The organism is Leucobacter sp. (assembly GCF_053528595.1).
Genome location: NZ_JAIVPF010000020.1, coordinates 1 through 87,987, shown reverse-complemented (window position 1 = coordinate 87,987; position 87,987 = coordinate 1). Strand labels below are relative to the sequence as shown.

General features: G+C 71.9%; 71 protein-coding genes. 34 read left to right on the top strand and 37 right to left on the bottom strand.

The window, feature by feature from the left end; all coding sequences use genetic code 11:
* Positions 1–92 precede the first annotated feature (92 nt).
* The 3 genes from ACWKZU_RS03210 to ACWKZU_RS03200 all read right to left on the bottom strand — a co-directional run bounded on the left by ACWKZU_RS03210 (position 93) and on the right by ACWKZU_RS03200 (position 3,363).
* Positions 93–1,175: an alpha/beta hydrolase fold domain-containing protein gene (locus ACWKZU_RS03210; RefSeq protein WP_449280949.1), complete on the bottom strand. Its 1,083-nt coding sequence runs from the start codon at positions 1,173–1,175 to the stop codon at positions 93–95.
* 2 nt (positions 1,176–1,177) lie between these two features.
* Complete coding sequence (locus ACWKZU_RS03205; protein ID WP_449280948.1) at positions 1,178–2,140, bottom strand: aldo/keto reductase; 963 nt, start codon at positions 2,138–2,140, stop codon at positions 1,178–1,180.
* A gap of 107 nt (positions 2,141–2,247) precedes the next feature.
* Positions 2,248–3,363 carry a zinc-binding dehydrogenase gene (locus tag ACWKZU_RS03200; RefSeq protein ID WP_449280947.1) on the bottom strand — a complete coding sequence of 372 codons (1,116 nt, stop codon included), beginning with the start codon at positions 3,361–3,363 and terminating at the stop codon, positions 2,248–2,250.
* 156 nt (positions 3,364–3,519) lie between these two features.
* On the opposite strand from ACWKZU_RS03200, the gene ACWKZU_RS03195 reads away from it, so the two are divergent.
* Entirely contained in the window at positions 3,520–4,974 is a 1,455-nt protein-coding gene (locus tag ACWKZU_RS03195) for an amidohydrolase (protein WP_449280946.1), read from the top strand.
* A gap of 233 nt (positions 4,975–5,207) precedes the next feature.
* Here the strand turns inward: ACWKZU_RS03195 and ACWKZU_RS03190 are convergent, their stop codons facing one another.
* Positions 5,208–5,960 carry an SDR family NAD(P)-dependent oxidoreductase gene (locus ACWKZU_RS03190; RefSeq protein ID WP_449280945.1) on the bottom strand — a complete coding sequence of 251 codons (753 nt, stop codon included), beginning with the start codon at positions 5,958–5,960 and terminating at the stop codon, positions 5,208–5,210.
* Positions 5,961–6,108: 148 nt separating this feature from the next.
* Between ACWKZU_RS03190 and ACWKZU_RS03185 the strand changes: the two genes are divergently transcribed.
* Complete coding sequence (locus tag ACWKZU_RS03185; protein WP_449280944.1) at positions 6,109–7,107, top strand: aldo/keto reductase; 999 nt, start codon at positions 6,109–6,111, stop codon at positions 7,105–7,107.
* A gap of 425 nt (positions 7,108–7,532) precedes the next feature.
* Here ACWKZU_RS03185 and ACWKZU_RS03180 read toward each other — a convergent pair whose 3' ends face one another.
* Positions 7,533–8,249 (bottom strand): alpha/beta fold hydrolase, encoded by a 717-nt coding sequence (locus ACWKZU_RS03180; RefSeq protein ID WP_449280943.1) that lies wholly within the window; start codon positions 8,247–8,249, stop codon positions 7,533–7,535.
* Between the two features lie 285 nt (positions 8,250–8,534).
* Between ACWKZU_RS03180 and ACWKZU_RS03175 the strand changes: the two genes are divergently transcribed.
* The 3 genes from ACWKZU_RS03175 to ACWKZU_RS03165 are packed head-to-tail and all read left to right on the top strand — an operon-like array spanning position 8,535 to position 11,910.
* Positions 8,535–9,509, top strand: coding sequence for a methyltransferase family protein (locus ACWKZU_RS03175; RefSeq protein ID WP_449280942.1), 975 nt, complete (start codon positions 8,535–8,537; stop codon positions 9,507–9,509).
* Between the two features lie 20 nt (positions 9,510–9,529).
* A complete protein-coding gene (locus tag ACWKZU_RS03170) occupies positions 9,530–10,741 on the top strand; it encodes a hypothetical protein (protein ID WP_449280941.1) in 1,212 nt (403 codons plus the stop codon).
* The gene (locus tag ACWKZU_RS03165) at positions 10,738–11,910 is read left to right on the top strand and encodes a phosphotriesterase family protein (RefSeq protein ID WP_449280940.1); all 1,173 of its coding nucleotides are present in this window, start codon (positions 10,738–10,740) and stop codon (positions 11,908–11,910) included. Before ACWKZU_RS03170 ends, ACWKZU_RS03165 begins: the two co-directional genes overlap by 4 nt.
* 81 nt (positions 11,911–11,991) lie before the next feature.
* Here ACWKZU_RS03165 and ACWKZU_RS03160 read toward each other — a convergent pair whose 3' ends face one another.
* The gene (locus tag ACWKZU_RS03160; protein ID WP_449280939.1) at positions 11,992–12,588 is read right to left on the bottom strand and encodes a TetR/AcrR family transcriptional regulator; all 597 of its coding nucleotides are present in this window, start codon (positions 12,586–12,588) and stop codon (positions 11,992–11,994) included.
* A gap of 220 nt (positions 12,589–12,808) precedes the next feature.
* Between ACWKZU_RS03160 and ACWKZU_RS03155 the strand changes: the two genes are divergently transcribed.
* Positions 12,809–14,386, top strand: coding sequence for a GMC family oxidoreductase (locus tag ACWKZU_RS03155; protein WP_449280938.1), 1,578 nt, complete (start codon positions 12,809–12,811; stop codon positions 14,384–14,386).
* A 37-nt stretch (positions 14,387–14,423) separates the two neighbouring features.
* Here the strand turns inward: ACWKZU_RS03155 and ACWKZU_RS03150 are convergent, their stop codons facing one another.
* On the bottom strand, positions 14,424–15,434 hold the full coding sequence (locus ACWKZU_RS03150; protein ID WP_449280937.1) for a formylglycine-generating enzyme family protein: 1,011 nt from the start codon (positions 15,432–15,434) through the stop codon (positions 14,424–14,426).
* Positions 15,431–16,060: a TetR/AcrR family transcriptional regulator gene (locus ACWKZU_RS03145; protein WP_449280936.1), complete on the bottom strand. Its 630-nt coding sequence runs from the start codon at positions 16,058–16,060 to the stop codon at positions 15,431–15,433. Before ACWKZU_RS03145 ends, ACWKZU_RS03150 begins: the two co-directional genes overlap by 4 nt.
* 126 nt (positions 16,061–16,186) lie before the next feature.
* Here ACWKZU_RS03145 and ACWKZU_RS03140 point away from each other — a divergent pair, with 126 nt between their 5' ends.
* On the top strand, positions 16,187–18,508 hold the full coding sequence (locus tag ACWKZU_RS03140; protein ID WP_449280935.1) for an arylsulfatase: 2,322 nt from the start codon (positions 16,187–16,189) through the stop codon (positions 18,506–18,508).
* Positions 18,509–18,550: 42 nt separating this feature from the next.
* Positions 18,551–20,083, top strand: coding sequence for an ABC transporter substrate-binding protein (locus tag ACWKZU_RS03135; protein ID WP_449280934.1), 1,533 nt, complete (start codon positions 18,551–18,553; stop codon positions 20,081–20,083).
* Between the two features lie 116 nt (positions 20,084–20,199).
* Here ACWKZU_RS03135 and ACWKZU_RS03130 read toward each other — a convergent pair whose 3' ends face one another.
* Positions 20,200–20,802: a TetR/AcrR family transcriptional regulator gene (locus ACWKZU_RS03130; protein ID WP_449280933.1), complete on the bottom strand. Its 603-nt coding sequence runs from the start codon at positions 20,800–20,802 to the stop codon at positions 20,200–20,202.
* A gap of 230 nt (positions 20,803–21,032) precedes the next feature.
* Between ACWKZU_RS03130 and ACWKZU_RS03125 the strand changes: the two genes are divergently transcribed.
* From ACWKZU_RS03125 to ACWKZU_RS03100, 6 genes are read left to right on the top strand one after another with little or no spacing between them, the layout of a single operon-like run.
* Complete coding sequence (locus ACWKZU_RS03125; RefSeq protein WP_449280932.1) at positions 21,033–22,052, top strand: ABC transporter substrate-binding protein; 1,020 nt, start codon at positions 21,033–21,035, stop codon at positions 22,050–22,052.
* 9 nt (positions 22,053–22,061) lie between these two features.
* Positions 22,062–22,841 (top strand): ABC transporter permease, encoded by a 780-nt coding sequence (locus tag ACWKZU_RS03120; protein ID WP_449280931.1) that lies wholly within the window; start codon positions 22,062–22,064, stop codon positions 22,839–22,841.
* Positions 22,841–23,677, top strand: coding sequence for an ABC transporter permease (locus ACWKZU_RS03115; RefSeq protein ID WP_449280930.1), 837 nt, complete (start codon positions 22,841–22,843; stop codon positions 23,675–23,677). Before ACWKZU_RS03120 ends, ACWKZU_RS03115 begins: the two co-directional genes overlap by 1 nt.
* A complete protein-coding gene (locus tag ACWKZU_RS03110) occupies positions 23,674–24,465 on the top strand; it encodes an ABC transporter ATP-binding protein (RefSeq protein WP_449280929.1) in 792 nt (263 codons plus the stop codon). The genes ACWKZU_RS03115 and ACWKZU_RS03110 overlap by 4 nt, the downstream gene beginning before the upstream one ends.
* 2 nt (positions 24,466–24,467) lie before the next feature.
* Positions 24,468–26,801: an arylsulfatase gene (locus ACWKZU_RS03105; RefSeq protein ID WP_449280928.1), complete on the top strand. Its 2,334-nt coding sequence runs from the start codon at positions 24,468–24,470 to the stop codon at positions 26,799–26,801.
* Positions 26,801–28,168, top strand: coding sequence for an amidase family protein (locus tag ACWKZU_RS03100; protein ID WP_449280927.1), 1,368 nt, complete (start codon positions 26,801–26,803; stop codon positions 28,166–28,168). Before ACWKZU_RS03105 ends, ACWKZU_RS03100 begins: the two co-directional genes overlap by 1 nt.
* A gap of 132 nt (positions 28,169–28,300) precedes the next feature.
* Here ACWKZU_RS03100 and ACWKZU_RS03095 read toward each other — a convergent pair whose 3' ends face one another.
* From ACWKZU_RS03095 to ACWKZU_RS03085, 3 genes are all read right to left on the bottom strand, one after another.
* Positions 28,301–28,612 carry an EthD family reductase gene (locus ACWKZU_RS03095; RefSeq protein ID WP_449280926.1) on the bottom strand — a complete coding sequence of 104 codons (312 nt, stop codon included), beginning with the start codon at positions 28,610–28,612 and terminating at the stop codon, positions 28,301–28,303.
* A gap of 72 nt (positions 28,613–28,684) precedes the next feature.
* Entirely contained in the window at positions 28,685–30,322 is a 1,638-nt protein-coding gene (locus ACWKZU_RS03090; protein ID WP_449280925.1) for an amidohydrolase, read from the bottom strand.
* A 53-nt stretch (positions 30,323–30,375) separates the two neighbouring features.
* Positions 30,376–32,379, bottom strand: a complete 2,004-nt coding sequence (locus ACWKZU_RS03085) for a primary-amine oxidase (RefSeq protein WP_449280924.1) — start codon at positions 32,377–32,379, stop codon at positions 30,376–30,378.
* A gap of 205 nt (positions 32,380–32,584) precedes the next feature.
* On the opposite strand from ACWKZU_RS03085, the gene ACWKZU_RS03080 reads away from it, so the two are divergent.
* Together ACWKZU_RS03080 and ACWKZU_RS03075 are read left to right on the top strand one after the other, a co-directional pair.
* Positions 32,585–33,415: an SDR family NAD(P)-dependent oxidoreductase gene (locus ACWKZU_RS03080; RefSeq protein ID WP_449280923.1), complete on the top strand. Its 831-nt coding sequence runs from the start codon at positions 32,585–32,587 to the stop codon at positions 33,413–33,415.
* A 26-nt stretch (positions 33,416–33,441) separates the two neighbouring features.
* Entirely contained in the window at positions 33,442–35,157 is a 1,716-nt protein-coding gene (locus ACWKZU_RS03075; RefSeq protein ID WP_449280922.1) for an amidohydrolase, read from the top strand.
* Positions 35,158–35,343: 186 nt separating this feature from the next.
* On the opposite strand, the gene ACWKZU_RS03070 is transcribed toward ACWKZU_RS03075, so the two are convergent.
* The 5 genes from ACWKZU_RS03070 to ACWKZU_RS03050 all read right to left on the bottom strand — a co-directional run bounded on the left by ACWKZU_RS03070 (position 35,344) and on the right by ACWKZU_RS03050 (position 40,891).
* Positions 35,344–36,039 (bottom strand): ABC transporter ATP-binding protein, encoded by a 696-nt coding sequence (locus ACWKZU_RS03070; RefSeq protein ID WP_449280921.1) that lies wholly within the window; start codon positions 36,037–36,039, stop codon positions 35,344–35,346.
* Positions 36,036–37,808, bottom strand: coding sequence for a branched-chain amino acid ABC transporter ATP-binding protein/permease (locus ACWKZU_RS03065; protein ID WP_449280920.1), 1,773 nt, complete (start codon positions 37,806–37,808; stop codon positions 36,036–36,038). Before ACWKZU_RS03065 ends, ACWKZU_RS03070 begins: the two co-directional genes overlap by 4 nt.
* Positions 37,795–38,670, bottom strand: a complete 876-nt coding sequence (locus ACWKZU_RS03060; protein WP_449280919.1) for a branched-chain amino acid ABC transporter permease — start codon at positions 38,668–38,670, stop codon at positions 37,795–37,797. Before ACWKZU_RS03060 ends, ACWKZU_RS03065 begins: the two co-directional genes overlap by 14 nt.
* A 180-nt stretch (positions 38,671–38,850) precedes the next feature.
* Positions 38,851–40,029 carry an ABC transporter substrate-binding protein gene (locus tag ACWKZU_RS03055; protein ID WP_449280918.1) on the bottom strand — a complete coding sequence of 393 codons (1,179 nt, stop codon included), beginning with the start codon at positions 40,027–40,029 and terminating at the stop codon, positions 38,851–38,853.
* A gap of 49 nt (positions 40,030–40,078) precedes the next feature.
* Positions 40,079–40,891, bottom strand: coding sequence for a MoaF C-terminal domain-containing protein (locus ACWKZU_RS03050; RefSeq protein WP_449280917.1), 813 nt, complete (start codon positions 40,889–40,891; stop codon positions 40,079–40,081).
* Between the two features lie 376 nt (positions 40,892–41,267).
* Between ACWKZU_RS03050 and ACWKZU_RS03045 the strand changes: the two genes are divergently transcribed.
* A complete protein-coding gene (locus ACWKZU_RS03045) occupies positions 41,268–44,573 on the top strand; it encodes a DUF7507 domain-containing protein (RefSeq protein WP_449280916.1) in 3,306 nt (1,101 codons plus the stop codon).
* A 12-nt stretch (positions 44,574–44,585) separates the two neighbouring features.
* On the opposite strand, the gene ACWKZU_RS03040 is transcribed toward ACWKZU_RS03045, so the two are convergent.
* The 4 genes from ACWKZU_RS03040 to ACWKZU_RS03025 all read right to left on the bottom strand — a co-directional run bounded on the left by ACWKZU_RS03040 (position 44,586) and on the right by ACWKZU_RS03025 (position 49,259).
* Positions 44,586–45,731, bottom strand: coding sequence for a tyramine oxidase subunit B (locus ACWKZU_RS03040; RefSeq protein WP_449280915.1), 1,146 nt, complete (start codon positions 45,729–45,731; stop codon positions 44,586–44,588).
* A gap of 145 nt (positions 45,732–45,876) precedes the next feature.
* On the bottom strand, positions 45,877–46,836 hold the full coding sequence (locus ACWKZU_RS03035; protein ID WP_449280950.1) for an AraC-like ligand-binding domain-containing protein: 960 nt from the start codon (positions 46,834–46,836) through the stop codon (positions 45,877–45,879).
* A 48-nt stretch (positions 46,837–46,884) separates the two neighbouring features.
* Positions 46,885–48,153 carry an aspartate aminotransferase family protein gene (locus ACWKZU_RS03030; RefSeq protein WP_449280914.1) on the bottom strand — a complete coding sequence of 423 codons (1,269 nt, stop codon included), beginning with the start codon at positions 48,151–48,153 and terminating at the stop codon, positions 46,885–46,887.
* 107 nt (positions 48,154–48,260) lie between these two features.
* On the bottom strand, positions 48,261–49,259 hold the full coding sequence (locus tag ACWKZU_RS03025; RefSeq protein ID WP_449280913.1) for a phosphotransferase enzyme family protein: 999 nt from the start codon (positions 49,257–49,259) through the stop codon (positions 48,261–48,263).
* 150 nt (positions 49,260–49,409) lie between these two features.
* Between ACWKZU_RS03025 and ACWKZU_RS03020 the strand changes: the two genes are divergently transcribed.
* Entirely contained in the window at positions 49,410–50,021 is a 612-nt protein-coding gene (locus tag ACWKZU_RS03020) for a TetR/AcrR family transcriptional regulator (RefSeq protein WP_449280912.1), read from the top strand.
* Between the two features lie 27 nt (positions 50,022–50,048).
* Here the strand turns inward: ACWKZU_RS03020 and ACWKZU_RS03015 are convergent, their stop codons facing one another.
* The gene (locus tag ACWKZU_RS03015) at positions 50,049–50,618 is read right to left on the bottom strand and encodes a TetR family transcriptional regulator (protein ID WP_449280911.1); all 570 of its coding nucleotides are present in this window, start codon (positions 50,616–50,618) and stop codon (positions 50,049–50,051) included.
* A 201-nt stretch (positions 50,619–50,819) separates the two neighbouring features.
* On the opposite strand from ACWKZU_RS03015, the gene ACWKZU_RS03010 reads away from it, so the two are divergent.
* Positions 50,820–52,568, top strand: coding sequence for a CocE/NonD family hydrolase (locus tag ACWKZU_RS03010; RefSeq protein ID WP_449280910.1), 1,749 nt, complete (start codon positions 50,820–50,822; stop codon positions 52,566–52,568).
* The gene (locus ACWKZU_RS03005) at positions 52,565–53,047 is read left to right on the top strand and encodes a DUF3237 domain-containing protein (RefSeq protein WP_449280909.1); all 483 of its coding nucleotides are present in this window, start codon (positions 52,565–52,567) and stop codon (positions 53,045–53,047) included. Before ACWKZU_RS03010 ends, ACWKZU_RS03005 begins: the two co-directional genes overlap by 4 nt.
* A 50-nt stretch (positions 53,048–53,097) precedes the next feature.
* Here the strand turns inward: ACWKZU_RS03005 and ACWKZU_RS03000 are convergent, their stop codons facing one another.
* Positions 53,098–53,676, bottom strand: coding sequence for a TetR/AcrR family transcriptional regulator (locus tag ACWKZU_RS03000; RefSeq protein ID WP_449280908.1), 579 nt, complete (start codon positions 53,674–53,676; stop codon positions 53,098–53,100).
* 120 nt (positions 53,677–53,796) lie between these two features.
* On the opposite strand from ACWKZU_RS03000, the gene ACWKZU_RS02995 reads away from it, so the two are divergent.
* From ACWKZU_RS02995 to ACWKZU_RS02955, 9 genes are all read left to right on the top strand, one after another.
* Entirely contained in the window at positions 53,797–55,443 is a 1,647-nt protein-coding gene (locus tag ACWKZU_RS02995) for an ABC transporter substrate-binding protein (protein ID WP_449280907.1), read from the top strand.
* 135 nt (positions 55,444–55,578) lie between these two features.
* Positions 55,579–56,532: an ABC transporter permease gene (locus tag ACWKZU_RS02990; protein ID WP_449280906.1), complete on the top strand. Its 954-nt coding sequence runs from the start codon at positions 55,579–55,581 to the stop codon at positions 56,530–56,532.
* Positions 56,529–57,392: an ABC transporter permease gene (locus ACWKZU_RS02985; protein WP_449280905.1), complete on the top strand. Its 864-nt coding sequence runs from the start codon at positions 56,529–56,531 to the stop codon at positions 57,390–57,392. The genes ACWKZU_RS02990 and ACWKZU_RS02985 overlap by 4 nt, the downstream gene beginning before the upstream one ends.
* Positions 57,389–59,254, top strand: a complete 1,866-nt coding sequence (gene nikE, locus ACWKZU_RS02980; protein ID WP_449280904.1) for a nickel ABC transporter ATP-binding protein NikE — start codon at positions 57,389–57,391, stop codon at positions 59,252–59,254. Before ACWKZU_RS02985 ends, nikE begins: the two co-directional genes overlap by 4 nt.
* Positions 59,251–59,730: a DUF3237 domain-containing protein gene (locus ACWKZU_RS02975; RefSeq protein ID WP_449280903.1), complete on the top strand. Its 480-nt coding sequence runs from the start codon at positions 59,251–59,253 to the stop codon at positions 59,728–59,730. Before nikE ends, ACWKZU_RS02975 begins: the two co-directional genes overlap by 4 nt.
* A 68-nt stretch (positions 59,731–59,798) precedes the next feature.
* Positions 59,799–61,457: an amidohydrolase gene (locus ACWKZU_RS02970; protein WP_449280902.1), complete on the top strand. Its 1,659-nt coding sequence runs from the start codon at positions 59,799–59,801 to the stop codon at positions 61,455–61,457.
* A 46-nt stretch (positions 61,458–61,503) separates the two neighbouring features.
* Positions 61,504–63,162: an amidohydrolase gene (locus tag ACWKZU_RS02965; protein WP_449280901.1), complete on the top strand. Its 1,659-nt coding sequence runs from the start codon at positions 61,504–61,506 to the stop codon at positions 63,160–63,162.
* 160 nt (positions 63,163–63,322) lie between these two features.
* Positions 63,323–64,573, top strand: a complete 1,251-nt coding sequence (locus ACWKZU_RS02960; protein ID WP_449280900.1) for a flavin-dependent oxidoreductase — start codon at positions 63,323–63,325, stop codon at positions 64,571–64,573.
* Positions 64,570–65,031 (top strand): DUF3237 domain-containing protein, encoded by a 462-nt coding sequence (locus tag ACWKZU_RS02955; protein WP_449280899.1) that lies wholly within the window; start codon positions 64,570–64,572, stop codon positions 65,029–65,031. Before ACWKZU_RS02960 ends, ACWKZU_RS02955 begins: the two co-directional genes overlap by 4 nt.
* Before the next feature lie 163 nt (positions 65,032–65,194).
* On the opposite strand, the gene ACWKZU_RS02950 is transcribed toward ACWKZU_RS02955, so the two are convergent.
* Positions 65,195–66,976 carry a thiamine pyrophosphate-binding protein gene (locus ACWKZU_RS02950; RefSeq protein ID WP_449280898.1) on the bottom strand — a complete coding sequence of 594 codons (1,782 nt, stop codon included), beginning with the start codon at positions 66,974–66,976 and terminating at the stop codon, positions 65,195–65,197.
* Between the two features lie 326 nt (positions 66,977–67,302).
* The gene (locus tag ACWKZU_RS02945) at positions 67,303–68,037 is read right to left on the bottom strand and encodes an IclR family transcriptional regulator (protein WP_449280897.1); all 735 of its coding nucleotides are present in this window, start codon (positions 68,035–68,037) and stop codon (positions 67,303–67,305) included.
* Positions 68,038–68,187: 150 nt separating this feature from the next.
* Here ACWKZU_RS02945 and ACWKZU_RS02940 point away from each other — a divergent pair, with 150 nt between their 5' ends.
* Positions 68,188–70,092 (top strand): FAD-dependent monooxygenase, encoded by a 1,905-nt coding sequence (locus ACWKZU_RS02940; RefSeq protein ID WP_449280896.1) that lies wholly within the window; start codon positions 68,188–68,190, stop codon positions 70,090–70,092.
* Between the two features lie 333 nt (positions 70,093–70,425).
* Here ACWKZU_RS02940 and ACWKZU_RS02935 read toward each other — a convergent pair whose 3' ends face one another.
* From ACWKZU_RS02935 to ACWKZU_RS02905, 7 genes are all read right to left on the bottom strand, one after another.
* On the bottom strand, positions 70,426–71,385 hold the full coding sequence (locus ACWKZU_RS02935; RefSeq protein ID WP_449280895.1) for an NAD(P)-dependent alcohol dehydrogenase: 960 nt from the start codon (positions 71,383–71,385) through the stop codon (positions 70,426–70,428).
* On the bottom strand, positions 71,382–71,630 hold the full coding sequence (locus ACWKZU_RS02930) for a helix-turn-helix transcriptional regulator (protein WP_449280894.1): 249 nt from the start codon (positions 71,628–71,630) through the stop codon (positions 71,382–71,384). The genes ACWKZU_RS02935 and ACWKZU_RS02930 overlap by 4 nt, the downstream gene beginning before the upstream one ends.
* 1 nt (position 71,631) lies before the next feature.
* Positions 71,632–72,192: a hypothetical protein gene (locus ACWKZU_RS02925; protein ID WP_449280893.1), complete on the bottom strand. Its 561-nt coding sequence runs from the start codon at positions 72,190–72,192 to the stop codon at positions 71,632–71,634.
* Between the two features lie 347 nt (positions 72,193–72,539).
* A complete protein-coding gene (locus ACWKZU_RS02920; RefSeq protein ID WP_449280892.1) occupies positions 72,540–73,895 on the bottom strand; it encodes an NAD-dependent succinate-semialdehyde dehydrogenase in 1,356 nt (451 codons plus the stop codon).
* Between the two features lie 157 nt (positions 73,896–74,052).
* Positions 74,053–74,604, bottom strand: coding sequence for a DUF4395 family protein (locus ACWKZU_RS02915; RefSeq protein WP_449280891.1), 552 nt, complete (start codon positions 74,602–74,604; stop codon positions 74,053–74,055).
* Entirely contained in the window at positions 74,597–75,034 is a 438-nt protein-coding gene (locus tag ACWKZU_RS02910; protein ID WP_449280890.1) for a thioredoxin family protein, read from the bottom strand. The genes ACWKZU_RS02915 and ACWKZU_RS02910 overlap by 8 nt, the downstream gene beginning before the upstream one ends.
* The gene (locus ACWKZU_RS02905; protein WP_449280889.1) at positions 75,031–77,880 is read right to left on the bottom strand and encodes a Cys-Gln thioester bond-forming surface protein; all 2,850 of its coding nucleotides are present in this window, start codon (positions 77,878–77,880) and stop codon (positions 75,031–75,033) included. The genes ACWKZU_RS02910 and ACWKZU_RS02905 overlap by 4 nt, the downstream gene beginning before the upstream one ends.
* Positions 77,881–78,058: 178 nt before the next feature.
* On the opposite strand from ACWKZU_RS02905, the gene ACWKZU_RS02900 reads away from it, so the two are divergent.
* The 3 genes from ACWKZU_RS02900 to ACWKZU_RS02890 all read left to right on the top strand — a co-directional run bounded on the left by ACWKZU_RS02900 (position 78,059) and on the right by ACWKZU_RS02890 (position 81,928).
* Positions 78,059–79,579 (top strand): APC family permease, encoded by a 1,521-nt coding sequence (locus tag ACWKZU_RS02900; RefSeq protein ID WP_449280888.1) that lies wholly within the window; start codon positions 78,059–78,061, stop codon positions 79,577–79,579.
* Between the two features lie 117 nt (positions 79,580–79,696).
* Positions 79,697–80,347, top strand: a complete 651-nt coding sequence (locus ACWKZU_RS02895; protein WP_449280887.1) for an antibiotic biosynthesis monooxygenase — start codon at positions 79,697–79,699, stop codon at positions 80,345–80,347.
* A 144-nt stretch (positions 80,348–80,491) separates the two neighbouring features.
* Positions 80,492–81,928 carry a flavin monoamine oxidase family protein gene (locus tag ACWKZU_RS02890; RefSeq protein ID WP_449280886.1) on the top strand — a complete coding sequence of 479 codons (1,437 nt, stop codon included), beginning with the start codon at positions 80,492–80,494 and terminating at the stop codon, positions 81,926–81,928.
* Here the strand turns inward: ACWKZU_RS02890 and ACWKZU_RS02885 are convergent.
* Both ACWKZU_RS02885 and ACWKZU_RS02880 read right to left on the bottom strand, forming a co-directional pair.
* Complete coding sequence (locus ACWKZU_RS02885) at positions 81,892–82,920, bottom strand: DUF4349 domain-containing protein (RefSeq protein WP_449280885.1); 1,029 nt, start codon at positions 82,918–82,920, stop codon at positions 81,892–81,894. The two genes, ACWKZU_RS02890 and ACWKZU_RS02885, sit on opposite strands and share 37 nt — an antisense overlap.
* A 72-nt stretch (positions 82,921–82,992) precedes the next feature.
* A complete protein-coding gene (locus ACWKZU_RS02880) occupies positions 82,993–84,225 on the bottom strand; it encodes an MFS transporter (protein WP_449280884.1) in 1,233 nt (410 codons plus the stop codon).
* A gap of 198 nt (positions 84,226–84,423) precedes the next feature.
* Between ACWKZU_RS02880 and ACWKZU_RS02875 the strand changes: the two genes are divergently transcribed.
* A complete protein-coding gene (locus tag ACWKZU_RS02875) occupies positions 84,424–84,609 on the top strand; it encodes a hypothetical protein (protein WP_449280883.1) in 186 nt (61 codons plus the stop codon).
* Positions 84,610–84,691: 82 nt separating this feature from the next.
* Here ACWKZU_RS02875 and ACWKZU_RS02870 read toward each other — a convergent pair whose 3' ends face one another.
* The 3 genes from ACWKZU_RS02870 to ACWKZU_RS02860 form a co-directional block, all read right to left on the bottom strand.
* Positions 84,692–85,819 (bottom strand): C45 family autoproteolytic acyltransferase/hydolase, encoded by a 1,128-nt coding sequence (locus ACWKZU_RS02870; protein WP_449280882.1) that lies wholly within the window; start codon positions 85,817–85,819, stop codon positions 84,692–84,694.
* Positions 85,819–86,643 carry a polysaccharide deacetylase family protein gene (locus tag ACWKZU_RS02865; RefSeq protein WP_449280881.1) on the bottom strand — a complete coding sequence of 275 codons (825 nt, stop codon included), beginning with the start codon at positions 86,641–86,643 and terminating at the stop codon, positions 85,819–85,821. The genes ACWKZU_RS02870 and ACWKZU_RS02865 overlap by 1 nt, the downstream gene beginning before the upstream one ends.
* A gap of 297 nt (positions 86,644–86,940) precedes the next feature.
* On the bottom strand, positions 86,941–87,987 hold a 1,047-nt coding region (locus ACWKZU_RS02860; RefSeq protein ID WP_449280880.1), incomplete at its 5' end, for a helicase-related protein.

Genomic DNA, 87,987 nt, shown 5'->3' with positions numbered 1-87,987 from the left:
CGTAGGGCACCGGCGCGGGCCGGGGAACGGGCTCCGCGGCGCGGTAGGGGGCCGGTGCGGGTGCGGAGGCCGGTGCGGGTGGGGGTGACTGGTCAGTCATGGTCTGCTCCGTTCAGGACGCGCTGCAGCCAGGAGTCGCGCGAGGCGAGCGCGGCGCGCGTGATCTCGGCGTCGGGTGCGTACATGTCGAAGCCGTGGAAGCCGCCCGACCAGACGTGCAGCTCGGCGGTGCCGCCGACCGCCCAGATGCGCCTTGCGTAGTCGACGTCCTCGTCTCGGAACATCTCGGCGGCGCCCACCTCGATGAAGGCCGGCGGCAGGCCCGACAGATCGGCGGCGCGGCTCGGGGCCGCGTAGGCCGGGGCGTCCACGGAGTAGGCCAGCTCCTCGCCGAGCACGCAGCGCCAGGCGAGCAGGTTCGCGTCGCGCTGCCACGTGCCGATCCCGTCGTACTGCAGGCTCGAGACCGTCGCGTTCGTGTTGTCGAGCATCGGGCAGAGCAGCAGCTGCCCGGCGAGCGCGGGGCCGCCGCGATCCCGCGCCATGAGCGCCACCGCCGCTGCGAAGGCGCCGCCCGCGCTGCCGCCCATCACGACGATGCGCGAGGCGTCGCCGCCCAGCTCCGCGGCGTGATCGGCGACCCAGCGCGTGGCCGCGTAGTCGTCCTCGACGCCCGCGGGGAAGGGATCCTCGGGCGCCAGCCGGTACTCGACGTTGACGCCGATCACCCCGTGCCGGGCGACGAGATCGGCGACCCGGCCGTGCTCCCAGCTGCGGTGCCCCACGATCATGCCGCCCCCGTGGAAGTTGACGAGCACGGGCAGCGGCATGGGGCCCGGATCCTCGGGGCGGAACACCGTGATCTCGAGTTCGGGGGCGCCCTCGGGGCCGGGGATCAGGAGCTCCTCGGCGGTCACGGGCAGCCCGGCGGCGACCTCGGCCCCGGAGGGGAAGGCCGGCCCCCCGCCGCGCATGAGCGGCAGCGTCTCCTCGGTGAGCGGCGGCTGGGGAGTCGCGGCCATCGCCTCGAGGACCGGCGCGATCTCGGGGTCGAACGGCACCGGCGCGACGCTCGGGGCGCCGTGCGCGACCGGGGTCGCGGAAGAGGCCTGCGCGGTCGGCGAGGCTTGGCCGGCCGCCGCCAGCGCGGTCTCGGGCTGTGCGGGAGCGCTCACGGTCACGGTCCCTCCGGGTCGACGAGGCCGCGGTCGGCCCAGAACGGCTCGACGCGCGCGCGGATCTCCTCGGCACCCACCCGCTCCAGCACCTCGAGACTGCCGAGATTGGCCTTCAGCTGCGCGACGCTCGACGCCCCGAAGAGCGTCGTGGCGGTGGCGGGGTGCGTGAGCGTGAACGCGATGGCGAGCTGCGCGGGGGTGCAGTCGAGGTCTTCTGCGAGCCGCACGAAACGGGGCACGTCGTCGATGATGCGCTGGCGGATCCCGCCCGGATCCCGACCCACCTCGCGGTCCGTGGCGATCTTGCCCGCGAGGTAGCCGCCCTCCATGACGTCGGAGGCCTGCATCGAGAGCCCCTGCTCCCACAGCTTCGCGAACGGCGCGCCGTCGGGGATCGAGCGCCTCGAGACGCTGTACTTCAGCTGTGCGATCTCGGGACCGGGCGCACCCTCCTCGGCGGCGATGTCGACGAGCGACTGGATGCTCGACGCGGACCAGTTGTTCACGCCCCAGGCGCGGATGAGGCCGGCCTTCCGCAGCTCCGCGAGGCTCAGCACGATGTCGCGCAGCGCCACGTCGTCGCGGCGCAGGTCGCCGAGCACCACGAGGTCGGCGTGCTCGGCGCCCACGCGGAACAGCGCCCGCTCGAGCTGCGGGCGGAAGCCGGCCGCGTCGTCCCAGCCCTCGAGCCAGAGCTTCTCGGAGAGCAGGTAGTCCTCGCGGCTCGCGCCGGTCGCGCGGATGATGGCGGAGAAGAGCACGTCGGTGAATGCAGGCGGCATGCCGGGGAAGCCGTAGACGCCCACGTCGAACAGGGTGACGCCGCGGTCGAGCGCGGTGCGCACGAGGTCGACCGCGTCCTCGAAGTGCATGCGGTCGTAGATGTGCCAGGAGCCGAGGGCGAAGACCGAGGTCTCGAGGTCGCTGCGGCCGATGCGGCGGCGGGGGATCGGGGTGGTCATGGTGTCCTTTCGGGATCAGTGGTCATCCTGCGCGAGGGAGGGGTCGAGGGCTCTCGACGTGGCGGGTGAGATCCTGCGACTCGCCAGCTCGCGCAGAGCTACGGGGGTCAGAGCCTGGTGAGCCGCGGATCGATGACCGCCTTGATCTCGCCGAGCCGGTGCATGTCGGCGATGCGGTCGGAAGCCCGTTCGAGCCCGCAGGGAGCGGAGAACAGCTCGTCCCAGGGGAATCGGTCGGCGAAGGTGCGGAAGAACTCGATCGAGCGGTGGTAGTCGGAGACGTCGCCGTTGAGCGAGCCCACGACCGTGAGCTCCTTGCCCATGATCGCCGACAGCGGGAACGGATCCCCGGTGGGGCCGGTCGACCCGACGACGACGAAGGTGCCGCGCTGCGCCGCCATGCCGATCGCCTCGGGGCCGATGCTCGGCGCGCCCGCGAAGTCGAGCACGAGGTCGGCGCCGCGCCCGTCGGTCAGCTCCATCACGCGGGCGACCGTGGCGTCCGAGCCGTCCGCGATGTCGATGGTGTGGTCGGCCCCGAACCGCCGGGCGAGCTCGAGACGGGCGGGCGGCGCGCCGACGGTGATGACGGTGCCCGCCCCCGAGATGCTCGCGACCGCCGTGGCGAAGAGCCCGAGCGCGCCCGATCCCTGCACGACGACGCGGGATCCCGCCCGCACGCCGCCCGCCCGGTCGAAGGCCCGCAGCACGGTCTTCGCGGCGCAGCCCGCGGCCGAGGCCCAGGTGTCCTTGACCTCGTCGGGCAGCCGCAGCTTCTGCGCGCCCGGCACGACGTACGCGTACTCCGAGAGGCCCGCGGTGGCGTAGGGCGGCGCATCCGAGCGCTGCAGGAAGCCGTAGCCACGGCGTGAGCACGCCACCGGCTCGCGCAGCACGGTGCAGCCGAAGCAGCGGCCGCAGACCGATTCCGACCAGCCGATGCGGTCGCCGATCGCGAGGGGTTCGCCGAGGGCGTCGACGGTGCCCTCGCCCACCGCGACGACCTCGCCGACCATCTCGTGCCCGAGCACCATGGGCAGCATTCCGGGGAAGCTCATCTTGCCCGCCCAGATCTCGATGTCGGTGCCGCAGAGCGTGGTGCACGTGATGCGCACCAGCGCGGCGCCGGGTTCGATCGAGGCGGGCAGGGGCAGCTCCTGCAGCTCCAGCGCCGCGCCGTGCTCGGTCAGCACGGCCGCGAGAGTGGATTCGGGGATCGTCATCGAGTGCTCCATTCCGTGGGTTTCGGCATGGCGTCGTTGCCGGGATGCCGACGATGTGGTTTTATTCTACATACGTTGACCTAAACGGGAAGCCCCGATGTCCGATCATCCGATTCGATCGGAGCGGGGCGGGGTCCCGACCCCTGGAGGAATGTGATGAGCTCGAGCGAAGCGACGATGCGGAGCGATGCACTCGCGCAGGACGGCACGCGCGCGACCGCGCCCGATCGGACCGCCGATCTGGTACTGCGCGGCGGTGCGGTGCTCGTGATGGATGCGGCGGGCGGCCGGGCGGAGGCCGTCGCGGTGCAGCGCGGGCGCATCGCCGCGGTGGGATCCGACGCCGAGATCGCCTCGTGGATCGGCGAGGGCACCCGAGTGGTCGAGCTCGACGGACGCGCCGTGCTGCCGGGCATCAACGACTCCCATCTGCACGGCGCCTGGCTCGGCGCGCGCTGGCCCCACACCTTCTTCAACGCCCCGGATCCCGAGGCCGCAGCCGGGGTGAGCGGCACGCTGGCGGGCACCCGCGCCGAGCGCCGCGCCGCGATCCTGCGCACCGGAGAGATGCTCGCCGCCTCCGGCATCACCAGCTACACCGAGCCCGGCATCGGCCCGGGCGAGGACGACGGCGAGACCGGCTGCTTCCACAGCGAGGTGATCGACGTCTACCGGGAGCTGGCCGCAGAGGGCGCGCTGCTGCAGCGCGTCACCCTGCTGGCGCTCTACGGCGTGCTCGACGGACCGAGCGATGTCGAGACCGTGCTGCGCGGGATCGCGGAGCGCGCCGCCGCCGCCCCCGAGGGCGACCCGACCTGGTTCGCCGTGCCGGGCGTCAAGCTCTTCGGCGACCTGATCCCGCTGTCGCGCCAGGCCTGGACCGATCGGCCCTACGACGACGGCACCCACGGCGACCTGCTCGTGCGAGGCGCGTCGATCGAGCAGAAGGCCGCGCGCCTCGCCGAGATGATCCGCGCCGCGCACCTCGCCGGACTGCAGATCGGGCTCCACGCGACGGGCGACCGCACGATCCAGCTCGCGCTCGACGCGATCGCCGAGGCCGCCGCGATGCCGGGGGCGCCCGCGGCCGGGCAACCGGGGCACGTGATCATCCACGGCGACCTCGCGACCGAGGCGCAGGTGCGCCGCATGGCAGAACTCGGCGTGTGGCTCAACGCGCAGGCCGGCATCGCGGCCGCCACCGAGGGCTGGCTGGCCAGCATGATGGGCGCCGAGACGGCGGCTTCGGCGTGGGCGTACGGCGCTGCGCTCGACGCCGGGGTGCTCGTGCTGTCCTCCGATGCCCCCGTGCTCGGGTTCGACTGGCGGCGCGGGATCGCCGACGCCGACTCGCGCATCGTGCGGATGGGCGGTGCGGCCTCGCCCGAGGCGGCTCGCGAGCGCCTGCACGGGCTGCTGCGCGCGTACACGGCCGTGCCGGCCGAGCAGGACCGGGCGGGCTCGTGGAAGGGCACGGTCGAGGCGGGCAAGGTCGCCGACCTGGTGGTGCTGGGCCGCGACCCCTTCGACGTCGGCGCCGCCGGACTGCCCGAGGTGCCGATCGAGCTCACGGTGCTCGACGGGCGCGTGGTGTTCGAGGGGGAGCGGTAGCCCGCCCCGGCCGGTCGGGCGAGGAGCGCGGCGACGAGCCGAAACCGGGGGCCTTGATTGGGGCGCTGCGGTCCTTCCGGCCCGCAGCGCCCCGCGAGTGGCGGATTTCGAGGGTGATTCTCCGGATTCAGCCGCGTTATCCGCCACTCGCTGGGTCTTCTTCCGATGAGGGGGCCGGAAGCGGCGGGTTGCGCGAGGTGGGATCGGGTGGGGCCGCGCAGTGCAGGCGGGGCTCAGGTGAGGAGCTGGCCGCCGTCGACGGCGAGGCTCACACCCGTGATGTGCGCTGCGCCGGCTCCCGCGAAGAAGGTCACCGCCGGGGCGATGTCCTCGACCCTCGCCAGGTCGCCCAGCGGGATCCGGCTCGACCACGCCTCGCGGGCGGGCGATCCCTCGGGCATGCCCATCTCGAGCATGGGTGTGAGCACGGGCCCGGGGGCGACCGCGTTGACGCGGATCCCGTGCGCGGCCAGCTCGATGGCGGCCCAGCGCGTCACCGAGTCGACCGCGGCCTTGCTCGACTCGTACGCGCCCATGCCGGGGGTCGGCTGGCGGCCGCCGATCGACGAGATGTTGACGACGGTCCCGCCGCCGCCCGCGGCGATGCGGTGCTGGGCGAACGCCTGGATCATGGTGAAGGTGCCGATGACGTTGACCTCGAGGATCGAGCGGTAGGCCTCGGGTGCGAGCTCGGTGACGGCGCCGTGCACCGAGAGGATGCCCGCGTTGTTGACGAGCACGTCCGTGCCGCCCGCGCCCCCCTCGTGCGCCGGCCGGGCGAACGCGGCCGCCACGGCTGCGGCGTCGGTGATGTCGAGCGCGAGCGCGCCGGCGCCGGCGCCGAGCGCATCGGCCGCTGCGGTGACCGCCGCGGCGTCGCGATCGGCGAGGATCACGCGGTCGCCCGCCTCGATGAACGCGCGGGCGATGCCCTGGCCGATGCCGCCGGCGCCGCCGGTGATGAGGACGGTGCGGGATGAGGTCACGGTGACTCCTTCGTCGTGGGCCGCCGCGACGGATCCGGGGCGGCACTGGATCGGTGGTGATTTATATTATACGATTGTAGAAAATAAAGGGCAATGGGTCGAATCGAGTGGATCCGATCCGGAGCCGGAGTGCTGCGAGGAGGCGGTTATGGAGTTCAGCGGTGAGGTTCCCCTGCGGAGGCTCGGACCCGGCGGGCCGGAGGTGCCGGTCTTCGCGCTCGGGTCCTGGAACATCTGGGACCGGATGGAGCCGGTGGACCGCCGAGCGCTGATCGAGCGCGCCGTCGAGGCGGGCACTGCGTTCTTCGACGTCGCCTACTACAACATGGGTCCGCACGCCGAGGCCTCGCGCACCGATCTGCTCTTCGGCGAGGCGATCCACGAGCTCGGGCTCGAGCGGTCCCGGTACCGGCTGTGCGGCAAGCTGTGGCTGTGGGAGTACCCGCGGACCGGCTTCGCCGAGCAGATGGACGTGTCGCTCGAGCGGATCGGCGCCGCCGGAGCGCATCCCGGATCGTTCGAGACGGTCGTCGTGGGCGACTTCACGGGCGACATCGACATCGCTCAGGTGGTGCGCGACGTGCAGGCGGAGATCGAACGCGGCAGCTTCTCGAGCTGGGGAGTCAACAACTGGCCGGCCGAGGCGCTGCAGCTGGCCCTCGACACCGCCGCGGCCGAGGGGCTCACGGCCCCGAGCTTCGCGCAGCTCAAGTACGGTCTCGTGCGCCGCAGCATGGCTGAGGGGGAGTTCTACGGGCGCTGGTTCTCCGACGGCACACTCGCGCTGCAGGCCTCCGACGCCTTCGAGGGCGGGATCCTCGTCGGCAAGCTCAGCCCGGGGCGCAAGATCGGCGCGGACGTGGGCGGCATCCGCGAGCGGATCGTCGCCGCGTACCCCCGCGTCGCCGAGATCGCGGAGTCGTTCGACGCGACTCCGGCGCAACTCGGCATCGCGTTCTGCCTGGCGAACCCGGCCACCGCGAACGTGCTCTTCGGCGCCTCGAGCGTGCGTCAACTCGATGACAACCTCGGCGCGATCTCGCTGCTCGAGCGGGAGGGGGCCGAGCGGATCCGCGAGGCCACGGCCGAGCTCTGGCTGGACCGCGAGGTGCGCGCCGACGGGGTCTGGGCGCCGCCCGCGGCCTGATCCGGCATCGACCCGGATCGGTCCGGCGGAGCGGGTGCATGTCGAAGGGCGCCGCATCACCGCCTCGCGAGTTGCGGACTGCACCCGTTGCCGTGCAGCAGGTCGCCTCGGCCCGACGGCGGCGACGCTGCACGGCATCTATCCGCCCCGGTCGCTCGAGGGCGATGAGCGGTTGCACCCGGTCGCCATCGGCGCCGCGAATGCGCCCTGCGAATCCGGGATCGTCGGCGGTCGTACCGGGTTCCGGGTTCCGGCGCGTCGCGCCGGTGGAGTGCGAGTCGTCGCCCCGGGAATGCGCATGGGCGTCGCTCGCGCCGCCGCCGGCAGGTGCGGCTCCGCCGGCGCATCGGCAAGAAGTGCGAGTCTTGCTCCGCCGCTCTGCGCGGGCGGATACGGCAGGGCAGGACTCCCGTATCGGCCGGGGGTTACGCCAGGAACTGGATCGCGGCCGTGCGGAACTCGAGGCTGTCGAGGGCGCCTCGGTGGTCGCCGGGCACGTGGGTGAGCGATCCCTGGGGGAGCGCATCTGCAAGGCCCTCGATGCCCTGCGTCATCTGGTCGCCGCTGCCCGCGACGAGCAGCGTCGGCACCCGGGGGGCTGCGGCCTGCGGCGCGAAGGGCTCTGATGCCAGACCCGGGATCAGCTTCGCGAGCGAGGCGGTGTCCCGGCCCGGAGCCGAGATCATGCCGGCCATCATGCCCACCAGGGGATCGGCCGACCCGCCGCCGAGCGCCGCCTCGAGCTCTGCCGGGTCGATCGCGGCGAAGGGCTCGAAGGGGCTGACGCCGCCGAGCACCAGGCGCCGCACCCGCGGGGAGGCGGCCGGGAGCTCCCATGCCAGCCGCGCGCCGAGCGAGTACCCGATCACGTCGAAGTCGCCCTCCGGTGCCACCGAGGAGATCGCGTCGAGGATCGCGGCCACGACCGCCGTGGTCGTCGCCTGAGCCGCGGAGCCGATGGCGGGGCTCTCGCCGTGACCGGGGAGGTCGACGGCGAGCGCGGTGCGGCCGGCCGCGCGGAGGGACTCCGCCCAGCCGGTCGAGAGGAAGTCCTCGGCGGTGCTGGAGGCGAAGCCGTGCAGCAGCACGACGGGGGGCTGCGCGGATCCGGCTGCGGGGAAGTGGTGGGCTGCGAGCGTCATGGCTGACCTTTCGACGACGAACGGCGGGAGCGGAATGCTGGATTGATGACTTGATGAATCGATGGATCGATGCAGGTGCGGCGGGTCGGTGGTGCGACGAACCGCGCGGCTCGCGTCGCTCCGGCCAGACGCCCGATCGCTGTTTTTCTATGATAGTAGAAAATAAACTCGGGTGGCCCTGGACTTTTTGTTTCTACAATTGTAGAGTTTCCGGCAGGCCACCATCACGGACACCGTCGTCCCGCTCTGCCGGGACGGCCCGCACAGCTAAGGACGATCCTCATCATGACCGCAACCCCCGAACGCATCGTCGACATCGCCATCGGATTCATGGGCGCGAAGCAGCTCGACGCGGCGAGTCGCATCGGCATCTTCAAGGCTCTGGCGGACGGCCCCAAGAACGTCGCCGAGCTCGCCGGGGCGACGCAGCACGCCGAGCGGCAGGTGCGCACGCTGGCCGACGCCATGAACTCGCTCGGGCTGCTCGACCGCGAGAACGGCTCCTACTCGCTCCAGGCCGACGCCGCGAAGTACCTCTCGGGCACGGGCGAGATCGACCTCACCCCCTTCATCGCCTTCCTCGGCGACATCAGCTACCGGCAGTGGCTCGGCTACGACAAGACCGTCGACACCGACGAGGCCGGCACCCTCGACCTCGACGAGGCCGGCTGGGGCGACTTCATGAACGGCGTCATGACCTACAACGCGCTGCACGCCGAGCAGTTCGGCGAGGCCTTCGACTTCTCGGGCTACCGCAACGCCCTCGACTTCGGCGGCCTCGCCGCGGGCTTCTCGATCGAGGCGATGCGGCAGAACCCCGAGCTCACCACCCGCTTCGTCTACGCGCCGGGATTCACCGACGGCATCGTCGAGTCGGCGGCCCGGGCGGGCGTGCAGGATCGCATCAGCCTGGAAGAGGGCGCCACGGAGTCGACGGAGCCCGGCGGCGAGCACGACCTGCTGCTGCTCACCCACGTGCTGCACCGCTTCGACGAGCCCCAGAACCGCGCGATCCTCGCGGCCGCCCGCGGGGCGGCGGCGACGGGCGCGACGCTCATGCTGCTCGACTTCTTCCTCGACCAGGACGGCACCCAGCGCCCCATCGACGCGCTGCACGCCGGCGAGTACTTCAACATCGACGGCACCGTCGTCTACCCGATCGAGCAGGTCGAGGGCTGGCTCGCCGAGACCGGCTGGAAGACCGATCGCCTGGTCGCGCTGCCCGGCAGCCCGCGCGTGCTCGTCGCCACCGCGGTCTGAGCGCGGCGACCCGCGACGCCGTGTCCATCGTCACCACCGTTCTGGGAGCGGTCGAGCCGGATTCGCTCGGCCCGGTGCTCGCCGCGGAGACACTGCTGTGCGCGCCGCCCGCGGGGCGCGGGAACGCCGGCCGCCCCGCGAGCGAGGCTGCGTTCGAGCGCGCCCCGGTGACGATGGAGCGGCTGGGAGGGGTGATGCTCGGTGCCGTGAACCGCGATGATCGCACGCTCGACGGCGCGGATGCCGAGGCCGCGCTCGACGCCCTCGTCGCCGCGATGCTGCGGGATCCGGGGGCGGGGCGCGCGGCGGAGGCCGAGCGCCCCGGACCGGGACGGGCCGGATCGAGTGCCGGCGCCGAGCCGGGCACGACCCCGCTGGTCGTCGCCCTGGCCGGCCGGGGATCGAACGCGGAGCCCGCGCTCCTCGCCGCGCTCAGCCGGGCGAGCGGCGTGGCGATCGTGCGCGGTGTCGGCGGGTCGACGGGCCGGGGCGGATCGGGAGACGCACCCTCATCGGAGCCCGGTCCCGGTCGCGACGCCGACGCCCTCGCCGCCCGTCTGGCCGAGGCGCTGTCGGAGACCGAGCACCCTGCGGGTGCGATCGGCGCCCTGCCGGTCCCCGGCGACGATCCGCGGGCCGGCGCGGCCGACGCGGCGCGGATCGAAGCGGCTGCGGCCGTCGCGCGCGACACCGGGGTCGCCCTGGTGCTCGCGCCGCGCGCCGACCCCTGGACCGTCGACCTGCCGGACGCGCCCGGCGCGGACGCCCTGCGTCGCGCCCTCGCGGCCGTCGACGCTGCCGGCCTGGACCGCTCGCGGGTGGTCCTCGCGGGCGCTGCCGCGTGCATCGCCCGCCGCGACGACCTCGGCTCGCCCCTCACCGGTTTCGATCCCGCGCGCCTCGACGCGCTGCTCGCGCACGGCGCGGCGGTCTGCTTCGACGACCTGGGGCGGATCCCGAACGTGCGCACGGCCGTGTCGGACCACGATGTCGCGCTCGCGATCCTGCGCGGCGCCGAACGCGGGGCGGGCGACCGCATCATGCTCAGCACCGGGATCCGCAGCAAGCACCGGCTCACCGCGTTCGGCGGCAACGGGCTCGAGTTCGTGTCGCAGCAGTTCCTGCCCTACCTCCGCGTGCTCGGGGCGGGGGACGGACTGGTGCGCGCAGTCGGCGGGGCCAGCGCCGCGCGAGTGCTGGGGCGCGCGACGGCGGAAGGAGCGGCGGCATGAGCGGGACGAGCGGCCCGGACGGCGCTGCGCGGGCGCCGAGGCGTCCCCGCCCCGCCTCCTCCCGTCGAGGGGCGGAATCCGGCGCGCTCGAGATCCCGGACCTCGAAGGGCTCGTGCAGACCGTGCTCGGTCCCGTGCCGCCGGAGGCGCTCGGTCCGACCCTGATGCACGAGCACCTCTTCCTCGACATCCGCCGCCCCGGGCACAGCCCCAATCCGCGGCCGGGCGAGTGGGCGCCCGAGGCCGAGGAGCCGCTGACCCTCGCGAACCTCGCGGCGGTGCGCCGCGGTCGGCCCAGCGCCGACAACGACATCCTCGGAGACCTCGCCGAGGTGCTCGACGAGGTCGGCGACTTCGTGCGGCAGGGCGGCGGCACGATGGTCGAGGTGACGAACGCGGGCATCGGGCGCGACGCGCGGGCGCTCGCCCGGCTGAGCCGCGCCTCCGGACTGCACCTCGTCATGGGCGCCGGGTGGTACCAGCGGGATCTGCACCCCGCGGGATTCGCCGAGCGGAGTCTCGAGGAGCTCACCGCCGAGATCGTGCGCGACATCGTGGTCGGGGTCGGCGATCCCGAGGGGCGCGGCACCGGGATCCGCTCCGGCATCATCGGCGAGGTGGGGGCCGAGGGCGATCCCGTCGACCCGCAGGAGGTGCGCAGCGTGCGCGCGGCCGGGCGGGCCTCGGCGATCACAGGCGCGCCGATCACGCTGCACATGGGCGGGTTCGGCGAGGCGAGGCTGCGCGTGCTCGACGCGCTCGAAGAGGAGGGCGCGGATCCGCGCTCCGTGATCTTCGGGCACGCCGGCACGATCGCGGACGACATGGATTTCGCGCGCAGGCTGCTCTCCCGGGGCGTCGCCGTCGAGGCCGACTTCCTCGGTACGACCGGCAGTCCCTGGGGCACGCTGTTCCCCTTCACCGACCGCGGTGTGGCGCGGGGCTTCGCCGAACTCGTCGCGGACGGCTGGGGATCGCAGCTCGTGCTCGGCGGCGACGTGTGCCAGCGGGTGCAGCTGCGCCGCTGCGGCGGGCACGGCTACGGGTACGTCGTCGATCACTTCCTGCCGGTGCTGGCGGAGTTCGGGGTGGATCAGGAGGATCTCGACCGGATCATGGTCGAGAACCCGGCGCGGCTGCTCGCCTTCCGCGCCCCGCGCAGGAGCTGATCCGGCGGGATCCGGTCCGGGGGATCGGAGCCGGTGGGATCGGAGCCGGGGATCCGAACCGGGGCGCCAGCCGGCACGAGGTCAGCCGGCGCGGCGCAGACGCGCGATGAAGTCGGTGACCTGGGCCTCGAGCACGTCGATGCTCACGTGCTCGGGGCTCACCACGCGCACGACGGTGGCGCCGATGTTCATCATGACGATCTCGTCGACAAGCTGCTCGTCGGGAGTCGGGGTGACGATGTCGCCGTCCTCGCGGCCCTCCCGCAGATACTGCCGGTGCATGGCCTTCCACGAGTCGAGGTGCTCGCTGTACCCGTGGTCGAGCTCGGGGCTGAACGCGCAGCGCTCCCAGAAGGAGAGCAGCACGCGAGCGGCCGTCGCGTCGCCCTCCTCGATGGGCAGCGTGAAGCGCATCGACATCTCGAGCGCCTCGATACCGCGCTTGCCCGCGACGTGCGCGGCGAGCCGGTCGCCCAGTCCGTGCAGCGAGCGCTCGTAGGCGCCCTTGATGATCTGGTCCTTGCCCGTGAAGTAGTGCTTCAGCGCACCGTTGGCGAAGCCGGCCCGGGCTGCGATCTCGCGCATCGTCGCGGCCTCGATGCCGCCCTCGACGATCAGCTCCCAGGTGACGTCGACGATGTCGCTTCGTCGCTGATCGTGGTCGATGATCTTCGGCATGGCGGCTTCCTTCGGCGTGCGGCGGGGTTTTTCTCCTCCAGTGTAGACGTAAAAGTCGAACGGGGGTCCGGTTCCGCGATGCGCGACTCCTGTTGCGTTGGAGTGCATTCGGCTTGACTCACCGGGCACGACCGCACTCCCGCTCTCGACCGCCGCGGTGCCGCAGTGGGATTCTGAAGGGGACTGTGCGGCGAGGGTGCCGCGCGCGAGAGGAGTTCTGATGTCGAGTCAGTCCGGATCGGCCGCGGCGCCGAAGAGCGTGATCGTGGTGGGGGCGGGATCGGCCGGATCGGTGGTCGCCCGCCGTCTCTCCGACGCGGGGGTGGCGGTGACGCTGCTGGAGGCCGGCGGCGAGGACACCAATCCCGCGATCCACGATCTGAGCCGCATGGGGGAGCTGTGGCACAGCCCCGACGACTGGGACTACTACACGGTGCCCCAGGAGGGCGCCGGCGGGCATCGCCTGCACTGGCCGCGCGGCAAGGTGCTGGGCGGATCCCACTCCCTGAACGCCATGATCTGGGTGCGCTGCGTGCCGGAGGACTTCGACCACTGGGCCTCGCTCGGCAATCCCGGCTGGGAGTGGGAGAACGTGCTCCCCGTCTACCGGGCGATCGAGAACTACCGCGGCGCCGGCGACCCCGCCTGGCACGGCACGGACGGCCCGCTCGACGTCACCGACGAGTACGAGCTGTCGCCGATCCAGCAGTCCATCATCGACGCGGCGGTCGAGGAGGGGCTGTCCCGCAACCCCGACTACAACGGCGCCTCGATCGAGGGCGTCTCGCAGCAGCAGGTGACCATCCGCGACGGCAAGCGCCTCAACACCTACATGGCGTACGTGAAGCCCGTGCGTGAACGGCTCGCGCTCGAGACGGGCTGCCACGTGCACGAGCTGATCTTCGCCGACGGATCCGAGGCCGGCCGGCCTCGGGTCGTGGGGGTGCGCTTCGTCCAGGGCGGCGAGGTGCGCGAGCTGTTCGCCGACGAGGTGATCCTGGCGGCGGGCGCGATCGACTCGCCGCGGGTGCTGCTGCGGAGCGGGATCGGACCGGCCGACGAGCTGCGCGAGGTGGGGATCGAGCCCCGCGTCGACCTGCCCGGCGTGGGCAAGAACCTGCACGACCACTACCTGTCGCCCGTGATCTTCGACACGGCCAAGCCGATCGACCCGCCCCGCGAGGGCGTGTCGGTGACGCAGTCCCACCTGTTCTGGAAGAGCCGCGAGGAGCTCGACCGCCCCGACACGCAGCCGATCCTGTTCTCGGTGCCCATGTACGGCGACTTCCTGGAGCCGAAGGGCGGCAACGGCTTCTCGCTCATGGCGGGTCTCGTGACCCCGGAGTCGCGGGGAGAGATCCGGTTGTCGGGCCCGAACCCCGAGGATCCGCTGCTGCTCGACCCGCACGCGCTCGAGCACGAGGACGACGTCGCGTCGCTCGTGGCGTCGGTGCGGCAGTGCCGCCGGATCGGTCGTCGGGCGGCGCTCGCCGCCGCGCCCGAGGAGGGCGGCTGGGGTGCGACGGAGATGTACCCCGGCCCCGGGGTGGGCGACGGAGAGGATCTCGTGGAGTACGTGCGGAACACCCTCGCGACCTACCACCACCAGGTCGGCACCTGCAAGATGGGCGTGGACGAGCTGGCCGTGGTCTCGCCTCGGCTCGCGGTGCACGGGGTCGACGGACTGCGGGTGATCGACGCCTCGATCATGCCCCGCGTCACCACGGGCAACACCAACGCGCCATCGGTGCTGATCGGCGAGTTCGGTGCGCGGTTCGTGCTGGACGGCGAACGGTAGGCTCCGCAGGTCCCGCGCTGACCCCCGTGCACGGGGGTCAGCGCAGCGCGACGGTGCGGAAGCCCGCGTTGCCCATCGACGAGTCGGGCGTATTGCTCGACCGCGCGGAGTTGCGATAGCGATTGCAGTAGGAGGGGTGGCAGAGGTAGCTGCCGCCCCGCAGCACGCGCTGCGCCCCCTGCTCGGGGCCGGGCGGGTCGAACTCCGGCGACTCGGCGTAGTAGCCGGGGTCGAAGCGGTCGGCGCACCACTCCCACACGTTGCCGACCGGCTGCCAGAGCCCGTACCCGTTGGGCTCGAACGAGCGCGCGGGGGCGGTGCCGATCCAGCCGTCCGCGGCGGTGTTGTGCGCGGGGAAGGAGCCCTGCCACACGTTGGCGCGCCATGCGCCGTCGCTGCCGTCGATGGGGGCGTTCCCCCACGGGAAGGTCGCGGCCGTCAGCCCGCCCCGAGCGGCGTACTCCCACTCGGCCTCGGTCGGCAGCCGCCGCCCCGCCCAGTCGCAGTAGGCGAGCGCATCGTGCCAGCTGACGTGCACGACGGGGTGCTCCGAGCGCCCGTCGAGCGATGACGCCCGCCCGCCGGGGTGCCGCCAGTCGGCGCCGCGCACCCCGATCCACCAGGGGGTTCCCGCGGTCGGTCCGGCGATGTCGGCGGTCGGCGCCTCCACGAGCAGGTGGAACACGGCGGAGATCCCGAACAGCTCGGCCTCGGTCTCGTACCCGGTGGCCTCGACGAACCGGGCGAACTGGGCGTTCGTGACGGATGTCGCGTCGATCTCGAAGGCCTCGAGCCTCACACGGTGCAGCGGCAGCTCGCCATCGGCGACGAGACCGTCGCCCGAGGAGTCGCCCATGAGGAACGAGCCGGCCGGCACGGCGCACTGCTCGACGGCGTGGTGCCCCGCGGGGCGCCCCCCGCCGTGCGCACCGGCGGCTGCGGCGCCCTCGGCGGCGCGGCGCGGCGCGGCGCCCGCCGTCTCCGGCGCAGCCCCATCCGCGGCGCGCGACGGGCCGCAGCAGTGAGGGGTTCCTCCCGCGGTGCTCATCGCGCCACCGCTTCCACCGCCCCGGTCGCTCCCGCACCGGAGCCGATGCTCCCGAGCAGGGTGGCCACCGAGGCGCGCATGCGCTCGTCGGAGGCGAATTCCGGCATGAGGAGCCTGATCGTCTGCCACCCCATGTTCGACGCAGCGATCTCGTCGGAGGCGGTCACCAGGTCGACGTGCGGGGGGATCTCGCCCAGCTCGCGGGCCTCCTCGAGCATCTGCATGATGCGGGCCCGCCACTGGCGCGCGTGCGCCCGCTGCGTCTTCCAGAAGGCGCGGTTCTGGGCCGCGTGGTTCCAGAAGGCGAGGGCCACGCGCGCGTGCAGTTCGCCGTCCTCGCCGAAGGGGAGCACCGCGAGGCAGAACTCGTGCAGGGCGTCGAGCCCCCGCCGCCCGTGCGTGCGCTCGGCGATGGCGGCGTCGGCGAGCTCGCGGGTGCGCAGGAAGGCGGCCGTGAGCAGCGATTCCTTGTCCGGGAAGTAGCGTGCGAACGCACTGTGGGCGGTGCCGGCCTCCGCCGCGATGCGGCGCATGGTCAGGCGGTCGAAACCCTCCCGCGCGATGACGTGCCAGGCGGCCTCCGCGATCTCGTCGCGGCGGGCATCGTGGTCGACGATCTTGGGCATGACGGCTCTCGGGTCGGGGGCGGGATCTGCATCCAGCGTACCCAGCTTCTCCTTTTGTGACCAATTGGTCTTGAAAGCGTGCTATCTTTTTGGGAGACCAACTGGTCTCCTAAAGGAGGGTGAAGTATGAGCCGGACGCAGGCGCGCGGATACGAGGGCTTCCGGGGAGTGGCGACCGAGCGCTCATCGACCTCCGAGCCCTGGTACCCGGAGCCGCGCCGGGCCGCTCCCGGAGCCCCGAACGTCGTGGTGATGCTGGTCGACGACCTCGGCTTCAGCGACCTCGGCCCCTTCGGCGGCGAGATCGACACGCCGCACATCGACGCGGTGGCCGAGCGGGGCTGGGTCTTCACCGGGTACCACACGGCGCCCCTGTGCTCGCCCGCCAGGGCCTCGCTGCTGACGGGACTGAACCCGCACCGCGCCGGCTTCGGCATGGTGGCCCACGTCGACCCCGGTTACCCCGGGTACACCTGCCGACTGCCCGATGAGTCGGCCACGCTGGCGGAGTCCCTGCGCGCGGCGGGCTACGCGACCTTCATGGTGGGGAAGTGGCACCTCACCCCGGAATCCCGGATGCACGACGGCGCCGACCGATCCTCCTGGCCCCTGCAGCGCGGGTTCGACCGCTACTACGGCAGCATGGACGGCTTCACCACGCAGTACCATCCCCACCGGCTGGTGCGCGACAACTCGGTGCTGCCGGTGCTCGAGTTCGACGACGACTACTTCCTCACCGACGATCTCACCGAGCAGGCGCTCGCCATGATCGACGAGCTGCGCGTGAACGACCGCGACCGCCCGTTCTTCCTGTACTACGCGCACACGGCCGTGCACGGACCCGTGCAGGCGAAGCCGGCGGACATCGCGAAGTACCGGGACCGCTACGCGGCCGGCTGGGACGTGCTGCGCGCGGAGCGCTTCGCCCGCCAGCAGCGGCTCGGGATCGTCGCGCCGCAGGCGGCCCTCCCCGACGACGATCGGGCGGGGGCGGGGCGGATCCCCGCCTGGGACGATCTGGATCCCGACGAGCAGCGGCTCTTCGCCAGGCACATGGAGGTCTACGCCGCCTCGGTCGACGAGGTGGATCAGAGCCTCGGGCGCCTCGTCGATCGGCTCGATCGGCTGGGCGAGCTGGACAACACGATCATCGTGGTCGCGAGCGACAACGGCGGCACCGCCGAAGGCGGTCTCACCGGCACCCGCAGCTACTTCTCGCAGTTCGTCGGCGGTGTGCCGCTGCCCGACGACTGGGTGCGCGACGTGCCCCGCCCGCTCGACCTGATCGGCGGTCCGCGCGTGCACGGGCACTATCCGGCGGGCTGGGCCCGCGTCTCGAACACCCCCTTCCGATCGTTCAAGGGATCCGTCTACGAGGGCGGCGTCCACGCGCCCCTCATCCTCTCCTGGCCGGCCGCGCCTCCGGAGTACGCCGAGCCCGGCAGGCTGGACCGGTTCGCGTTCGTCTCCGACGTCGCCCCGACCGTGCTCGACCTCGCGGGCGTCGCGCCCCTCGCGGAGCGCGCGGGGCGGCCGACCCTCGCGGTCGACGGCGCGAGCCTGGGGCCGAGCCTGCGCGATCCGGACGCCGCGGTGCGCGATCGCCAGTACTTCGAGTGCGCGGGCGCCCGTGCGCTGATCGCGGGGGAGTGGAAAGCGCTCGTCCCAGCCGGATCCGCGGTGCGGTCGGACCCGCGCGATGAGCCGTGGGAGCTGTACCGCCTCTCCGAGGATCCCACCGAGACGCGCGACCTCGCGCACGCGGAGCCCGAGCGCGTGCGTCGGCTCGCGGAGGCCTGGCGCGCCGAGGCCTGGCGCAACACCGTGTTCCCCGTCGCCGACGACGGCTCGCTGTTCTCCAATCGCCCCGAGACCGAGCTGCCGCTGTCCGAGCCCGTCGACCTCGTGCCGTTCCGGCCGCCGCTCGAGCGCTTCCGCGCCTCGCGCCTCACCGTGCTGCGCTCCTTCTCGATCGAGATCGAGGTGCGGCTGGAGGAGTCGGCCCGCGGGGTCGTCGTCGCCCACGGGGATCAGGGCGGCGGATACCTGCTCGCGCTCGAGCACGAGGGGCTGCTCGTCGCGTACAACGCCTACGGGCGGATGCACCGCGTGCGGGCGCCGCACCCCGGCACCGGTGCGCACCGGCTGCGTCTGCGCTTCGACGAGGTCGAGGGACTGCGCTGGCGTATCCGCCTGACGGTCGCGGACGGCGCCGGTGCCGAGCTGGAACCGGTGCCCATGCTGCTCGGCATGGCGCCCTTCACCGGCATCAGCGTCGGCTACGACTACGGCGGCCCCGTCGACTGGGACCTCCACGAGGCCCACCGCGGCTTCCGGTTCGCGGGCGGTGAGATTCTGCGCCTCCGGTACGTGCCCGGAGCGCGATCGGCCGTCGACTCCACCGTGATCCGCTCGATCGGCGCGGCCGTGGCCGTCGCCGCCGAGTGATCCCGCTCCACCCCGCAGCACCCACCCACCGAAAGGACCATCATGAAACGCATCCTCGCCGTCGTCGCCGGGGTCGCCGTCTCCGGCCTCGCGCTCACCGCCTGCGCCGCGGGCGGCGGTTCGCCCGGCGCCGGGGCCGGCACGGCCGACACGCCATCCGAGCTGAAGATCGGCAACTTCCTCGACCTCGTGACGTGGGATCCGAGCGCCGCCGACATCGGTTTCAACGGCCCCTACCTCTCGGCCGTCTACGATCCCCTCATCGCGCTCGACGGGGAGGGCACCCCGGTGCCGGCGCTCGCGACGGAGTGGGAGGTCTCCGACGACTCGCTGACCATCACCCTCGAGCTGCGCGATGACGCGGAGTTCTCGAACGGCGAGAAGTTCGACGCTGACGCCGCGGTCGCGAATCTCGAGTTCCTCAAGGCGGGAACCGTGTCGCAGGAGGCCTACCTGAACGTCGACCGCTTCGAGGCCGTCGACGCCGACACCGTCGCGATCCACATGCTCGAGCGCGACGACCGGCTGCTCTACTTCATGGGGCTCGGCCGCAGCTACATGGTCGCGCCCGAGGTCATCGAAGCGGGGACCGCCGCAGAGGCGCCCGTCGGCTCGGGGCCGTACACGCTGAACGACTCGACGGTGCCCGGCGCCGAGTACCGCTTCGACCGGGTCGAGGGGCACTGGGCCGCGGAGCAGTTCCCCTTCGAGACCGTGACGATCACGCCGCTGCAGGAGCCGAGCGCGCGGCTGAACGCGATGGAGGCGGGTCAGCTCAACGTCATCTTCGCCGACGCCTCGATGCTCGACACGGCCGAGGCGCAGGGCTGGAACGTCGTGCAGAAGGTCGCCTCGTGGACCGGGATCCGCATCAACGACCACACCGGCGCGCGGGTGCCCGCCCTCGGCGACGTGCGCGTGCGCCAGGCGCTGAACCACGCCTTCGACGGCGCGCAGGTGCTGGAGACCATCGGGCGCGGGATGGGCGTGTACACCAACCAGGTGTTCGCGTCGGGGTACCCCGGGCACGATCCCGCCCTCGACGAGCGGTATGCCGCGGACATGGAGCGGGCGAAGCAGCTGCTCGAGGAGGCGGGTTACGCCGACGGCTTCGACGTGACGATGCCGATGGCCCCCGCCTTCCAGGCGTGGCAGCCGATCGTCGAGCAGACCTTCGCCGAGCTGGGGATCCGCCTCACCTGGGACGAGTACCAGATGCCCGACTACCAGTCGAACGCCGGAAACTACCCGATGTTCCTGGTGTCGCTCGCGGTGGACGCCGAGCCCGTGGCGACGATCGCCCGCCAGCTCACGGTGCCGCAGTGGTACAACCCCGCGCCCGACATCTCGGAGTTCCCCGAGCTCCAGGACCAGGTCGACGCGGCGCTCGCCGCGCCGCGCGGCGACGAGCAGAATGCGGAGATCGCCCGGCTGAACGGGCTGATCACCGAGGCCGCGTGGTTCGTGGTGTGGTACCAGTCCGAGAACGTGTTCATCACGGACGCGGGGATCGAGCTCACCCCCGTCACGGGCATGATGTTCCCGACGCTGCGGCAGATCCAGCCGGCGTCGTGACCGACGGGCGACGGCCTCTTCCGAACCGTTCTCTCGGGGTTCGGGGAGGTCGTCGCCTCACCCCCGCGCAGCCGCCCTCGGCCCGCGCGACCGCCCGCTCCCTCGGGAGCGCCGAATCACGCGTCCGCCGGTGGCCGCAGTCCGTCGATCAGCGCGTCGACGCTCGCCCGAAGGCTTGCATCGTCGGCGGATTCGGGTACCAGCACCGCGAGCATCTGCCAGCCCGCGTTGTGGACGGAGACCCGGTTCACCGCGACCTCGATGTCGACGTGGGGCGCGAGTTCTCCATCTGCGGCGGCCTCCTCCAGGAAGCGGCGGATCAGGGCGCGTCTCTGAACGATGTACCGATAGTGGATCTTCTCGAGGGCGGGATCCTGCGAAGCCCGGTCCCAGAAGGTGAGCACCACCCGGGACTCGCTGGCTCCCTTCTGCTCGAAGGGGAGCAGTTCCGCGCACATGCGCCTGAGCGCTTCGAGACCGCGCACCCCCTCGACTCGGGCGAGGATGCGCTCGTCCGAAGCGGTGAAGACGCGGAGGAAGGCGGCCGTCAGGATGCTCTGCTTGTCGGGGAAGTACCGGGTGATGGCGCCGTGCGCGTAGCCGGCCTCGGCCGCGATCTCCCGCATCGTGACATGGTCGAATCCGTCACGGATGACGATGTTGGTCACGGCCTCGGCGATGTGCGCGCGGCGTTCGTCGTGGTCCACGATCTTCGGCATGGTGCGGGCTCCTTCCGCGGGTCCTCACCCTCGATCATAGGGTCGCGCGGAGCGCGACGGCGGGCTTGCGGACGACACTCGAAGTTTTTTGTCACCAATTGGTGACTAATCGTTACCCGCTCGTTACCGAACGCGCGCAACTGGAGATTATCCTTTAGTCACCGATTGGTGATTAAAACGGATCGGCGGACCCCCACCGGGATTGTCTCCCACCGACGAAGGAGTCGTTCATGCAGAAAACCAACCGTCTCGCCGCAGCCCTCGCGCTCGCGGCCTCGGCCGCGCTCGTGCTCGCCGGCTGCTCCTCCGGGTCGTCCGGGGGCGGCGGCGGCGACGCCGGGTCGGGAGGGGGCGACGGCGACCTCACCACGCTGAGCGTCGCCACGATCGGCCTCACCTCCGACGGCGCGCTGATCACCGGCATCGAGCAGGGCTTCTTCGAGGAGGAGGGCCTGCAGATCGAGACCTCGATCGTCGCCAATCCGCCCGCCGGCCTCGCCGCGGTGCAGAGCGGCCAGGTCGACATCGCCTACTCGCCGAGCATCCCGCTGCTCAACGCCCTGAGCCAGGGCGTCGATGTCCGCGTCGTCGGCCCGGCCGACGGCTATCCGGAAGACCTCGCCGAGGACGCCGATCCCGCCGAGGTCGACGACACCTGGCTCGTGGCGAGCGCTCAGAGCGGCATCACCTCGGTCGAGGAACTCGCCGGAAAGACCATCGCGGTCCCCGCGCGCAAGGCTCAGCTCGAGGTGGTCATCTCGGGTGTGCTCGAGGACGCGGGCATCGACCCGGCGACCGGCGTGAACTGGGTCGTGCTCGACTTCACCTCCGCCGTGTCGGCGCTGAAGAACGGCACCGTGGACGCGGCGGGCCTCGTGACGCCGTTCAGCCTCGAGGCCGTCGACGCCGGGAACACCTTCATCGCAGCTCCCTCGGTGAGCTTCCTCGGAGGCGGGGCCGTGGGCCTCTGGACGGCGGGGGCCGGCACGATCGAGCAGAAGCCCGACGCCGTCGCCGCGTTCCAGCGGGCGATCGTCAAGTCGAACGAGTACGCCATGGCGCACCCCGAGGAGGCGCTGCAGGCCGGTCTCGACTACACGGAATCGCAGCTCTCGATCGAGGATCTGGTCTCCATCTACTGGCCGAGCGAGGTCCGCTCCGAGGACCTCGAACGCGTCAACGAGAAGATGGCCTCCCTCGGCTTCCTGTCCCAGCCCGTCGATCTCGACGGCGTGATCTTCGAGGGCTGATCCGCGATCATGCGAGAATCCCGACTGCTCAATTCCGGCATCGGCGCCCTCGGCGTCGTGGCGGCGATCGGCCTCTGGCAGTTCGCCGCCACGGCGGGGCCGCTCGCGGACTCGCCGCTGCCGTCCGCCGTGGACGCGCTGAGCGCGTTCTTCGGCCTGCTCGGCACACCCGAGATGTGGCTGGCGACCTGGGACACCGTGTACATGGCGCTCCTGGGGCTGGTCATCGCGACGGCGTCCGGCGTGCTGCTCGGCGTGGGCATCGGGGTCTCCCCGCTCGCGATGCACGCCACGCGGGTGCCGCTCGAATTCCTGAAGCCGATCCCGCCGATCGTGATCCTGCCCGTCGTGGTGCTCGTACTCGGACCGACCGCGGGCATGGGCGTGTTCCTCGTCTTCATCGGCTGCTTCGTGTCGATCGTCGTGCAGGCCTCGGCCGGCGTCTTCGACACCGATCCGGTGGCGAAGGCGACCGGGCGGTCCTACGGTCTCGGCTCGGCCGAGATCCTCGGACGGATCGTGCTGCCGAGCGCCCTGCCCTACATCGGCACCGCCGTGCGGGTCGCCGCGCCGACGGCCCTCATCGTCGCGGTGGTGGCGGGCCTGCTGGGAGGCGGCCCGGGGCTCGGACAGAGCCTGCTGCTGGCGCAGATCACCGGCAACCAGGATCAGCTGTTCGCCTACGTGCTGATCCTCGGCGTGCTCGGCCTCATCGTGCAGGGCCTCAGCCAGTGGGGCGAGCGGCGCCTGCTGCACTGGCACCCCCAGTACCGGAAGCAGGTGGTGTGATGTCGTTCACCTCGACCGTGCTCATCCGCACGAAGGAGGCCCGCAGGCAGAAGCGCAGCGGCCTTCCCAAGTGGCTGCTGATCGGCGCCGAGATCGTCGTGCCGATCCTGCTGCTGGCCCTCTGGTGGGTCGCCTCGGCGAACTCGACCAACACCTTCTTCCCGCCGCTCCAGACGATCCTCGAGCGCCTCGTCGAACTGCTCGGCACGCCGATGTTCTGGGGCGACGTCTGGTCCTCGGTGGGCAATCTGGTGCTCTCATTCGTGCTCGCCTGCGTGGCGGGCGTGCTGCTCGGCATCGTGCTGGGCACGTCGCGCTGGCTCTCGGCGCTCGTCGAACCGACCATCCACTTCTTCCGCGCCATTCCGCCGGTCGCGCTGGTGCCGATCTTCGTGTCGCTCATCGGCTTCGGCAACGAGACCCGCGTGCTCGCGATCACGCTGTCGGCGGTGTTCCCGGTGCTGATCTCCACGATCGACGGCATCCACGCCACCGATCCCGATCGCCGGGCCGTCGGCCGGATCTACCGCCTCAGCCGCTGGGATCGCATCTTCTCGGTCGCGCTGCCCGAGGCGAGTCCCCGCATCCTGTCCGGGATGCAGGTCAGCCTCATCACGGCCTTCGTCGTGATGGTGGCGAGCGAGATGCTCGGGTCCTCGACCGGACTCGGAGCCAGGACGCTGCTCGCGCAGCAGTCCTTCATGATCGCCGACATGTGGGTCGGCATCCTCGTGCTGGGCATCATCGGCTACGCCGCCACCGCCCTGCTCTCCCTCTTCCGGCGCCGCGTGCTGCGCTGGTACATCGCCATCCGACAGCAGGAGAAGAACCTATGAACGCCACGACGACCGCGGCTCCGGCGCGCCTGAGCGTGCAGGGCCTCGCGAAGACCTACGACACGAAGAACGGCGCGGTGCCGGTCATCGCCGACCTCACCTTCGAGGTGAACGTCGCCGAGATCGTCTGCATCGTGGGCCCGTCGGGTATCGGGAAGACCACGCTGTTGAAGTGCCTCACGGGTCTGCAGTCGCTCACGTCGGGTTCGGCGCGCATCGACGGCAAGCTCATCGACGGGCCGCCGGAGGAGATGGCACTCGTGTTCCAGGAGTACACGCGGTCGTTGATGCCGTGGCTCACGGTGGAGAAGAACGTGCGGCTGCCGCTGAAGCACCTCCGCCTGCCCGCGGCGGAGCGGGAGGAGCGGATCCGCTCGGCCCTGTCCGCGGTCGGGCTCGCCGGAGCGGAGTCGAAGTACCCGTGGCAGCTCTCCGGCGGCATGCAGCAGCGCGTCGCCATCGCCCGCGCGATCGCCTATCGCCCCGAGGTGCTCATCATGGACGAGCCCTTCGCCTCGGTCGACGCCCAGACGCGCTTCGAGCTCGAGGACCTCTGCCTCAAGATCCGCGGGGAGTTCGGCATGACGATCGTCGTCGTCACGCACGACATCGACGAGGCGGTGTACCTCTCCGACCGGGTCGTGGTGCTCGGCGAGCGGCCCGCCCGCGTCACCGAGATCATCGACATCGACCTCGGCGGACCCCGGGATCAGATCACCACCCGCGCCGTGCCCGAGTTCGCCGAGCTGCGCACCCGCATCTTCGAGCTCATCCGGAAGGCGGGCTGACCGTGGGGGAGCGCCCGGCAGCCGGGGCGTCGCGACGCGGATACGAGTCGTTCGGCGGCAGGGTCGCGGAGTTCGCCTCCGATTCGACGCCCTGGTGGCGGGAGCGGCCGACCGCTCCCGCCGGATCCCCGAACGTCGTCGTGATGCTCGTCGACGACCTCGGCTTCAGCGATCTCGGCCCCTTCGGCAGCGAGATCCCCACGCCGAACATCGACGCGCTGGCCGGCGACGGCTGGGTGTTCACGAACTACCACACCGCTCCCATGTGCTCGCCCGCCCGAGCCGCCCTCATGACCGGGCTCAACCCGCACCGCGCCGGCTTCGGCTACGTCGCCCACACCGACCCCGGATATCCGGGCTTCACCTGCGAGCTGCCGGAGGACGCCCCCACGCTCGCCGAATCGCTGCGGGCGAGCGGTTACGCCACCTTCGCCGTGGGCAAGTGGCACCTGACCCTCGAGTCGCGTCTGCACGACGCGGCCGACAAGTCCTCGTGGCCGCTGCAGCGCGGCTTCGACCGCTACTTCGGCAGCATGGACGGCTTCACCTCGCTGCACCATCCCCACCGGCTGGTGCGCGACAACTCGGTGGTCGACGTGCAGCAGTTCCCCGAGGGCTACTTTCTCACCGACGAGCTCACCGAAGAGGCGCTCGCGATGATCGACGAGCTGCGCGTCAACGACGCGGGCAAGCCCTTCTTCCTCTACTACGCCCACACCTCCGTGCACGGCCCGATCCAGGCGAAGGAGGCCGATATCGAGCGCCACCGCGGTCGCTACGAGGCGGGCTGGAACGCGCTGCGCGAGGCGCGATTCGCGCGGCAGCGCGAGCTCGGGGTCGTGCCGCCGCAGGCGGAGCTGCCCGACGACGCGATCGCCGACGGCGATCAGATCCCGCGCTGGGAGCAGCTGGGAGACGAGGATCGCGCGCTGTTCGCGCGGCACATGGAGGTGTACGCGGCGGCCGTCGACGAGGTCGACCAGAGCGTCGGCCGCCTCGTCGCGCACCTCGAGCGCCTCGGCGAGCGCGAGAACACCGTCATCGTGATCGCGAGCGACAACGGCGGCACCGCCGAGGGCGGCCCGAGCGGCACGCGCAGCTACTTCGCCCAGTTCGGCCACGCCGTGCCCCTGCCCGAGGGGTGGGTGCGCGACGTGCCGCGCGACCCCGAGCAGATCGGCGGGCCGAGGATCTTCTCGCAGTACCCCACCGGGTGGGCCCGGGTCTCGAACACCCCGTTCCGGTCCTTCAAGACCTCGACCTACGAGGGGGGCGTGCACGCCCCGCTCATCGTGTCCTGGCCGGCAGCGCCCATCAGCGCGCGCGGCCTGCGCGACCAGTTCGTCTTCGTGTCGGACCTGGCGCCCACGATCCTCGAGCTCACCGGCGTGACGCCGCTCGCCGAGCTGTGCGGCCGGCCCGCCCAGGATCCCGACGGGCAGAGCGTCGTGGGGGTGCTCGACGATCCGGGCGCCGAGGGGCGCGAGGCGCAGTACTTCGAGTGCATGGGCCGCCGAGCGATGGTCGACGGAGGCTGGAAGGCCGTGTCGCCCGTGCCGCCGCGACGCGAGGACGGCGCCGCCGGCGGGCGCTGGGAGCTCTACCACCTCGCCGCAGACCCCACGGAGACCCGGGATCTGGCCGCCTGCCAGCCGGAGCGCGTCGCCGCGCTCGCCGAGCGCTGGCGCGCCGAGGCCTGGAGCAACGCGGTGTTCCCGCTCGACGACGATGGCACGCTGCACGGCAACCGCCCCGATACCGAGGCCGCGCTCGCCGCCCCGGTGACGCTCGTGCCCTTCCGCCCGCCGCTCGAGCGCTTCCGCTCGGCGCAGCTCACGGTGCTGAAGTCCTTCGTCGTCGAGGCCGCCCTCGTGCTCGAAGCGGGCGCCGCCGGGGTCGTCGTCGCGCACGGGGACCAGGGCGGGGGATACCTGCTCGCGATCGAGGACGGCGCGCCGATCCTCGCCTACAACGCCTACGGCGAGATGCACCGCGCCCGGGGGGCGGCGCTCGCGCCCGGCGCGCACGATCTCGTGCTGCGCGTCGACGAGATCGACGGGCTGCGCTGGAGACTGCGGCTCGAGATCGACGGCGAGGCGTCTGCCGAGATCGCGGAGGTGCCGATGCTGCTCGGCATGGCCCCGTTCACCGGCATCAGCGTCGGCTACGACTACGGCGGTCCCGTGGACTGGGAGCTGCACGAGCGGCACGCCGGCGGCTTCCGCTTCTCGGGCGGCGCGATCGAGCGCCTGCGCTATGTGCCGGGCGCCCGCTCGCAGCACGATCCGACGGTGCTGCGCCGCATCGGCGAAGCCGTGGCCGAGCTCGCCGACTGATGCCGGACCCGCTGCTTCCCCCCGGTGCGGTCGAGGAGACCCTGTGCGCCCGCGACGCGGCGGAGTCGCTCGGGGGCGGATCCTTCGCGGGGGTCTCCGGCGTCGCCGCGGTCGAGCGCGATCTCGCGCGGGCCGCGCGGATCGGCCGGCCGGCCACCGACCCGCTCGCGGGCCGCGGCATCGCGGTCAAGGACAACATCCACGTCGCCGGCCTGCCGACCACCGCCGGGACTCCGGCGCTGCAGGGCTACGCGCCCCGCGTCGACGCGACCGCGGTCGCGCGGCTGCGCGCGCGGGGGATGGTGGTGATCGGGAAGGCGAACCTGCACGAGCTCGCCCTCGGAGTGACCTCGACCCACACCGCGATCGGGCCGGTGGAGAACCCGGCGCAGCCGGGACGGGTGGCGGGAGGGTCGAGCGGCGGGAACGCCGCGATCATCGCCGCGGGGGTCTGCCGGTACGGCATCGGCAGCGACACGGGCGGTTCGACCCGCATCCCGGCTGCCTGCACCGACGTCTGGGGGTTCCGGCCCAGCACCGGGCGCTACCCCGAGGACGGCGCGGTGAGCATCGCGTTCTCGCGGGACACGGTGGGCCCGATGGCGGCCGATCTCGTGTCGCTGCGCCGCCTCGACGCGGTGCTGGCCGGGGAGCTCGTGGGGGCGTCCGCCGACCGGAGCGCCGGGGGACCGCCGTCCCCGCTGCGCATCGGCGTCGACGCGGCCGACCTCGAGCGCTGCGACGCGGCGTCGGCCGCGGCGGTCGCGAACGCCGTGGCGCGGCTCACCGCGATGCCGGACGTGCGGCTCGTGCCGATCGACCTCGCCTCGCTCGACCGAGCCGTCGCGGCGTTCGAGCCCGCGCTCGGCCTGCACGAGCTGGCGCCGTCGCTCCGGAGCTTCCTCGCGGGCGACGAGCGCCTGCCCGCGCTCGAGACCGTGATCGAGCAGACGGTCGACCCGCACGCGAGGCACATGCTCGAGTCGAGTCTCGCGGTCGCGGCCGACGGGCCCTGGACCGCGCATCTGCACACGCTGCTGAACGACTGCGCCCGAGCGCGATCCGCCTACCTGGCGCTGCTCGGCCGGCACCGGATCGACGCCGTGCTGCGGCCGGCGGTGCCGATCCTGCCCCCGCTCTCGGACGAGGCGGCGAGCCTCGCCGTCGCGGGACGGGACGAGCTCTTCGGCCGCATGACGGCTTTCACGCGTCTCGCGACGGTGGTGGGATCGCCGAGCCTGGCGGTGCCGCTCGGGCCGCTGCTCGGGCACTCGGGCGCGGGGCTGCTGCTCGACGGCGTGCCCGGCCGCGACGCCGAACTGCTCGCCGCCGCCGCGCGCCTCGAGCGGGCGCTCGTTCGCGGCTGAGCGACCCGCCGGTCGAGCGGAGCGAAGCGGAGCCGACACCCGGGGGTGCCCGGTTCCGATGCCGCGACTCGTCGCCGGGCTCCCCGCTCAGCGCGGCGCCGGCTCGCTCGACCAGCGGGGGAGGCGCCCCGCTCAGTCGAGGGGGAACGCCTGCGCCGCGTGCGGGATCACCGTGACCCCGCCGGTCGCGTAGTTCGGCACGTCGGCCTCGACGGCACGGCCCTCCGGGGAGGCGAGCGCCGCGCCCATCGCGGCCTCGTCGGCGAACGTCGCCTGGAAGATCGCGTAGTACGGGCCCTCGCCGGGCTCGCAGACGTCGAGCGAGTAGGTGATCTCCTGCACGCCCGGCAGCCGGGCGCAGAGCGGCAGGTGCGTGTTCAGGTAGTACTCCGCGAACGCGGCGCGGTCGGTCGGCTCGGGGTAGAGCACGGTGAGCTTGTGCATGGGGTTCTCCTTGCAGCGGTCCGAGGTCGGTGTGAGGCGGAGGGCCGGGGCCGCCCGCGCAGGAGCGCGGTCCTAGTCTCGCGCGAAGACGCGGCGCCCTGCGAACCACGTCTCGGATACGGTGGTGCGCACGAGATCGCGGGCGGGACGCTCGAAGGGGTCGCGATCCAGCAGCACGAAATCGGCCGACTTGCCGGGCTCAAGCGATCCGGTCTCGTGCTCCAGGCCCATCGCCGTCGCGCCGCCGATCGTGAAGGCCGCGATCGCCTCGTCGAGCGTGATCGCCTGCTCCGGCCACAGGGCGCCCGGGTACTGGCCGCTCGGATCCTCGCGCGTGACGAGGCCGTGGATGCCCTCCCATGCGTTCGGCGACGGCGACACGGGCCAGTCCGATCCGCCGGCCACCACGGCACCGGCGTCGAGCAGCGACCGGTTCGGCTGCATGCGGTCCGCGCGTTCGCGGGGGAGCACCTCGCGGATGGCCTCGACGATGGGGCCGGGAACCCAGATGAAGGGGGAGATCTCGGCCGCGACCCCCAGCTCGGCGAAGCGGGCGATGTCGTCGGGGTGGATGAACTGGCCGTGCGCCACCTGGTAGCGCGTGTCGGTGTAGCCCTCCTCCCGCAGGGTCTCGACCGCGTCCAGCACCGCGTGCACGGAGGCGTCGCCGGTGCAGTGCACCTTCGCCGAGAGTCCCACCTCGGCGACGCGGCGCAGCCAGTCGGTCAGCTCGGCCGGGTCGAACAGCGTCTCGCCGTGGAAGTGCGCGCCGTGCACATCGTCGGGCAGGTACGGCTCGAGGAAGGCGCCGGTGCGGGTGGGCGGCACGCCGTCGAGGAAGATCTTCACGAAGTCGGGCCGGTGGTGCTCGGTGCGGTACTGCTCGCCGCCGAAGACGAGGTCGTCGCCGATCTCGGCGTACCCGAAGATGTCGTCGTTGATGAGCATCGAGGAGACCACCCAGGCGTCGAGCTCGCCGGCGGCGTCGAGCGAGCGCAGCGCCTCCAGCGTCGGCGTCGAGACCGCAGCGTCCTGGAAGGCGGTGACGCCGTAGGAGTTCAGGATCGCGACCCCGTGCCGCGACGACTCGCGCTGCTGCTCGGCGGTCAGCGCGCCGGCCTCCCGCTGCGCGCGGGCGACGGGGATCCCGGCGGCCTCGAGCAGCACCCCGGTGGCGCGACCCTCGGCGTCGAGCACCACACCCGGCTGGCCCGGCGCCACACCCGCGATCTCCATGGCCCGGCTGTTGACCCAGCGATTGTGGTGGGAGTCGTCGGAGAGCATGACGGGGCGGCCGCCCGCGGCCTCGTCGAGCCGTGCGAGCGCCGCGGCCGTGTTGACCTCTCCCAGGCGGTCGCTCGCCCACGGGCCGCCGACCACCCAGGCGTCGGCCGGCAGGGCCGCGGCGTGCTCGCGCACGGCCTCGACGATGCCGTCGAGGTGCGCGCCGAGCGGGACGCGCAGCTGGAACAGCTCCTCCTCGCCCGCGATCGCGTGGTGGTTGTGGGCGTCGATGAGCCCGGGCATCAAGAAGGCGCCCCCGAGGTCGCGCACCTCGGTGTCCGGGCCGGCGAGCGCGGCGACCTCGGCGGAGGTGCCGACCGCGGCGATGCGCCGGCCGGAGACGGCGATCGCCTCGGCCCACGGCTGTGCGGGATCGACGGTGTAGACACGGCCGCCCGTGAGGATGAGATCGGGAGAGGTGGTCAACGGTGACTCCGTTCGTGGTGGTGGATGGGGGTCGAATGGGGACCGGCGCCGGCTCAGCCGCCGTCCGTGCAGCACCCGCCGGATCCGGTGTCGGTCGTTCCGGCCGCCCGCGCGTCTGCGGGCAGGTTCATCGCCGGATTCTGGTCGAGGAAGCCGTGCGGCTTGAACCAGAATCCCGAGTAGTCGACGGGCATGATGGGCCAGTCCTCGGTGCGCGGGATGTGGGTGGGACCGAAGGTGTGCCAGAGCACGATGTCCTCTCCGTCGAGCGAGCGATCGCGCCGCGTCCACTCGGGGAGGCCCGCGCCGGGAGCGTGCGCGTTCGGGAAGAAGCCGGCCGGGTACAGCTCCTCGGGGTCGTACTGCGTGCCCCACAGGTGCTTCGTGGCGAAGCTGGCGCGGCCGTGCACGGTCGACTCGGGCTGCGCCGCGAGCAGCATCCTGCCCTCGGGGATCAGCCGGTACGCCGTCGGCTTGCCCACGTAGTTGGTGCGGTGCGCCGAGCGCACCTCCCAGGCACGGCTCGTGAGGCCGTCGGCGATCCGCTGCGCCTCCTGCTCGCTCGTCAGCTGCGTGCTCGACCAGGTGAAGGCGTTGCCGTACGGGTTGTCGGGTCCGGTCGGGATGCGCACCGCCTCGACCTCGTGCAGCGTGTTGTCCTCCCCGTCGACGGCCGCGTCGATGCGGGCGCAGAAGAGGTGCTGGTGCACCGGGGTGAAGATGCCCGGTGCGATCTCGGGGGCGTGGGGGTTGTCGGATCCCGGGATCCCGGCGCCCGCGAACACGATGCCGGTGGCCTTCGCCTCGACCTGGATGGAGCCGTCGAGGGTGAAGTACCAGAAGAAGCCGTAGTCGTAGTTGCCGACCGTGGCGAAGTAACTCACGACGAGGCGGCGGCTGCGGCGCACCTCGGGCCTGCCCTCGAGGTCGGTGTGCTTCCAGAGGATGCCGTAGTCCTCCTCGTGCATGCAGATCGCCTGCGGGATCTTCACGGGGCGGCCGTGGTCGTCGGGCACGAATGCGTCGAAGTAGTGGATCACGCCCAGGCAGTCGCAGCCGAGGGCGAGCGAGTTGGCGTTCTTGCCGAGCAGGTACTCGCCCGCGTCGAAGTAGCTGATCCAGAAGCGGCTCACCGAGGTGTCGCCGTAGGGCACCACCATCTCGGGCACGCTGGCGCGGTGCACGACGGAGCGCTCCTCGTCGCCGTCGCGGAAGGAGATCTGGTTCAGCACCAGTCCCTCCTGCTGCGTGAAGCCCACCCGGAACTTCCAGTTCTCCCATCGCACGAGACTGCCGTCGACCGAGAACGAGGGCCCCTCGGGCTGGGTGATCTCGATCGGCTTGAGGCTCGTGCGGGCGGGTCCCTGCGCGTCGAGGCCGTAGTTGCCGTGCTGCTCGGGTACGGGGATGTCGCCCTCGTCGTCGATGCGGATCACGCGGCGCTCGGTGAGGTCGACGTGCACCACGAGCCCCTCGATCGGGTGCGCCCACGGGCTGTCGTTCTCGTCGAAGCGCAGGTAGGTGTGCGAGCGCACGATGCGGCGGCCGACCTCGTCGTCGCGGCCGAAGAAGCCCGGCGCGAGCGGGGAGCAGAAGGCGAGCTCCATGTGCTCCTCGAGCCCGCGGCGCCGCATCGCCGCCTGCCACTCGGAGGAGGCCTTCACGATCTCGGCGGCGTCGGCGTACTCCTCGAAGAGGTACTGCGGCTGCCCGTAGGGCTCCTCGGTGTTGGGCAGCACGCGGAACGCGTCGATCTCACCGCGGGTCACGGCCACGATCGCCTCGGAGGCGGCGCCGGTGCTGCGATCGAGCAGGGTCACGCGGATGCGGCGATCGAGCGTGTCGCCCGGGCGCCAGGCCGCGAGATCAGCCTTGGCGGGATCGACGGGCAGCATGCGCGGCACGCGGGTGTGCTCCCCGAATCGGCCGGCATCGACGAGGATGCGCCGGGCCTCGGCGATCTCCTCTCCGGTCAGGGGATCGAGCGGGTGCACGGCGGCGGCGGGCGTGGTGACCCGCTTGCCGTGCGTGTGGGTGATATCGGGGGTGTGCGGCATTGGACGACCTCGAGTTCGACTGCGTGGCAGATATCTTCCACCCTCAGTATCGCAACCGCCGCGGGCGCCGTGTTGACTGTGGGCGAAAACCGATGCGCTGGGAGCGTAGAGGTGGTCGTGCCCGGGCCGATGGCGGGGGAGGATGAGTCGTGGAGGCCGGAACGGCCGCAGCCCCGGCAACGGGCATCGATCGGAGAGGATCCTCATGGCACCCCAGCACAGCGAGAACGAGGGACGCGTCGTCGTCATCACCGGCGGCGGCACCGGCATCGGCGCGGCGATCGCCGAGCGCTACGCGAGCGAGGGGGCGAACGTGGTGGTCGTCGGGCGCCGCCCGGGACCGATCGAGGAGGTCGCGGCGCGGATCGGCGGCACCGCGGTCGTCGCCGACGCCTCCGACGGCGCGTCGTCGCGGGCCGCCGTGGCGCAGGTGATCGAGAAGTTCGGGCGCCTCGACGTGCTCGTCGCCAATGCCGGCGGTCACGGCTTCTCCCCGGTGGGCGAGACGAGCGACGACGACTGGGAGTCGTCGATCACGGTCAACCTCTCGACGGCGTTCGTGATGGCGCGCGAGGCGCTGCCGGCGCTGCTCGCGAGCGCCGAGCGGCACGGCGGCGCGCAGATCGTCGTCGTGTCCTCGCTCGCGGGGCTCTTCGCCGGCCCCTCGGTGGCGGGCTACACCGTGGGCAAGCACGCGCTCATCGGGCTCACGCGCAGCCTGGCGCGCGACTACAGCCGCCGCGGCGTGCGGGTCAATGCGGTCTGCCCCGGATGGGTGCGCACGCCCATGGCCGACGCCGAGATGGACGAGTTCGCCGAGCACGCGCCCGAGATCGCCGATCGCGAGGCCGGCTACGCCGCGGTGACGCGCGACGTGCCGCTCGGGCGCCCGGCCGAGCCCGCCGAGATCGCCTCGATCGTGCGCTTCCTCGGCTCGCCCCAGTCGTCGTACATGACGGGCGCCGTGCTCGTGGCCGACGGCGGCGCGCACGTCGTCGACCTGCCGACGGTCGCCTTCGAGCACGCCGGCATGTGAGCCGGAACGACGGGAGAGGACGCACGATGAGGGAGTCGGCCGACCTGGTGCTGCGAGGCGGCGCCGTCTACACGGTGGATCGGGAGTTCGCGGTGGCGCGGGCGATCGCCCTGGGCGGGGGAACGGTGCTCGCCGTGGGCGACGATGCGGAGCTGGAGGGGCTCATCGGGCCCGCCACCCGCGTCATCGAGCTCGAGGGCCGCGCGGTGCTGCCCGGCATCGACGACTCGCATCTGCACGCCGCCGCCTGGGGGCTGGGCAGCCCGCCCTACTCGCTCGACCTCTCGTACCCGCGGGTGCGCTCGATCGCCGACATCGTCGCGCTCGTCCGCGAGGCGGTCGCCTCGCGCCCCGCGGGCGAGTGGATCGTCGGCCAGGGCTGGGACACCGGATACCTCGACGAGTGCCTCTCGGGGGAGCGCTCGCTGCCCGGCCGCCTCGACCTCGACGAGATCGCCCCCGGGCACCCCGTCTGCCTCACGGACTTCTCGGGGCACATGAGCTGGGTCAACGGCGAGGCGCTGCGCCTCGCCGGGGTGACCGCCGGAACCGTCGCGCCCGCCGGCGGAGTGATCGATCGCGACGACGCCGGCGAGGCCACGGGGATCCTGCGCGAGGGCGCCCAGGATCTCGTGCAGTCCGGGATCCCGCGCGCCGACTACGCGGTGCGCAGGCAGGCGATCGCCGACGCGGTGCGGCGGCTCAACGCGGCGGGCATCACCGCCTACACCGAACCGGGGCTCGGCCCGGGCGGCGAGGGCATCCTCGGCGGTGCGCTCGGCTCCGAGGCGCTGCGCGCCTACGAGGAGCTCCTGGAGAGCGGCGAGCTGACCGCGCGCGTGTCCGCACTGCTGCTGCCGCTCGCGATGGGCGAGTCGGCGGATCGCCTCGAGGAGCGGGTGCGGGATCAGCTCGCCGCGCACCCTCCACGCGACCCGCAGCGGCTCGGCATCATCGGGGTGAAGCTCTTCGCGGACGGCGTGCCGCCCAACGAGACGGCCTACATGTGGCAGCCGTACGGCCCCTCGCGGGGCCACGGAGCCCTGTGCGTCCACGGGGCGAGCGAGCCGCTGCAGGAGGCGGAGCTGCGCCGCGCGATCGACGCGGTGCATCGGCTCGGCCTGCAGGCCGGCGTGCACGTGACGGGCGACCACGGCATCGACATCACGGTCGACGCCTTCGTGCGCGCGAACGAGCGGCACCCCCGCGAGGACGCCCGGCACTACGTGATCCACGGCGACTTCATCTCCGACGAGCGGCTGGCGCAGCTCGGCGAGCGCGGCTACGGCGTCAACATGAACCCCGGCATCAAGGCCCAGATCACCGACCTCATGGACACCATCGTGGGGGAGGAGCTCTCGGCCCGCCAGTGGCCCACGCGCTCCGCCGCGGAGTCCGGCGCCACCTTCTGCGCCAGCTCCGACGCGCCGGTGACGCCGCCCGACTGGCTGGCCGGGATCGCGGGCATGATGACGCGCAGGTCGAAGGCGACCGGCCGCGTGTCGGGACCCGATCAGCGCGTCGACTTCGCGACGGCGCTGCGGGCGTACACGATCAACGCGGCGCGGCAGAGCTTCGCGGAGCACTGGCGCGGCTCGCTCGAGCCCGGCAAGGTCGCCGACCTCGTGGTGCTCGACGCGGACCCGGGCGCCATGGATCCCGAGCACCTCACCGGGATCGGCGTCGCGCTGACCGTGTTCGACGGCGAGGTGGTGTACGAGGCCCCCGCGGCCGCTGCTTGAGCGGGCGAAGCGGACTCCCGACCGGCTGATGGGGCGGCCACGTGTCATCCTGCGCGAAGTCGCAGGATCCAGGACGTGGAGCATGGATCCTGCGACTCGCGGAGCTTGCGCAGGACGACGGTTTCGGCTGCTCGAGCGAGGGAAGCGGACCCCGAACGGCGGGTCGCGCTCCGCCCGGCCGGCGGATCATCCGCCGAGGTAGGCCCGCCGCAGCAGGGCCTCGTCGTCCTTGAGCTCGGCCGCCGGGCCCTGCGCGTGGCTCACGCGGCCGCTCGAGACCACCATCGCGTCGTCGGCGATCCCGAGCGCCAGGTGCGTGAACTGCTCGACCAGCAGCACGCCCACGCCCGACTCGGCGAACTGCTGGATCAGCGGCAGCAGTCGCATGAAGACCACGGGGGCCAGGCCCAGCGACATCTCGTCGATCAGCAGGAAGCGGGGCCTCGAGGCGAAGGCGCGCGCCAGCACCACCATCTGCTGCTCGCCGCCCGAGAGCAGCACCGCCTGCGAGTTGATGCGCTTCTCGAGCTCCGGGAAGGACTGCAGCACCTCCTGCAGCGCGGACTCGGTCTTCGCGGTGAGCAGCAGGTTCTCGCGCACCGTGAGCGAGGGGAAGATGGCCCGCCCCTGCTCGATGTGCGCGATGCCGGCGCGCGAGCGCTGCACCCGCTTCCACCTGGCGATCGACTCCCCGTCGACGGCGATGTCGCCCCCGGAGTGCGCGATGACCCCGGAGACCGACTCGAGCAGGCTGGTCTTGCCCGCGCCGTTCGGCCCCACGAGCGCCAGGATCTCGCCCTGGCGCAGTGTGAGGTCGACGTCGGAGACCACCGGGCCGGCTCCGCGGCTCACGGTGACGCCGCTCAGTTGCAGTTCGCTCATTGCGTCATCTCCGCATCTCCCATGTAGGCCGCGATCACGGCCGGGTCGTCGAGGACCTCCTTGCTCGGTCCCTGCGCGAGCACCTTGCCGAAATCGAGCACGGTGAGCTCGGTGCACACGGACCGCACGAGGTCGAGATCGTGCTCGATGAGCACGATGGCCGTGTCGAAGCGCGACGGGATCCGGGTGAGCCGGTGCCCGAACTGCAGGTGCTCCTCGTGGGAGAGGCCCGCGGCGGGCTCGTCGAGGATCAGCACGCGCGGCCCCGACAGGACGGCCGCGGCGACCTCGATGAGCCGGCGCGTGCCGACGTCGACGCTCGCGAGCGGCGCCTCCGGGGGCGGGCAGCCGAGGAACGCCAGCGCGTCGGCCAGCTCGTCGTGATCGAGGCGCTTGCGCGCCACGAAGCGCACGTACGCCTCGACCGTCAGCTGGGGCGGCACGCGATCCTGCTGGAAGGTGCGGCGCAGACCCTTGCGGGCGCGGGCCACGGGGGAGAGGCGGGTGATGTCCTCGCCGTCGAGCAGCACGGTGCCGGTGTGCTGGGGCAGGAACCCGCTGACGGCGTCGACGAAGGTCGACTTGCCGGCGCCGTTCGGGCCGATGAGGCCCATGATGCTGCGCGGCTTGACCCGCAGCGACACATCGTCGTTGGCCTTGAGCGCGCCGAACTGCACGCCGAGGCCGCGCACCTCGAGCACCGGTTCGGCGTCGGCGGGGATCGGCTCGGAGGCCTCGGGCACCGCGAAGACGTCGAGCACGCTCGTGCCCACGTCGCCGGGTGCGGCCGCAGCGGCTGCGGCGGCTGCGGCGGCCCGCTTGCCGGCCCGCTTGCGGATGCCGCCCCGGATCGCCTCACCGAGATTCGATCCGCTCGTGAGCGCCTGGATGCCGAGCACGCCGAAGATGACGAAGCCCCAGTCCTGGGGCACGCCCCAGCGCTTGAGCAGCTCGGGCACCAGCACCCAGAGCACGCCGCCGAAGACCGCCATGTCGATGAGGTACGCACCGCTCATCACCGCGAGGATGTACAGCGCGAGCGACATGATCGGCGTGAAGCTCGAGGCGTAGGGGATGCCGACCTGGCCCGCGAGCAGGCCGCCCGCGACGCCGCCGAGCGCGGCGCTCACGGCGAAGGCCGAGAGCTTGGCCAGGCGCACGCTCTGGCCGACGGCGGCCGTGCCGCGCTCCGAGAACGACACCGCCTTCCAGCTGCTGCCGACGCGGCTGCGCTGCAGCAGGAAGACCAGGTACGCGCAGACGATGAGCACGATCATCGCGAAGAAGAAGTACTCCCGGTCGCTCGAGAAGAGGCCGGGGCGCGCCACCGAGAGCCCCTCGGTCTGCCCGGGGAACTGGGTCTGCACCAGCAGCACGTCGAACGCGGCGGCGGCGCCGAGCGTGACCACCGCGAGATTGACGCCGCGCAGGCGCAGAGCCGGGAGGCCGAGGAGCACGCCGGCGAGCGCCGCCACTGCGGCTCCGGCGATCAGCCACACCACGAACCCGCCGGGGACCTCGTTCTTGTTGAGGAAGGTGACCACCCACGCGCCGATGGCGCCGAAGGTGAGCTGGCACAGCGCGATGATGCCGGCGGAGCCGGTGACCACGCCGAGGCCGAGGATCGAGATCGTGGCCGTCACCATGCTGATGGCGAGGTAGACCGTGTAGCCGGAGAGCCCCACGCTCAGCGCCCAGGCGATGCCGAGCGAGAGAACTGCGACGGCGATGGGAAGGACGTTGCGCAGGCGTCGGTCAGCGAGCAGCATCCCACACCTCCTTTCGCTGCGACCACAGCAGCAGGATCACGATGAACAGGAGCGGTACGAAGTTGCGCACGAGCGCCAGCTCGTTGACCTGCGCCACCATGCCGTTGACGAGGCCGAGGAGCAGTCCGCCCACGACGGCGAGGTCGAGCCGCTTGAAGCCGCCGAGCAGTGCGGCAGCTGCCGCGGGGATGATCAGCATGGAGAGGCTGACCGCGTCGTTCGACTGGGTGGGCGCGATGATGAGGATCGTGACGGCGCTGATCGCGCCGGTGACGGCCCAGACCCCGATCGCGAGCGGCTTCGACGAGATGCCGATGAGCTCGGCGGTGGTGGGCCGGTCGGACAGCGCGCGCAGCTTCGTGCCGATCGTCGTCTTGCGCAGCACCAGCGCCGAGGCCAGGGCGACGATGACGGCCAGGGACACCGTGATGACGGTGACCCAGCTCACCACGACTCCGGCGATCGTGAACGCGGGCCCGTTGAAGATGGGAGCGAAGGGCTGGGGCTTGTTGCCGAACATGATGTAGGAGAGCGACATCAGCAGCAGGAAGGGGCCGACGGTCATCGCGGAGCGGGTCGAGAGGTCGGCCTCGGAGAGCCAGGTCGCGGCGATCCAGCCGATGATGGCGGCCAGCAGCGCTCCGACCAGGATGCCGGCGAGGGTCGCGAGCCAGACGGGCATGCCGAGTCTGCTGGCGAACCAGACCGCGATGAAGGCGGCGAACATGCCGGTGGCCGCCTGCGCGAAGTTGACGACGCGCACGAGGCGGGACATGAGGGTCAGCGTGACGGCGAACACCGCGTACACGCCGCCCGCGGCGAGGCCCGAGAGCGCGCCCTGCAGCAGCGCGCCGCTGTTCACGGCCGCCTCCGCGGGACGGGTCGCGGGTGGGAACTGTGAAGCATGGGAATCCTTCGGAGCTGGCCGCCGATCGAGCGAGCGGAGCGAATCGGGATCCTCACGAGGATCGGTGTCGATTCGCTCCGCTCGCTCCGACCGGCAGCGATTGGGTGCGGGACGAACTGGCCTGCGGCCGGAGCGTCAGTTCGCGGGGATCAGCAGCCAGTCGTCGGCCGCCTGCTCCCAGGCATTGGTGCCGGACTTCAGCACGACCGGCCAGCCGCCCGGCTGGTAGTCCTGCGCGGCGATCTTGTCGAACTGGTACTCGAAGGCGATCATGGGGTTCGCGATCGGATCCATGGCGCTCAGCGCCTCGTTGACGCTGTCGCGGGTGATGTCGCCCTCGATGCTCTGGAGCACCTCCACCATGAAGGTCGCGGCGAGGTAGCCGCCCTGGCTGAACGAGGTGAGCGTGATGTCGTTCTCCTCCATCAGCGCCTTCCAGTCGGCGTTGACGTCGCTGTCCTCGGTGAAGGGGTAGAACTCCGCGGGCACGTAGACGCCGGCCGCGCTGTTGTCGACGGCGGCCGCGAAGCTCTCGCTGTACACCGAGGTGAGGAGGAGGAAGGTGACGTCGTCCCAGCCCTGCTGGTTGGCCGCCTTGATCAGGCCGATGGCGTCGGGCTCGACGGAGTTGGCGACGATGCCGTCGCAGCCCGCCTCGCGCGCCTTCACGATGTAGGGCGTGTAGTCGGCGCCGCCGTAGGGCACGGTGTCGTCGACGAAGGTGGGCTGCTTGCCGGTGATCTCGCTCCAGCGGTCGACCGCCGCCTGGTAGGCGGGGCCGGTGGATCCGATGACGCTCGTGAGCACGCAGAGGTTCTCGAGGCCGAGCTCCTCCGAGCCGTAGAGCATGGTGAGCGTGGTGTCGTTGAAGGGGCCGATGTTGGTGGGTGCGATGTTCGGCGAGCTGAAGCAGCCCGGATCGACGCCGATGCCCTGGATCGAGCGCACGCCCTCCTGCTCGTAGTAGCCCGCGTTGATCTCGCAGTCGAGCAGGGAGGCGCTGCCGACGAGTGCGACGACCTCGTCGCTGCCCACCAGCTCGCGCGCCGAGGCGGTCGCGGTCGCGGGATCGGCCTTGTCGTCGGTGACCTTGTACTCGATCATGCGGCCGTTGATGCCGCCGTCGGCGTTGACCTGGTCGAAGACCGCTTTCGCGGCTTCCGAGGCCTCGGGGAAGGTGGCGGGGCCGCTGATCGTGTTGACCGAGCCGAGCTTGATCGGCGCGCCCTCGCCGCTCTCACCGCCTGCGCAGCCGCTCAGCACGAGTGCGGCTGCCGCGGTCAGCGCGGCAGCGCCCAGGATGCGTGATTTCATGGTGTGTCCTCTCGGATGGATGGGTGGGGTGTGAAGCAGTGGGTCGGGATCAGACCGGTTGCACGTCGGGGTATCTGACGGTGCCGATCGGGTAGATGTGGCCGCCCGCGCGCGAGTGCTCGGCGCGCCCGTCGCCGGTGATGCCGAGGAAGACGCCGGTCGTGCGGAGCCGATAGCCGAGGTCGTGCAGCCAGACGCTCGCCACGGCGATGCGGAACTCGCGGAAGCAGAAGAGGTAGAGGCCGTCGGAGAACTTCCAGACGGTCGACATGTCCATGTCGCCGTGGCCGCGCTGCACGCCCTGCACGCACTGCCAGGCGTAGCGCTCGCTCGAGATGTAGACGTGCTCGTAGAGGTGGTGGGGGCTGTAGCGGTAGAGGTTGCGCATGCCGATCAGGTCGCGCGACGGGCCGGGCGCATCCCCGCTCGCCTCACCCGCGTCGGTGACGGCCGACCAGAAGGTCTGGCCCACGCGGGGCTCTCCCTCGACGTCCCGCTCGCCGATCTCGGAGCGTGCGACCAGCGCGCGGTGCGTCGTCTCCGAGTACACGACGGTGATGGCCTCGCGCTCGCGCGACTCGATGGGCAGGTTGACGAAGACGACGTCCTCGCGCACGCGCACCGCGTCGTAGGGGTCGCTCAGCTCGCCGTCGGTGGCGAAGGCGCCCGTTGCGCTCCAGCGCACGGTGTCGGCGCCGAAGGTCAGCTCGAGCCGGGAGCCGTCGTCGAGGGCGAGGCCGAGCGAGCGGCCCTCCAGGCCGGTGTTCGGCAACCGGAAGGTGTCGATGCCGGCGGCGAATTCGTCGTAGGTGCGCCACTCGTTCGGGTCGGCTGCGGCGGTGCCGGCGTCGGGGGTCGTCATTGGCCCGGCTTCCTTTCGGGGAGTCGAAACAGCGGTCTCCCGAGGACGAAGCACGGCGGGCGAGCCTCGTCGCTCGGAATCTGCTACCACTGTAGACACATGCCGGGCCCGGCGAATCGATCAGCACCGCTACAGACAATGCCCGTGCACTGGTGGTCAACGAGTATCACGACTCGGTTTCGGTGCGGGCCCGAAAACACGGATCCGGGTGGGGCCGACGCCCGGAGGGTCCTCGCCCCGGGGTCGCCTCGGCGGTCCTGCCGGGCTGCGCGGAGCGAAGCGCAGCGAACGCGGCGGCGGGGTCCACCGGCCACGGATTCTGCGGCTGCGCGCAGTACGACGGACGAGTCTTCGCGCGACCTCCTAGGATGTGGACATGTTCGCATCAGTCCTGGGGGACCGAGCGCTGCGGGTGCTCGCGCTGCTGCTCGCCGTCGCCGTGGCGCTCGGCGGATCGATCGTCTTCGCCGCTCCCGCGCTCGCCGCGGGCAGTACCGACCTCGAGCTCTCGCAGAGCGCCTCGCCGACCCCGGCGGTCACCGGGAGCGAGCTGACCTGGACGATACGCGTCGCCAATCTCGGCCCCGATACCGGGACGAGTGTGGCCGTCAACGGCAACTTCAACGAGTTCGGCGACGCCTCGGAGTTCGTGTCGCTGTCGACGACCCGGGGCTCCTGCACCCACGACGAGCGCACCTACTACTGCACGATCGGCGATGTCCCGAGCGGGTCGACGGTGACGCTGACCCTCGTCGTGACCGTGCTGAGCGCCTCCTCGGTGGCGAGCGTCGCGGACCTGCAGGCCGCGAACGACAGCAGCTACGACAACAACCACGTCGTCGACACCGTGCCCGCGGGCGTCGCGGCCGACGTCGGGGTGACGAAGACGGCCGAACCGTCCTCCGCGGCCCCCGGCGACACCGTGGCGTTCACCCTCACCGCGCACAACGACGGACCCTCGAGCGCGGCCGGGGTGCAACTGGTGGATCCGCTTCCGTCCGGTCTGGAGGACGTGTCGGTGAGCCCCGCCGACGACTGCACCGTCACGGGCGGGGAGGTCTCCTGCGCGGTCGGCACCCTCGCGGCCGGCGCCTCGTTCACCCGAGTGGTCACCGCGCGGATCGACTCGGCGTTCGCGGGATCCCGGATCGAGAACACGGCCGCCGTCACGACGACCACGACCGACTCCGATCCGTCGAACGACTCCGCGACGGCCGCGGTGGAGGTGCTCGCTCCGGCCGCGGACCTGGCGGTGACGAAGACGCTCGGCACCGATCCCGTCGTCGCGGGGCAGCCGGTGGAGTACACGATCGCGGTCGAGAACCGCGGCCCCGCGGAGGCCGTCGCCGCCGCGCTCGCGGACGAGCTGCCGCCTGCGCTCTCGGAGGTCTCGGCGTCGACCGACCTCGGCGAGTGCGCCGAGACGGGCGGGACCGTCAGCTGCGACTTCGGCACCCTCACGGCCTCCGGCACCGCCACGGTGCGGGTGAGCGGACTCCTCGCCGCCTCGGCCACCGGCGAGCTCTCGAACACGGCTGAGGTGCTCAGCGGCACCGCGGACCCGGACACCGCGAACAACACCTCGACGGCGACCGCCGAGATCCTGGCCGTCTCGGACCTCTCGATCGCCAAGACCGGGTCGCCCGCCACCGCGAGCAACGGCGACACGGTCGAGTACACCGTGCTGGTGCGCAACACCGGTCCGTCCGACGCCGCGGGCGTCGTCGTCACCGATCCGATCCCCGGCGACCTGCAGTACGTCGCCGGCTCTTGCGCGACGCCGGCGGGCACCTGCCGGTTCGCCGACGGAACGCTCGTCTTCTCACTCGGCGCACTCGGCGCGGGGCGGACCGCGGAGCTCGCCTACTCGGCGACCGTCGACGCCGCGGCTCCCGACGAGCGGATCGTCAACACCGCGACGGTGTCGCACGACGGCACCGACCCCGAGCCGTCCAACGACGAGGCGTCGTACACGCTGAACGTCGACGCCGCCGCGGACGTGTCGCTGACGAAGACGGCGGACCCCGCGACCGCCGCGGCCGGAGGGACGGTGACCTTCGAGATCGTCGCACGCAACGCCGGGCCGGGCGCCTCCCGGAACCTCGAGCTGAGCGATGCCGTGCCCGCCTCCGTGCAGGTGTCCGCGGTCACCCCGTCCGCCGGGTCCTGCGACTCCGGCACCTCGAACGAGGTGCACTGCACCCTCGACGAACTCGCGAGCGGAGAGGCGTGGACGATCCTGGTGGTGGGGATCCTCGATCCCTCGGCGCCCGCGGGGCTGCTGGTGAACACGGCGAGGATCGTCGCGGACGACGATCCCACCGCGTCGAACAACGCAGCGACCGCCGTCGTGCGCACCGTCGCTCGGGCCGACCTGAGCCCGATCAAGTCGGCTCCGGCCGTCGTCACCGCGGGGAACGAGCTCACCTACTCGCTCGAAGCGGCCAACGCGGGCCCCTCGACCGCCCGGTCCGCGGTCGTCGTCGACGCCCTGCCCCGCGGCACCCGGTTCCTCAGCGCCGCGGACGCGACGTGCGTCGCGACGGGAGCGGGGCCGCAGCTCGTGCGCTGCGCACTGGGCGATCTGGCTCCGGAGGAGGCGCGCGCCTTCACGATCACCGTCCAGGTGGACCCCCGAACGCCCGACGGCGCCGTGCTCGTCAATCGCGCCCAGATCTCCTCGGCGACACCGGGAGCCTCGGACGAGCTCGTCGCGACGGCCTCCACGACCGTGAGCGCGAGCGCCGACCTGATGACGATGAAGGCCGTGTCGCCCGACGCGCTCATCGCGGGGGCCCCGGCCGCCTACCTGATCCGGGTGACGAATCACGGCCCCTCCTCGGCGAGTGCCGTGACCGTGGAGGACGTCGTCCCCGGCGGGCTGCAGATCGAGTCGGTCGGCCCCGCCGCGGGCGTCTGCGCGGTCACGGGGCAGGAGATCGTCTGCGAGCGGGACGCACTGGCGCCGCAGGCGACCTGGAGCATCGTCGTCCGCGTGCGGGTGGCGGACGATGCGGCGGGGACGATTCTCAACTCGGCGACCGCCACCAGCGAGACGGACGACCCGAACCCCGCCGACAACACCGGCACGGCGACCTCCGACGTGGCGACCGCGGCCGATCTCCGGATGATCAAGACGGCGCTGACCCCCGCGCCGGCGGCGGGCGGGACGGCGGTCTTCGTCCTCGCCGTCCTCAACAACGGCCCCTCGGCGGCCGCGGATGCGGTGGTGGACGACGTGCTCCCCGACGGACTCACCCCCGTGAGCGCGACCGGTGCGTGCGCGATCGAGGGACGGCGGATCTCCTGCGCGTACGACGCCATCCCCAGCGGCGGCGTCCGCAGCTCGCTCGTGCTCGCCTCCGTCGTGGCGGATGCCGAGGGCGTGCTGCGCAACACGGCGACGGTCACCGCGGCGACCGCCGACCCGGAGCCGCGCAACGACACCGCGACCGCGACGGTCGACGTGGCGGCCGGGAGCGCTCCCGAACCGCCCGGGCCGACGGAGCCGCCGGATCCCCCGACCGGGACGCCGGACCCCGGGCCGGCCGGTCCCCAGGCGGCACTCTCCGGGGCGGGCGCCGGTTCGCCCGCGACGGCACTGGCGGCGGGGCTCATCGCGCTCCTCGCCGGCGTGCTGCTGCTCGGGCGCGGGGGGCGCCGGTCGGCGCCGCCGTCCTAGGCGCCTCGCGGATCAGGCCAGGGCGGGCTCGTCCCAGAGCTTGAGCCTGGTGCCGATGCCGTCGCGCACGGCGTTGCGGTAGACCTTCGCCGCCCACGCGAGGTCCTGCAGCGGGATGCCCCCGGTGACGAAGACGAAGACCTCGTCGTCGCCGCGGCGTCCCGCCGCGGTGCCCTGGATGATCTCGCCGAGCTCTTCGAAGCGCTCGGAGGCCATGCGGCCGTCGCGCACCCGCTCGACGAGGTGCACACCCCAGAGGCCGACGGTCTCGTACGCCGGGGCCGCGACCTCGTCGGCCCAGGCCTCGTAGATGCGGCGGGCGTCGACCACGTGGCGGGCGCGGGCCACGAGGGCCTCGTCGAGGGCGAGGTGCGAGGGGCTGAAGACCAGGGCGCCGGGCTTCACCCAGTCGTTCTCGACGCGGGGGTAGTTCTCGGATCCCGAGGGGCTGGGCACGGCGATGCTGACGATGTCGGAGCCGCGCACGGCGGTCTCCATGTCGGGCACCTGCTCGATCGTGGTGATCTGCGGGAACTTCTCCCTCGCCCACGCGATGAAGGCGTCGACGTCGGCCTGCACGAGGCCCGCGATCCGCACGGTGCCGATGCCGTGGCGCACCGCGGCGAACGCCTCGAGCGAGGCCCGGTTGATGGGACCCGGACCGACGATGCCGATCACCGCCGCATCCTCGCGGGCCAGATAGCGGGCGCCGACCCCCGGCATGGCGCCGGTGCGGTAGGCGCTCAGCAGGTTGGCGCTCATGATCGCGAGCGGCGCGCCGGTGTCCTTGTCGCTGAGGGTGTACATCAGGATGGAGCGCGGCAGGCCCCGCTGGCGGTTCTCGACGTTGGATCCGTACCATTTGCAGCCGGCGATCCGGTAGTCGCCGCCGAGGTAGGCGGGCATCGCCATGAAACGGCGGTCCGGGCCGTCGACCGGCATGCCGGGGAAGGTCTCATCGCGCGGGAAGAACACCTGCGCGCCGTGGGAGATGTTGTCGCTGCCCGCCAGACGATAATCGCCGCGTGAGAAGAGGGCGAGGACGTCGGCCATGGTGTCGACGCACTCGGCCATGTCCGTGACGCCGGCGCGGATCATGTCGGGCTCGTCGAGGTAGAGGAAATCGATGGCGGTCGAGGGGGAGTGCTCGGTCGGCACGGAGCCGGGTCCTTTCGTCGTGCGCCGGAGCGGCGCTGAGGAGGCGCACCGGTCCTCTGCTCGGCCGCGGAGGCCGTGCGGGATCACCGGTGCGCGGGTCGGGATCCCCGCGGATCGGGGCCGCGCGGCTCGGAAGCGCTCCAGCTCAGAAGCGGCGCAGCTCGCTGGGGGAGACGCCGTAGCTCGCCTTGAACACGCGGCTGAAGTGCGCGGCGTCGGTGAAGCCCCAGCGCGCCGCGATCGCGGAGACCGTGCGGTCGCTGAGCACCGGATCGAGCAGATCGGTGCGGCAGCGCTCGAGCCGCCGCTCGCGGATCCAGGTCGACACCGTCGTGTCGGCCTGGCGGAACAGCGAGTGCAGGTGGCGCGTCGAGATGTAGTGCGCGGCCGCGATGCTGCCGGGGGAGAGGTCGGGCGACGCGAGGTGGAGGTCGATGTGGCTGTAGATCTTCTGCAGCAGCACCTGGTGCGGGTCGCGCTGCCCGGGATCCGCGTCGAGAATGCTGGAGAAGAGCGTTCCCATGAGGTCGAGGCTGGTGTGGGCGAGCTTCGCGCGCACGCGGTCTGAGAGCTGCGTGAGCTGGGCGGGGAACTGCGACAGGAAGGTCGTGATGACCGGGGTGAGTCCGCTGTGCTCCTGCGCGAACGAGACGGCCGTGAGCTGCTCCGTGAAGGGGATCGGGATGTCGAGCCGGTCCTTCGGGAACATCATGATGAGGTTGCGGAACTCCTCGCCGAACAGCAGCGAGTAGGGGCGCGACGTGTCGTACACCGTCAGGTCGCCCGGTCGCATCACGAGCTCGCGGCCGTCCTGCACCAGGATGCTGCTGCCCGAGAGCAGCAGGCTCACCTTGTAGTAGCCGCTGCCGCCGTCGGCGATGGTCTCGGGGGTGCGCTCCACGAGGTGCGGCCTCGCGGCGACCTCCGTGAAGACGATGTCGTCGGCGTCGGCCGTGGTCAGCCGGGCCGAGAACGCGTCGTCGCGCTCGGTGCTGATGCGCAGCGGCACGAACGACGACGACACCAGATTGCGGAAGACGCCGAGACTATCGACCTGGGCGGGGCGAGACTCGGGGCGCGAAGCGCCGCCTCGTTGCGGAGCGATCTGCACAGTCAATCACCTTCTTCGATCTACCTGCCGAGAGGATACACCTTACACATCGGACAGCGCATCGGAGAGCGCGTCCAGGAGGATCGGCAGCTCCTCCGGACCGAAGGCGAGCGGCGGGCGCACCTTGAGCACGCTCTCGTCCCTCCCGATCCTCGAGATGAGCACCCTGCGCGCCTTCATGGCCTCGACGACCTGCTTCGCGAGCTGCGGAGCGGGCTCGCCGTCCACCGCGAAGTCGAGGCCGAGGAACATGCCGACGCCCTTGGCCGAGCGCACGAAATCGTACCGGTCGGCGAACTCCCGGAAGCGGGAGGCCGCCTCGTCGCCGAGGGTCTTCGCCCGCGCCATGAGCCGCTCCTCCTCCATCTCGAGCAGCACCGCCTCGCCGACGGCTGCCGAGACCGGATTGCCGGCGAAGGTGTTGAAGAACTCGTTCTGCGATCCGAAGCGATCCAGCACGTCCTCGCTCGTCACCACCGCCGACATCGGATGGCCGTTGCCCATGGGCTTGCCCATGGTCACGATGTCCGCCTCCATGCCCGCGTACTGGTGCCCCCACATGTGGGTGCCGGTGCGCCCGAAACCGCTCTGCACCTCGTCGGCGATGACCATGCCGCCGGCCGCGCGCACGCGCTCGACGATGCCCCGCACGAGTCCCTCGGGGAGGCGGGGCATGCCCTCGGTCGAGAACAGCGGGTCGAAGAGGCAGGCCGCGACGCCGAAGCCCGCCTCCTGCAGCGAGGCGATCGACGCGTCGAGCGAGGCGAGGGTCTCGGCGAGCACCTCGGCCTCGGGTCGCGGATCGCGATCGAGATCCGGGATCCGCAGCGTGCGCACGTTCGGGTCGAGGGGGACCGCGGTCTCGAGCCCCGTGGTCAGGCCGGCGAGCGTGATCGTGGTGCCGTGGTAGCTGTAGTCGGACACGATCATGCCGGTGCTGCCCGTGAGCTGGCGCGAGATGCGGATGGCGAGTTCGTTGGCCTCGGATCCCGAATTGCCGAAGAAGATGCGGTCGAGGCCGGGCTCGAACGTGGCGAGCAGCCGCTCGGAGTAGTCGATCACGCGCTCGTTGAGGTAGCGCGTGTGCACGTTGAGCGTGGCGGCCTGCTCGGCGAGCGCGGCGACCACGCGGTCGTTGCAGTGGCCCACGTGGGGCACGTTGTTGTAGCCGTCGAGGTAGCGCTCGCCGCTGGCCTCGGTGAACCACACGCCCTTGGCCGACACGAACTGCAGGGGCTCGGTGTAGAAGAGCGGGGAGTAGGGGCCGATGGTGCGGTTGCGGCGTTCGACGAGTTCGGCGTTGGAGGTCATTGGGGGCTCCTGGTGGTCGGTGATTGAGCGGGCACGGATCGTTTGAGAGCAGACGCGCCAGCGTGTGCGCGCGATCCGCGGTGGCGGCACTGCGCCGGGGGTCGGGATCACCCGACGAGTTCGCGGGACAGCCGGACGACGTGGGGCAGCACCGTGGTGGCGTGCCACTCCGCGGTCGGCTCGCCGCGCCGGTCGGCCGACCAGCCGAGGTAGGTCAGGCCGCGGGCCAGCAGGATCGCGGGGAAGACCTCCCGGTCGGCGGCATCGAGCGGCCGCACCGATTCGTAGCCGCCGAAGAGCGCCGCGCGGTACTCGGCGTAGCGGGGGTGCGGGGTGTAGAAGTAGAGCGCCGTGGCGAGGTCGAAGAGGTGCCAGCCGGCCGCGAAGTCGTCGAAGTCGATGAGCACGAGACCGCCGGGCGTGCGCAGCACGTTCTCGGGTGTGAGGTCGGCGTGGATGGGGCCGAAGCGGTGCGCGGGGGCGCCGTAGGCGCCGAGCGCCTCGCGGATGCGCGCGATCGCGGCCACGACGGCGGCGCGATCCTCGCCCACGAGCTCGGCGATGCGCAGGGGGTCGCCCCAGGCGGGTTCGGGGCCGACGAGGCCGTCGAGATCCCAGTCGTCGCGCGGCACCGCCATCGTGTAGCCCGAGCGCTCGGTGGCCTCGTGCACCTGCGCCGAGAGTCGTCCGAGCTCGGCGAAGTCGGCGGGGTCGATCGCGGCGGTGCCGGCGACTCCGGTGCGCTCGTCGCCGAAGTTGCCGTGGTTGGGGATGAGGTGCTGCAGGTCGACCTGGTGCGCACCGGCCGGGTGGGCCGTGCCGACCACGCAGAAGCCCCGGCCGTCGGTCGTGGTCACGAAGTGAGGGACCGCGACGCGCTCGCCGTGCAGCGCGCGCACGAAGTCGAGCTCGCAGCCCAGCTCCTCGTCGCTGTGGTACCCCCGGCGGTGCACGCGCAGCACGTAGTCGGACCCGCCGTGGCTGAGGGAGAACACGAAGTTCTCGCGCTGCTTCAGCAGGGTAAGTGCGGTGTCCGGCGCGAGGCCGAACTCGGCGAGCGCCTCGCGAGCGAGCTCGGTCGCGGCGGTGAGATCGACGGTGATCATGCGGTTCCTTTCGCGAGACTGGCGGGATTGCGGGGATCCCGGCAGAAATCTATACTCAGAGTATAGAAAGTTGGAGCGGCCCGCACAAGTCCCGGATCCGGTTCGCGCAGCGGACGCTCTCACGAAGGGGTGGTCTCTAGAATGAGCAGTGTGAACGGGGAGAGCGGGAGCCGGCCGACGAGTCTGCGCGAGCGGAAGCAGTTGCGCACGCGGCGCGAGCTCGTGGACGCGGTGCTCGCCGTGGTCGCGGCAGGAGGCCTCGCGGAGACGACGATCGATCGCATCTCGGCCGAGTCCGGGATCTCGCGCGGCACCGTCTACGCGCACTTCCCGGGCGGGCGCGACGAACTGCTGCGAGCCGCGTACGCGAGGCTCGGCGAACAGCTCGTGGAGCGCACTCGCGAGGCCGTGCTCGCCGCGGGCGACTGGCGGGGGCGGATCGTGGCGCACGCCCGTGCGATGTTCGACCTGGCGGTCGACGCGCGCATCGGCCACTTCTACAACGTCTCGGGCCCGACGCTCATCGTGGACGGCGCCGAGCGCGGCATCGGCTCGGGTGCGAGCATCCTGTCGATCCGCGAGGCGCTGGAGCAGGCGCAGTCGTCGGGCGACGTCGACGCGGGGATCGACGCCGAGGCTGCCGCGGTGCTGCTGGTCGGGGCGCTGCGCGAGGCCGCCATCGGGGTGGCGGCGCAGGCGATGGACCCCCGGCGCGCGTACGAGTCCTTCGCGCGGCTCGTCGAGGGGCTGGCCGTGCGCTGAGCCGCCGGGCCGGTGCCGGATGGCGGGCTACAGCGCGGCGAGCAGCGCGTCCACGGCCGCGCGCGTCAGCGATGTGCGCGTGGTGTCGCGGTCGAAGTCCCCGATGAAGACGTTGCCCAGCGCCGCGGTCAGCACCCCCTGCGCCGCGGCATCGCGGGCGGCCGGGGCCGCGTCGGGCTTCGCCGCCGCGATGAAGGCTCCGAGGCGGTCGCGGGTGGAGCCGTACGCCGCCGTGAGCGTCTCGGCGATGTCCGAGTCGCTGCGCGCGAGCTCGACGAACGCGAGCACGATCGCGTTCTCGGCGCTCGAGCTCGCGAACTCCTCTCCGAAGAGGTAGTCGAGGGCGCCGTCGAGGTCGTCGACGACGCCGGGCAGGATCGCGGGCGAGCCGGTCTCGTCGGCGTAGAAGGCGCGCGCGGCGTCGACCAGCAGACGATCGCGGTTGCCCGCGAAGTGGCGCACGTGGCCCCGGGACATGCCCGCGGCGTCGGCGATCCGGTCCAGGGTCGTGCCGCTGATGCCGCGCTCCGAGATCGTGCGCAGCGTCGCCTCGATGATCTGCTCGCGGCGCTCATCGGCCACGGAGGGGCGTGCCATGCGTGCTCCTGTTCTGTCGGGTTCCCAGCCTAGACGTGCGGGAGGGGCGGCGCGGTCTCCGGGGAGCCGGGGTGTCGCCGCTGCTCTCGATGCGATTTCACAAATTTAGTCTAGTCTGACTTGACTAAATATGCATCGTCGGCCTAACGTGTTCACGTCCGGTCGCCGACGGCGGCCGGGTTCCGCCCACGAAGGAGTGACATGCCGCAGATCCTGCACCTGGCCCCGGCGCCGGTCAGCCCCCTGGCGACGGAGGCGCGCGTACGCACCCGCGACGGCGTCCATCTCGCCACCGACGTCTACCTGCCGTCCGTCCGCCCGTCGGCGGGGGACCGGGGTGCGGCGGCGGGCGCGGGGAGCGCGGCGGCAGCGGGGACGCCGGGCACGGCGGCGGACACCGACGCCGATCGCACGCCCGGCGACACGATCCTCATCCGCCTGCCCTACGACAAGAGCGGCGCCTACACCTTCATCCCGCTCATCGCGGAGTACTTCACCGCGCGCGGGTACCGGGTCGTGGCCCAGGACGTGCGCGGCAAGTTCCGCTCCGAGGGCGACGCGCTGCTCTTCGTGAACGAGGCGGACGACGGCTACGACACCCTCGAGTGGATCACGGCCCAGCCCTGGTCGAACGGGCGCGTGGCCATGTGGGGCGACAGCTACTACGGCTACACCCAGTGGGCCGCCGCCGCGAGCGGGCATCCCGCACTCAAGGCGATCGCGCCCCGGGTCACGGGCACGCGGCTGGGGGAGCCGGTGCGGCGGGATCCCGACGCTCGCACGCGCGGCGTCGAGATGGGCATCACGAACCTGTACCCCCTCACGCACTTCTTCGGCGGCGACACCTTCCTCTGGGAGCCGGACTGGGCGCGGCGCGACTTCGCCGCGCAGGCCGAGGCCTTCATGGCGCAGCGCGGCCGGCGATCGCTCTCGTACGACCAGTGGGTGCCGCACCCGGTCCCGCTGCGGCGCTTCCCGCGCGGCAGCGCCTTCGCCGGACCCTCCGTGCCCGTGCTGCACACCATCGGCTGGTGGGACAACTGCGCGCCGCTGTCGTGGGCCGACGTCGCGGAGATCGCGCGGCACCCGAACTGGGATGCGCACCACCACCTGCGCGTCGAATCGATCGATCACGAGAACCATGCGCTGCTGGAGTCGGCCGAGGACCGGGTGGAGGATCGCAGCGAGGCGCAGATCCGCGCGATGCTGCCGGCCTACCTCGACCCCGCGCTGGAGTTCTTCGAGGTGTTCGTGCGCGGCAACGGCCGGGCCGCGGATGTGCCCCGCGTCACCTGGAACCTGGCGGGCACCGAGGAGCTGCGCACCGCGGCCTCCTGGCCGCCCGAGGGCGTGCGCACCGAGACCCGCTTCGCCACCGCCGCGAGCGCGCTCGCCGCCGACCGGCCGGAGGCCGCCGCCGAGCTGCACTGGGAGCACGACCCCGCCGATCCCGTGCCCTCGAGCGTGCCCGACGCCTTCTCCTACCTGCTGCATCTCCCCGACGAGGCGCCCATCGGCGATCGCGCCGATGTGCTCGTGTTCACCGCGCCCGCGCAGGAGCGCGACGTCGACCTCGCCGGCCCCGTCGTGGCCCGGGCGCGCGTGCGCTCGAGCGGCCCGGTGATGGACTGCTTCGTGCGGCTGCTCGATCTCGCGCCCGACGGCACCGCGCTGCGCATCGCACGCGGACAGCTGCAGCTGCGCGGGGCCGAGGATCCCGAGACCCTCGAGATCGACCTCGGGCAGGTCGGATACCGCCTGCGAGCGGGCCACCGCCTGCGGGTGCACGTGTCGAGCAGCGACTACCCGGAGTTCCTGCCGCAGCCCGGCACGGGCGGAGATCCCTGGACGGGAGGAGAGGCCATGAAGGCCAACACGCAGAGCCTGGTCGTGGGCGGCCCCGAGGCCTTCGCGATCGAACTGCCCGTGCTCGAGGGGGTGCTCGCGTGAGCGCCGCCGCGCCCCGGCCGGTGGTGCCTCGGCTCGAGTTCGCCTTCGAGATCCGGGTCGACTGCGATCCCGATCTGCACATCGGCCGCGGCGTCGACGAGGTGCTCACGCTCACGCCCATCACGGGCGGCTCCGTCGCGGGCCCGCTGCTGAGCGGCGAGGTGCTCGCCGGGGGCGGCGACTGGGCGGTGGAGCGCTCGGGCACGGCGCAGCTCGAGGCGCGCTACGCGATCCGTGCCGCCGACGGCGCCGTGATCGAGGTGCTCAACCGGGGCTACTTCCGTGCCGCGCCTGAGGCGCTCGCGCGCATGGAGCGCGGCGAGAACGTGCCCGAGGACGACCCGGACGTGTACTTCCGCACGGCGCCGGTGTTCCAGACCGATGCGCCGGCGCACCGCTGGCTCGCCGAGCACCAGTTCCTCGGGTTCGCCCGTGACGAGGACGGCCAGGTGTGCATCCGGGTGTTCGTGGTGCGCTGATGAGGGGGGCGAGCGGAGGAGCGAGGCGCCCGGCCGAGGCGTCTGTGCGCTCAGGTGTTGCGGCGGGGCAGGGCGCGCAGCGCCGCGAGCACCACCGTGCGGGTGCTCTCCGCCGTCCAGTGGGCCGGGTCCTCGGCGTTGGCGAAGTAGGCGCCGCGCAGCAGCAGGTAGCCGAGGTCGGCGGCGAGTTCCGGATCGGCGAAGCCGGCCTCCGTCGCGGCCTGCCGCAGGGCGTCGCGGTACGCCTCCGACTCCCGGCGCAGGGCCTCCCGCAGCGTCGGCTCGACGTCGGCGTTGGCGACGATCTCGAGGATCAGCGCGCGCAGCACGGGCTCGGTGTCGTCGGGATCGGGTTCCCAGGAGGCGAGTGCCTCGAAGCGCTGCGCGGAGTCGAGCCCGGCGGCGGACGCCTCGTACTCGGCGCGCCAGCGGGCGCTCGCCCGGTTGAGCACGTTGAGGATGAGGGCGGCCCGGGATGGCAGGTAGTTGGTGACGAGGGTGGTGGAACCGCCGAGCTCGCGCGCCACGGCGCGGATGGTCACGGCGTGAGCGCCGGAGGACCGTGCGACGCGCACGGTCGCGTCGGCGATGTCGCGGAGGCGGGCTTCGGGGTCGATGTCCTTGGGCATATCGCGAGCCTAGCGACTGCTACGAACAAAAAGCAACATTGATGTACAACGCTGTTATATTAAGATGAGAGCCGGGCCGGATCATGGACGATCCGCCCGCATTCCGAAAGGACGAAACCCATGAAACGAAGTGGACTGCTGGCGGGCCTGGCGCTCGGAACCGCCGCGCTGCTGGCCGTGACCGCGTGCGCGCCGCGCGAGGGCGGCACGGCCGGCGGCGGGAACGCCCCGGTCGATGAGGCGCAACTCGTCGCCGCGCTGCCCGCCGGGACTCAGCCCGTGGACCAGGTGACCTGGTCCGTCGTCGAGGGCGAACCGGCGACGCTCGACCCGGGATCCTCGGCCAACCTCGTCATCCCGAACCTGTGCGACAACCTGCTCTCGCTGCAGCCGGACTTCTCGATCGAACCCGGCGTCGCCGAGAGCGCGGAGTTCGTCGATCCGGTGACCTTCGTGATCGAGCTGCGCGACGACGTGCGCTTCTGGGACGGCTCGCCGCTCACCGCCGACGACGTGGTGTACAGCCTGCAGCGGGGCCAGAACCCCGAATCGCAGTGGTACGGCGCCTTCGCGCTCGTGCAGAGCATCGAGAAGACGGGCGAGCACCAGGTGACGGTGAGATTCGCGGCCCCCGATCTCGATTTCCGCAACGCGATCGCGGGCCAGGGCGGAGCGGTCATGAGCAAGGCCTTCGGCGACGAGGTCGGCTCCGCACTCGGCACCTCCGACGCGGGCCTCATGTGCACGGGGCCGTTCGAGCTCGAGCCGGGCGGCTGGAAGCCCGGCAGCGCGATCGAGGTGGTGGCCAACGAGGACTACTGGGGCGGCGCGCCCCTCGTGCAGAAGCTCGAGTTCGTCTTCGTGACCGACAGCTCGACGCTCGCCACGGCGCTCACCCAGGGCGAGATCGACGGCGCCTTCAACGTCTCGCCGAGCTCGCGCAAGGCCTTCGAAGGCGAGGGGGCGGGATCGCTCGTGCTCGGCCCGTCGACCGCCTCGTACAGCTTCGGCCCCACGACCTCGGAGGGCCCGGCGGCCAATCCGAAGTTCCGCGCGGCCCTCAGCTACACGATCGACCGCGAGCAGTACATCGACACCGTGCTGGGCGGCCTCGGCGAGGTGCAGAAGACCATGGTGCCGCCGTTCAGCTTCTCCTCCCTCGAGGCCGCCGACATCTACCAGGCCGGCTACGACGCGCTCGAGACCCCGGGCAAGGACATCGAGCGCGCGAGGGAGCTGCTCGAGGAGAGCGGCGAGGAGCTCGATCGCCCGCTCGTCGTCGCGATCCCGGCCGGCGCCAAGGAGTTCCAGCAGACCGCGACGATCCTGCAGAGTTCCGCCAAGGAGATCGGCGTCGACATCGAGATCGACGAGATGCAGCCGGCCGACTTCGGGGCGATGTTCTACGATCCCGCGGGCCGCGAGGGCGTCGACTTCGTCTCGACCCAGGGCTACCTCGAGGTGCCGGGCGTCTACGGCTACCCCTCGCTGTTCATGCTGCCCGCCGAGGTCGGCGGCGTGTTCAACTGGAGCGGCTACAGCGACGAGCGGGTGACCGCGCACATGCAGGCGGCGCGCACGGCCACCGATCTCGAGACCGCCGCGGAGGAGTTCGTGGCGGCGCAGGAGATCTTCGCCCCGGATCAGCTGCAGGTGACGCTGGCGGGCGCGTACCAGACCACCTACCTGAACGACGAGCTGAGCGGCGCCGTGACCTCGATCGCCATCTATAGCAGCCCCTGGGCGCTCCATCTCGGCGGCAAGTGAAGCCGGTGGGGCGCGTCAGCGCCCCACCGATGTCATCCTGCGCGCGTGGAATGCTCGGGCGGAACGCGTCAACGTTCCGCGCATTCCACGCACGCAGGATGACGGATGAGCAATAACCGAAGGAATGACCACATCATGAACTGGACACGTCTGCTGCTGGGAAGGATCGGCGGCCTGCTGCTGACGCTCTTCCTGTCGAGCGTCGTGATCTTCTCGGCCCTGCTGCTGACCCCCGGCGACCCGATCGCGGCGCTCGCCGGGGGTGCGAAGCCCACCCCCGAGCTCATCACGCAGATCCGAGCGGAGTACCACCTCGACGACCCCATCTGGATGCGCTACCTGCAGTGGCTCGGCGGGGTCTTCACGGGCGACTTCGGGAGATCCTTCGTCTACAAGACCGATGTGCTGACGCTCGTCGCGCCGCGCTTCGGGATCACGCTGCAGCTCGTGCTGCTGACCGTGCTCATCATCCTGGTGGCGGGCGTGGGATCGGGGATCCTCGCCGCGACCCGCGGCCCCGCCGTGGATCGTGCGGTCGGCATGCTCACGGCGCTCGGCATGGCGCTGCCCGGCTTCGTCGTCGCGATCCTGCTCATCTGGATCTTCGCGAAGAGCCTCGGCTGGTTCCCCGTCTACGGGGAGGGATCGGCCGGCTGGGACCGGGTCTGGCACCTGGTCCTGCCCGCGGTCTCGCTCGCGGTGATGTTCATCGCGTACGTCAGCCGGGTGACCCGCAGCTCGATCGTCGCCCAGATGCACTCGGAGCACGTGGACACCGCGCGGGTGCGCGGCATCCCGCGGGCGCGCATCTTCGGCGTGCACGTGTTCCGCAACGCGGCCCCGCAGATCCTCGCGATCTCGGGCACCACGATCGCCGGGCTCTTCGCCGCATCGGCCATCGTCGAGGTCGCCTTCGGCGTCGGCGGCATCGGCTCGCTGCTCACGGAGGCGGCGGCGCGCAAGGACCTGCCGGTCGTGCAGCTCGTCTCGCTGATCCTCGTGGCCATCTTCGTGGTGCTGAACGCGATCGCCGACCTGCTCGGCGCGCTCATCGACCCCGACACCGTTTCCGCAGGGAGGCAGGCATGAGCGTCGCTCAACTCGCACAGGGCACCGTTCCGGGGCCGGCCAAGCGCGCCGCGCGGAAGGACTGGCTCTTCTTCTCGGCGCTCGGCGTCTTCGGCCTCGTCGCGCTGGGCGCGATCCTCGGGCCGTGGATCGCGCCGTACGATCCGATGCAGCTGTACGTGGGGCCCGAGAACGGCGTGCCCACCGCCGCCAACATCTTCGGCACGGACGACCTCGGGCGGGACATCTTCTCGCGGATGCTCGAGGGCGCCCGGGCCAGCGTGTTCGCCCCGATCTTCGTGGTCGTGCTCTCCACCGCGGGCGGCGCGCTGCTGGCGATCTGCGCGGCCTGGTTCGGGGGAGCCGTGCGCGCCACGATCTCGCGCGTCGTCGACGTGATCTTCGCGATCCCGGGCCTCGTGCTCGCGGTGCTCGCGGTGGCCATGTTCGGCAAGGGCCTCGTCGCCCCCGTGATCGCGCTGTCGATCGCCTACATCCCGGTCGTGGCCCGGCTCACGCAGACGGCGGCGTCGCGCGAGCTCGGCAAGCCCTACATCGCCGCGCTGCGCGTACAGGGCGTCTCGAGCGGCGCCATCTGCTTCCGGCACCTCGTGCCGGCGCTCGTGCCCGTGGTCGCCGCGCAGATGGCCGTCGGGTTCGGCTACGCGATGCTCGATCTCGCCGCCATCTCGTTCCTCGGTCTCGGACAGCAGCCGCCGGCGGCCGACTGGGGCTCGATGATCGCGAGCGGGCAGGCCGGCATCCTCGCCGGCGCCCCCGAGCAGTCGCTGTTCCCCGCCGTCTTCGTCGTGCTCACCGTGCTGTCGGTCAGCATCATCGGAGCGCGCGTCACCACCTGGGCCGAGGAGAAGGAACGATGAACCGGATCAGCGATGCGCAGCCCGTGCTCGAACTCGAGCACCTGTCGATCGCGATGCCCGGGCGCACGCTCGTGCACGACTGCACGGTATCGGTGGGCGTCGGCGAGGCCGTCGGGCTCGTGGGCGAGTCGGGATCGGGCAAGACGCTCTCGGTGCGCGCGGTCGCCGGGCTGCTGCCCGGCGTCTTCACCACCGGGGGTGCGATCCGGATTCTCGGACGCGACATCGCCGAGATGCGCCCCGCCGAGCTGCGGGAGCTGCGCGCCACCCGCATCGGCATGGTGTTCCAGACCCCGCGCGCCCACCTCAACCCCCTGCGCACCATCGGCGACTTCATGACCGAGGCGCTCGTGCACGTGGCCGGACGGAAGCGCGACGCCGCCGACCGGCGCGCGAAGGAGCTGCTCGACGAGGTGGGCATCACCGATCCGGGACGCCGGCTCCGGCAGTACCCCGCCGAGCTCTCCGGCGGGCTGCTGCAGCGCGTCATGATCGCGGCGACGCTGGCGATGGATCCCGAGATCCTGCTCGCCGACGAGATCACCACCGCCCTCGACGTCACGACGCAGGAGGAGGTGATGGCCGTGATCGGCGACCTGCGGCAGCACCGCGAACTGTCGATGCTGTTCATCACCCACGACCTCGCGCTCGCGGGCGCCGTCACCGACCGGGTGGCCGTGATGCGGGAGGGGCGCACCGTCGAGACGCTGCGCTCGGCGCACATGCGCGAGGAGGCCCGCGAGGCGTACACGCGCGTGCTGATGTCGGCCTCGCTCGACGACGGGGCGCCGGAGGCTCGTCGGCCCGCCGGCGACCGGTGGGAAGTCCGCCGAACGAGCGACCGACGCACGGGGGAATCGGGATCCGACGAGACCGCCCTCCCGCTCCCCGAGCCCCCTCCTCCGCTCCCCGAGCCTGTCCAGGGGAGTCCCGCGGTCTCCTCCGACGGGCCGGCGGACCCGGCCCCGCCGATCCTCGCCGTCAGCGGGCTGCGCAAGAGCTATCGCGTGCGCGGCGCGAGCGGCGGACGGGAGACCCTGGTCGCCGTGGACGACGTGGCGTTCGAGCTCGACCGCGGCGGCTCCCTCGGCATCGTGGGGGAGTCGGGGTCGGGCAAGTCGACCTCGGCCCGGATCATCTGCGGTCTCGAGCGCAGCGACGCGGGCACCGTCACCGTCGCGGGCGAGGACTGGAGCCTGCCCGCGCGCTCGGGGCGCGAGCGCCGCGCCCGGGCGAAGCGGGTGCAGATGGTGTTCCAGGATCCCTACCAGTCGCTCGATCGCAGGCAGACCGTGCGGCAGTGCCTCGCCGAGGCGATCCGGGTGCACCGCCGCGACGACTCCCGCGAGGCGGTCGAGACCCGCATCCGCGAGATCATGGCGCAGGCGAGGCTCGACGAGGGGCTGCTCGACCAGCGCCCCAAGTCGCTCTCCGGCGGCCAGCGGCAGCGCGTCGCGATCGCGCGGGCGCTCGCGGCCGACCCCGAGATCCTGGTGCTCGACGAGGCCGTCTCCGCGCTCGACGTGACCACGCAGGTCGAGATCCTCACCCTGCTCGACACGATCCGGCGGGAGACCGGCGTCGCGCTGCTCATGATCACCCACGACCTCACCGTGATCCGCCGCCTCTGCGACCGCGTCGCGGTGATGCGCTCGGGCGCCGTCGAGGAGTACGGCACCGCCGACGAGATCCTCGACGCACCGCGAGCCGAGTACACGCGGCTGCTGCTCGACTCGATCCCGCGCGAGGGCTGGAAGCCGCGGCGCAGGCGCCTGGGCCGCACCGCCGCGATCCCGGTCGTGACGCGCGTGCAGACCATTCCCGACATGCCCGACCTCGGCGATACGGAGGACCGGAGATGACCGAGCCCATGCACCCCGCGTTCGAATACTGCTTCGAGCTGCGCGTGGAGGTCGCCGACGCGCTGCCCCTCGGCGGCGCCGTCGAGGGCGAGGGCCTGCACTTCGCGCTCATCACGGGCGGTTCCTTCGAGGGACCGCGCCTCGGCGGGCGAATCCTGCCCGGCGGCGGCGACTGGTGGCGCGGCCGCGGCCTCTCCGTGCGCCTCGACGCGCGCTACGTCATCGAGGCGGGGCTGCCGGGAGGCGGCACGGCCGCGATCGACGTCGTCAACCGGGGATACTGGCGCACCGATCCCGCCGCCTTCGCACGCATGGAGGCCGGCGAGCACGTGGGGGAGCAGGAGCTGTACTACCGCACCGCCTTCACCTTCCAGACCGAGCACACCGAGCTGCAGTGGCTCGCCGAATCGCAGTTCGTCGGCTACGCGCGGCCGGAGCCCGGCCGAGTCGTGATCCGCGTCTTCCGCCTCGTCTGAGCCGGCTGCGGGCCACCCCGGCCGCGTCGGACCGAGTCGAAACCAACGAACCAGAAAGAAGCACCCTCATGACCCTCACCGCAGACCTCTGCATCGTGTCGGGCCGCGTGTTCGACGGCCGCATCCGCACCGGGAGCACCGCGGTCGCGGCGGCGAAGGGCCGCATCGTCGCGGTGGGCGACGACGAGGCCGTGCTCGCGCTGCGCGGCCCCGGCACGCGCGTCGTCGACGCCGGGGGCGGGGCGATCCTGCCCGGCTTCGTCGACGCGCACGCCCACGCGGTCTTCGCGGGCGTCGAACGGCTGAGCCTCGACCTCACCCCCGCCCGCTCGGTGGACGAGACCCTGGAGCTGATCGCGCGGGCCGCCGCCGCGCTCGACGCCGCCGGCGATCCCGCGGCCTGGCTCACGGGCGGCGGCTGGTCGCACGAGCTGCTGCCGCACCCGACCCGTCAGATGCTCGACGCGATCGCGCCCGACCGCCCGGTCGCGCTGAGCGACGCCGGCCACCACACGCTGTGGGCCAACAGCCGGGCGCTCGAGATCGCCGGGATCGACCGCGACACGCCCCAGCCGGCCAACGGGCACGTCCACCTCGACTCCGACGGAGAACCCACGGGCTACCTCAACGAGGGCGGCGTCGAGCTGCTCGCCCCGGTCATCCCCGCCGCCGCACCCGAGGAGATGACCGCGGGCCTGCTCGAGGCGCAGGGATATCTGTGGTCGCTCGGCGTCACGGGCTGGCACGAGGCGATCCTCGGCGAGTTCAACGGCAAGGCCGACTGCACCCCGGCCTACCTCGCCGCGCTCGCCGACGGAACCCTGCTCAGCCGCGTCTCGGGAGCGCTGTGGATCCCGCCGGGCACGACCCTCGCCGACGTCCCCGAGCTGATCGCGGGCTTCGAGCGCCGTCGCGCCGAGAACGAGGCCGCGGGCCTCCCCTCGTCGACCTGCAAGGCGATGGTCGACGGCGTGCCGCAGGGCGAGACCGCCGCGCTGCTCGAACCCTACTGCTCGCACCCCCACGCGGGTGAACTGCACATCGACGCCGAGACGATGCGGGAGCTCGCGGTGCAGCTCGACGCGCGCGGCTTCGCGCTGCACCTGCACATCATGGGGGATCGCGGCACGCGCGTCGCCCTCGACGCCGTGGAAGCGGCGCGGCGGGCGAACGGGCCCGGCCCGCGCCACCACTTCGCCCATCTGTCGATGGTCGATGCGGCCGACGCCTCCCGGTTCGGGCCGCTCGGGATCACCGCCAACATCCAGGGGCTCTGGGCGACGCACGATCCCTCGATGATCGCGGTGGTCGGCGAGGACCGCGCCGAGCGCGCCTACCCCTTCCGCGACATCGCGGCGAGCGGCGCCGACCTCGCGATGGGGTCCGACTGGCCGGTGTCGTTCGCCGACCCGTGGCAGGCGATCCACGTCGCCGTCAACCGGGCGCATCCCCTCGGGCCCGCGGCGGGGGCGCCGCCGCTCTCGCCCGCGCAGGCGCTCACCCTCGAAGAGGCGCTCGCAGCCTACACGAGCGGATCCGCGTCGCTCGTGCTGGGCGCCGCGGGCCGCGTGCGGGTGGGGGAGCGCGCCGACCTGACCGTCTCGACCGAGGATCCGTTCGGGGTGCCGCGGGACGAGCTGTTCCGCCTGGGCACCGCCGTCACGATCGTGGCCGGCGAGGTGGTGTTCGAGCGCGTCGGGGCGCGCCCGCCCGGAGCCGTGCGCTAACCTGTCCCGATTACGCCGAACCCGCCGAAGACGAGGGGAATCCGAGATGTCCGTCGACCTGCTGTTCACCGGGGGAGCCGTGTTCACCGGCTCCGGAGAGCCGCTCACGGGATACGCCGTGGCCGTGGCCGGAGGGCGCATCAGCGCCGTGGTGCCCGAGACCGAGGCCGAAGCGCTCGCGGGCCCCGCCACCAGGCGGGTCGAGCTCGCGGGAGCGCTGCTCTCGCCGGGCTTCCAAGACGCGCACGTGCACCCCGTGGGCGCGGGGGTCGAGCTGCTGCAGTGCAGCCTCACCGAGGCCGAGAGCGCCGACGAGGCCGTCGCGACGGTCGCCGCCTACGCCGCCGCGCACCCGGAGGAGGAGTGGATCCTCGGCGGCGGCTGGTCCATGGACCACTTCCCCGGCGGTTCGCCGAGTCGTGCGCTGCTCGACGCGGTCGTCCCCGATCGGCCCGTGTTCCTCATGAGCCGCGACCATCACAGCGCCTGGGCGAACACCGAGGCCATGCTCCGCGCGGGGATCGACGCCGCGACCCCCGATCCCGTCGACGGGCGCATCGAGCGCGAGAACGACGGATTCCCGGCTGGCACGTTCCACGAGGGGGCCGGAGGGCTCTTCGCCGCCGTGAAGCCCGAGACCGACGGCGAGCTGGCCTACCGCGGGCTGCTCCGCGCGCAGGAGGAGCTCCTCGCGCTCGGGATCACGGGCTGGCAGGACGCCTGGGTGGGCGACGAGGGATCGGGGATGGGCAGCCGCGAGGTGTACCTGCGCGCCATCGAGGAGGGTGCGCTGCGGGTGCACGTCGTCGGCGCCCAGTGGTGGGACCGATCCGCCGGGCTCGAGCAGATCGAGGCGATGATCGCCCGTCGCGACGAGCGCCGTGAGAGCGGATCGGCCGAGCGCTTCGAGCTCGGCACGGTGAAGATGATGGTCGACGGGGTGGCCGAGAACTTCACGGCCTCCATGATCGAGCCCTACCGCGACGCCCGCGGGCACGACACCTGCAACCACGGCATCTCGTTCATCGACGCCGAGACCCTGCGCGAGGCCGTCGTCCGCCTCGACGCAGCGGGCATGCAGGTGCACTTCCACGCCCTCGGCGACCGGGCGGTGCGCGACGCGCTCGACGCCGTCGCGGCGGCTCGCGCCGCCAACGGCCCGAGCGACGGCCGGCACCACCTCGCCCACCTGCAGGTGGTCGCGGAGGCCGACACCCCGCGATTCGCCGAGGTCGACGCGACTGCGAATCTCCAGGCGCTCTGGGCGACGCACGAGGAGCAGCTCGACACGCTCACCCTGCCCTTCCTGCAGCGGGGCGCCGAGACCCGCCAGTACCCCTTCGGCGAACTGCACGAGCACGGTGCGCGCCTCGCGGCGGGCAGTGACTGGCCGGTGTCGAGCGCGGACCCGCTCGCGGCGATCCACGTGGCGGTGACCCGCGTGGCCCCGGGCGTCGCCGCGGAGCCGCTGGGCGGCGATCACCAGCGGCTCGACCTGGCGACGGCGCTCGCCGCCTACACCTCCGGCAGCGCCTACGTGAACCACCGGGACCACGACACCGGGAGCGTGCGCGAGGGCTATCTCGCGAACCTCGCCGTCATCGAGCCGAACCCCTTCGCCCTGCCGAGCGACGAGCTGCACCGCGCCCGGGTCGTCTCGACCTGGATCGAGGGCACTCCCGTCTACCTGCGTCCGGAGGCGTAGCGGGGGCTTCTCCGCCGGCGGGCCCCGGGTGCGGGCCGGGGCGCGAGGGGCGCCGGCTCGGGGTGCATTTCCGGCGTTCATCGTTTATAGTCGATCATGACTAATTAATCGGGATCCCGCTCCGTGCGGTGTCGCGATCAGAACCGAATGGAGTTCCCACGTGCGAATCCTCATCGCGGGCGCCGGCATCGGCGGCCTCATCTCCGCGCTCAGCCTCGAGCACGCCGGATTCACCGACGTCGTCGTCGCCGAGCGCACCGAGGAGATCCGGGGCCTCGGGGTGGGCGTCAACCTGCTGCCGCACGCCATCCGCGAGCTCACCGAACTCGGCGTCGCCGACCGGATCTCGGCGCTCGGCGTCGAGCCCGCCACCCTGAGCTACTACAACCGTCACGGGCAGCTCATCTGGAGCGAGCCCCGCGGCCGGGCCGCCGGGTACGAGTGGCCGCAGCTCTCGGTGCACCGCGGCCGCCTGCAGCTCGAGCTGCGCGCCCTCGTGGAGGAGCGCCTGGGCGAGGTCATCCGGCTCGGGCGCAGGCTCGTCGACGTGCAGAACGGGGGAGCGGCCCCGGTCGCGGTCTTCGAACTGCCGGACGGCTCGCGCGAGCGCATCGAGGCCGACGTGATCGTCGCCGCCGACGGCATTCACTCGGCCGCCCGCAAGCTCCACTACCCGGAGGAGGGCGCGCCGCGCTGGAGCGGCCTCACCCTGTGGCGCGGCACCGCGCTCGTCGAGCCCTACCTCGACGGTGAGACCATGATCATGGTCGGCGACACCGAGCAGAAGTTCGTGGCCTACCCGCTGAGCGGCCTGCTCGAGGACGGCCGGCAGCGCATCAACTTCATCGCCGAGCGTCGCGGCGAGGGATCGCCCACCGCCGACTGGAACCGCACCGTCGAGCGCGCGCCCATCGCCGAGATCTTCGCGGGCTGGAGCTACGACTGGCTCGACATCCCCGCGATCATCCGCGACTCGGAGGAGCTGCTCGAGTACCCGATGGTCGACCGGGACGCGATCCCGAACTGGGTCTTCGGCCGGCTGGCGCTGCTCGGCGACGCCGCGCACGCCATGTACCCCAACGGCTCGAACGGCGGCTCGCAGGCCACGCTCGACGCGCGCACGCTGGCCTACCACCTGGCCACCGCGGACTCCGTCGAGGAGGCGCTCGCCGCCTACGAGGAGGCCCGCCGGCCCGCGTGCACCCGGCTGCTGGAGCTGACCCGGCAGACCGGGCCCGAGCGCGTCATGCAGATCGCGCGCGAGCGCGCGCCCGAGGGCTTCGCCGACATCCACGACGTGATCCCGCGGTCCGAGCTCGAGTCGATCGCGGCCGAGTACAAGCTCGCGGCCGGATTCCACCCGGAGCAGCTGAACGCGCGTTCGTCGTTCACCGCGCGGGTGACGGCGTGAGCGCCTCCGCGCTCGCCGCACCCGGCCTCACGGCGACCGCCCGCGTGACGGTCGAACTCGGCGAGCCGCTCGATTTCGGGCGCACCCGCGACGGCCTGCGGCGCTTCACGCCGATCCTCGGCGGTGAGCTGCGCGGGATCCCGGACGCGGACGCGGGCGAGGCGGTCCGCGCGCTGCGGGCCGAGATCCTCCCGGGCGGGGGAGACCGCCAGCTCGTGCGCCCCGAAGGCGTCGTCGAGATCGACGCCCGGTACGATGCCCGCACGGCGGCGGGCGCGCTGATCGGTCTGCACGCCACCGGCGTGCGCAGAGCGATCACCGACGGCGTTTACTTCCGAGTCGCCCTGCGCTTCGAGACCGCCGATCCCGGGCTCGCCGAGCTGCAGGGCGCCCTCTACGTCGCCGACGGCGTGCGCGAGGCCGACCGCGTCACCCACACCGTCTACCGCGTCTCCTGATCCGGCGCACCTCGCCCTCACCCCCGCCCCTGCTTCTGCCCCTCGCTCCCGGAATCTCCGCGCGTCAGTAGATGCTGCCTCGCGCCCTTTGAGGCGGCGACTACTGGCGCGCGAAGAGAGAAACCCGGGGGGGGGAGGAGAGGGCGGCGCGGGCGCCGATGAGTCAGACGTCGAGGCCGTTGACGCGCTGGATCTCGCGCTGGTACTCTGCGATCACGCTGCGGGAGATGCGGCAGTCGAGCAGGATCGTGCCCTGCGCCCCGGCCGCGGTCCAGGCGCGCAGCGCCTCGAGGTCCTCGAGCCGATGCACCCGCACGCCCTGCGCGCCGAGGGCGGTCGCGAGCCCCGCGAAGTCGACGTCGGGGATGAGCATCGGCGCCTCGTTCAGGCCCATCACGCCGTAGAGGTGCACCTCGGCGCCGTACGCGCCGTCGTTCCAGACCACGATCACGTTGCTGGGCGAGGTGCGGATCGCGGTCTCCAGGTCGGCGAGCGCCATGAGGCCGCCGCCGTCGCCGGTGCTCAGCACGGTGGTGGTGCCGGGCGCCGCGGCTGCGACGCCGGCGACCGTGGGGAAGCCGAGACCGATCGTCTGATAGGCGGTGCCCACCATGACCAGCCGCTCGGGCGATGCGACCGGCCAGTACATGCTCGCCCAGCCGATGAAGTGACCGCCGTCGGTGGTGATGTGGCGCTCGGCCGGCAGCAGCTCGGCGAGGCGGGCGGCGACGCTGCGGGGGTCGAGGCGCCCGTCGGCGCAGACGCCATCGGGGTGCTCGGCGAAGCCGGTGTCGCGCACGCGCAGCGCGCCCCCGGGTTCGAGGCCGGGCACGCTCTCGCGCCAGCCGCCGGGCACCCGTCCCGCCGTGACGAGCGCACCCAGCAGCGTGCCGAGGGTGGCCCGGGCGTCGCCCTGCAGCAGCAGGTGCGTGATGGGGCGGTTGGTCTTCGGGGGAGCGACCTGCTCGTCGTCGATGCGGATCACGGTGGCGCCGGCGCCGAAGAGATCTCCGAAGCGCATCGTGAACTGGTTGAGGCTCGCGCCCACCACCAGCACGACGTCGGCCGTCTCGATGGTCGCCATGGCCCCCTGCTGGCCGAAGCCGCCGGTGACGCCCAGGTCGAAGTGCGGGTTCGGGAAGATGCCGCGCGCGAGCGCCGTGCTCGCGGTGAGCGCGCCGAGCATGTCCGCCATGGCGCCGAGTTCTGCGGATGCGCCCGAGAGGTGGGCGCCGCGACCCGCGACGATCACCGGGCGCTCCGCCTCGAGCAGCGCGCGCACGGCCGCCTCGATCTGGTGGCCGGCGGGGCCGCCGAGTCCCTGCGGCACGGCGGGGACGACGGGCGCGACCGGCTGAGCGACGTCGGCGACCGAGGCGCTCAGCGAGGCGAGCACCGCCGGATCGTCGAGGTCGATGCCCTGCGGCTCCGCGGCGGCGACGGGCTCGACGGCGGCCGCGGTGACGAGGTCGTAGGGGATGCCGAGCACGACCGGGCGCCGCACCCGCAGCGCGTACGAGACCGCGCGCTCCACCGTGCGCTCGATGCCGGCGACGGAGAGCATGTGGGTGCGCACGCCGAGGGCCGCGGCCAGCATCTCCTGGTCCACGTCCCACGGGCGCGGGCCGCCGCTCGGAGCGTCGCCGACGACGACGAGCATCGGGGTGCGGGCCTGCGCGGCCTCCGCGAGGGACGTGAGCGTGTTGGTGAAGCCGGCGCCGTAGGTGGTGGTGGCGACGGCCAGCCGGCCGCTGACGCGGGTGTAGGCGTCGGCCGCCGCGACGGTGCCGGCCTCGTGGCGCACGGCGGTGTAGGGGATGCCGAGCTCGGAGAGGCTCTGGATGAGGTGGGCGTTGCCGTTGCCCATGAGGCCGAAGCTGCGGTCGGCGTGGCGGGCGAGGGCGGTCGCGAGGGTATGGACGAGCGTGGGTGCAAAAGTGGACATCACAGATCCTTGTGAGAAGAACTCGAATGAGCAGGGGAACCGTGTATGTCTCGCCGGGCGTCGTAGCCCTGACAGCAGCGCCCCTTTTTCGAGCGCCTTAGCCGGCCGGGTCGGAGACGAGCCGACCGAGCTGGACGCTACCTATAGTACATATCCCGCGAGTAGTTCGTCGACATTGACTATCAATCGGTGCCGGATCCTCGAAGTCGATGCGTCGTCCGGCTGCGCTCGCTCACCGCGGCGCCCCGCTCGATCGGCCGACGGGGATCCTCCATCTCCACTCCGCTCGATCGGCGGACCCCGGATCCCGCGGCGGCGACCGGCGCTCAGCGGTAGCTCTGCGCGATGCGCTCGGCTGCGTCGTGCAGCGCCTCCACGACCGAGTCCAGGGGCTCGGGGAGCTTGAAGTGCACCACGGCGACCGCGGCCGGGGGCTCGCCGTCGATGCGGAGGGGGACGGCGATGCTCGTGACGCCGTCGATGACCTCGTCGTGACTGAGGGCGTAGCGGTTGCGGCGCGCCTCCAGGGCCGCAGCGCTGAGCTCGTCGTCGCCGAGGAAGGCCTTGCGCTCCGAGGGGGTGAGGGATGATTCGATGGCTCGGGCGGGTGCGCCGCGATCGACGGGGTGGCGCACGCCCGGGTTCCGGGCGACGCTGGCGGCGACGTTCGCGGGCTCGACGGTGGCGAGGGTCACCACGTCGTCGATGTCGAGCACGGTGACGAACGCGGTCATGCCGAGCTCGTAGGCGAGCTCGGTGAGGGCGGGCATCGCGGCGGTGTGCAGCGCGGGCGCGACGCCGCGGGCGAGCACGGTGAGCTTGGGGCCGAGGCGGATGCGGCCGGCCTGGTCGCGGGTGACGAAGCGGTGCTGCTCGAGCGTGCGCAGCACGCGGTAGGCGTTGGACCGGTGCACCCCGAGCCGCTGGGCGAGGTCGGCGATCGAGAGCGGCTGCTCGGCCTCGGCGAGCAGCTCGAGCGCGCGCAGGCCTCGGGCCAGGGTCTGCGACCCGGCGGTCTGAGAGCCGGCGGAGGCGGCCGGGGTGTCGCTCGTGGGAGTCATGGGAACCATTCTGGCGGATGCCGGGGAATCGGATGTTGTGCGAACGGGCGGGGCGGTTTATCCTGACTGTGCGATATTCAAACTTCGTGTTCAATTATAGAACATTGCGTCGGAAGAGCCACCCCCGCCAGGGCGCAGTGAGGAGAAACAGTGCAGTTCCACCACCACGGATACGTCTCCACCGATCCGCGCGTTCAGCCCGCCGCAGGCGTCGGCCTGAACCGCCCGGAGGAGCTCCCCGAGGAGATCGACGTGCTGATCGTCGGTTCGGGGCCCGCGGGCATCGTCACCGCGGCTCAGCTCGCGCAGTTCCCGAATGTCGTGACGCGCGTCGTGGAGCGCCGCGACGGACGCCTCGTGCTCGGCCAGGCCGACGGCATCCAGGCGCGCAGCGTCGAGACCTTCCAGGCCTTCGGCTTCGCGCAGCAGATCATCCAGGAGGCCTACCAGATCACGGAGACCGACTTCTGGACCCCGGACCCGGAGAACCCCGCGAACATCGTCCGCAGCTCGATCACGCCCGACGATCCGAACGGCATCAGCGAGTTCCCGCACCTCATCGTCAACCAGGCCCGCGTCATCGACTACTTCGCCGAGTACGCCCGCCGCGCGCCCGCCCGCGGTGATGTCGACTACGGCTACGAGTTCGTCGACCTCGAGGTCACGGGCGAGGGGGAGTACCCCGTCACCGTGACGCTGCGCCGGGTCTCGGGTTTCAGCGGCGCCGGGATCAACACCGTCAAGACCGGCGGCGACGACGGCGAGACCGTCGTGGTGCGCGCGAAGTACGTGGTCGGCGCCGACGGCGCCCGCTCGGCCGTGCGCCGCTCGATCGGCGGCTCGCTCGCGGGCTCCACCTCGCTGCACGCCTGGGGTGTCATGGACGTGCTCGCGGTCACCGACTTCCCCGACTTCCGCAAGAAGTGCATCATCCACTCCGAGGCCGGCAGCATCCTGCACATCCCGCGCGAGGGCAACCACCTGGCCCGCATCTACGTCGACCTCGGCGAGACCGACGAGCACGACGGCGGCAAGGTGCGCGACACCCCCCTCGAGGAGGTCATCGCCCGGGCGAACGCGATCCTGCATCCCTACACCCTCGATGTGCGCGACGTGCCCTGGCACAGCGTGTACGAGGTGGCGCACCGCCTCACCGACCGCTTCGACGACGCGGCCACCTCGCCCGACGGGAAGGGGCGCGTGTTCCTGATGGGCGACGCCTGCCACACGCACAGCGCGAAGGCCGGCCAGGGCATGAACGTGTCGATGCAGGACGGCTGGAACCTCGGCTGGAAGCTCGGCTACGTGCTCGAGGGCCGCAGCCCCGAGTCGCTGCTCAAGACCTACTCCGACGAGCGCTGGGTGACCTCGAAGAACCTCATCGACTTCGACCACGAGTGGTCGACGCTCATGGCCAAGAAGCCGGAGGAGTTCGACTCGCCCGGCGAGGTCGAGGAGTTCTACGTGCGCACCGCGGAGTTCCCGGCCGGATTCATGACGCAGTACACCGAGTCGATGCTCACGAGCGACGGGGCGAACCAGGATCTCGCGACCGGGTTCCCCATCGGCAAGCGCTTCAAGTCGGTCAAGACCACCCGCGTCTCGGACGCGGTGGAGGTGCACCTGGGGCATCACCACCGGGCCGACGGCCGCTTCCGCGTCTACGCCTTCGCCGACGCCTCGGGCGAGCGGCTGGACCGCTGGGCCGAGTGGCTGCTGACGGACGAGGCTTCGCCGCTGCGCCGCTTCACCCCCGAGGGCGCCGACCTCGACTCGGTCTTCGACGTCAAAGCCGTGCACCAGCAGCACCACCACGCCGTGGACATCTCGCGGGCGTCGAAGCTGTTCCTGCCGGCGTCGGGCCCGTTCGGGCTCACCGACTACGAGAAGATCTACGCGGCGCTGCCCGAGGAGGACATCTTCGAGCTGCGGGGGATCTCGCGCGAGGGCGCCGTGGTCGTGGTGCGTCCCGATCACTACGTGTCGGCGATCCTGCCGCTCGACCGTCCCGAGCATCTCGGCGAGTTCTTCGAGGGGCTGCTGCTGGAGCGCTGACGGGTGTGCGACTGTCCTCGTCGCCCTGCGTGAGCCTGCGAGTCGCAGGATCCATCGTGCCTGGATTCCGCGACTCGCGAGCTCCCGCAGAGTGACGGATACCCGGCACAATCCGGTCATCCTGCGCGGAGGGAGCGCAGCGAACGCAGTCGCAGGATCCACCGTGGTGAATGCGCGGCCCGGATTCTGCGTACTGCGACTCGCAGGCTCGCGCAGCACGACCGGCCTCGCCGCGCGCAGCATGACCGGCCTCGCCGGGTGCAGCCGCAGGATCCAACGCTCGACGGATTCCGCGTGCCCGGACTCGTCCCGCCGTCCCGCCGTCTCAGCGTCTCAGCCGAGAGTGAGCACCACATGGCCTCGCTTGCCGCGCGCCACGTGGCGATGAGCGTCGGCCACGCGGTCGAGCGGATAGCTCGCGTCGACGGGGGCGTCGAGCGCCCCGCGCGCTGCGAGCTCCGCGGTCTCCCGCAGGTCGGCGGCGACCCGCTCGGCGGGGCGGAGCCCGGTGAACGCGATCGTGGCGCGGCGCCGGCCGAACAGCCGCGTCCAGAGCGCCTGCGCGAGGATCGCGAACGACGGCACCGTGGTCATGTAGAGGCCGTCTGCGGCGAGCAGACGCCGCGCCCGTCGGTATCCGAGTCTGCCGTAGGCGTCGAACACGACGTCGAACGGCCCCGGTTCCTCGTCGAGGCGCGTGTGGTCGAGTGCGGCATCGGACCCGAGCGAGCGCACGAAGCCGAGGTTGCGCGCGCTGCTCGTGCCCGTGACGCGGGCGCCGAGGTGCTTCGCGAGCTGCACGGCCGCGCTGCCGACGGCCCCCGAAGCGCCGTTGACGAGCAGTCGCTGGCCGGGCCGCAGCCCAGCGGTATCGCGCAGGAACGACATCGCGGTCGCGTCCACGAGGGCCGCCGCGCGCACGGGATCGACGCCCTCGGGCACCCGCTCGACCGGCGACCCCTCACTCACGACGATGTACTCGGCGTGCGCGCCCATCGCGGCGTTGGTCGCCCCGAAGACCAGGTCGCCGACCGCGAATCGGCGCGCCTCCGGGCCGAGTGCCGTCACACGCCCGGCGAAGTCGCTGCCGAGCACCGGCACGCGCGGGCGGAACGGGCCGAAGGCGAGCCTGGCGAACCACGGCGAGCCGGACCGCGCCGCGGCGTCGGACGCGCTGACGGTCGATGCGAGCACGCGCACGAGCAGCTGGTCGCCGGTCGGCTCCGGCGTGGGGACCTCCTCCGGCGCGACGACCTCCGGACCGCCGAAGCGGTGGTAGACGGCGGCTCTCATGACGCCTCCTCGGCGGGCTGCTCCGGGTGCCGGTCGGGGTACTGGAACACCTCGTCGATACCCGTGCCGAAGACGCGTGCGATCCGGAATGCCATCTCGAGCGACGGCGAGTAGCGGCCCTGCTCGATCGCGATGACGGTTTGCCGCGTCACGCCGAGCGCGTCGGCGAGCTGCGCCTGGGTGAGCTCCCCGTGCTCGAAGCGCAGGGCGCGGATGCGGTTGGTGACGCGGGTCGGCCTGACCATCTCAGAACCCCCGCCGGTAGGCGACGATCTTGACGACCGCGCTCGAGACGGCCTGCAGCACGAAGGCGAGGTAGATGACGTTCGCGATCCAGAAGTGCGGCCACTCGGCGAGGGCCATTCCCAGTGCCGCCAGGGCGCCGGCCACGAGCACCAGGAGCGTGCGGACCGTGGCCATCCGGTCGATCTCGCGGTCGCGGTCGTCGGTGCGGTAGGCATCCGCCTCCTGCTGCGGGGCGGCGGCCGAGCGCACCGCGTCGGTGGGGCGCTCGGTTCCGGATCCCGCGCCTCCGGCTTCTCGGACGGCCTCGCCCGCGGCCCGCTGCGCGATCTCCTGCCGCACGGCGCTGCTCACCCCTCGCGCGACGCCCGCGCCGATCTCGACGACGATGCGCAGCACGATGGAGGCCGCGATCGAAGCGCCCATCGCCCACAGCAGGGGAGCCTGATAGGCCGTCTCGGTGATCGGATCGGCCGCTCGCGCGAGCACGACCGCCGCGTAGGCGGCGTAGACGGCCGCCGACACGAACAGGTACACCCAGGTGCCCCGCTCTTCGTAGGACATGGCGCCCTCCTCGGTGTCAAAAATTCTTTACTCATGAATGTAAAGCTGCTTTTACGTCATGTCAAGAATGTCTTACATTCTGGGGCTCGAAGATCGCGCGGCCGCGCTCGAGACCGATGGTTGTGTTCGAGACCGAGCGAACTATCGGCGCTGCAGGGCTCGGCTTCGGGGAATTGGCTCGGGTTCGGGGGCGGGGAGGCGGGGCGGGATTGGGGCGGCGAGGGCGGGGGAGAGCGTGGGAGGCGGGGGCGGGGCGGCGGCGAGGGCGGGGGAGGCGGGAGACGCGCGCGCAGCAGAGAGGCCCCGGGGTCCGAACGGATCCCGGGGCCTCTCGAGGCTGCTGCGTGCTACTTCGCGGCGAAGCGGAAGAGCTTCTTGTTGGCGAACTCGAGCATGCCGACCTTGCCGAGCTCGCGCCCGTAGCCCGACTTCTTCACGCCGCCGAAGGGCACGTCGGCGCCCTCGAGGCCGGCGCCGCCGATGAACACCATGCCCACGTCGAGCTGGTTGCCGACCTGCTCGGCGCGCTCGAGATCGTCGCAGATGACGACCGATCCGAGGCCGTAGGGCGAGGAGTTGGCCAGCTCGATGGCCTCTTCATCGCTCGACACCTTGTAGAGCTGCGCGACGGGGCCGAAGAGCTCCTGGCTGTACACGTCCATCGCCGGGGTGATGTTCGAGATCACGGTCGGGGTGAAGACGTTGCCCTCGGGCTCGTTGTTGCCCACGAGCACCTCGGCGCCCTGATCCAGCGCGCCCTGCACCTGCGAGGCGAGCGTCTTGGTGGCCTGCGCCGAGGAGAGGGGACCGAAGTCGTCGCCGTAGCTCTGCCCGCCGATGGCGGCCACGAACTTCTCCTTGAACTCGTCGAAGTACTTGTCGAGCACGACGATGCGCTTGGAGCCGTTGCAGGCCTGGCCCGTGTTCTCCATGCGGCCGCCCACGGCGTGCTCGACCGCGTGATCGAGATCATCGGTGTCGAGCACGAGGAAGACGTCGGAGCCGCCGAGCTCGAGCACGCACTTCTTCAGTGCGCGACCGGCCTGCTCGGCCACGATCGCGCCGGCCCGCTCCGAGCCGGTCAGCGACACGCCCTGGATGCGGTCGTCGGCGACGATGTCGGCGATCTGGTCGTGCGTGGCGAACACGTTGACGTAGGCGCCCTCGGGGAAGCCTGCGTCGCGGAAGAGCTGCTCGAGCGCGAGGGCCGACTCGGGGCACTGCGCCGCGTGCTTCAGGATGATCGTGTTGCCGAGGATGAGGTTCGGCACGGCGAAGCGGGCGACCTGGTAGTAGGGGTAGTTCCACGGCATGATGCCGAGGATCACGCCGGTGCCCTGGAAGCGGAAGAACGAGCGCAGGCCGTCCTCCACCTCGAGCTCCTCGTCGGCCAGCCACTTCTCGGCGTTCTTCGCGAACGCCGCGGTGATCGCACCCGAGAACTCCGCCTCGCCGATCGACTGGTCGAGCGGCTTGCCCATCTCGCGGTTGATGATGGCGCCCAGCTCGTCCTTGCGCTCATCGAAGAGCTCCGCGGCGCGCTGCGCGAGTGCCGCGCGCTCGGCGACGGTCGTCTTGCGGGCCCACTCCTGGTAGGCCTTCTGCGCCGAGGCCAGGCCGGCCTCGATCTCCTCAGCGGTCGCGTCGGGGTACTCGGCAACGGTCTCGCCCGTGGCCGGATTGATGACGGCGAAGGTGCCCATAGATGACTCACTCCTTAGTGACTTCGTCGGGGTATTGGGTACGCCCAGTCTCGCATACCTGGCTGCGCAGCACTAGCTGGGTGCACGCCGAGTTCTGGGTGTCCTACCGCGGTTTGTTCGACGAAATCGGAAGTGAAATCCCGCAAAGGCTACGGAATCAGTTCCGGTGCGAGGGCATCAGGCCGCCGCGCCCGGTGATCCCGGCTCGCGCGAGCAGCAGATAGATCTCGCAGCCGAGGCAGAAGCCGATCGAGGCGTTGAGCGCGGCGGCCACGAATGCGGCCGCGCCCGCGATGGCGAGCGCCCAGGGAACGCCGAGGAGGTGCAGCAGCAGCCCCGCGCCGACCACGACCAGTCCGACCCCCTGGGCGAAGCGCGGCGGGCGCGGATCCTCCCACTCCGTCGGAGGGGACAGCCGGGGCTGGATCACCGCTCGGAACAGGGCGGAGAGCGGCTGGGTCCTCGCGGAGACGAGCGACCACGCGAAGAGGAGGGCGACGAGTGAGAGGGCCAGGAAGCCGGGATCCGCGGCGCGTTCGCCCGGCGACAGCGACGCCAGCGATCCGCCCGTCGAGTTGCCGACGAGCGCGAGCGCGATGCCGGCCAGCAGCAGCAGGGCGGTGATGCCCGCGCTCACTCGCGGCCCGCGCGCATCGATGGCGCCGGCGGGGCGGGGAGTCTCGGCGGTGGAGGGGTCGAGGTCAGTCATGATGGGGGTCTCCTGCGATCTGTTCCAGTTCTCGGGTGATGGTGCGACGATCGATCGTGCCGGTGAAGCGCGAGCGGGGTACCCCGCCGCCGTCGAGGATCAGCACCGTGGGCGTCTGCAGCAGACGGTGCTTCGAAGCGAGATGCGGCTGATCGGTGACGTCGACGTGCACGAAGTCGACGCCCGAGTAGCGGGCCACGAGCTCGGAGAGCACCCGGCGCGTGCCCGGGCAGCGGGAGCAGTAGGCGGTGCTGAACTGCACCACCGTCCCCTCCGTGCCGAAGCCGTCGATGCCGAACTCCTCGGGCGCCACGTGCGCGGCGTGATCGATGCGGCGCGCACGACCGGGCCGGTTCCGCGCCAGCACCGCGAGGCCGGCGGTCAGCGCCAGCAGCCCGATCAGCAGGCCGAGGGCGAGCAGCGGGGTCATGGCCGACTCCGTTCCGTTGTGCGGGCGAGCGAGGCGCGACGTGCGAACGCGAGTCCCGCCGTGGCGAATGCCGCGATCGCGAGCGCGAGCAGTGCCGCCGTCGCCATCGCGAGGCGCGGCCCGACGTCGGCGGAGGCTCCGGTGTCCGAGAGCAGCCCGGTCGTCGAGGTCTTCGTCGCTGCGGAACCGGCGTCGAGACTGCGATCGGAGACCGTCTCGAGATCCCGGATCTCCTCGTCCGGCTCCGGCCCGTTCCCTTCGACCGGGTCCGAGTCGTCGATCGGCTCGTCGTCGTCGTTCTCGATGGGCGCGGCGGGCTCCTGCGCGAGTGAGAACGGGACGTTCAGGGTGAACGACGCCCGGGTGGACTGCACTCCGAGCTGGGCCAGGGTCGGGCCGGGCGAGCCCGCCGACGTGGTGCCGGTGAGTGCCCGGGCGGTGATCCAGTTGGTCGAGGTGCTGCTCGCGGTCAGAACGGCCTCGCCGCTCTCACCGTCACCCGGCTGCAGGTAGAAGGTCTCTCCCGGAGCGAGCACGAGGCTGTTCACGGGTTCTCCGTCCTCGTCCGCCGGAGCCGCGGCGTGCAGGGGCGCCGGCGAGGCCCCGGGAGAGGATTCCTCTTCCGGTGAGGGATCCGGCTGCTCACGGAGCAGGCCCGCTCCTGTGCTGTCCTCGAGACCGCTCAGCGTGATCTCCGCGGCCTGCGATCCCTCGTAGCGGAACGGCCCGATCGCCGATGCGAGGTCGTTGCGCTCGTAGTGCTCCAGGGCTCCCGCGAGCGTCGCGACGGGCTCGGGAGTCGGGACGGGCTGCGTGTCCCCCAGCTCGACGAGGTGCAGATAGGTCTGCACCACGTTCGTCGCGTTCGCGTACTCGCGGTACTCGTAGTTCGGCTGCGCTCCGAATACGCCGAAGCCGGTGAAGGCGACGTCGCCGATCTGCACGGGCTGCTCGGGGTCGGCCGCCCCCGAGAACACGATCCGGTAGATCGTGGAGTAGGCTCCGTAGCTCGCTCCCGGAGGGATGTTGCCGCTGGTGCGGGACTCGGGCTCGCCTCCGTCGAAGGTGTGGCTCACCGACCCCGTGGAGACGTCCGAGAAGCTGACGCCGTCGAGGCTGCGCTGCAGTCTCCAGGCGGTCGGCGTATCGGACTGCTCGCCGCCCGCGAGGGTGGTCACGGTGTAGGAGCGGGGCTCGAAGTCCGCGGGGAACACGAACTCGAGGATCGCCTCGCCCGGAGCGGCGGCGCGCCAGCCGGTGGAGGGGTCGCCGTCGAGTACGGCACCGGGGTCGAAGCCATCGGCGGTGTGCTCCGACGCGGCGGAGCGGGGGCTCGCGTAGCGAGTGGTGTCGAGGCGCTTGCCGTCGGTGAAGTGCCAGACGGCGGCCTGGGTGCCCGCGATCGCCTCCCAGTTCTTCACGTTCCCCGAGCTCTGGGGCAGCCGGTTCGCGGCCTTCAGATCCGTGGTGAGCTGCGCCACGGTGAGTTCGGGGTACGAACTCCGGAGCACGCGCGCGACGGCGCCCTGGTGCGGATTCTGCGCGAGGTGTCCGTTCGCGCTCCAGTCCTCCTCCCGATAGCGGGAACCGCTCGGGAGGCTGGGGCCCTGCGAAGCGTCGACGGCGGTGGCGGCGAAGTCGGCCGAGTAGACGCCGGTGCTCTGGTGGGTTCCCGTCGAGGTGAGACCCACGAGGTCGGTCCGGGTCGTGGTGCCGTCGGTGAAGGCCACCCGCTCAAGGGTGGGGCTCAGCTCGGCGCGCGGGTGGTAGACGTAGCCGCGCTCGGTGGCCTCGCCGTCCGGGTCGTAGTGCTCGGGCGAGTTCTGGTCGATCTCCCAGCTCACCTGCAGCGTGTCGTCGGCGCGTTGCGACGAGCTCGAGAGGGTGGAGAGCGTCTCGCGGGCGGCGAAGGGGGAGACCTGCTGCTTGCCGAAGAGCGCGTGCACCGAGGTGGTGGTGATCGAGGCGGTCTGCGCGGAGACGGTCGCGGATCCCGCCGCGGCGGGCGAGGCGGTGGGCTGCACCCAGAAGCTCGTGCCGGCGCTCTGGGCGCCGGTGAGCGTCTGGCCGGCCGCGTCGACGAGCCGCGCCGGTCCGCTGACGGACGGCGTCGCATCGGTGTTCGCATCGAGCACGAACGGGCCGAAGGCGCCCTGCGGCTCGACCGTGAACTCGGTGCGCCCGGTTTCGGAGCGGATCTCGAGGCGCGGGCTCTGCGCCGAGGCGGGCTCCCGGCCTTCGGAGAACTCGAGCAGGTATCGGTAGAGGAGCTTGACGCGAGCGGTGTTCGGGCTCGTGTTGTTCGGATCGAGCGAGACATCATCGGTCAGGTGCCAGATCGCGGCCTGGGTGGCCGCGATCGCGTCGCTCTCTGGGAAGTACCCGCTGGGGAAGGACTCGTAGCCGGCGGTGGCTCGGAGCGTGTCGCGCAGCGCGGTCGTCGTGACGCGGGGGTAGGAGTTCTTCAGGATCCACTCCACCCGGCCCTCGTTCGCGATCGTGGAGCTCCGAGGCAGATCGCCCCAGGGGGCTTCGGTGTAGTCGTTGTTGTTCTGAGGCGGCGTGCCGGTGAAATCGACCGAGTAGCCGCTCGTGCTGGTGGCGCCGGCCTGTCCCGTGAGGTTGTAGAGCCGGGTCGCGAAGTTCGACGCCGATGCCGTGGTGCGAATGCTCGTGCCGGACGCCGAGCTGCCGAAGTACTTGTATCGGTCGGACACGGCCGCTTCGGCCGGAGTCCCGCTCGCCCATGAGGAGGAGAGCGCGAGCAGTCCGATCACGGCGGCGGCGAGGATGAGTCGTGCAGGCCGTCTGCCGGAGACGGACGGCGGCGGCGAGGGAGGGGTCATGATCACCGAGCGTAGGTTCGGGGAGTCCTCCCGCAAAACACGATTGTTACAAAATGCAATATGACCCATAATCCAGGGCAATGTGTTGTGGGGGTCGCCGCTCGCTGAGCCGACGATCCGACCGGTGCTCGGTGCGATTCGGGTCTCGGAATCCGCTCCGATGCCGCAGAATAGCCCCATGACGAAACACACGCTGGGCAACGCCACCGACACCGGGCACATCCACGTCGGCAAGGGACTCAACACCGGAGCGCTCGGCGTGGTGGGCTCCACCATCATCGGGCTCGCCTCGACGGCCCCGCTCTACTCCCTCGCCGCCACGCTCGGCTACGTGATCCTCGCGGTGGGTGCGCAGGCGCCGCTCGTGTTCATCGTCGCCTGCATCCCGATGATCTTCGCGGCGTTCGCCTATCAGGAGCTCAATCGCGAGATGCCCGACTGCGGCACGACCTTCGTGTGGGGCACCAAGGCGTTCGGGCCGGTGGTGGGCTGGCTCGGCGGCTGGGCCGTCGCGGTCTCCGCGATCATGGTGCTCGCGAACGTGGGCGAGATCACGGGCAAGTACTTCTGGCTGCTGCTCGGCAACGAGGAGTTCGCGGACAACCGGGTGATCGTGGTCGCCACCTCGGTCGTGTTCATGGCCATCATGACCTTCGTCAGCACGATCGGCGTGCAGATGGGGGAGCGGCTGCAGATGGTGCTCATGACCGTCCAGATCACCGCCATGGTGCTGTTCGGGGTGCTCGCGCTCGTGCACGCGTTCGACGGCAGCAACCCCGGCTCGGTCGCCTTCGACTGGCAGTGGTTCAACCCGGCCGAGCTCGGCTCGTGGTCGGGCTTCATGGAGGGCGTGCTGCTGGCCCTCTTCATCTACTGGGGCTGGGACACCTGCCTCGCGCTGAACGAGGAGACGAAGAACCCGCGCAAGACGCCCGGCCGCGCCGCGCTGTCGAGCATCGTGATCCTCATCATCCTCTACGTGGGCGTCTCGATCGCAGTGATGATGTTCGCGGGCTTCGGCGACACCGGCTTCGGCCTCACGAACGAGACGAACCTCGACGACGTGTTCTCGGTGCTGGGCGGGGTGCTGTTCGGGCCGTGGGGCTGGTTCCTGCTGCTCGGCGTGATGCTCTCGGCCGCATCGTCGACTCAGACCACGATCCTCCCGACCGCGCGGGGGACGCTCTCGATGGCGGTCTACCGCGCGCTCCCCGCGAAGTTCGCGGAGCTGCACCCGACGTTCAAGACCCCGTGGTTCTCGACGACGCTGATGGGCGTCACGGCGATCATCTACTACGTCGGCATGTCGATCCTCTCGGAGGACATGCTCGCCGACTCGCTCACCTCGATGGGCCTCGCGGTCGCCCTCTACTACGCCATCACCTCGTTCGCGTGCGTCTGGTACTTCCGGAGCACGCTGCGCGACAGCGCGCGGAACCTCTGGATGCGCGGGATCCTGCCGCTGCTGGGCGGTCTGCTGCTCGGCTACGCGTTCGTGCAGTCGGCGATCGACATGTGGAGCACCGACTACAGCGAGACGGTGCTGCTGGGCGTGGGCGGGGCCTTCGTGATCGGCGTCGGGGCGATCCTCCTCGGCTTCGTGCTGATGGGGATCTGGTGGCTGCGGCCGGGCTCGCGGGCGTTCTTCCGCGGCGAGAGCCTGAACCGCGACACCCCGGTGCTGGTGCCGGACGAGTGAACCGGGATCCGCTGCGCGCGTCTCGGCCCGACACTCCGCTCGAAACGTAACGGAGACTTCACGCGCCGGTGACGGAGCGTAACGCGGGGGACACATCGCTGCGCTGGAATAGTGGCCATGGGCACCCCGGTAACCGTCGAGGTCAGGCGGCAGACGCATCCGACTCGCACCGGTGACGCCGTCACCTGGGTCGAGGAGGGGCTCCGCCTCGCCCGGGAGTTCGAGGGCTGCCTCGGCGGCGGGGTGATCCGCGACAGCAGCGATGAGAGCGTGCTGCACGTCATCTACCGGTTCTCCGATGAGCGCTCGCTCATCGGATGGGAGCAGTCGGAGCAGCGACGACGCTGGCTCGACGAGGGCTCCCCGCTCGTCCTCGATGCGCGGGTGCAGCGTCGCACCGGCATCGAGGGCTGGTTCGACGGCCCGCAGCTGCGTCGCAGCGTGAACGCCCGCACCGGCGATGCGCGCACGATCGTGGTGCGCTCGGCCCCGCAGCGCTGGAAGCAGGCGCTGGCCATCTGGATCGGCATGTACCCCGTGAACGTGCTGTCGACCTGGGCCGTCTCGCTGTTGCCCTGGTGGGGCGGCATCGCGATCCCGCTGCGCTCGGCGATGGTCGTGACGGTGCTCGCCCCGCTGATGACCTTCGTCATGATGCCGATGGTGACGAGGATCCTGCGGCGCTGGTTGCGCCGCAATCCCGGCATGATCCGGAAGGAGCGCTCCCTGCTCGAGGCGCTCGACTCCCGCGCCGCCGGCGCGCGGTGACGGCTCTCTGCGGCCGAGGTCGACACACCGGCCGGTGCGGCCTCGGCGCGGGCCGGGCGGCCGGGTATCCTGTTCCCGATGCGCGCGCGTCGCACGTGCGGCGTCGCGAGCCGGTGAGTCCCGGCGGAGAAGGTGCAGGAGCCGATGACGGAGCGATTCGACACGATCGTGGTGGGCGCGGGGGTCTCGGGACTCGTCGCGGCGCGGCTGCTGGCCGGCGCGGGCCGGCGGGTGGTGGTGCTCGAGGCGCGCGACCGCCTCGGCGGGCGTCTGCACACGGAGCGGGAGGGGGGCCGTGTCACCGATCTCGGGGCGTCCTGGATCCACGGCATCTCGGACAGCCCCGTGCACGAGGTGACCACCGGCCTCGGCATGCCCGAGACCGAGTTCACGGTGGGCAGTTACCAGGCCGGCGGGCGGCCGATCGCCTACTACGGACCCGACGGCGGACGTCTGAGCGACGCCGCGACCGAGCAGTTCATCGCCGATGTCGCAACGGTCGACGCGCGACTGGCGACGGTGATCGCAGCGGCGGATCCCGGGAGCTCCTACGCCGACGTCTCGGACGCCGCGGTGGGCGCCGTGGCGACCGAGCGGGGGTGGGACGCGGAGCGCGCCGAACGGGTCACCGAGTACCTGTACCACCGCTCCGAGGAGCAGTACGGCGCCGACGCGGTGCTGCTCGATGCGCACGGTCTCGACGACGACGCGATCGAGGGCGAGGAGGTGGTGTTCCCCGAGGGGTACGACCGGCTCGCAACGCATCTCGCCCAGGGACTCGACGTGCGGCTCGAGCACGAGGTCACCTGCGTGACCCGGAGCGACGGGGGCGTCGAGGTCGCCGTGCGCCGCCCCGCGGGTGCTGAGCACGACGCGGGCGCCGCGGCGGTGTTCGCGGCCGACCGCGCCGTCGTGACGCTGCCCATCGGCGTGCTGCGGTCCGGGACAGTGCGGTTCGAACCGCCCCTGCCGGAGTCCGTCGCCGGAGCCGTCGACGCGCTCCGGATGAACGCGTTCGAGAAGATCTTCCTGCGGTTCCCCGAGCGCTTCTGGGAGCCCGGCGTCTACGCGATCCGGCGCCAGGGGGATGCGGCGGAGTGGTGGCACTCCTGGTACGACCTCACCGGCCTGCACGGCGAGCCGACGCTGCTCACCTTCGCCGCCGGGGAGTGCGCCAAGCAGATCCGGGACTGGCCCGAGGAGCGCGTCGTGGCGTCGGTGATGACCGCCCTGCGCGACATCTACGGCGAGTCGATCCCGGATCCCGCACACGCACGGATCACGCACTGGCAGGACGACCCCTACGCGCGCGGCTCCTACGCCTACATGACCGTGGGATCGCGCCCTGAGGACCACGACGTCATCGCGACCCCGATCGGGGGAGCGTCGGGCTCGGATGTCCGTCGGGGCGCCGGGCACGAGGCGGCCGCCGCGGTGCTGCACCTCGCCGGCGAGGCGACCTGGACCGAGGATCCCGCGACCGTGACGGCGGCGCTGCGCTCCGGGCACCGCGCCGCCGAGCGGATCCTCGGCCGCTCCCTGCCCTACAGCGCGCTGCTCGGCGGTGTCGGCGGGTACTGAGGCGCGGCCTCGCCCGCGGGGAGCGGGGCCGCGGGGTCCGCGACCGCCCCGGCGGACGCCGTCCGCGCCGCCTGCTCGGCCTGAGCGGCCCGGGCCTCCCGCTGCTCCTGCACGGCCCGCACCGCGCGGGCGCGGCTCCGGGCTCGCAGGGCCCGAACGATGAGCAGGATCGCGACGGCGAGCACCGCCGCGAGGGCGAGCCACGGCAGCAGGATGCCGAGCAGGACGAGCGCGCCAGCACCGGCCGCGGTGAGCGAGTCGAGGCCCGCGAGCAGGCCCTCCCAGAAGTTCGCGGGGCCGCCGCCGGGCAGCGCCGACTTCGTGCCGAGCGACACCCAGATGGTGGCCTCGTCGACCTGGCCCTCCAGCGACTTCAGCTGCGCGCGCAGCCCGTCGAGCTCCTGCTGGCGCTGCGACAGGGCCGCCTCGGCCTCGATGAGCTCGGTGGTGGTGTCCGCGCCGGCCATGAGCTTGGTGAGCCGCTCGACCGACGCCTCGAGCGCTGCGACCCGCGCCTGCAGGTCGACGTGCTCGGCCGTCACGTCGACCGCCGAGCGGCTCTGCGTGACGACGTCGCCCACCCCGGTCAGCGCCTCGAAGGTCTCGTCGAGGCGATCCTCGGGCACGCGCAGGGTGAGGTCGGCGCCCGCGGCCGCATCGCCGCTCGCGCGGTGCACGGTCATGGACTCGACGGAGCCGCCCGCGCGCCGGGCGATCTCGGAGACCTCCTCGGCGGCCGTGTCGGGATCCGCGACCTCGATCGAGATCTCGCCCGTGCGGATCACGGAGCGCGAGGACTGATCCTCGACCGCCTGCGGGGCGCTCTCGAACGCGCCGTCCGCGCCCGCGGCGTCGCGGGCGACCTCGGGAAGGGCGAGGTCCTCGGAGCTGGAGGCGCCCCCGCCGGATCCCGGCAGGGCGGAGCACGCCGAGAGCGGCGCGAGGAGCAGTGCTGCTGCGAGCAGCGCGGTGAGGGATGATCGACGCTTCATGGTCACACCATACGTCGCCCCCGGTTAGGCGGGCGTTAGAATCCGGCGGTTCCGCCGCACGTCGCCGGATCGTTACGGGAGCGGCAGCGAGAGGGTGCCGGTCTCGGGAGGCGGCTCGACGGTGCGCCCCTTGAGATCCGGGATCCAGCGCATCGTCGCCGCCGCGCACACCGCCGCGATGACGAGCAGCCCGGTGGAGACGAGGATCGCGCCGTGTGCGCCCCCGGCGTCGATCGCGACGCCGCCGAGCGCCGATCCCGTGGCGACCCCCACCAGCTGGCCCGTGCCGATCCAGCCGTACGCCTCTGCGGTCTCGGAGAACTTGACGGTCGCGCTCACGATGTTCGAGATCGCGGCGAACACCGGTGCCGTGCCGAGCCCGCCGAGGAAGAGCACCGCGCTGAGCCACCACATGTTCAGGCTCACCAGGCAGGCCGCGGTGCCGGCGAGGACGACCCCGATCCGCAGCAGCGGCGACCAGGGCCGCATCGCGCGGTGGCCGATGAGCAGGCCGCCGACGAGCGAGCCGCCGGCGAAGATCGCCAGCACGATGCCCGACTCGATGCTGCCGTGCCCGCCGCCCGAGTCGCCGTGGCCGGCGAAGGCGGCCACGATGCCGGCCTCGATCGCGGCGAAGGAGGCTACGAAGAAGAACCCGACGACGGTCGAGATGATCACGGTGGGATAGCGCAGCACCGCGCCGAGCCCGCGCTTCGACGGCAGCAGCCGCACCTCCCCGACGGCCCGGCTCATGATGAACCAGGCGCCGCCTCCCAGCAGGAACGCGGCCGCGACGCACAGGCCGGCCGCCGTGCCGAACTGGGAGGAGATGAACACGGCGACGACGGGGCCGAGCACCCAGATGATCTCCTGCGCCGAGGCGTCGAGCGAGAACAGCGCCGAGAGCTGGCTGCCGGGCACCAGCTTCGGGTAGAGCGTGCGCACCGCGGGGGTGACCGGGGGCGTCGAGAGGCCGACGAGGAAGGCGATCCCGGAGACGATGGGGAGCGGGAGGTGCACGAGCGCGACGGTCACCAGCAGCCCGGAGCACAGCAGCGAGGTGATGGTGAGCACGCGGCGCATGCCCCACCGGCCCATCAGACGGCTGCTCAGCGGCCCCGAGACGGCCTGGCCGATGCTCTGCGTCGCGAGCACGATGCCGGCCGAGGTGAAGTCGCCGTAGGCGAGCTGGATGTGCAGCAGCAGGATGATCGAGAGCATCCCGAAGGGGAAGCGGGCCATGAGCTGCGAAACGAGTATGCGGAAGACGCCCGGATTCCGTCCCAGATCACGATAGATGCCCATCAGAGCAGTATATGGCCGAAACCGTCACCGAAGTCAGCGTCGGGCTTCGGATTCAGCGGTCTGGCGCGTTGAATCATGCATATTCGAGCGATCGCTCGGTGTGCGCGGGTTCCGACGGCGTACGGGCCCGGCGAGGGTCGCGTCGCGACCGGGGGACGGGCTCTTGGCCCTGTCTCCGGTCGGGGGTACCGTGGAGGCATGACGCACCAGGAGCAGAACGGACGCCGGTCGGACGGCGCGGCGCCGGAGCACGACGCGCACCTCGAGGCGGAGCTCGAAGAGGTCTGGCAGCAGGAGTCGCCCGAGACCGCGAGGCGCACCGAGTTCGCCGACGAGGTCGACGGAGAGCTCGGCACGCGTGCGGTGCCTCGCGCGGGCGACTGAGGGAGAGCGCGCCGACCCCGGGATGCGGGCCTCGCCCGCCGTTGCGCCTCGCCCGCCGGGCTGCCGTTGCGAGGTGCTGCCGCTACGCCGCGGCGAGGAGGCCCGCGTAGTCGTGCGCGAGCCACGCGGTACTGCACGGGGTGCCCTCGGCCAGGTGGAGGGTGCGCGTGCGCGGGTCCATGATCGCCGAGACGAGCGTGGCCCACTGCGCGGCGGCGTCCGAGCGCGCGTCGGGGTGGCAGCAGATCGCGGAGGGCGCGTCGGCGTGATCGCCGAGTGCGGCCTGCAGATCCGGGACGGAGGCGGGAGTCTCCCGCTGCGCGATGAGACGCTCCATGCGGCCGTAGCGGACGAAGCTGTCGGCCATCTGCGCCGGGGCCAGGTCGTATCCGCCGACGGGCGTGCGGACGAAGTGGTTGGTGTGGATCACCGCGCCGTCCGCCGAGATCAGCGGGTGCACCGTGCGGGCGTCGCCGGGTGCGGTCTCGACGTTCAGGATCGCGCCGTCCGCGCTCGCCACGATGTAGTTGCCGGACGAGGCCCGGGGTGCGGTCGAGAGGATCTCCACGACATCCGCGACGTGGGCCGCGTCGGCGACCGCGCGCACGAGCACGTGGAAGGGCACGCCCCGCGCGCCTCCGTCGAGCGAGCACACGATCGTGTTGATGCCGATCGCCATGCCGGCCTGGTTCATCGTGGTCTTCGCCAGCAGCCCGGCCTCCACGACGGTCACGTAGTTGGGGCCGTCCTCGCGCTCGACCTCGAGCACGACGACCCCGTCCGCGAGCACGTCGAGCCAGTCCCAGTTCTGCCCCACGAGCGCGCGGCCCTCGGCGGTGCGGTCGGGTTCGAGCGCGAAGCTCGAGCACTCCCCGCGCAGCCAGGGCGCGACGCCCTCCGCCTGCCGCACCGCCGCCCGCCACAGCACCTCCGTGCGGCAGTTCATCGCGAGCACGTCGGCGAAGGACAGGCCCGCGCCGTCGGCGATGCCCCGCAACTCGACGAGGAGCTCGGGGAAGTGCTCCTCGATGGCGGGCGCGAACCCGAGCGCGAACTCCACCGCCTCGGACCAGGCGACGCCCTTGGCGGCGAACGCCCGCTCGTAGCCCTCGCGGGTGCGCATGATCTGGGCGCGGGCGAGCGAGCCGTACTGGCGCGACCGGGCGGCCGCGTCGCCGCTCACGCGGAACCGGGGGTAGCGGGTGTCCATCAGGCCTCCTCGGGCGCGGTCAGCGAGAACGGTCCGTGCTCGCGCGTGTGGTCGGCGATCTCGCGGGTCGGCGCGATCCAGGCGCCCGTCTCGACCAGGCGCCCCAGGATCGCGTCGAGGAAGGCGAGGCGCGAGGGGCGTCCGGTGAGGAACGGGTGGAATGTGAGCATCACGTGCCCGCCGAGGGAGGCGATGCCGTCGATCTCGGGCAGCCAGACGTCGAGCACCTCGCGGGGCGACCGGATGGTCTTCTCCCACGTGTCGTTCGCGAACCAGAAGTGCGGTGCGTCGTCGAGGATCCAGGAGATCGGGACCTCGACGAGATCGTGCGTCTCGTGGCGGTAGGGGAGGATGTGGTCGAGGAGGTTCGAGCTGTAGCTCAGCCCGGCCTCCTGCAGCAGGTCGAGCGTGTGCGGCGTGAACTCCCACGAGGGTGAGCGGTACCCGGTCACCTCGGCCCCGAGGCCCCTCAGCGCCTCCAGGCCGTCGTACAGCTCGGCGCGCTCCTCGGCCTCGGTGAGCTGCGTCGGATTCGTGTGGCTGTGCCCGTGATGGGCGACCTCGTGGCCGTCGGCGAGGATCGCGCGCACCGCGTCGGGGTGCCGCAGCGCATCCTTGCCCGGCACGTAGAAGGTGGCCGTGACCCCGTGCTTGCGCAGCAGGCCGAGGATCAGCGGCACACCGACCTTCGGCCCGTAGGCCCCCTGCGACAGCACCCCCGGCCGGCTCGCGTTGTCGGGGTTCTCGCCGATCCAGAGCTCCTCTGCATCGAAGTCGAAGCTGAGCGTCGCCGCGTACCGGCGTCCGTCAGGCCACGTCGTCATGGCGTTCTCCTTTTTCCTCTGCGCCGCGGCGCCGATCACTGGTGCGTCCCCGAGCGATTCGGGTGCCCTTCCCAGTTTCCGAGAGCGCGCGGGAGGGTGCATGGGGTGATTGACGTATTCTGTCTCATCCTGTGCGGGGTGCGCCCGGGTCCTGCGCCCGCCGGGTTCCGGGTCGGGCACGAGCGCGACGCCTCTGCAGCACCGGCTCTTCGCCGTTCGACATGACACGAGCGGGGCCCGGACTGCGATAGTCCGGACCCCGCTCGCGTCGCTCGTGCGCCCTTCAGGCGCTGGTCGCTACGCGCCCGGCGTGCTCGTCGAGTACACGGTGCCGCCCGTGCTCTGCGCCCGGCGACCCGAGCGGCGGCGTCCGCCCTGCTGCTCGCCGCCGGAGCGCGTCGCCTGGCGTTCGCCCTGCGAACGGTGCTGCTGCGCGCCGCCCTGGGCGCGGTCGGAGCGCCGTGCGCCGCCCTGGGCGCCGCGATCCTGGCGTCCCTGCTGGCCGGCCTGCTGCGAGCCCTGCTGGCCCGCACCGGATCCGGCGCCGCGCCCGCGGCCGCCGCGCGAGCGCTTCCGCTTCGCGTTCGCGCCGGTCGACTGGCCCGCCCCGGGCGGGTTGTGGCCGGCCGCGCGCTGCTGCGCGGCCTGGGCCTCGGTGCGCCGGCGCTCGATCTCGCGCGGGTCGACGCGCGGCGCCACCTCGCCGATGAGCGCGAGCACCTCGGGGTCGACGTTCGCGGCGTTCGGGTCGACGTGGCGCGGGGTCACGCGGATCTTCGCCGCGCGCATGATCTGCTTCATCTCGCCGCGCTGCTCGGGCAGCACGAGGGTGACCACGTCGCCCTCGTTGCCGGCGCGCGCGGTGCGGCCGGAGCGGTGCAGGTAGGCCTTGTGCTCGACCGGCGGATCGATGTGCACGACCAGATCGACGCCGTCCACGTGCACACCGCGCGCAGCGACGTCGGTGGCGACGAGCACCTTGGCCTCGCCGCTCACGAACTCGGCGAGGTTGCGGTCGCGGGCGTTCTGCGACAGGTTGCCCTGCAGCTCCACGGCGGGGATGCCGCGCGCCGTGAGCTGCTTGGCCAGCTTCTTGGCCTGGTGCTTCATGCGGGTGAAGAAGATGCGGCGGGCGGTGCCGCTCGCGAGCGCCTCGATGAGCGCGTCCTTCTGATCCTTGCCCGACACCTCGAAGACGTGGTGGGTGAGCTGCGGCACGTGGCTCTCGGCGCTGTCGACCGAGTGCAGGATCGGGTCGTGCAGGTACTTCTTCACGACGTTGTCGACCCCGTTGTCGAGGGTCGCGCTGAAGAGCAGGCGCTGGCCCTGCTTCGGAGTCTTGTT

Coding starts and splice junctions, on each gene's coding strand:
- ACWKZU_RS03205 (WP_449280948.1), bottom strand. CDS start 2,140: ATGACCACCCCGATCCCCCGCCGCCGCATCGGCCGCAGCGACCTCGAG.
- ACWKZU_RS03200 (WP_449280947.1), bottom strand. CDS start 3,363: ATGACGATCCCCGAATCCACTCTCGCGGCCGTGCTGACCGAGCACGGC.
- ACWKZU_RS03195 (WP_449280946.1), top strand. CDS start 3,520: ATGAGCTCGAGCGAAGCGACGATGCGGAGCGATGCACTCGCGCAGGAC.
- ACWKZU_RS03185 (WP_449280944.1), top strand. CDS start 6,109: ATGGAGTTCAGCGGTGAGGTTCCCCTGCGGAGGCTCGGACCCGGCGGG.
- ACWKZU_RS03180 (WP_449280943.1), bottom strand. CDS start 8,249: ATGACGCTCGCAGCCCACCACTTCCCCGCAGCCGGATCCGCGCAGCCC.
- ACWKZU_RS03175 (WP_449280942.1), top strand. CDS start 8,535: ATGACCGCAACCCCCGAACGCATCGTCGACATCGCCATCGGATTCATG.
- ACWKZU_RS03165 (WP_449280940.1), top strand. CDS start 10,738: ATGAGCGGGACGAGCGGCCCGGACGGCGCTGCGCGGGCGCCGAGGCGT.
- ACWKZU_RS03160 (WP_449280939.1), bottom strand. CDS start 12,588: ATGCCGAAGATCATCGACCACGATCAGCGACGAAGCGACATCGTCGAC.
- ACWKZU_RS03155 (WP_449280938.1), top strand. CDS start 12,809: ATGTCGAGTCAGTCCGGATCGGCCGCGGCGCCGAAGAGCGTGATCGTG.
- ACWKZU_RS03150 (WP_449280937.1), bottom strand. CDS start 15,434: ATGAGCACCGCGGGAGGAACCCCTCACTGCTGCGGCCCGTCGCGCGCC.
- ACWKZU_RS03145 (WP_449280936.1), bottom strand. CDS start 16,060: ATGCCCAAGATCGTCGACCACGATGCCCGCCGCGACGAGATCGCGGAG.
- ACWKZU_RS03140 (WP_449280935.1), top strand. CDS start 16,187: ATGAGCCGGACGCAGGCGCGCGGATACGAGGGCTTCCGGGGAGTGGCG.
- ACWKZU_RS03135 (WP_449280934.1), top strand. CDS start 18,551: ATGAAACGCATCCTCGCCGTCGTCGCCGGGGTCGCCGTCTCCGGCCTC.
- ACWKZU_RS03130 (WP_449280933.1), bottom strand. CDS start 20,802: ATGCCGAAGATCGTGGACCACGACGAACGCCGCGCGCACATCGCCGAG.
- ACWKZU_RS03125 (WP_449280932.1), top strand. CDS start 21,033: ATGCAGAAAACCAACCGTCTCGCCGCAGCCCTCGCGCTCGCGGCCTCG.
- ACWKZU_RS03120 (WP_449280931.1), top strand. CDS start 22,062: ATGCGAGAATCCCGACTGCTCAATTCCGGCATCGGCGCCCTCGGCGTC.
- ACWKZU_RS03115 (WP_449280930.1), top strand. CDS start 22,841: ATGTCGTTCACCTCGACCGTGCTCATCCGCACGAAGGAGGCCCGCAGG.
- ACWKZU_RS03110 (WP_449280929.1), top strand. CDS start 23,674: ATGAACGCCACGACGACCGCGGCTCCGGCGCGCCTGAGCGTGCAGGGC.
- ACWKZU_RS03100 (WP_449280927.1), top strand. CDS start 26,801: ATGCCGGACCCGCTGCTTCCCCCCGGTGCGGTCGAGGAGACCCTGTGC.
- ACWKZU_RS03095 (WP_449280926.1), bottom strand. CDS start 28,612: ATGCACAAGCTCACCGTGCTCTACCCCGAGCCGACCGACCGCGCCGCG.
- ACWKZU_RS03085 (WP_449280924.1), bottom strand. CDS start 32,379: ATGCCGCACACCCCCGATATCACCCACACGCACGGCAAGCGGGTCACC.
- ACWKZU_RS03080 (WP_449280923.1), top strand. CDS start 32,585: ATGGCACCCCAGCACAGCGAGAACGAGGGACGCGTCGTCGTCATCACC.
- ACWKZU_RS03075 (WP_449280922.1), top strand. CDS start 33,442: ATGAGGGAGTCGGCCGACCTGGTGCTGCGAGGCGGCGCCGTCTACACG.
- ACWKZU_RS03070 (WP_449280921.1), bottom strand. CDS start 36,039: ATGAGCGAACTGCAACTGAGCGGCGTCACCGTGAGCCGCGGAGCCGGC.
- ACWKZU_RS03065 (WP_449280920.1), bottom strand. CDS start 37,808: ATGCTGCTCGCTGACCGACGCCTGCGCAACGTCCTTCCCATCGCCGTC.
- ACWKZU_RS03055 (WP_449280918.1), bottom strand. CDS start 40,029: ATGAAATCACGCATCCTGGGCGCTGCCGCGCTGACCGCGGCAGCCGCA.
- ACWKZU_RS03050 (WP_449280917.1), bottom strand. CDS start 40,891: ATGACGACCCCCGACGCCGGCACCGCCGCAGCCGACCCGAACGAGTGG.
- ACWKZU_RS03045 (WP_449280916.1), top strand. CDS start 41,268: ATGTTCGCATCAGTCCTGGGGGACCGAGCGCTGCGGGTGCTCGCGCTG.
- ACWKZU_RS03030 (WP_449280914.1), bottom strand. CDS start 48,153: ATGACCTCCAACGCCGAACTCGTCGAACGCCGCAACCGCACCATCGGC.
- ACWKZU_RS03025 (WP_449280913.1), bottom strand. CDS start 49,259: ATGATCACCGTCGATCTCACCGCCGCGACCGAGCTCGCTCGCGAGGCG.
- ACWKZU_RS03015 (WP_449280911.1), bottom strand. CDS start 50,618: ATGGCACGCCCCTCCGTGGCCGATGAGCGCCGCGAGCAGATCATCGAG.
- ACWKZU_RS03010 (WP_449280910.1), top strand. CDS start 50,820: ATGCCGCAGATCCTGCACCTGGCCCCGGCGCCGGTCAGCCCCCTGGCG.
- ACWKZU_RS03000 (WP_449280908.1), bottom strand. CDS start 53,676: ATGCCCAAGGACATCGACCCCGAAGCCCGCCTCCGCGACATCGCCGAC.
- ACWKZU_RS02995 (WP_449280907.1), top strand. CDS start 53,797: ATGAAACGAAGTGGACTGCTGGCGGGCCTGGCGCTCGGAACCGCCGCG.
- ACWKZU_RS02990 (WP_449280906.1), top strand. CDS start 55,579: ATGAACTGGACACGTCTGCTGCTGGGAAGGATCGGCGGCCTGCTGCTG.
- ACWKZU_RS02985 (WP_449280905.1), top strand. CDS start 56,529: ATGAGCGTCGCTCAACTCGCACAGGGCACCGTTCCGGGGCCGGCCAAG.
- nikE (WP_449280904.1), top strand. CDS start 57,389: ATGAACCGGATCAGCGATGCGCAGCCCGTGCTCGAACTCGAGCACCTG.
- ACWKZU_RS02975 (WP_449280903.1), top strand. CDS start 59,251: ATGACCGAGCCCATGCACCCCGCGTTCGAATACTGCTTCGAGCTGCGC.
- ACWKZU_RS02970 (WP_449280902.1), top strand. CDS start 59,799: ATGACCCTCACCGCAGACCTCTGCATCGTGTCGGGCCGCGTGTTCGAC.
- ACWKZU_RS02965 (WP_449280901.1), top strand. CDS start 61,504: ATGTCCGTCGACCTGCTGTTCACCGGGGGAGCCGTGTTCACCGGCTCC.
- ACWKZU_RS02950 (WP_449280898.1), bottom strand. CDS start 66,976: ATGTCCACTTTTGCACCCACGCTCGTCCATACCCTCGCGACCGCCCTC.
- ACWKZU_RS02945 (WP_449280897.1), bottom strand. CDS start 68,037: ATGACTCCCACGAGCGACACCCCGGCCGCCTCCGCCGGCTCTCAGACC.
- ACWKZU_RS02935 (WP_449280895.1), bottom strand. CDS start 71,385: ATGAGAGCCGCCGTCTACCACCGCTTCGGCGGTCCGGAGGTCGTCGCG.
- ACWKZU_RS02930 (WP_449280894.1), bottom strand. CDS start 71,630: ATGGTCAGGCCGACCCGCGTCACCAACCGCATCCGCGCCCTGCGCTTC.
- ACWKZU_RS02925 (WP_449280893.1), bottom strand. CDS start 72,192: ATGTCCTACGAAGAGCGGGGCACCTGGGTGTACCTGTTCGTGTCGGCG.
- ACWKZU_RS02920 (WP_449280892.1), bottom strand. CDS start 73,895: ATGGGCACCTTCGCCGTCATCAATCCGGCCACGGGCGAGACCGTTGCC.
- ACWKZU_RS02915 (WP_449280891.1), bottom strand. CDS start 74,604: ATGACTGACCTCGACCCCTCCACCGCCGAGACTCCCCGCCCCGCCGGC.
- ACWKZU_RS02910 (WP_449280890.1), bottom strand. CDS start 75,034: ATGACCCCGCTGCTCGCCCTCGGCCTGCTGATCGGGCTGCTGGCGCTG.
- ACWKZU_RS02905 (WP_449280889.1), bottom strand. CDS start 77,880: ATGACCCCTCCCTCGCCGCCGCCGTCCGTCTCCGGCAGACGGCCTGCA.
- ACWKZU_RS02900 (WP_449280888.1), top strand. CDS start 78,059: ATGACGAAACACACGCTGGGCAACGCCACCGACACCGGGCACATCCAC.
- ACWKZU_RS02895 (WP_449280887.1), top strand. CDS start 79,697: ATGGGCACCCCGGTAACCGTCGAGGTCAGGCGGCAGACGCATCCGACT.
- ACWKZU_RS02890 (WP_449280886.1), top strand. CDS start 80,492: ATGACGGAGCGATTCGACACGATCGTGGTGGGCGCGGGGGTCTCGGGA.
- ACWKZU_RS02885 (WP_449280885.1), bottom strand. CDS start 82,920: ATGAAGCGTCGATCATCCCTCACCGCGCTGCTCGCAGCAGCACTGCTC.
- ACWKZU_RS02880 (WP_449280884.1), bottom strand. CDS start 84,225: ATGGGCATCTATCGTGATCTGGGACGGAATCCGGGCGTCTTCCGCATA.
- ACWKZU_RS02875 (WP_449280883.1), top strand. CDS start 84,424: ATGACGCACCAGGAGCAGAACGGACGCCGGTCGGACGGCGCGGCGCCG.
- ACWKZU_RS02870 (WP_449280882.1), bottom strand. CDS start 85,819: ATGGACACCCGCTACCCCCGGTTCCGCGTGAGCGGCGACGCGGCCGCC.
- ACWKZU_RS02865 (WP_449280881.1), bottom strand. CDS start 86,643: ATGACGACGTGGCCTGACGGACGCCGGTACGCGGCGACGCTCAGCTTC.